114 protein-coding genes, 1 tRNA gene and 1 pseudogene (2 of these 116 cut by a window edge) are annotated in these 113,210 nt (G+C 54.3%); 77 read left to right on the forward strand and 39 right to left on the reverse strand.

Annotation, left to right across the window (positions count from 1 at the left end):
* Positions 1-839 carry the 5' end (the start) of a hypothetical protein gene (locus ACH518_RS07070; RefSeq protein WP_445372393.1) on the reverse strand. The gene continues 3,172 nt to the left of window position 1, outside the view, so the window shows 839 of its 4,011 coding nt (coding positions 1-839); its start codon is at positions 837-839; the stop codon falls past the left edge of the window.
* Positions 840-1,003: 164 nt separating this feature from the next.
* On the opposite strand from ACH518_RS07070, the gene gltA reads away from it, so the two are divergent.
* The 3 genes from gltA to yccX all read left to right on the forward strand — a co-directional run bounded on the left by gltA (position 1,004) and on the right by yccX (position 4,880).
* Positions 1,004-2,299: a citrate synthase gene (gltA, locus tag ACH518_RS07075; RefSeq protein WP_278209641.1), complete on the forward strand. Its 1,296-nt coding sequence runs from the start codon at positions 1,004-1,006 to the stop codon at positions 2,297-2,299.
* 116 nt (positions 2,300-2,415) lie between these two features.
* Positions 2,416-4,611: a bifunctional 23S rRNA (guanine(2069)-N(7))-methyltransferase RlmK/23S rRNA (guanine(2445)-N(2))-methyltransferase RlmL gene (gene rlmKL, locus ACH518_RS07080; RefSeq protein ID WP_445372394.1), complete on the forward strand. Its 2,196-nt coding sequence runs from the start codon at positions 2,416-2,418 to the stop codon at positions 4,609-4,611.
* Complete coding sequence (gene yccX / locus ACH518_RS07085) at positions 4,608-4,880, forward strand: acylphosphatase (protein ID WP_445372395.1); 273 nt, start codon at positions 4,608-4,610, stop codon at positions 4,878-4,880. Before rlmKL ends, yccX begins: the two co-directional genes overlap by 4 nt.
* 29 nt (positions 4,881-4,909) lie before the next feature.
* Here yccX and ACH518_RS07090 read toward each other — a convergent pair whose 3' ends face one another.
* The gene (locus ACH518_RS07090) at positions 4,910-5,179 is read right to left on the reverse strand and encodes a hypothetical protein (RefSeq protein WP_445372396.1); all 270 of its coding nucleotides are present in this window, start codon (positions 5,177-5,179) and stop codon (positions 4,910-4,912) included.
* Positions 5,180-5,397: 218 nt separating this feature from the next.
* Here ACH518_RS07090 and hemC point away from each other — a divergent pair, with 218 nt between their 5' ends.
* From hemC to ACH518_RS07110, 4 genes are read left to right on the forward strand one after another with little or no spacing between them, the layout of a single operon-like run.
* Entirely contained in the window at positions 5,398-6,324 is a 927-nt protein-coding gene (gene hemC / locus ACH518_RS07095) for a hydroxymethylbilane synthase (protein ID WP_445372397.1), read from the forward strand.
* Positions 6,324-7,103, forward strand: coding sequence for a uroporphyrinogen-III synthase (locus tag ACH518_RS07100; protein ID WP_445372398.1), 780 nt, complete (start codon positions 6,324-6,326; stop codon positions 7,101-7,103). Before hemC ends, ACH518_RS07100 begins: the two co-directional genes overlap by 1 nt.
* Positions 7,087-8,244: a uroporphyrinogen-III C-methyltransferase gene (locus tag ACH518_RS07105; protein ID WP_140910529.1), complete on the forward strand. Its 1,158-nt coding sequence runs from the start codon at positions 7,087-7,089 to the stop codon at positions 8,242-8,244. The genes ACH518_RS07100 and ACH518_RS07105 overlap by 17 nt, the downstream gene beginning before the upstream one ends.
* A 14-nt stretch (positions 8,245-8,258) precedes the next feature.
* Positions 8,259-9,491, forward strand: a complete 1,233-nt coding sequence (locus ACH518_RS07110; protein ID WP_140910528.1) for a heme biosynthesis HemY N-terminal domain-containing protein — start codon at positions 8,259-8,261, stop codon at positions 9,489-9,491.
* A gap of 64 nt (positions 9,492-9,555) precedes the next feature.
* Here the strand turns inward: ACH518_RS07110 and ACH518_RS07115 are convergent, their stop codons facing one another.
* The 10 genes from ACH518_RS07115 to hemB all read right to left on the reverse strand — a co-directional run bounded on the left by ACH518_RS07115 (position 9,556) and on the right by hemB (position 21,287).
* A complete protein-coding gene (locus ACH518_RS07115) occupies positions 9,556-10,536 on the reverse strand; it encodes a GGDEF domain-containing protein (protein ID WP_140910527.1) in 981 nt (326 codons plus the stop codon).
* A 158-nt stretch (positions 10,537-10,694) separates the two neighbouring features.
* Positions 10,695-11,831: a PP2C family protein-serine/threonine phosphatase gene (locus ACH518_RS07120; protein WP_445372399.1), complete on the reverse strand. Its 1,137-nt coding sequence runs from the start codon at positions 11,829-11,831 to the stop codon at positions 10,695-10,697.
* Between the two features lie 41 nt (positions 11,832-11,872).
* The gene (ubiD, locus tag ACH518_RS07125; RefSeq protein WP_445372400.1) at positions 11,873-13,336 is read right to left on the reverse strand and encodes a 4-hydroxy-3-polyprenylbenzoate decarboxylase; all 1,464 of its coding nucleotides are present in this window, start codon (positions 13,334-13,336) and stop codon (positions 11,873-11,875) included.
* A gap of 91 nt (positions 13,337-13,427) precedes the next feature.
* The gene (locus tag ACH518_RS07130) at positions 13,428-13,907 is read right to left on the reverse strand and encodes a hypothetical protein (RefSeq protein ID WP_445372401.1); all 480 of its coding nucleotides are present in this window, start codon (positions 13,905-13,907) and stop codon (positions 13,428-13,430) included.
* A 13-nt stretch (positions 13,908-13,920) separates the two neighbouring features.
* The gene (locus tag ACH518_RS07135; RefSeq protein WP_445372402.1) at positions 13,921-14,208 is read right to left on the reverse strand and encodes a hypothetical protein; all 288 of its coding nucleotides are present in this window, start codon (positions 14,206-14,208) and stop codon (positions 13,921-13,923) included.
* 63 nt (positions 14,209-14,271) lie between these two features.
* A complete protein-coding gene (prlC, locus tag ACH518_RS07140) occupies positions 14,272-16,314 on the reverse strand; it encodes an oligopeptidase A (protein ID WP_445372403.1) in 2,043 nt (680 codons plus the stop codon).
* 416 nt (positions 16,315-16,730) lie between these two features.
* Positions 16,731-17,909: an HDOD domain-containing protein gene (locus tag ACH518_RS07145; RefSeq protein ID WP_445372404.1), complete on the reverse strand. Its 1,179-nt coding sequence runs from the start codon at positions 17,907-17,909 to the stop codon at positions 16,731-16,733.
* Positions 17,910-18,024: 115 nt separating this feature from the next.
* Entirely contained in the window at positions 18,025-19,305 is a 1,281-nt protein-coding gene (locus tag ACH518_RS07150) for an HDOD domain-containing protein (protein ID WP_445372405.1), read from the reverse strand.
* A gap of 78 nt (positions 19,306-19,383) precedes the next feature.
* Positions 19,384-20,262 (reverse strand): shikimate dehydrogenase, encoded by an 879-nt coding sequence (gene aroE, locus ACH518_RS07155; RefSeq protein ID WP_445372406.1) that lies wholly within the window; start codon positions 20,260-20,262, stop codon positions 19,384-19,386.
* Positions 20,263-20,270: 8 nt separating this feature from the next.
* Positions 20,271-21,287: a porphobilinogen synthase gene (gene hemB / locus ACH518_RS07160; RefSeq protein WP_445372976.1), complete on the reverse strand. Its 1,017-nt coding sequence runs from the start codon at positions 21,285-21,287 to the stop codon at positions 20,271-20,273.
* A gap of 137 nt (positions 21,288-21,424) precedes the next feature.
* Here hemB and ACH518_RS07165 point away from each other — a divergent pair, with 137 nt between their 5' ends.
* The 4 genes from ACH518_RS07165 to ACH518_RS07180 all read left to right on the forward strand — a co-directional run bounded on the left by ACH518_RS07165 (position 21,425) and on the right by ACH518_RS07180 (position 24,263).
* Positions 21,425-22,072 (forward strand): MlaC/ttg2D family ABC transporter substrate-binding protein, encoded by a 648-nt coding sequence (locus tag ACH518_RS07165; RefSeq protein ID WP_278209617.1) that lies wholly within the window; start codon positions 21,425-21,427, stop codon positions 22,070-22,072.
* Between the two features lie 59 nt (positions 22,073-22,131).
* The gene (gene cmoA / locus ACH518_RS07170) at positions 22,132-22,863 is read left to right on the forward strand and encodes a carboxy-S-adenosyl-L-methionine synthase CmoA (protein ID WP_140910517.1); all 732 of its coding nucleotides are present in this window, start codon (positions 22,132-22,134) and stop codon (positions 22,861-22,863) included.
* Positions 22,857-23,825: a tRNA 5-methoxyuridine(34)/uridine 5-oxyacetic acid(34) synthase CmoB gene (cmoB, locus tag ACH518_RS07175; RefSeq protein WP_445372407.1), complete on the forward strand. Its 969-nt coding sequence runs from the start codon at positions 22,857-22,859 to the stop codon at positions 23,823-23,825. Before cmoA ends, cmoB begins: the two co-directional genes overlap by 7 nt.
* A 126-nt stretch (positions 23,826-23,951) precedes the next feature.
* Positions 23,952-24,263 carry a ComEA family DNA-binding protein gene (locus tag ACH518_RS07180; RefSeq protein ID WP_445372408.1) on the forward strand — a complete coding sequence of 104 codons (312 nt, stop codon included), beginning with the start codon at positions 23,952-23,954 and terminating at the stop codon, positions 24,261-24,263.
* A 102-nt stretch (positions 24,264-24,365) separates the two neighbouring features.
* Here the strand turns inward: ACH518_RS07180 and ACH518_RS07185 are convergent, their stop codons facing one another.
* A complete protein-coding gene (locus tag ACH518_RS07185) occupies positions 24,366-24,713 on the reverse strand; it encodes a phenylpyruvate tautomerase MIF-related protein (RefSeq protein WP_140910514.1) in 348 nt (115 codons plus the stop codon).
* Positions 24,714-24,731: 18 nt separating this feature from the next.
* Positions 24,732-25,244 (reverse strand): RNA 2',3'-cyclic phosphodiesterase, encoded by a 513-nt coding sequence (thpR, locus tag ACH518_RS07190; protein WP_445372409.1) that lies wholly within the window; start codon positions 25,242-25,244, stop codon positions 24,732-24,734.
* A gap of 339 nt (positions 25,245-25,583) precedes the next feature.
* Between thpR and hxlA (ACH518_RS07195) the strand changes: the two genes are divergently transcribed.
* The 29 genes and pseudogenes from hxlA (ACH518_RS07195) to ACH518_RS07335 all read left to right on the forward strand — a co-directional run bounded on the left by hxlA (ACH518_RS07195) (position 25,584) and on the right by ACH518_RS07335 (position 51,885).
* On the forward strand, positions 25,584-26,231 hold the full coding sequence (gene hxlA, locus ACH518_RS07195) for a 3-hexulose-6-phosphate synthase (RefSeq protein WP_260839145.1): 648 nt from the start codon (positions 25,584-25,586) through the stop codon (positions 26,229-26,231).
* A gap of 3 nt (positions 26,232-26,234) precedes the next feature.
* Complete coding sequence (gene hxlB, locus ACH518_RS07200) at positions 26,235-26,768, forward strand: 6-phospho-3-hexuloisomerase (protein ID WP_054763862.1); 534 nt, start codon at positions 26,235-26,237, stop codon at positions 26,766-26,768.
* A gap of 190 nt (positions 26,769-26,958) precedes the next feature.
* A pseudogene (gene tkt, locus ACH518_RS07205) lies at positions 26,959-28,977 on the forward strand (transketolase); the annotation flags it as partial.
* Positions 28,978-29,067: 90 nt separating this feature from the next.
* Complete coding sequence (locus ACH518_RS07210) at positions 29,068-29,763, forward strand: LPXTG cell wall anchor domain-containing protein (protein WP_445372977.1); 696 nt, start codon at positions 29,068-29,070, stop codon at positions 29,761-29,763.
* Between the two features lie 249 nt (positions 29,764-30,012).
* Positions 30,013-31,002: a transaldolase gene (locus ACH518_RS07215; protein WP_445372410.1), complete on the forward strand. Its 990-nt coding sequence runs from the start codon at positions 30,013-30,015 to the stop codon at positions 31,000-31,002.
* A gap of 104 nt (positions 31,003-31,106) precedes the next feature.
* Positions 31,107-32,183 (forward strand): class II fructose-bisphosphate aldolase, encoded by a 1,077-nt coding sequence (fbaA, locus tag ACH518_RS07220; RefSeq protein WP_140913614.1) that lies wholly within the window; start codon positions 31,107-31,109, stop codon positions 32,181-32,183.
* A 284-nt stretch (positions 32,184-32,467) separates the two neighbouring features.
* Positions 32,468-33,010 (forward strand): flagellar basal body-associated FliL family protein, encoded by a 543-nt coding sequence (locus ACH518_RS07225; RefSeq protein ID WP_445372411.1) that lies wholly within the window; start codon positions 32,468-32,470, stop codon positions 33,008-33,010.
* Positions 33,011-33,994 (forward strand): flagellar motor switch protein FliM, encoded by a 984-nt coding sequence (gene fliM / locus ACH518_RS07230; RefSeq protein ID WP_140913616.1) that lies wholly within the window; start codon positions 33,011-33,013, stop codon positions 33,992-33,994.
* Positions 33,995-34,013: 19 nt separating this feature from the next.
* Positions 34,014-34,466 carry a flagellar motor switch protein FliN gene (gene fliN / locus ACH518_RS07235; protein ID WP_140913617.1) on the forward strand — a complete coding sequence of 151 codons (453 nt, stop codon included), beginning with the start codon at positions 34,014-34,016 and terminating at the stop codon, positions 34,464-34,466.
* A 5-nt stretch (positions 34,467-34,471) separates the two neighbouring features.
* Complete coding sequence (fliO, locus tag ACH518_RS07240; protein ID WP_445372978.1) at positions 34,472-34,915, forward strand: flagellar biosynthetic protein FliO; 444 nt, start codon at positions 34,472-34,474, stop codon at positions 34,913-34,915.
* The gene (gene fliP, locus ACH518_RS07245) at positions 34,902-35,657 is read left to right on the forward strand and encodes a flagellar type III secretion system pore protein FliP (protein WP_445372412.1); all 756 of its coding nucleotides are present in this window, start codon (positions 34,902-34,904) and stop codon (positions 35,655-35,657) included. Before fliO ends, fliP begins: the two co-directional genes overlap by 14 nt.
* Before the next feature lie 8 nt (positions 35,658-35,665).
* Entirely contained in the window at positions 35,666-35,935 is a 270-nt protein-coding gene (gene fliQ / locus ACH518_RS07250; RefSeq protein WP_445372413.1) for a flagellar biosynthesis protein FliQ, read from the forward strand.
* Positions 35,932-36,708 (forward strand): flagellar biosynthetic protein FliR, encoded by a 777-nt coding sequence (gene fliR / locus ACH518_RS07255; protein ID WP_445372414.1) that lies wholly within the window; start codon positions 35,932-35,934, stop codon positions 36,706-36,708. The genes fliQ and fliR overlap by 4 nt, the downstream gene beginning before the upstream one ends.
* Complete coding sequence (gene flhB / locus ACH518_RS07260; protein WP_445372415.1) at positions 36,709-37,836, forward strand: flagellar biosynthesis protein FlhB; 1,128 nt, start codon at positions 36,709-36,711, stop codon at positions 37,834-37,836.
* An 18-nt stretch (positions 37,837-37,854) separates the two neighbouring features.
* Positions 37,855-39,951: a flagellar biosynthesis protein FlhA gene (gene flhA / locus ACH518_RS07265; RefSeq protein ID WP_445372416.1), complete on the forward strand. Its 2,097-nt coding sequence runs from the start codon at positions 37,855-37,857 to the stop codon at positions 39,949-39,951.
* Between the two features lie 18 nt (positions 39,952-39,969).
* Positions 39,970-41,391 (forward strand): flagellar biosynthesis protein FlhF, encoded by a 1,422-nt coding sequence (gene flhF, locus ACH518_RS07270; RefSeq protein WP_445372417.1) that lies wholly within the window; start codon positions 39,970-39,972, stop codon positions 41,389-41,391.
* Between the two features lie 31 nt (positions 41,392-41,422).
* A complete protein-coding gene (locus ACH518_RS07275; RefSeq protein WP_222101925.1) occupies positions 41,423-42,256 on the forward strand; it encodes a MinD/ParA family protein in 834 nt (277 codons plus the stop codon).
* Positions 42,253-42,999: an RNA polymerase sigma factor FliA gene (locus tag ACH518_RS07280; RefSeq protein WP_445372418.1), complete on the forward strand. Its 747-nt coding sequence runs from the start codon at positions 42,253-42,255 to the stop codon at positions 42,997-42,999. Before ACH518_RS07275 ends, ACH518_RS07280 begins: the two co-directional genes overlap by 4 nt.
* Positions 43,000-43,101: 102 nt before the next feature.
* On the forward strand, positions 43,102-43,476 hold the full coding sequence (locus tag ACH518_RS07285) for a chemotaxis response regulator CheY (RefSeq protein WP_445372419.1): 375 nt from the start codon (positions 43,102-43,104) through the stop codon (positions 43,474-43,476).
* 16 nt (positions 43,477-43,492) lie between these two features.
* Positions 43,493-44,218 (forward strand): protein phosphatase CheZ, encoded by a 726-nt coding sequence (locus ACH518_RS07290; protein ID WP_445372420.1) that lies wholly within the window; start codon positions 43,493-43,495, stop codon positions 44,216-44,218.
* Between the two features lie 11 nt (positions 44,219-44,229).
* Complete coding sequence (locus tag ACH518_RS07295) at positions 44,230-46,461, forward strand: chemotaxis protein CheW (RefSeq protein WP_445372421.1); 2,232 nt, start codon at positions 44,230-44,232, stop codon at positions 46,459-46,461.
* A 9-nt stretch (positions 46,462-46,470) separates the two neighbouring features.
* Positions 46,471-47,571: a protein-glutamate methylesterase/protein-glutamine glutaminase gene (locus ACH518_RS07300; protein ID WP_445372422.1), complete on the forward strand. Its 1,101-nt coding sequence runs from the start codon at positions 46,471-46,473 to the stop codon at positions 47,569-47,571.
* Entirely contained in the window at positions 47,571-48,317 is a 747-nt protein-coding gene (locus tag ACH518_RS07305) for a flagellar motor protein (protein ID WP_140913629.1), read from the forward strand. Before ACH518_RS07300 ends, ACH518_RS07305 begins: the two co-directional genes overlap by 1 nt.
* A 10-nt stretch (positions 48,318-48,327) precedes the next feature.
* Positions 48,328-49,221 (forward strand): flagellar motor protein MotD, encoded by an 894-nt coding sequence (gene motD, locus ACH518_RS07310; RefSeq protein WP_445372423.1) that lies wholly within the window; start codon positions 48,328-48,330, stop codon positions 49,219-49,221.
* Positions 49,218-50,021 carry a ParA family protein gene (locus ACH518_RS07315; protein ID WP_445372424.1) on the forward strand — a complete coding sequence of 268 codons (804 nt, stop codon included), beginning with the start codon at positions 49,218-49,220 and terminating at the stop codon, positions 50,019-50,021. The genes motD and ACH518_RS07315 overlap by 4 nt, the downstream gene beginning before the upstream one ends.
* Entirely contained in the window at positions 50,018-50,758 is a 741-nt protein-coding gene (locus ACH518_RS07320; RefSeq protein WP_445372425.1) for a chemotaxis protein CheW, read from the forward strand. Before ACH518_RS07315 ends, ACH518_RS07320 begins: the two co-directional genes overlap by 4 nt.
* A 24-nt stretch (positions 50,759-50,782) precedes the next feature.
* Complete coding sequence (locus ACH518_RS07325) at positions 50,783-51,256, forward strand: chemotaxis protein CheW (RefSeq protein WP_054760137.1); 474 nt, start codon at positions 50,783-50,785, stop codon at positions 51,254-51,256.
* Positions 51,257-51,292: 36 nt separating this feature from the next.
* Entirely contained in the window at positions 51,293-51,466 is a 174-nt protein-coding gene (locus tag ACH518_RS07330) for a hypothetical protein (RefSeq protein ID WP_445372426.1), read from the forward strand.
* Positions 51,466-51,885, forward strand: a complete 420-nt coding sequence (locus tag ACH518_RS07335; protein ID WP_140913634.1) for a DUF2802 domain-containing protein — start codon at positions 51,466-51,468, stop codon at positions 51,883-51,885. The genes ACH518_RS07330 and ACH518_RS07335 overlap by 1 nt, the downstream gene beginning before the upstream one ends.
* Here ACH518_RS07335 and ACH518_RS07340 read toward each other — a convergent pair.
* From ACH518_RS07340 to ACH518_RS07365, 6 genes are all read right to left on the reverse strand, one after another.
* Positions 51,882-52,730 (reverse strand): glycosyltransferase family 2 protein, encoded by an 849-nt coding sequence (locus ACH518_RS07340; RefSeq protein ID WP_445372427.1) that lies wholly within the window; start codon positions 52,728-52,730, stop codon positions 51,882-51,884. The genes ACH518_RS07335 and ACH518_RS07340 overlap by 4 nt on opposite strands.
* Positions 52,731-52,738: 8 nt before the next feature.
* Positions 52,739-53,545 carry a glycosyltransferase family 2 protein gene (locus tag ACH518_RS07345; protein WP_445372428.1) on the reverse strand — a complete coding sequence of 269 codons (807 nt, stop codon included), beginning with the start codon at positions 53,543-53,545 and terminating at the stop codon, positions 52,739-52,741.
* Between the two features lie 78 nt (positions 53,546-53,623).
* Positions 53,624-54,448 carry a glycosyltransferase family 2 protein gene (locus ACH518_RS07350; RefSeq protein ID WP_445372429.1) on the reverse strand — a complete coding sequence of 275 codons (825 nt, stop codon included), beginning with the start codon at positions 54,446-54,448 and terminating at the stop codon, positions 53,624-53,626.
* A 29-nt stretch (positions 54,449-54,477) separates the two neighbouring features.
* Positions 54,478-55,776 (reverse strand): O-antigen ligase family protein, encoded by a 1,299-nt coding sequence (locus ACH518_RS07355; RefSeq protein WP_445372430.1) that lies wholly within the window; start codon positions 55,774-55,776, stop codon positions 54,478-54,480.
* A gap of 146 nt (positions 55,777-55,922) precedes the next feature.
* Positions 55,923-56,861 carry a hypothetical protein gene (locus ACH518_RS07360; protein ID WP_445372431.1) on the reverse strand — a complete coding sequence of 313 codons (939 nt, stop codon included), beginning with the start codon at positions 56,859-56,861 and terminating at the stop codon, positions 55,923-55,925.
* Positions 56,862-57,013: 152 nt separating this feature from the next.
* Positions 57,014-58,114: a glycosyltransferase family 9 protein gene (locus tag ACH518_RS07365; RefSeq protein ID WP_445372432.1), complete on the reverse strand. Its 1,101-nt coding sequence runs from the start codon at positions 58,112-58,114 to the stop codon at positions 57,014-57,016.
* Positions 58,115-58,191: 77 nt separating this feature from the next.
* Between ACH518_RS07365 and msbA the strand changes: the two genes are divergently transcribed.
* Positions 58,192-59,943, forward strand: coding sequence for a lipid A export permease/ATP-binding protein MsbA (gene msbA, locus ACH518_RS07370; protein WP_445372979.1), 1,752 nt, complete (start codon positions 58,192-58,194; stop codon positions 59,941-59,943).
* A 30-nt stretch (positions 59,944-59,973) separates the two neighbouring features.
* On the opposite strand, the gene pqqE is transcribed toward msbA, so the two are convergent.
* The 6 genes from pqqE to pqqA all read right to left on the reverse strand — a co-directional run bounded on the left by pqqE (position 59,974) and on the right by pqqA (position 63,779).
* Positions 59,974-61,098 carry a pyrroloquinoline quinone biosynthesis protein PqqE gene (gene pqqE / locus ACH518_RS07375; protein ID WP_140913641.1) on the reverse strand — a complete coding sequence of 375 codons (1,125 nt, stop codon included), beginning with the start codon at positions 61,096-61,098 and terminating at the stop codon, positions 59,974-59,976.
* The gene (pqqD, locus tag ACH518_RS07380; RefSeq protein WP_140913642.1) at positions 61,076-61,348 is read right to left on the reverse strand and encodes a pyrroloquinoline quinone biosynthesis peptide chaperone PqqD; all 273 of its coding nucleotides are present in this window, start codon (positions 61,346-61,348) and stop codon (positions 61,076-61,078) included. Before pqqD ends, pqqE begins: the two co-directional genes overlap by 23 nt.
* A gap of 33 nt (positions 61,349-61,381) precedes the next feature.
* Positions 61,382-61,945, reverse strand: a complete 564-nt coding sequence (locus tag ACH518_RS07385; RefSeq protein WP_445372433.1) for a Uma2 family endonuclease — start codon at positions 61,943-61,945, stop codon at positions 61,382-61,384.
* A gap of 1 nt (position 61,946) precedes the next feature.
* Entirely contained in the window at positions 61,947-62,675 is a 729-nt protein-coding gene (gene pqqC, locus ACH518_RS07390) for a pyrroloquinoline-quinone synthase PqqC (protein WP_445372434.1), read from the reverse strand.
* A 12-nt stretch (positions 62,676-62,687) separates the two neighbouring features.
* The gene (gene pqqB, locus ACH518_RS07395; RefSeq protein ID WP_445372435.1) at positions 62,688-63,599 is read right to left on the reverse strand and encodes a pyrroloquinoline quinone biosynthesis protein PqqB; all 912 of its coding nucleotides are present in this window, start codon (positions 63,597-63,599) and stop codon (positions 62,688-62,690) included.
* A 105-nt stretch (positions 63,600-63,704) separates the two neighbouring features.
* Complete coding sequence (gene pqqA, locus ACH518_RS07400) at positions 63,705-63,779, reverse strand: pyrroloquinoline quinone precursor peptide PqqA (RefSeq protein ID WP_054760176.1); 75 nt, start codon at positions 63,777-63,779, stop codon at positions 63,705-63,707.
* Positions 63,780-64,205: 426 nt separating this feature from the next.
* Between pqqA and ACH518_RS07405 the strand changes: the two genes are divergently transcribed.
* Genes ACH518_RS07405 through pmbA form a run of 6 tightly spaced genes read left to right on the forward strand, consistent with a single transcriptional unit; the run spans position 64,206 to position 70,024 of the window.
* A complete protein-coding gene (locus tag ACH518_RS07405; protein ID WP_445372436.1) occupies positions 64,206-65,444 on the forward strand; it encodes a multifunctional CCA addition/repair protein in 1,239 nt (412 codons plus the stop codon).
* Entirely contained in the window at positions 65,441-65,791 is a 351-nt protein-coding gene (locus ACH518_RS07410) for a DMT family protein (protein ID WP_445372980.1), read from the forward strand. Before ACH518_RS07405 ends, ACH518_RS07410 begins: the two co-directional genes overlap by 4 nt.
* A gap of 38 nt (positions 65,792-65,829) precedes the next feature.
* Entirely contained in the window at positions 65,830-66,687 is an 858-nt protein-coding gene (locus ACH518_RS07415; protein ID WP_445372437.1) for a 23S rRNA (adenine(2030)-N(6))-methyltransferase RlmJ, read from the forward strand.
* Positions 66,688-66,698: 11 nt separating this feature from the next.
* The gene (locus ACH518_RS07420) at positions 66,699-67,163 is read left to right on the forward strand and encodes a hypothetical protein (RefSeq protein ID WP_278209587.1); all 465 of its coding nucleotides are present in this window, start codon (positions 66,699-66,701) and stop codon (positions 67,161-67,163) included.
* 36 nt (positions 67,164-67,199) lie between these two features.
* Positions 67,200-68,636: a metalloprotease TldD gene (gene tldD, locus ACH518_RS07425; protein WP_140913649.1), complete on the forward strand. Its 1,437-nt coding sequence runs from the start codon at positions 67,200-67,202 to the stop codon at positions 68,634-68,636.
* A gap of 56 nt (positions 68,637-68,692) precedes the next feature.
* Positions 68,693-70,024, forward strand: coding sequence for a metalloprotease PmbA (gene pmbA, locus ACH518_RS07430; protein WP_445372438.1), 1,332 nt, complete (start codon positions 68,693-68,695; stop codon positions 70,022-70,024).
* A gap of 138 nt (positions 70,025-70,162) precedes the next feature.
* Here the strand turns inward: pmbA and ACH518_RS07435 are convergent, their stop codons facing one another.
* The 3 genes from ACH518_RS07435 to ACH518_RS07445 form a co-directional block, all read right to left on the reverse strand.
* Positions 70,163-71,635 (reverse strand): MATE family efflux transporter, encoded by a 1,473-nt coding sequence (locus tag ACH518_RS07435; protein WP_445372439.1) that lies wholly within the window; start codon positions 71,633-71,635, stop codon positions 70,163-70,165.
* Between the two features lie 115 nt (positions 71,636-71,750).
* Positions 71,751-73,265 carry an NAD-dependent succinate-semialdehyde dehydrogenase gene (locus ACH518_RS07440; RefSeq protein ID WP_445372440.1) on the reverse strand — a complete coding sequence of 505 codons (1,515 nt, stop codon included), beginning with the start codon at positions 73,263-73,265 and terminating at the stop codon, positions 71,751-71,753.
* A 23-nt stretch (positions 73,266-73,288) separates the two neighbouring features.
* Positions 73,289-73,768, reverse strand: a complete 480-nt coding sequence (locus ACH518_RS07445; protein WP_445372441.1) for a tautomerase family protein — start codon at positions 73,766-73,768, stop codon at positions 73,289-73,291.
* 304 nt (positions 73,769-74,072) lie between these two features.
* Here ACH518_RS07445 and ACH518_RS07450 point away from each other — a divergent pair, with 304 nt between their 5' ends.
* On the forward strand, positions 74,073-75,029 hold the full coding sequence (locus ACH518_RS07450; RefSeq protein WP_445372442.1) for a LysR family transcriptional regulator: 957 nt from the start codon (positions 74,073-74,075) through the stop codon (positions 75,027-75,029).
* Here the strand turns inward: ACH518_RS07450 and ACH518_RS07455 are convergent.
* Together ACH518_RS07455 and ACH518_RS07460 are read right to left on the reverse strand one after the other, a co-directional pair.
* The gene (locus tag ACH518_RS07455; protein WP_445372443.1) at positions 74,990-75,715 is read right to left on the reverse strand and encodes a glutathione S-transferase family protein; all 726 of its coding nucleotides are present in this window, start codon (positions 75,713-75,715) and stop codon (positions 74,990-74,992) included. The two genes, ACH518_RS07450 and ACH518_RS07455, sit on opposite strands and share 40 nt — an antisense overlap.
* A gap of 96 nt (positions 75,716-75,811) precedes the next feature.
* Positions 75,812-76,255, reverse strand: a complete 444-nt coding sequence (locus ACH518_RS07460; RefSeq protein WP_445372444.1) for a winged helix-turn-helix transcriptional regulator — start codon at positions 76,253-76,255, stop codon at positions 75,812-75,814.
* Positions 76,256-76,358: 103 nt separating this feature from the next.
* Here ACH518_RS07460 and ACH518_RS07465 point away from each other — a divergent pair, with 103 nt between their 5' ends.
* The 4 genes from ACH518_RS07465 to ACH518_RS07480 all read left to right on the forward strand — a co-directional run bounded on the left by ACH518_RS07465 (position 76,359) and on the right by ACH518_RS07480 (position 83,001).
* Positions 76,359-77,174, forward strand: coding sequence for an oxidoreductase (locus ACH518_RS07465; RefSeq protein ID WP_445372445.1), 816 nt, complete (start codon positions 76,359-76,361; stop codon positions 77,172-77,174).
* A gap of 19 nt (positions 77,175-77,193) precedes the next feature.
* The gene (locus tag ACH518_RS07470) at positions 77,194-78,342 is read left to right on the forward strand and encodes an efflux RND transporter periplasmic adaptor subunit (RefSeq protein WP_445372446.1); all 1,149 of its coding nucleotides are present in this window, start codon (positions 77,194-77,196) and stop codon (positions 78,340-78,342) included.
* A complete protein-coding gene (locus tag ACH518_RS07475; protein ID WP_445372447.1) occupies positions 78,339-81,437 on the forward strand; it encodes an efflux RND transporter permease subunit in 3,099 nt (1,032 codons plus the stop codon). Before ACH518_RS07470 ends, ACH518_RS07475 begins: the two co-directional genes overlap by 4 nt.
* 91 nt (positions 81,438-81,528) lie before the next feature.
* Entirely contained in the window at positions 81,529-83,001 is a 1,473-nt protein-coding gene (locus ACH518_RS07480) for an efflux transporter outer membrane subunit (RefSeq protein WP_445372448.1), read from the forward strand.
* A 226-nt stretch (positions 83,002-83,227) separates the two neighbouring features.
* Here the strand turns inward: ACH518_RS07480 and ACH518_RS07485 are convergent, their stop codons facing one another.
* Together ACH518_RS07485 and thiO are read right to left on the reverse strand one after the other, a co-directional pair.
* Positions 83,228-84,241 carry a quinone-dependent dihydroorotate dehydrogenase gene (locus ACH518_RS07485; protein WP_445372449.1) on the reverse strand — a complete coding sequence of 338 codons (1,014 nt, stop codon included), beginning with the start codon at positions 84,239-84,241 and terminating at the stop codon, positions 83,228-83,230.
* A complete protein-coding gene (gene thiO, locus ACH518_RS07490; protein ID WP_445372450.1) occupies positions 84,238-85,341 on the reverse strand; it encodes a glycine oxidase ThiO in 1,104 nt (367 codons plus the stop codon). Before thiO ends, ACH518_RS07485 begins: the two co-directional genes overlap by 4 nt.
* 313 nt (positions 85,342-85,654) lie before the next feature.
* Between thiO and ACH518_RS07495 the strand changes: the two genes are divergently transcribed.
* The 8 genes from ACH518_RS07495 to ACH518_RS07530 all read left to right on the forward strand — a co-directional run bounded on the left by ACH518_RS07495 (position 85,655) and on the right by ACH518_RS07530 (position 93,584).
* Positions 85,655-86,566, forward strand: coding sequence for a hypothetical protein (locus ACH518_RS07495; protein ID WP_445372451.1), 912 nt, complete (start codon positions 85,655-85,657; stop codon positions 86,564-86,566).
* Positions 86,567-86,697: 131 nt separating this feature from the next.
* Positions 86,698-87,645, forward strand: coding sequence for a prolyl aminopeptidase (pip, locus tag ACH518_RS07500; protein ID WP_445372452.1), 948 nt, complete (start codon positions 86,698-86,700; stop codon positions 87,643-87,645).
* A gap of 17 nt (positions 87,646-87,662) precedes the next feature.
* Positions 87,663-88,244 carry a UbiX family flavin prenyltransferase gene (locus ACH518_RS07505; RefSeq protein ID WP_445372453.1) on the forward strand — a complete coding sequence of 194 codons (582 nt, stop codon included), beginning with the start codon at positions 87,663-87,665 and terminating at the stop codon, positions 88,242-88,244.
* Positions 88,245-88,462: 218 nt separating this feature from the next.
* The gene (gene hxlA / locus ACH518_RS07510) at positions 88,463-89,110 is read left to right on the forward strand and encodes a 3-hexulose-6-phosphate synthase (protein WP_140913665.1); all 648 of its coding nucleotides are present in this window, start codon (positions 88,463-88,465) and stop codon (positions 89,108-89,110) included.
* A 149-nt stretch (positions 89,111-89,259) separates the two neighbouring features.
* Entirely contained in the window at positions 89,260-91,272 is a 2,013-nt protein-coding gene (gene tkt, locus ACH518_RS07515) for a transketolase (RefSeq protein ID WP_445372454.1), read from the forward strand.
* A 74-nt stretch (positions 91,273-91,346) separates the two neighbouring features.
* Positions 91,347-91,622 (forward strand): hypothetical protein, encoded by a 276-nt coding sequence (locus tag ACH518_RS07520; protein WP_140910916.1) that lies wholly within the window; start codon positions 91,347-91,349, stop codon positions 91,620-91,622.
* 100 nt (positions 91,623-91,722) lie between these two features.
* Positions 91,723-93,090 (forward strand): hypothetical protein, encoded by a 1,368-nt coding sequence (locus ACH518_RS07525; RefSeq protein WP_445372455.1) that lies wholly within the window; start codon positions 91,723-91,725, stop codon positions 93,088-93,090.
* Positions 93,091-93,236: 146 nt separating this feature from the next.
* Positions 93,237-93,584 (forward strand): DUF2782 domain-containing protein, encoded by a 348-nt coding sequence (locus ACH518_RS07530; RefSeq protein WP_278209568.1) that lies wholly within the window; start codon positions 93,237-93,239, stop codon positions 93,582-93,584.
* A 47-nt stretch (positions 93,585-93,631) separates the two neighbouring features.
* Here the strand turns inward: ACH518_RS07530 and ACH518_RS07535 are convergent, their stop codons facing one another.
* Positions 93,632-94,033, reverse strand: coding sequence for a hypothetical protein (locus ACH518_RS07535; RefSeq protein ID WP_140910914.1), 402 nt, complete (start codon positions 94,031-94,033; stop codon positions 93,632-93,634).
* Between the two features lie 193 nt (positions 94,034-94,226).
* Here ACH518_RS07535 and ACH518_RS07540 point away from each other — a divergent pair, with 193 nt between their 5' ends.
* Entirely contained in the window at positions 94,227-94,508 is a 282-nt protein-coding gene (locus tag ACH518_RS07540) for a hypothetical protein (protein ID WP_140910913.1), read from the forward strand.
* A gap of 9 nt (positions 94,509-94,517) precedes the next feature.
* A complete protein-coding gene (locus ACH518_RS07545; RefSeq protein ID WP_445372456.1) occupies positions 94,518-95,249 on the forward strand; it encodes a pteridine reductase in 732 nt (243 codons plus the stop codon).
* 43 nt (positions 95,250-95,292) lie between these two features.
* Here ACH518_RS07545 and folK read toward each other — a convergent pair whose 3' ends face one another.
* Positions 95,293-95,787: a 2-amino-4-hydroxy-6-hydroxymethyldihydropteridine diphosphokinase gene (folK, locus tag ACH518_RS07550; protein WP_445372457.1), complete on the reverse strand. Its 495-nt coding sequence runs from the start codon at positions 95,785-95,787 to the stop codon at positions 95,293-95,295.
* Between the two features lie 3 nt (positions 95,788-95,790).
* Positions 95,791-96,144: a dihydroneopterin aldolase gene (gene folB / locus ACH518_RS07555; protein ID WP_140910910.1), complete on the reverse strand. Its 354-nt coding sequence runs from the start codon at positions 96,142-96,144 to the stop codon at positions 95,791-95,793.
* Between the two features lie 92 nt (positions 96,145-96,236).
* Between folB and plsY the strand changes: the two genes are divergently transcribed.
* Positions 96,237-96,809 (forward strand): glycerol-3-phosphate 1-O-acyltransferase PlsY, encoded by a 573-nt coding sequence (gene plsY / locus ACH518_RS07560; RefSeq protein WP_140910909.1) that lies wholly within the window; start codon positions 96,237-96,239, stop codon positions 96,807-96,809.
* Here plsY and tsaD read toward each other — a convergent pair whose 3' ends face one another.
* The gene (gene tsaD, locus ACH518_RS07565; protein ID WP_445372458.1) at positions 96,810-97,820 is read right to left on the reverse strand and encodes a tRNA (adenosine(37)-N6)-threonylcarbamoyltransferase complex transferase subunit TsaD; all 1,011 of its coding nucleotides are present in this window, start codon (positions 97,818-97,820) and stop codon (positions 96,810-96,812) included.
* Between the two features lie 104 nt (positions 97,821-97,924).
* On the opposite strand from tsaD, the gene rpsU reads away from it, so the two are divergent.
* The 11 genes from rpsU to ACH518_RS07620 all read left to right on the forward strand — a co-directional run bounded on the left by rpsU (position 97,925) and on the right by ACH518_RS07620 (position 108,434).
* Entirely contained in the window at positions 97,925-98,158 is a 234-nt protein-coding gene (gene rpsU / locus ACH518_RS07570; protein WP_054760073.1) for a 30S ribosomal protein S21, read from the forward strand.
* Between the two features lie 9 nt (positions 98,159-98,167).
* Entirely contained in the window at positions 98,168-98,617 is a 450-nt protein-coding gene (locus ACH518_RS07575; RefSeq protein ID WP_140910907.1) for a GatB/YqeY domain-containing protein, read from the forward strand.
* A gap of 15 nt (positions 98,618-98,632) precedes the next feature.
* Positions 98,633-100,375: a DNA primase gene (dnaG, locus tag ACH518_RS07580; protein ID WP_445372459.1), complete on the forward strand. Its 1,743-nt coding sequence runs from the start codon at positions 98,633-98,635 to the stop codon at positions 100,373-100,375.
* Positions 100,376-100,535: 160 nt separating this feature from the next.
* Entirely contained in the window at positions 100,536-102,347 is a 1,812-nt protein-coding gene (gene rpoD / locus ACH518_RS07585; protein WP_140910905.1) for an RNA polymerase sigma factor RpoD, read from the forward strand.
* Positions 102,348-102,381: 34 nt separating this feature from the next.
* Positions 102,382-102,458, forward strand: a tRNA-Ile gene (locus ACH518_RS07590).
* A 67-nt stretch (positions 102,459-102,525) separates the two neighbouring features.
* Positions 102,526-103,686, forward strand: coding sequence for a methionine adenosyltransferase (gene metK / locus ACH518_RS07595; RefSeq protein ID WP_140910904.1), 1,161 nt, complete (start codon positions 102,526-102,528; stop codon positions 103,684-103,686).
* A 21-nt stretch (positions 103,687-103,707) separates the two neighbouring features.
* Positions 103,708-105,000 (forward strand): adenosylhomocysteinase, encoded by a 1,293-nt coding sequence (gene ahcY, locus ACH518_RS07600; RefSeq protein ID WP_140910903.1) that lies wholly within the window; start codon positions 103,708-103,710, stop codon positions 104,998-105,000.
* Between the two features lie 51 nt (positions 105,001-105,051).
* Positions 105,052-106,404 carry an adenosylmethionine--8-amino-7-oxononanoate transaminase gene (locus ACH518_RS07605; RefSeq protein WP_445372460.1) on the forward strand — a complete coding sequence of 451 codons (1,353 nt, stop codon included), beginning with the start codon at positions 105,052-105,054 and terminating at the stop codon, positions 106,402-106,404.
* Positions 106,404-107,132 (forward strand): 16S rRNA (uracil(1498)-N(3))-methyltransferase, encoded by a 729-nt coding sequence (locus ACH518_RS07610; RefSeq protein ID WP_445372461.1) that lies wholly within the window; start codon positions 106,404-106,406, stop codon positions 107,130-107,132. The genes ACH518_RS07605 and ACH518_RS07610 overlap by 1 nt, the downstream gene beginning before the upstream one ends.
* On the forward strand, positions 107,114-108,013 hold the full coding sequence (locus ACH518_RS07615) for a lysostaphin resistance A-like protein (protein WP_445372462.1): 900 nt from the start codon (positions 107,114-107,116) through the stop codon (positions 108,011-108,013). Before ACH518_RS07610 ends, ACH518_RS07615 begins: the two co-directional genes overlap by 19 nt.
* A 109-nt stretch (positions 108,014-108,122) precedes the next feature.
* Positions 108,123-108,434, forward strand: a complete 312-nt coding sequence (locus ACH518_RS07620; RefSeq protein WP_140910900.1) for a hypothetical protein — start codon at positions 108,123-108,125, stop codon at positions 108,432-108,434.
* A 102-nt stretch (positions 108,435-108,536) separates the two neighbouring features.
* On the opposite strand, the gene ACH518_RS07625 is transcribed toward ACH518_RS07620, so the two are convergent.
* On the reverse strand, positions 108,537-108,752 hold the full coding sequence (locus ACH518_RS07625) for a hypothetical protein (RefSeq protein ID WP_445372463.1): 216 nt from the start codon (positions 108,750-108,752) through the stop codon (positions 108,537-108,539).
* A gap of 433 nt (positions 108,753-109,185) precedes the next feature.
* On the opposite strand from ACH518_RS07625, the gene ACH518_RS07630 reads away from it, so the two are divergent.
* From ACH518_RS07630 to phoR, 3 genes are all read left to right on the forward strand, one after another.
* A complete protein-coding gene (locus ACH518_RS07630; protein WP_445372464.1) occupies positions 109,186-110,250 on the forward strand; it encodes a lytic transglycosylase domain-containing protein in 1,065 nt (354 codons plus the stop codon).
* 456 nt (positions 110,251-110,706) lie between these two features.
* A complete protein-coding gene (gene phoB / locus ACH518_RS07635) occupies positions 110,707-111,399 on the forward strand; it encodes a phosphate regulon transcriptional regulator PhoB (protein ID WP_140910923.1) in 693 nt (230 codons plus the stop codon).
* A 6-nt stretch (positions 111,400-111,405) separates the two neighbouring features.
* Positions 111,406-112,680, forward strand: a complete 1,275-nt coding sequence (gene phoR, locus ACH518_RS07640) for a phosphate regulon sensor histidine kinase PhoR (RefSeq protein WP_140910897.1) — start codon at positions 111,406-111,408, stop codon at positions 112,678-112,680.
* A 31-nt stretch (positions 112,681-112,711) separates the two neighbouring features.
* Here the strand turns inward: phoR and ACH518_RS07645 are convergent, their stop codons facing one another.
* Positions 112,712-113,210 carry the end of a diguanylate cyclase domain-containing protein gene (locus ACH518_RS07645; RefSeq protein ID WP_445372465.1) on the reverse strand. It continues 1,646 nt past the right edge of the window, so the window shows 499 of its 2,145 coding nt (coding positions 1,647-2,145); the start codon falls outside the window, past its right edge; its stop codon occupies positions 112,712-112,714.

A 113,210-nucleotide genomic window follows, 5' to 3' on the forward strand; every position in this document is an offset into this window, starting at 1 on the left:
CAGCCGGCATCGTCGATTGCCAGCTCCAGTTGCGTCAAATACTGCGGATGGCGGCTGTGGATATCGATGATCCAGTGACCGGGGCGGACTTGGGCGAATAAGCGGCCGTTTCCGTCCAGCCGGGCCGGCAATGGGCTGTTGACATTGATCGGAATAAAGCCCGGTAACAAGGCATGGCCAAATTCAAGCTCGCGCGCGGCGCCGGAGACTTCCAGGTCCAGCCGGGTGATGATTTGCAGCGGGGATTCGTCGATAACTTGGCGAAAAACGTGCAGTTCCAGGCGGTTCTCCCGATTGCCGGCGTCGGCTGCGGCCCGCTCCGCCAGCCAGACCGCGCCCTGTTCGATCCGCGGATAATCCACCGGCCGGCTGTCGATACTAAGCCGAAGTAAGCCGGAGGCCTCCGGGATGGCCAGTTGTTCCGGAAGCTGGTCCCAAACAAATTGGCCGCTGATCCGGTAATGTCCTGCCGGTAATTCCAGGGCCGGCCTGCCATCCTTGATCCCAACCGGAACGGCTTGTTGGTCTACCGTCACGGCTTGCGGCCAGTGGCGTTCGTCGCCGGGTAGCGGGATCCAACTTTTGCGGTAAAGTGTCCACTCGGACTCGAAATTGCCGCGGTTGGGTTGCAGGTTTAGCACGAATCGACCGGGCCAGGCGCATTGCTTGTTTTGGAGGTCGTTGAACCAGAACGGGCAGCCGTGTTGCGGTTGGTCGTGCAGCACCCAGCCGATCCAGGGTTTTAAGGGTTCCGGGGTATCCTGAAGTTCCCAAGCGTTAGCCGGCTGCCGCATGCCTTGCCAGGCCAAAAGAATAACCAACCAAATCCAGCGCTCCATCTTGTCCTCCCCGGAATCAACCCGGTTTCAGTGAATTGGAAAACCCCTGCTATAGAGGTCTTTTTGTAAACAATCCCGATCTTAAGCTGTGTTTATTCGCTAATTGCAATAGAATAAGTCGCGTACCCCGTTTAAAACGCTCGTTATTACCGGAGAAATTTGACATGACTGATCAAAAAGTGACGTTAAAACACGATGGCCAGGAACAGGCCGTCGAATTGCCGGTTACTGCTGGCACCATGGGGCCGTCGGTCATCGACATTCGCTCGCTGTACGCGCAAACCGGTTGTTTCACTTACGACCCCGGTTTTACTTCCACTGCCAGTTGTACCTCGAAAATCACCTTTATCGACGGCGACGCCGGTGTGTTGCTGTACCGCGGCTATCCTATCGAACAATTGGCCGAGAAATGCGACTTTCTGGAAGTCTGTTACCTGTTATTGAACGGCGATCTGCCCAACGGCGCGGAAATGAAGGGCTTCGTCACGACCATCAGCCAGCATGTCATGGTCCACGAGCAGTTGATCAAATTTTATAGCGGATTCCGCCGCGATGCCCACCCGATGGCGGTATTGGTCGGCGTCGTCGGTGCGCTGTCGGCGTTCTACCACGACGTGATGGATATTACCTGCAAAGAAGATCGTTACATGTCCGCGATTCGGCTGATCGCAAAAATGCCGACCATGGTAGCGATGTGCTACAAATACAGCATCGGCATGCCGTTCATTTATCCGAAGCGCAAACTGGGCTACGCCGAAAACTTCATGCGCATGATGCACGGCGATCCGGGCGAGGATTATCTGGCCAATCCGGTATTGATGCGGGCGCTGGACCGGATTCTGATCTTGCACGCTGATCACGAGCAAAATGCTTCGACCTCGACGGTACGTCTGGCCGGTTCCAGCGGCGCCAATCCTTACGCCTGCGTCGCCGCCGGTATCGCCTGTCTGTGGGGTGCAGCGCATGGCGGTGCCAACGAAGCGGTATTGAATATGCTGGAAGAAATCGGCGACGTGTCGCGAATCGGCGAATATGTGGCCAAGGCCAAGGATAAAAACGATCCGTTCCGGTTGATGGGTTTCGGTCACCGGGTCTACAAAAACTACGATCCGCGCGCCAAGCTGATGCGGCAAACCTGCCATGAAGTGCTGGATGAGCTGAATCTGAACGACGACCGTTTGTTCAAGCTGGCGATGGAATTGGAGCGGATCGCGCTGGAAGATCCGTATTTCGTCGAGAAAAAACTGTACCCGAACGTGGATTTCTATTCCGGTATCGTGTTGCGGGCTCTGGGGATTCCGACCGAAATGTTCACCGCGATTTTCGCGTTGGCGCGCTCGGTGGGCTGGATCGCGCAATGGGACGAAATGATCTCCGATCCGGAACTGAAAATCGGCCGGCCGCGCCAGTTGTACAAAGGCGTGACCACCCGCGACGTCAAACCGATCTCGGCCCGTTAAAGCGTTCGGCTGCTCGGCGATCCGCGTGAAGCGGATCGTCCGCTCGGCCAAAAACTGCCGCCGCGGCGGCGGCAGTTTTAGTATCCTAGCCGACCCACTTGTTCCGGTCGCCCATCATGACGCAATACCCTCTTTACGCTACTGCGCCCAAGGCGCTGGAAGGCATCCTCGCCAATGAAATCCGCAGCCTCGGCGGCCAAAACGTCAAGGAAAAGCTGGCCGGGGTGGCCTTCGACGGCGATTTGGCGCTGGCCTACCGGGTGTGTTTGTGGTCCAGGGTCGCCAACCGGATCTTTCTGCCATTGAGCAGTTTCGAGGTCAAATCCCAGCAGGACTTGTACGACGGCGTCAAACGCATCAACTGGTTCGAGCATATGAAGCCGGACGACAGTCTGGCGGTGTCGTTCAGCAGCAAGAACAGTCCTGCCATCAACAACACCCATTTCGGCGCGCAAAAGGTCAAAGACGCCATCGTCGACCAGATGCGCGCCAAATTCAACAAACGGCCCAGTGTCGAGACCGAGCGGCCCTCGCTGCGGGTCAATGTTTATCTGCACAACGACTTGGCCCAGCTCAGCCTGGATTTGTCCGGCGAGAGTTTGCACAAGCGCGGTTTTCGCGACGTCAGCATTGCCGCGCCGATCAAGGAAAACCTGGCAGCGGCGATTTTGCTGCGCGCCGGCTGGCCGAAGATTGCCGAACAAGGCGGCACGTTGCTGGATCCGATGTGCGGTTCCGGGACGATGCTGCTGGAAGGCGCCTTGATTGCCGCCGACATCGCGCCGGGTTTGCAGCGCGATTATTTTGGTTTTCTGGGCTGGAAGAAACACGATGCCGAGTTGTGGCAAGGCTTGCTCGACGAAGCACGGCAACGCCGCGAGGCCGGGCTGGCAAAACTGCCTACCATCGTCGGTTTCGACCAGGACCGGCGTACCGTCGCCACTGCGGTTCAGCACGTCGAAAACGCCGGCTTGTCCGGCAAGATTCATATCGAAAAACGCGACATCGGCGATGCGGCCGCGGCGGAAAGCTGGCTCAAAGGTTTGATCGCCTGTAATCCGCCCTACGGCGAACGCTTGGGCGACGAAGCGGAAACCGCCGCGTTGTATCGCCGCTTCGGCGAGGTGTTGAAACAGCGCTTCACCGGCTGGCAGGCGGCGATGATCATCAGCGACCCGGAGCTGGGCTTTAGGCTGGGCATCCGCTCGCAGAAGCCGATCACGTTGTTCAACGGGGCGCTGGAATGCAAGTTGTTGCGTTTTAACATCGAGGAAAAAGCTTTCTTCGAGCCCAAGGCCAAATCGCAACAGGAGCGCGCCGAATCCATCTGGCGCCGCGCCCAAGCCGAACAGGTCGATCCGCAAGCGGACATGTTCGGCAACCGTTTGCGCAAGAATCTGAAAAAGCTGGCGAAATGGGCCAAGCAGAATAACGTGCATTGCTATCGCTTGTACGATGCCGATTTGCCGGAATACGCGGTCGCGGTGGATGTTTATCAGGGCGAGAATACCTGGGTCAACGTTCAGGAATACGAATCGCCGAAAACCATCGATCCAGCCAAGGCCAACCAGCGTCTGGCCGGCGCAATGGCGGAAATACCCAAGGTGCTGGAAATCCCGGCCAACCAGGTGTTTTTGAAAATCCGCCGCAAGCAAAAAGCCAGCGACCAATACGAAAAGCAAGGCGATTCCGGCCGCTTCCAGGTCGTTGAGGAAGGCGGTTGCAAGTTCTGGGTCAACTTCGAGGATTATCTGGATACCGGCCTGTTTCTGGATCACCGGCCGATGCGTTTGCGCATTCAACAGGAAGCCAAGGGCAAACGCTTTTTGAATCTGTTCGCCTACACCGGCAGCGCCACGGTGCATGCGGCGGTTGGTGGTGCGGTGGCGTCGGTCACGGTCGATATGTCCAACACCTATCTGGACTGGGCCAAGCGTAATTTCGAATTGAACGGCATTCGCGGCGACCATAAACTGGTGCGGGCGGATTGCCCAAAATGGCTGGCCGAGCAAGCGGCGTTAAAAAGTCGGCCGCAATTTGACCTGATTTTTCTCGATCCGCCGACCTTTTCCAACTCCAAGAAAATGGACGAGGTCTTCGATATCCAAAGCGATCATGTCGCGTTGCTGAAAAACGCCGCGGCCTTACTGGCGCCCAGCGGGGTTTTGTATTTCTCGACCAACTTCCGCCGTTTCAAATTGGACCGCGAGGCTTTGGCCGGTCTGCACTTCGAAGATATAACTGCGGCCACGATCCCGGACGATTTCGCTCGCGACCAAAAAATTCATTATTGCTGGAGGATCAGCCGATGACGGATTGTGTGCATATCATCGTTAAAGGCCGGGTGCAGGGCGTCTATTTTCGGGCCTATACCCAGAAGCAGGCGGTAAAGCTCAATCTATCCGGCTTCGTCCGCAACTTGGCTGACGGTTCCGTGGAAATTGTCGCCAGGGGTGATCCGGAAGGAATGCAAAAGCTAGTGGCCTGGTGCCATCGAGGGCCGCTGTTGGCCAAAGTCGGAGAGGTGACGGTGATGCAGCATCACAGCGATGAACATTTTGTGGGTTTCGAAATTCGTTGAGCTTGGTGACGGTATCGGTCGGCTGTTTTTCAAAAGCCATGGCTCAATATCAATGCGAGCGATGCCAACAGAAAAATCGCCGCCAGCGCGGCCTGACGAATGTTAGGCGGGTCGGCACTGAGGCCGGTCGCCAAGGCGGCGAACGACAACAAAGCCATCGGATACGCCAACAGGTCTGAAACGCCGAATGCCTCGCGGCCAGCGTCAGCCTCCGCCGCGGCGTAGTAGGTAAAGCAGCCGATGCTGGGTATTGCGGCAATCAGGCCGACGATTGCTAGCAGGCGTATCGCTCTCTCCATTGGAAACTCCTCTTTATTAGCCAAGGTTAACCGGAATTGCAGTGAATCGGGAATTGCTTGCTGCGATACGCTGCCAGCTGTGCCAAAAGCACGATGCTGGACGGTTTTGGTGCAGGATAACTTCTAACCCCGTTTCCCGGAGAATCGGATTACAATAGCCGCCATTTATTCTCAACTCAGGGTGCGGGTGGTTCCCGCCCGAATCGGCAGGAGCTATTTTGGCTGACAGAATCATTCGAATCGCCACCCGGCAAAGTCCGCTGGCTTTGTGGCAGGCCGAGCACGTCGCCGAGCGCTTGCGTCAGGCTTTTCCGGGCTTGCAGACCGAACTGGTGAAGATGGTGACCCGCGGCGACAAAATCCTGGATGCGCCGTTGGCGAAAGTGGGCGGCAAGGGTTTGTTCGTCAAGGAACTGGAACAGGGCATGCTGGAAGGGGCGGCCGATATTGCCGTGCACTCGATGAAAGACGTGCCGGTCGAATTTCCGGATGGCTTGCATCTGGCGGTGATCCTGGAACGCGAAGATCCGACCGACGCCTTCGTCTCCAACCGTTACCGGGCTTTGGCCGAGCTGCCGGCGGATGCCCGAATCGGCACCTCCAGTTTGCGTCGTCAATGCCAAATTAAGGAAAAATTCCCGAATGCCGAAATTTTGAGCCTGCGTGGTAACGTCAATACCCGTCTGGCCAAACTCGATGCCGGCGAATACGACGCGATTATTCTGGCCTCGGCCGGACTGAAACGGCTGAATTTGGCGGAACGCATCACCGCCCGCTTGCTGCCGGAGGAGTCCTTGCCGGCCATGGGCCAAGGCGCGATCGGCATCGAATGCCGGATCGACGATGCCGAGATTCATCAGTACCTAAAGGTATTGCACGACGAAGAGACCAGCATCCGTGTCGGCGCGGAACGGGCTATGAACGCCAGGCTAAATGGCGGTTGCCAGGTGCCGATCGCCGGTTTTGCCGAAGTCAAAGGCCAGCGCTTGTTCATGCGTGGTTTAGTCGGTAGTCCCGACGGTTCCGTTTTGTACCGTGCCGAGGCTGAGAGCAGTTTGGCGCAGGCTGAGGCATTGGGCCGGGCGGTAGCGGACGATTTATTGGCGCAAGGGGCCGATCAGATACTCCGCGAGCTTTACCAGTGATGCCCGGTTTGAACGGCGCGCGCGTTTTAGTAACCCGGCCTGCCGGTCAAGCCGAGCATTTGTGCGAATTAATCGAAAGCCGTGGCGGCATTCCGGTGCGGTTTCCGACCTTGCTGATCGTTGCGCATCAGCCTGAGGCACAAGCTCTGGCTGATGCCGCAGCCAGCGATTGGCTGATTTTTACCAGTAGTAACGCTGTGGATTTTGCTATACCGGCGTTCGGTGGCAAAATGCCGGGTTGGCGTGGAGCCAGACTGGCGGCTGTCGGCGCCGCAACCGCGGAAGCGTTGCGGCAGGCTGGCTGCGAGGTGGCGTGTGTGCCGGCCAGGGAATTCAGTAGCGACGGTTTGCTAGCCGAGCCGGCACTGCAGCAGGTTGCAGGCTTGCGCTGCACTATTGTGCGCGGCTGCGGCGGCCGGGAAAAATTGGCGGACGGACTACGTGGCCGCGGTGCCGAAGTGATGTATTTGGAAGTCTACAGCCGGAGCCGGCCGGAGGCCGATGCCGCTGGATTGCGGGCCGATCTGCAAGGAAACCGGCTGGCAGCGGTGACGGTGACCAGCGTTGAGGCGCTGCAAAATTTGTTGGCAATGCTGGACGGCGAGTCGGTTGAACGATTGCGGCAAATCGGATTAGTGGTGGTGAGCGAGCGTATCGGCAAAACTGCGCTACAGCTAGGATTTAAACGGGTGGCAGTCAGCTCGCAAGCGACGGATGCGGCGATATTAGAGACCTTGACGACGTTATTGAACGGGGAAAACAGTGGCGGAAGTAATTGAAGAAAAACAAGAAGCTCCAGCTCAGGTGGTAGTGGTTAAGAAGTCGCACGCCGGTCTTTGGATAGGCATACTTTCCATCGCCCTGGTTGTGGCGGTGGCGGCGGCGGGTTTTTATTATTTGCAGCAATTACGAGCCAGCCAAGACACCGAGAATAGTCAGGACAATCAGAAAATCATCGAACTGGACCGGGAGTTGAACGGCTTGCGCGATCAGTTGGCCGGGGTGCAATCCCAGATCGCCAACGTCAATGCCGAAATGACCGGCAAGGACAACCATTTCAACCAAACCTTGGCCGAGTTCTCCCAGTTGCACGAAGAGCGTTTGACGACAGCCCGCAAGGAATTGGAGAACTCTATATTGGTGGTGCAGCGCCAATTGGGTAAAACACGCGGCGATTGGCTGCTGGCGGATGCCGAATACTTGTTGACAGTCGCGAATCAGCGGTTGCAGCTGGTCGGCGACGTCAATACCACGCGTCAGGCGCTGGAAGCGGCCGACCAACGGCTGCGCGAAAGTGGAGATGCGGCGGTATTCAAGGTCAGAGAGCAAATTGCCAAAGAACTGTCGTTGTTGAACAGTGCCATCGTGCCGGATATCGTCGGCCTTTACGCGCAAATCCAACAATTGCAGGATTCGGTAGAAAGCTTGGCGGTGTTTCTGCCGCACGCCGGCAAAGCCTTGGAAAAACCGGAAGCGGCCAATCAGGATTTGTCCGAACACGGTCATGAAATCCTGCAACAGGTTGCCAAGCAATTGGAGGGCTATGTGGTATTGCGCCATACCGACCAGCCGGTCAATGCCGTGCTGACCCCGGAAGAAGCTCACTTTATCAAACAGCAATTGAAAGTTCGGTTGGAAATGATCCAGATTGCCTTGGTGCAACAGAATGATGCCTTGTTTTCCAGCAGCGTTGCCGACGCCAAACAATGGCTGAAGAAGAATTTTGCCGAAAACCAACAGACCGATAACTTTGCCGTTGAGCTGGATAAACTGGCCGGGGTTCAGATTCGTAGCCAGTACCCGGACGTCAGCGGCTCGCTGAAGCTACTGAAGGACATTAGCAAGCTGCGGATCGAGACCGATAAGGCCGTGTTCAACAATCCGCCGGCGCCGGCCGAAGCCGCAACGGCCGGCCAGTAATCAGCGGTGGCGCCATGAAGAATCTTGTTTATTTCCTCGGCTCGCTGCTTTGTGCGGTTGTTGCGGCGTATTGGCTGCACAGCTGGTTGGCCGAGTATAACGATCCCGGCTATGTCTTGATCGGTTTCGGCCATTGGTCGTTGGAAACCTCGCTGACGGTATTTGCCGTGGCGTCGGTGATCGGTTTTTTTGCGTTGTATAACTTCTTCCGGTTACTGGGCGTATTGCTCAGACTGCCGGGGCAGCTATCCAAACGCCGGCGCAACATCAAATTCAACCGTTCCCAGGAAGCGTTAATCGCCGGTCTGTTCGATGCCGCTGACGGCAACTGGGAGCGGGCCGAGAAAATTCTGGTCAAGCACGCCGCGAATAGCGGCGCGCCGCTGCTGCACTATTTGACCGCAGCGAGGGCGGCGCAATCGCGGGGGGCGCTGGACAAACGCGACGAGTATTTGCAAAAAGCCGCGGCGCAATCGTCCGATACCAGCATCACGGTTGGCTTGACTCAAGCGGAGTTGCACCTTTCCGAACAACAATTTGAGCAGGCGTTGGAGACTTTGGGCAAATTGCATTCAATCAACCCCGGCCATGCCAGGGTGTTGAAAATGATGCATCAGGCTTACCAGCACCTGGGCGATTGGGAAGGCCTGAGCAAGCTGTTGCCCTCCTTGCAGCAACATAAAGTGCTGATGGAAGCCGACGTCAAGTTGCTGGAAACCGAGACCTTCAGCCGGTTGTTGAAACAAGCGGCCGAGCAGAACGACGCCCAAGCCGTTCAAGCTTGTTGGGAGACCGTGCCGGACCATATCAAAATCTTGCCGGGTATTGCCAATATTTACTTTGCGGCAATGATCGGTGCCGGCGCTGGCGAAAGCGTCGAGCCGGCGATGCTGAAACAGTTGGGCCGGCGCTGGGATGATACCTTGCTGGTGTTGTTGGCTAACGTCGAAACCTCCGACTCCGCCAAGCAATTGCAGTCGATAGAACAATGGTTGGCAGTGCATCCGGCCAATGCCGTGTTGCTGCGCGTGCTCGGCAAACTGGCTTTGAAAGTGCAACAAATGGAAAAAGCCGAACAGTACTTGTTGAAAAGCCTGAATATTGAACCGTCGGTCGCTGCTTACCAATTACTCGGCGAAGTGCAGTTCAGCCGCGGCGAAAAAGACCTGGCGTGCGAGAGTTTCAAGCGCGGTTTGGTATTGGCTTCCGATGAGGTGGTCGGCAATATCGAAGCCGTTACCGGCTAGGCTTTGCCGAATGGCCGAGATCGGGATTCGTTTGCCGGCTTAACAAAGCTCCGGTTGGCCGGTGTTAACCGGCAGCGGAGTTCGGGTTTGGGTGGGTTACCAGCCTGTTTCGGCCCCCGGCTTTGGCCTGGTAAAGCGCTTTGTCCGCCCTGTCCAGCAAGTGGGCCGGCTCAGTTTGGTGGTCGATATGGGTTAGGCCGATGCTGACAGTGACTTGGCCGGCAACCGGAAATTGCTGACGCTCGATTGCGGTGCGGAACCGCTCGAAGGTCGACACGGCGTCGGCCTGATTGACCAGATTCAATATCACGACAAATTCCTCGCCGCCGAAACGGAACAAAAAATCGTTGTAGCGGAAATGTCTTTCCATTGCCTGGCTGAACATCAGCAATACTTCGTCGCCGTATAAATGGCCGTGAGTGTCGTTTATCCGTTTGAAATGATCGATATCCAGCATGGCAATCCAGGAGCTCTTCTCCAAGTAGCAATCCTTGATCGGATGCGAGCGGAAATAATCGCAGACCTGTAACATGCGGGCGTCGAACGACTGGCGGTTAGGCAATTTGGTCAATGGGTCGCGTTCCTTGCGGTCGTGTAGCGCCACCAGATTCCGGTAAATCGAGATTAGATCGGTAAGCAGTGCCAAGGCCGGTGGATCGAACGTTCCCTTCAGTAGTAAGGCCCGGTCGGGTCCGCCCAGCTCGCGTACCGGAGCGACGATTTGGGTGAACAGCCCAGCTGCATTGGGTTTGCTAGGCGTCAGATCGGCACTGCTGTTAAATTCCTTAAGCAGGTCGATGTCCTCTTCCTGCGGCTGCTCGGCAAAATCCAACGGAAAGCGCCGCACCAGTTGCTCGCTGGTACACCGGGCTTCGCCGGTTTTTAGGTTGCGTTCGCCGTAGACTTCGTAGGCAGCTGCCTGGTCGATCCAGGGCAAATCTTCCAATAAATGCAGGAAGCGGTAAGTCAGGCCTTGGTAGTCGGGTTGTTCGCTCAACGCGATCGCCCAATGCGAAATTTGCCGGTAGTCGGGATGTAGGTTCAATTGCGCGAGCCTTTGGTCGGCAGAGTTATAAGTACCCGCATATTCTGCTTGAATCGCAGGTGGTTTCGAAAGACATTTTTTAATAACGTTCGATGCGTGTGGCGTGTTGGGGCGCTGGCGAGGCCCCGGCGGAGATTCGGCCGCTCCAGGGTGGAACGTTATACGCAGCGTATTGCCATGCAGGAGATGTCGTCGTGGGCTTCGCGAATTGCCAAATGGCGTTCCAGCGCCGCTTTGACGGCATCGATGCGTTGGCCGGCCGGAGTGGCCGCCAAGGTCTCGAGCAAGCCGCCTTGACCGAAACATGCGTGGTCTGGATCTTGGGCGTCGGTCAGGCCGTCGGAATAGACAAATAACTCGCAAGCCGATTCCCATTGCCAAAGTTCGCAGCGGTCATCGAATTCCTCGTCGGCCAGGATGCCGGCAAAGGTATGGCGAGATTTAAAGGAATGCATCGCGGTGCCGGCAGAGTCGAGGACCAATGCGCTAGGCAAGCCGCCATTCCACAATTCTATCGATTTCCGCGTGCTGTCTATCATGCCGATAGCCAGCGCCACAAAGCGATCCGGCGGTATCTGCGTGAACAATAAGCGGTTTATTTCCCTGACGATAACGGGAATTGCCAAGCCTTTTCGGGTCATGGCCTGAAATGCCTGATTGACTATGACGGTCGGAATCGCCGCCGCCAAGCCGTGGCCGGTTGAATCGGCCAGCATGAAATATATTTGCTGTTGGCTGACGCGGCGGGCACAAATCAAATCGCCGCTGAAGCGGTTGGCCGGTTTCAACCAAAATTGCAGATAGTCGTCTTTCAGATCGTTTTGCCTGATCAAGCGGGCAAAAATGCTTTGCAGGAACAATTGCTCGGTTTCGTTCCGGTCGTGGTACATCTTCAATTGCGCCGTGTCGGCGGCAATGACGCGTTGCATATCCAAAAAACGCTGCACCGAGTTGAGCTTGGCTTGCAGGATGGCTTGATTGAACGGTTTCGGTAAATAGTCGTCGGCCCCCGCTTCCAGACCGGCGACGACGTCTTCGGTTTCGGTCAATGCGCTGATGACGAAAATCGGCGTCCATTTGCTGCTATTCAGTGCGCGGATGGCTTTGATTGCCTGGATGCCGTCGAGTGTCGGCATTATGATGTCCATCAGTATCAGATCGGGATCGGTGGCGGCGAACTGGTCGACGGCTTCCTGACCGTTTGCCGCCAAGATAACCCGATGCTGCATCCGGGTCAGCAATTTCTCCAGCAGTATTCTGTTTTCCGGCAGGTCGTCGGCGACCAATATTTTCATTACGGCGACTACAGTTAATTACGGAAAGTCTGCAGTCTACATTAACTGAACAGCGAATCCCACATTGCGTCGACTTTTTTTATGACCTCCGGCCGCATCACAATCGGCCGCCCCCATTCGCGTGCGGTTTCGCCGGGCCATTTGTTGGTAGCGTCGAAGCCGACTTTGGAGCCCAGGCCGGATACCGGCGAGGCGAAATCCAGGTAATCGATCGGCGTATTCTCCAAAATCGTCAAATCCCGGGCCGGGTCCATGCGAGTGGTGATGGCCCAGATCACGTCCTGCCAGTTGCGCACGTCCACGTCGTCGTCGACCACGATGACGAATTTGGTGTACATGAACTGGCGCAAGTAGGACCAAGTACCGAGCATGACCCGCTTGGCGTGGCCGGCATATTGTTTCTTCATGCTGATGACCGCCATCCGGTAGGAACAGCCTTCCGGCGGCAGGTAGAAATCGACGATTTCCGGAAACTGCTTCTGCAGAATCGGCACGAACACTTCGTTCAAGGCCACACCCAAAATCGCCGGCTCGTCGGGTGGCCGGCCGGTGTAAGTGCTGTGGTAAATCGGCACCTGGCGCTGGGTGATGCGTTCGATGGTGAACACCGGAAACTCGTCAACTTCATTGTAATAGCCGGTATGGTCGCCGTAGGGGCCTTCCGGCGCGGTTTCGTTTGGGTAGATAAAGCCTTCGAGGACGATTTCGGCGCTGGCCGGTACTTGCAGATCGTTGCTCAGGCATTTGGTCACTTCGGTCTTGCTGCCGCGCAGCAGGCCGGCGAAGGCGTATTCCGACAAAGGGTCGGGTACCGGGGTGACTGCCGCCAGTATCGTCGCCGGATCGGCGCCGAGTGCCACCGCGACCGGAAACGGCTCGCCGGGGCGTTGTTGTTGCCATTCCCGAAAATCCAGTGCGCCGCCGCGATGGGCCAGCCAGCGCATGATGACTTTGTTTTTGCCGATGACTTGCTGGCGGTAGATGCCGAGGTTTTGCCGTTCTTTGTTCGGCCCGCGCGTGATCACCAGCGGCCAGGTAATCAGGGGGGCGGCGTCTTCCGGCCAACAGGTCTGAATCGGGTAATCGGCCAGATCGATTTCGTCGCCGATTCTGATCACTTCCTGACAGGGCGGATTATTGACGACTTTCGGCGCCATGTTCAGCACTTGTTTGAACACCGGCAGCTTTTCCAGTGCGTCCTTCACGCCTTTGGGCGGTTCCGGTTCCTTCAGGTAAGCCAATACTTCGCCGATCGCCCGTAACTCGGAGATATCCTTGGCGCCCATTCCCATCGCCACCCGCTTGGTCGTGCCGAACAGATTGCCGAGTACGGCAATATTCGAGCCTTTCGGGTTTTCGAATAACAATGCCGGGCCGCCTTGTTTCAGCACCCGGTCGCAAATGACGGTCATTTCCAGAACCGGATTGATTTCGTGTTTGATGCGCTTCAGTTCGCCCTGTTTTTCCAGTTGCTGAATGAAATCGCGTAGGTCTTTATATTTCATACCAAAGTAGATGATTGGATGTCCGAGGGAAAGGTTGGACCGCTGGTATCGCATTCGCCCGCAAAGTGTAACGGAATCCGCAATGCCGGGTTTAGTTCGTAGGCTCGCCGGTCCAATTGTTCAAGCGGGTACCGAAAACGTAATCGAACCAGGGCCAAGTTACGCACCAATTGCCGTTACCTGCCTGCAGATGGTGCTGGTAGTGCCAGGGTAAGTGCCGCTTTGCCCAATCGGGATCGAGATGGGCGCGGCGGTGTTTGTAGTAATACAGCGCCAGCGAAGCATAGAGTGCTAGCAGGAAGAACGGCAGGTCGAGCGCCAAAGGCAGGTGCAGCGTTACGATAAGCGCCAATATTGCCAATTCTTTGGTCTGCGCGTTCCAGGTCCAGCGTAAGCTGCGATAGCCTGGATCGCGCATACCTTGTTCCGCGCAAATCCTGTGGTGCTGGTGCCAGTGGTAAGCCCAAATGCTGCCGGGATTCTTACCCAGGCCATGCAGCAGGTACTTATGCATTAGCCATTCGCCGAGATTCGCGTAGAGCAGGGCGGCCAGTATTTGCAATGCTGCCATCCGGATTCGACCGTCAAATCACCGGCACGATCAGGACGAACAGAAAAGCGATGACGGTCCACAACACGATTTTGGTCCGCAACGGCGTTTTGCGCCATAACGCGGCCAATTCTTGTTTCATCGCCTGTTTGCGGTCGGTTGCGGCGCGGATGCGTTTGATTGCTCCGGCCAGGGTGTCGCGTTCCAGGCGCTGCTGTTCCTCGAACAGCAACTCGTCCAGCTGCGAATAAAACACGTCGCAGTTCGGGCATTTGAATTCCTCGCCGATTCGGGCCTGACCGCACTGAGGGCAATTTTTCATGGTTGCTCCTGAGAGTAAAAAATCCGGCCGTTTGGCAACTCGGCCAAACAGCCGCTGGGGCCGTTATGCGGCAATGCCGTTGTGGCGCAATAACGCATCGATATTCGGTTCGCGGCCGCGGAAGTTTTTGAACAAGGTCATCGCGTCGGCGCTGCCGCCCTGCTCAAGGATATTGTGCAAGAATGCCTCGCCGGTCGCCTGGTCGAAGATGCCGTTTTCTTCGAACAGCGAGAAGGCATCGGCCGACAGCACTTCCGCCCATTTGTAACTGTAATAGCCCGCCGCGTAGCCGCCGGCGAAGATATGGGAAAAGCTGTGGGCGAAGCGGTTGAACTCGGGCGGCTTGACCACCGCGACCTGCTCGCGCACTTGCTGTAAAGTCGGATAGATCCGGCCGCCCTTGGCTGGATCGAAATGTTGGTGGATTTTGAAGTCGAACAAGCTGAATTCGAGTTGCCGCACCATCATCATCCCGGCCTGGAAATTTTTGGCGGCCAGCATTTTGGCATATAGCGTGTCCGGTAACGGTGCGTCGGTTTGGTAGTGGCCGGAAATCAAGCCCAGCGCTTCTCGATCCCAACACCAGTTTTCCAGGAATTGACTGGGCAACTCAACTGCATCCCATTCCACGCCGTTGATGCCGGAAACGCCCAGGTAATCGATCTGAGTCAGCATGTGGTGTAAGCCGTGGCCGAATTCGTGGAACAGGGTTTCCACTTCGTCGTGGGTCAGCAGGGCGGGATCGTTGCCGGTCGGCGGCGTGAAGTTGCAAGTCAGGTACGCTACCGGGGTTTGCAAATGGCCGTCCGTGGATTTCTTGCGGCAGACGCAGTCGTCCATCCAGGCGCCGCCGCGCTTTTTGGCACGGGCATATAAATCGAGGAAGAAGCGGCCGCGCAGTTGGCCGTTGCGGTCGAGAATTTGGTAAAAGCGGACGTCGGGATGCCAGGTGTCGAAGTCTTTGAGCTCGGAAATTTGGAGGCCGAACAGTCGCTCTACAATCGCAAACAGGCCCGGCACCACTTTGCTGTCGGGGAAATAAGCTTTTACTTCTTCTTGCGACAACTGATAGTAATGTTGGCGCATTTTTTCCGAGTAATAACCGATATCCCAGGCTTGCAAATCTTGCAGGCCGTGTTGTTGCGCGGCGTATTCTTTCAGTTCCGCCAGATCGCGGCGGGCTTGGCGCCAGGATTTGTCCGCCAGATCTTCCAGAAATTGAACGACATCCTCGGTGGACTTGGCCATTTTGGTGGCGAGCGAATACTCGGCGTAATTGTCGAAGCCCAGCAATTGGGCTTTTTCGTGGCGTAAGGCCAGGATCTGCTCCATGATTTCCGAGTTGTCCCAGCGTCCGGCGTGCGGACCTTGGTCCGAGGCACGGGTACAGAAGGCTTCGTAATGTTCGCGGCGTAAATCGCGGTTATCGGCGTAGGTCATGATCGCCAGATAGGACGGGAATTGCAGGTTGATCAGCCAGCCGTCCTTGCCCTCGGCTTCGGCCGCCTGCTTGGCTTGCGCCAACGCGGATTCCGGTAGCCCGGCCAGATCGTCGACATGGGTGATTTGTTTGTGCCAGGCGTTGGTAGCATCCAGCAGATTTTCCTCGAACTGGCTGGCGAGTTTGGACAATTGCTGGCTGATTTCCTTGAAGCGGGCTTGTTTGTCCGCCGGCAGATCGACGCCTGAAAGATGAAAGTCGCGTAATGCATTGTCGATAATCTTTTGTTGGGCGCGATCCAGCGCAGCGAATTCGGTGCTGTCGCGGACGGCTTTATAGGCCTGTTGCAGCGCCTTGTTCTGGCCGACTTCGGTCGAATATGCGCTCAATTTGCCCAGGCAGGCGTTGTAAGCGTCGCGCATGGCTTCGCTGTTGACTACCGAATTCATGTGGCTGACCGGCGACCAGGCTTTATTCAGCCGGTCTTCGGCAGTTTCGATAGGGTCGATCAGGTTGTGCCAAGAGTAGGCCTCGCCGCCTGCGAGTTGTTTTTCGATCGTGGCTCTAGCCTCGGCCAGTAATTGGTCGATGGCCGGTTCGACGTGTTCGGGCAGTATTTTGGAAAATTGGGGCAATTCGGTTTGTACGAGTAACGGGTTGGTCATGTCGGTGCCAATTTAGATGAAAAAATGAAAAACGATGTCAGCACGGCAGCAGCGTCGCTCGACCCTCGGTGTGGGTGTCGTGCGATATCGCCGACGCAAAATCCTGATGCAATTTGCTTAGGTTGAGCCTGCTAGCGTCGGGATTTGCGTCGAACTCCGGGGAGCCTTTGCACTGGGCTTGCGCCGTAAGCCGGGATCAGTGACGCCGGTTGTGTTGGTTCCGTTCGGCTGCGGCACAAGCAGTTTTCCGCACGATGCGGATATTGCCACTATATTCCGGAAATTCGAACGATTTGTACAGGAGCAAACGGCTGGGTAGCGCCGTAAGCTGGAAAGTGTCTGGCTTGCCAAGTAAGGATGCGAGGGCTTGAGGCAGCCCGCGTCCGGGGCGCTTAGCGTTGTTGCACGGGCTGGTATCAGGTCCGGAAGAAATTCAGCGCCTCCGCTATTTGCTGTTTGGCATCTTGCAGCGCTTTCAAGGACATGTCGGGCGTCAGTGTATTGTCGCCCAGTTTTTGGAAGGCCGGTAAAGTGTTCAGTGGCGGCAAGTTCTGGCTTAGCGGGCCGCCGAGCCGGCTGTGGAATTTTGCCAGCAAGACGATATCGTTGACTTGCAGCGACTTGGCGTCGTCGAAATACCAGTTATCGGTGCTTAATGGAATCTGTTGCAGGCTGTCCGGAAAGTGCCATTTCTTAAGGATAAAAGCACCAACCACACCCTGCAAATGATCGATAGCGGCTCGCAGTTCGGTTTCGTTGTATTCGGCCGGGTCCAGCGTTTCAGTCAGGGTTACGATCGGGAGGGCGCCGATGTTATGAGTCAAGCCGGCCAGCAAGGCTTCGTCGGCATTGATTTTGCCGCTGAGCCCGGCCAGGGTGTAACTGAGGCTGGCAACCTGGATGCTTTGTTTCCACAACGACTGAACCAGTTGGTTCAACTGTTTGTTCCGGCTTTTGAATAACTGATGCAAGCTGATGCTGGTGACCAGATTTTGCGTGGTCTTGAAGCCGAGCCGGTTGACGGCGTCGTGGCTGCTGGTGATCGGCCGGTTGCTGCGATAGATTGGGCTGTTGGCGACCTGGATCAGTTTCGAGGAAATCACCGGATCCAAATTCAGGATTTTGACCGCATCGCCGATGCTGATGTCTTTTTGCAACGCGCTACGCAGCCTCAGTGCCACGTCGGGCAGGCTGGGGACGTGCAGGTTGTCGGCCTTGAAAGCTTGGCAGAAGCGTTGGAACAACACCGTATTGCGCAAGGCTTGCGGGACTTGTTCCAGATTCAGGGCGGTCTGGTCGGCCAGTTTGCTGCTGCGTTGCAAGGCCGACAGCGGCAGGTAGACGGCTTGCAACGCAGATTTGGCGATGGCGTTGAAGTTCTGTTCGCCGGAGGTCGCCAGCGGATAGCAAGCTTTGAAGGTGCCGGCTTCCACCATGTATCCAGCACCGTTGGCGGCTTCCATAAATACTTGGCCGCTGTAAAGGTATGCCACTTCCTCCGTCTGCTCGCCGCGGTTGAACAGCAAGTCCCCTGGATTGAAATTACGCAATCTGATGGGCAAGGTTTTCAGCTCCGTGACCGGTAATTCGCCCACCGGGATCAGCTGCTGCAAAAACTGGAGCGGTAATTGCGCTGTCGTTGCTTCGCGAGTTTTTTCCGCTCGCTGGCTCGGTTCGGCGGTTTTTTTAAATAGCTTTAAGAACATGCGGTCAGGTCGAGAAAATACTCAGGGCTTCGTGAATTTTGGCTTTGGCGTCGTGTAGGATCGCCAGTGTGTTTTCCGGAGACAACGAGAAATTTTTCAGTTTGCTGGCGGCCGGAATGGCAGTGATCGCCGGCAACTCGGAAGACGCGGTTTTGCCTATCTGCGCATGCAGGCGCGACAACACCACGATATCGGTCAGCGTCAGTTTTTCATGGCTGTTTTGGTACCAATTGCTGCTGGACAGGGCAACGTCGAGGAATTCTTCCGCAAAATCCCATTCTTTTAAGACCACGGCGCCGACCGGCCCCTTGATGACCGGGATGGCTTGTTCGATCTCGCTTTCGTTGTGGTATTCGTTAGGCAGGTTGGCGACGAAGTTCAGGAACGGGATCACGCCGATGTCGCAAACCAAGCCCGCCAACAGCGCGTTCTCCGGATTTTGTTCGCGGGTATGGCTGGCCAGCACATGGCAAAGGCCCGACAAATACAGGCTTTGTTTCCATAAGTTTTCCAAATGGCTTTTGATCAGTGGCGATTTGCTTTTGAAAATTTGCCGCATGCTCAATGCGGTGACCAAATTGCGGGTGGCGTTCAAGCCGATGCGGACCACGGCCTCTTTGCAGTTTTTGGCGCGCACCGTCGTCAAGTACAGTGGGCAGTTGGCAACTTCGATCAATTTGGCGGAGATCGCGGGATCGAGTTGGATGATCTTGACCGCTTCGTCGATATTGACATCTTTTTGGATGGCCTTGCGCAGATTGATGGCGACTTCCGGCAGGGACGGTATTTCGATTTCGTGGTCGGAATTCTGGAAGTGTTCGGCGAACAACGCCAGCAGGCGGTTGTCATGCAACTCTTCGGGTATTTCCAGTTTGCCGTGGTCCTGCCGACTGGGCGTCAACATGATTTTCAACGATACCCGCAGGATGTCGACGTCGGTTTTGGCGGTCGCGGTGGCGGTGTGCTTGGTGCCGCTACAGATTGGAAACTTGGCTTGGGCGCTGCCGGCCACGATTTCGTAACTCTTGCCGTTGTGGTCGGCCAGCGTGACGGTGCCCTGCAACAGGTAAATCGCGCAGGTGGCCTGTTCGTTAACGTTATACAGGATACTACCCGCGCTGAGGCTTTCCACGTGGTTGTCGGTGGAAAAGGTTTGCAGGATTTCGTCGCTGAGATTCCGGATCGGAAATAGCTGTTTCAACGTCTCCGGTGTAATGGGTTGTCCGGCGTGTTGCTTGTGCAGCTTGGCCTGGGCTTTTTCGAAAAAAGATCTGATTCCACTCATGCTGTTCCAATAACCGTATAGAAGTCGTTTTGCGGGTGATTGTCGCCGTTTGTCGGCGTGTTTGTCATTTGTCCGGGTTCAGTTGGTCTCTCGGCGTTCTTGGTCGAGCAAGCCGATCACCGGTGCGGTGGCAGGGCGGACTCCTCGCCAAATATAGAACGCCTCGGCGGCTTGTTCCACCAACATGCCTAAACCGTCGACACTTTTTGCCGCGCCATTGGCCAAGCCCCAGCGCACGAAGGCGGTCGGCCGGTTGGCGTAAGCCAAGTCGTAGCAGGTGCCATTTTCGGCGAGCAGTCCGGCGGGAAGCGGCGGGAGTTCGTCGCTGAGGCTGGCCGCGGTGGCGTTGATGATCAGATCGAAACAGCGGCCGGCCAGGGCGTCGTAACCGCAGGCGTCCACCGCGCCGAGAGAATTGAAGTCGTCGGCGATGGTATGAGCTTTGGCAGGTGTCCGATTGGCGATCACCAGGCTGGCCGGCTTTTGCTTCAGCAACGGGGCGACAATGCCGCGGCAGGCGCCGCCTGCACCGAGGATCAGAATGGCGGTTCCCGGCAGATTGAGCTGGAGGTTCGCGGTCAGGTCGTTCAACAGGCCGGTGCCGTCGGTATTCTCGCCCAAAATGCTGCCGTCGGCGGTCAACGCCAGGGTGTTTACCGCCTTGGCCGCTTCGGCGGCCTCGCTGAGCCGGTCTGCATAACGCCACGCCAGTTCTTTCAATGGCACCGTGCAGTTCAGGCCTTTGCCGCCGGCGCTAAAAAAAGCATCTGCCGCGGCTGTAAAGTTGTCCGCGGGGACGTCCTGTGCCGAGTACGCCAGATTTTGCCCGGTTTGCTCGGCAAACAGTTTGTGTATTCTGGGCGATTTACTGTGGTTGATCGGATGGCCGAATACCGCGTATCGATCGGATAGGCTCGAGTCGGGGATGTTGGCGAAGCTGTTGCGGTTATCGTTCATGCCGGAGATCATCCTCGGATGAGCCACTGGGCGGCGGCTTTGGCGTAATAGGTCAGGATGGCGTCGCAGCCGGCGCGTTTGAAGGCCAGCAGCGATTCCAGCACGACTTGCCGTTCGTCCAGCCAGCCGTTGCCGCTGGCAGCCTTCAGCATGGCGTATTCGCCGCTGACCTGATAGGCGAAGGTCGGTACGCCAAAGTGGTCTTTGGCGCGGCGGATGATGTCCAGATAAGGCATGCCGGGTTTGACCATGATCATGTCGGCGCCTTCCTGCAGATCCAGCGCGATTTCGCGCAGGGCTTCGTCCGAATTGGCCGGGTCCATCTGGTAGCTGTATTTGTTGCCGCCGGCCAAGTTACCGGCCGAGCCGACCGCATCACGGAACGGACCGTAAAAACTGGAGGCGTATTTGGCCGAATAAGCCAGAATCCGGGTGTTGGTAAAACCGTGGTTCTCCAAAGTATTACGAATCGCACCGATCCGGCCGTCCATCATGTCCGATGGCGCGACAATGTCGGCGCCGGCTTCGGCGTGGGACAAGGCCTGCTTGCATAGCACGGCCACGGTTTCGTCGTTGACTACGTAGCCTTGTTCATTCAGCAGGCCGTCTTGGCCGTGCGATGTGAACGGGTCCAAGGCGATATCGGTGATTACGCCGAGTTCCGGCAGCTCAGCTTTCAGCGCTCTTACGCAGCGTTGCGCTAAGCCGTCCGGGTTGAATGCTTCCTCTGCCGCCAAGGACTTCTGGGCCGGATCAATCACCGGAAACAAGGCTATCGCGGGTATGCCCAGCTCCAACAAGGTTTCCGCTTCCTTGAGTAATAAGTCTATCGACAACCGGTTGACACCGGGCATTGAGGCGACGGATTGCTGCTGGTTTTGGCCTTCGATGACAAACAGCGGGCAAATCAAGTCGTCACAGCTTAGGCGGTTCTCCTGCATCAGCCGGCGGGAAAAAGTCTGAAAGCGCATGCGCCGCATCCGGGTGGCTGGGAAAAAGTCTTTAGGGTGTGGCATCTGATCCATAGTAATATAATAGGGCATTGGTCGATCCAAGGAGGGTGGACCGAAGTCTTTCGCTTGACCGGCTCAGGCCTTTATTCTAGCAGTGTATCGAATCGGGGCACTCTAATTTAGCCGGCAATTCCTTTTGAGATGATTTTATGAGTATCCGAACTTATATGCGTTTTATGTCTGTGTTGGTTTTTAGCGTATTTGCAGTCTTGTCTACGATCGCGCCGGTAGCGGCCGCCGACCTAAGCGAACCGCAAATGGCGATTGAAGACGCTTCCAATAAGCTCAAGCAACGTCTGCAGGACCCGAATTTTCCGCACGATTTCCAAAAAATCAATGCCTTCGTTCAAGAGGTGATTTATCCGCATGTGGATTTCGATCTGATTTCGTCGCTGGTGCTGGGTAAGCTGTGGAAGGACGCTTCCCCCTCTGAGAAGGAAAGTTTCAAAAAGGAATTTCAAACTTTGTTGATCAGAACTTATTCCAGAGCGTTTTTCGAGTTTAAAGATTGGTCGATCCGGTTTTTGCCGGTGACGCCGGAAGAGGACGAGCGCAAAGTCTTGATCAAAACCGAAGTATTGCAGCCGGGGCTGCAGCCCATTGCGGTCAATTACCGGATGTTGAACGTTAAAGGCCAGTGGAAAGCTTACGATATCATGATCGAAGGCGTCAGTTTAGTGACCAACTATCGGACCAGTTTCAAAAACGAAGTCGAGCGTACCGGTTCGTTGCAGGAAGTGATCAATCAGTTGGCGAAACGCAATACTGAAGCGCTAAACGCCAAAAACAACTCCTAAGTGTTCTCCTCGGATTCCGGCCGCGCCTGCAGGTGGGGCCGGAATCCAGCTTCCTGTTCATGTCATCCCTCAAAGATTCTCTTTACGCCAATCCGCTTGGCGAAGTCGGCGCATTTAAATTCGATGAAGCCGTGGTCAAGGTGTTTCCGGACATGATTCAGCGTTCGGTGCCCGGCTATCCGGCGATTATCTCGGCCATCGGCCTGTTGGCTGGCCGCTTTGCCAGGGATGACAGCGTTTGCTTCGACTTGGGCTGTTCTCTGGGGGCGGCGAGTCTGGCTATGCGGCGGCAAATCACCGCGAAGAATTGCCGTGTCGTGGCCGTCGATTGTTCTGAAGCAATGGTCGAGCAGTGCCGGAAAAATCTAGCGGACTCTGCGGTCGCGGGGGTGGATGTGGTGTGTGCCGACATTCGCGACATCCCGATCGAGAACGCGTCGGTCGTGGTGTTGAATTTTACGCTGCAATTTATTCCGTTGGCGGACCGGGAGGCTTTCTTGGCCAAGCTCTATGGTGGATTGCTGCCCGGCGGAATTTTGATTTTGTCGGAAAAATTGGCGTTCGACGATACGCGGCAACAGGAATTGCAGACCGAGATGCACCACTTGTTCAAAAAGGCACAGGGCTACAGCGAGCTGGAAATCAGCCAAAAGCGCAGTGCGCTGGAAAACGTGCTGATTCCGGAAACGTTTGCAGTGCATCGGCAGCGCTTGGTTTCGCTAGGCTTTTCCAGTGTCGAGGTCTGGTTCCAGTATTTCAACTTCGCATCGATGATTGCTTTGAAATGCTAGGTTACGACGATTTGTACACCTCACTACGGGAGGCGGGCGACCGGGTTTGGGGTGAGAGTTTGCCCGGACAATTGGCTGCGGCGTTTAACGATGCCGCGCACGGCGATTTGCCGCGTTGGCGCCAGGTGGTTGATGATTTGCCGCGTTACCCGGCCTCCAGTATCGATTTGGCGAATGCGGTGCGGATCGGTGTCGATTCGGATATTTCCGATGTTGCCAGACAGCAATTGCGCGAACAGCTGATGAAGTTGCATCCTTGGCGGAAAGGGCCTTACCGGATATTTGGTATCGATATCGATACCGAATGGCGTTCCGATTGGAAATGGGAGCGGCTGAAAAATGGGATCGCTCCGCTGTCAAACCGGGCTGTGCTCGACGTCGGCTGCGGTAATGGTTACCACTGTTGGCGAATGCTGGGAGCCGGGGCGCGGATGGTGGTTGGCATCGATCCTACCTTGCTCAGCGTGATGCAGTTTCAGGCGATACGTAAGCTTCACGGGCCGGCGCCGATTTACGTCTTGCCGCTGGGGATCGAAGACGTGCCGGCCAATTTGGGATGGTTCGATACCGTGTTTTCGATGGGGGTGTTGTACCACAGGCGCTCGCCGATCGATCATTTGTTGGAATTGAAAGGTTGTTTGCGGCCGGGCGGCGAATTGGTTCTGGAAACGCTGGTGGTCGAGGGTGACGAGCGCCAAGTTTTGCTGCCGGCCGGCCGTTACGCGCAAATGCGCAACGTCTGGTTTTTGCCCAGTTGTCAGGCGCTGGAGTTATGGATGCAGCGTTGCGGTTATAAGGATATTCAGTTGCTGCATGTCGGCAAAACCACGGTCGAGGAGCAGCGCAGTACGGAATGGATGCGGTTTCATTCCTTGGCCGATTTTCTCGATCCGGGCTCTCCCAAGTTGACCAGCGAAGGTTTGCCGGCGCCGATGCGGGCGATTCTGAAGGCTAGCGTTTAAATATAGGTTGGCAATTCTAAATTATTGTAATTCGACAATAACACTCTAGAATTGCCTAGCTTGAAAAATGCGCCGACATGGGTTCGGTTTTTTCAGGCAGTCAACCATTAAAACGGGAGTCCAAATATGAAAAAATTATTTACCATTTTGATGTTATGTTCCTTCTCTGTGTTTGCCGAGCCGATTGACATCAATCGAGCGGATGCCGAGACCATCGCTAAGGAGTTAACCGGAATCGGGCCGAAGAAAGCGGAAGCGATTTTGCAGTACCGAAAGGAACATGGAGATTTTAAGACGCCAAAGGATCTGGAAAATGTCCCTGGTATCGGTGCAAAAACGGTTCAGCAAAACGAGAAGAACATAATATTCGGCGATTCAGCGGCAGCGGAAAAGCCAGCGAAACCGGAAAAGCCGGCAGAACCGAAAAAAGCCAAATAGGCGCCTGATTTCAGGCTCTTGATTGAATTGCGTTGCGGCTGGTGCCGCAACCGATTGCTCCGCCCCCTGGAGGTCGATCGGCTGTTTTATAGGGGGCGGGCTTTAGCCGAAAGTGCCGCCGTTCCAGCCCCAAAATTCCGCCGGACAATTACTGAACTCGATATAAATCCGATCCGGCTTGATCTCCAGTTTATTTGACAGGAGCTGGCACAGCTCTGCGGCTAAGTTTTGTGCTTGGTTTTTGGTCAAGCCGATACTTTTGCATTCCAAATAGGCCAGGGGCTGGTCGTTGCCGGCGAAAAGCATCGAGCCCTCGCTGGCCAATTGAACCATCACGTAGCGTTCGGGTTTACCGGTCTCGGTTGCGACAAGTTTGGATAATTCGCCGAGTAATTCCTTGGCTTGCTCGACATTTACTGGGGAGTTGGTGTTGAGTTTCAGATAAGGCATGCGCTCTCCTTCACGAGTTTATGCATTGATGTCGTGCCATCGTTCGACGATCCGGTATTCTACGCCCGAAGGGGTATGGAGGGATTCTGCCAGGCAAAATCCGTTCGATTGCCACAACACAGGGGTTATGTTCAATTCGGGGTTGCAGCGGGCTTTTTTGGTTAACGTGGCATGTGGTTTGTAAGGCCGGCAGTCGGTAACAATGCCGCTTCGGTCGGCAATCTTAGCCAGTTCGGTGTGGAATCGCACGAAGTTTGGGTCGAAAGCGCTGGCTGTCAGGCACAGGACTTTCGGTTTTTCCCAGAAATCTAGTCGGTCCAATACAAGCTCGGTTGGAATATCTTTGAGTTTGGCCGCTTCCAGCGTCAACTCTGCCTGTTGCTTGGCGTTGACGTTGCCCAAAAACAGCAAGGTAACGTGCAGATTGTGTGTTGCAACCGGTTTGCCGCAACCAGCCCGTTGTTTGCAAACGGCTGCGCATGCCGAACGCGTGGCCGGAGTGGGCCAAAGTGCAAAAAACAGGCGTCTCAATCAGCCATCCTCCTGTGTCCGAAGTGTAGTGTCGAAGTGTGCGGTTTGTTGCCGAGTTTTGCAATTCCGGTTTGGCAATAACGCGATCGATTGCGGTGTAGTTCCGAGGTGCGGGGTGAGAAGGGTTTTTAGTGGCATGCGATCTCTCCGTTACGCAAATGTAGCATTTCAATTGCGTCGTCAGCCTATATGGCGCTTGCGGTTGCTAAGGATTGACATACCTGCTGTTTCTATCTTACAGTTACAGATGCATCACACGTACGTGACAAGCCTAGCGGGTTGTGGCAATTTGCAAGAATCGGCTATTACTAAAAATTAAAAACTTTCGGAGCACATCACATGGCAAGACCATTAATTCAAATGGCGTTGGACTCACTGGATTTCAACCAAACTGTGGCATTGGCTGACCAAGTCGCCCCTTATGTCGATATCTTTGAAATCGGTACCCCTTGCATCAAATATAACGGCGTCAACCTAGTGAAAGAGTTGAGAAACCGTTACCCAGACAAATTGTTGTTGGTCGACCTGAAAACCATGGACGCCGGCGAATACGAAGCAGGCGCTTTCTACGCAGCTGGCGCAGATATCTGCACCGTATTGGGCGTATCCGGTTTGGCTACCATCGGTGGCGTAATCAAAGCGGCAAAAAAATATGCTGCGGAAGTACAGGTTGACCTGATCAACGTGCCAAGCAAATCCGAGTGCGCACGCGAATCAGCCAAACTGGGCGCGCAAATCATGGGTGTTCACACCGGTCTGGACGCGCAAGCGGCTGGTCAAACCCCATTCACCGACTTGAATGAAGTCGCTTCTTTGGGTTTGAACGTTCGCGTTTCTGTTGCTGGCGGTATCAAACCGGCAACCATCGACCAAACCGTTAAAGCCGGTGCCAATATCATCGTCGTCGGTGCGGCTATTTACGGTGCGCCATCACCTGCCGAAGCGGCTCGTGAAATCCGTGAATTGGTTGACGCGGCGGCGGTGTAAGCCATGCATCAAGAGTTAATCATAAACAAAATTTCCAGCATTCTGGAAGCTACACCCGATTCGCACGACAAAGCTTTGGTCGATATGCTGGATCAAGCCAAGAGAATCTTCGTCTCTGGTGCCGGTCGCTCGAAGCTTGTTGGTAATTTCTTCGCCATGCGCTTGATGCACGGCGGTTATGACGTCAGTGTTGTTGGGGAAATTGTAACGCCGAGCATTAAAAACGGTGATTTGTTAATCATCATTTCCGGTTCGGGCGAGACAGAGCAATTGATCGCGTTTACCAAAAAAGCGAAAGAAGTCGGCGCTAAAATCGTATTGATTTCAGCCAAGGACGACTCGACTATTGGCGATATGGCGGATATTACGCTGCAAATCGGCCGTTCCGAGCAATACGGCAAAGTTAAAGGCATGCCTATGGGTACTGTGTTTGAATTGTCCACCTTGCTGTTTTTGGAAGCTACCATTTCTCACGTAATTCACGAGAAAGGTATTCCCGAAGAGGAAATGAGATCAAGACACGCCAATTTGGAATAATTGCGTATAGCCTACGGTCTGGCGCAGCCTGCCGTAGGCCCAACAGATAACAAGTGGGCGTCAAGGTGATACCGATTCCAGCAGTCTAAGAGCAAGAGTGTGGTATTGGTCTTCCTTGAAATTTACCAAGCCTCAGCCAGAGCAGCGTTTGACACCACAAACGTGCACTTAAAATAACAAGTTAAAGGAGACCAACATGCCTTCGCGTCGAGACTTAGCGAACGCCATCCGCGCACTTAGCATGGACGCGGTACAAAAAGCCAATTCAGGACACCCTGGAGCCCCGATGGGGATGGCCGATATCGCCGAAGTACTGTGGAACGATTTTCTGAACCACAACCCCAATAACCCGAAATGGGCCAACCGCGACCGCTTCGTGCTGTCCAACGGTCACGGCTCCATGCTGATTTACTCATTGTTGCACCTGTCGGGCTACAACCTGCCGATCGACGAACTGAAACAGTTCCGTCAACTGCATTCCAAAACCCCGGGCCACCCTGAATACGGCTATACCGACGGCGTCGAAACCACCACCGGCCCGCTGGGCCAAGGCATCACCAATGCCGTCGGTTTCGCCATCGCCGAACGCGCCCTGGCCGGCCAATTCAACCGCCCCGGTCATGACATCGTCGACCACCACACCTACGTATTCCTGGGTGACGGCTGCCTGATGGAAGGCATCTCCCACGAAGCCTGCTCGCTGGCCGGCTCCATGAAACTGGGCAAACTGATCGCCATCTACGACGACAACAACATCTCCATCGACGGCGAAGTCCGCGGTCACGGCGACGTCACCGGCTGGTTCCTGGACAACACCCCGGCCCGATTCGAAGCCTACGGCTGGCACGTCATCCCCAAAGTCGACGGCCACGACCCGGAAGCGGTGAAAAAAGCCATCGAAGAAGCCAAAAAAGTCAGCGACAAACCGTCCATCATCTGCTGCCAAACCATCATCGGCTTCGGCTCGCCGAACAAACAAGGCAAAGAAGAATGCCACGGCGCTGCGCTGGGTGAAGCCGAAGTGGCTGCGACCCGCGAACAACTGGGCTGGCCGCACGCCCCGTTCGAAATTCCGGCCGACATCTACGCCGGATGGGACGCCAAAGCCAAAGGCGACCGTTTGGAAAGCGCCTGGAACGCCAAATTCGCCGCCTACCAAGCCGCGCATCCGGAACTGGCCGCCGAATTCGAACGCCGCATGGCCGGTGAACTGCCGAAAGACTGGAGCGAAAAAGCGAACGCCTTCATCGCCGACGTCAACGCCAAAGCTGAAACCATCGCCAGCCGCAAAGCTTCGCAAAACACCCTGAACGGCTTCGGCCCGTTGCTGCCGGAACTGCTGGGCGGCTCCGCCGACCTGGCCGGCTCCAACCTGACCCTGTGGAAAGGCTGCAAAGACATCAACGCCCCCGGTCACGACGGCAACTACGCCTACTACGGCGTGCGCGAATTCGGCATGAGCGCCATCATGAACGGCATCACCCTGCACGGCGGCTTCAAAGCCTACGGCGCCACCTTCCTGATGTTCAGCGAATACGCCCGTAACGCCCTGCGCATGGCCGCCCTGATGAAAGCGCCGACCATCTTCGTCTACACCCACGACTCCATCGGCCTGGGCGAAGACGGTCCGACCCACCAACCGATCGAACAAACCGCCACCTTGCGCATGATTCCGAACATGCACGTCTGGCGTCCGTGCGACGCGGTCGAATCGGCGATTTGCTGGAAAGCGGCGATCGAACGCCAAGACGGCCCGAGCACCCTGATCTTCTCACGGCAAAACCTGCCACACATGACCCGTAGCCAAGCCCAGATCGACGCGATTGCCAAAGGCGGTTACATCCTGAAAGACAGCAACGGCACCCCGGATGCGATCATCATCGCCACCGGCTCCGAAGTCGAACTGGCCGTCAAAGCCGCCGAAGCGCTGGCCGCGAAAGGCAAAAACATCCGCGTGGTGTCCATGCCGTCGACCAACGTGTTCGAAGCCCAGGACCAGGCCTACAAAGACAGCGTACTGCCAGCGAGCGTGACCAAACGCGTCGTGGTCGAAGCGGGCGTGACCGACAGCTGGTGGAAATATGCCGGCAGCCAAGGCCGCGTGGTGGGCATGGACCGTTTCGGCGAATCGGCCCCGGCCGGCCAGCTCTTCAAAGAGTTCGGCTTCACCGTGGACAATGTCGTCGCTAACGTCGAAGCCGTTCTTTAATTTTGATAATCAGTAGGCGAAGCTCCGGCTTTTGAAATATCAAATGGCCGGGCTTCTCTTTTCCAACAGCTATAGGTGAAAGACGTGAAAATGAATGAATTGACAAAAGGCGTAATGGCGGCGTTATTGCTGACCAGTTCCGTAGCAATGGCAGAGTCGGATTATCCGGCGGCTGATTATCAGCCAAAAGTTCTGTATACCAATCCGGATTACAAACCGGAAGCAGCTCCCGCCGCTAAAGCAGCCGCGCCTGCGCCGGCTGCTAAAGCTGTAGAAGTCGTAGAAAACGATCCAAATTATCCTGCGACCAATTTCCAGCCCAAAGTAGTTTTCAGCGACTCGGCTTATAAACACGATAAGACCGCTCCGCAAGCACTTGGTGCCCGTTCGTCTTCCGCATCGTCTGCGTCGGCAGCGAGCAGCGACGCTAGCGAGGAGGTAAGTTCAAGTGCCGGAGAAAAAGGTTCGTCCAACAACAGTTTGTTGGGCTTGGTCGCCTTGGCCGCTGTTGGCTTCTTCCTGTTTAACAAGAAAGGTGGAGCCGGTTCCGCATCCGGCGGTGGTTCAGACGCGACTTACGGCGATGCTAGCGGCTCTACAGGCGTCGAAAAATATATCGACAGACTGGGTATTAATAAAACCGGCGTTGCTAAGTATTTGGAGAAACAAGACTCCACTCCTGCAACCGGTGTTGCTAAATATATGGCGAAGCAAATCATCAAGGACAGAGAAGGCGCTGCGGCGAAAGCCACAGGCGTGGAAAAGTATTTGCGCGATAAAGTGTAATTTATCGCGAATTATTCTTAGGTAGAAGTCCGGTGGGATGATTGTCCCGCCGTTATCTGCGGAATCGCCACTTAGCGTGTTTTGGAGAGCCGAATGGCCTCAAAATATGTCAAGTGGCGATTCAGTCTCATATACCCAATTTTGGAAAAACTCCCCATCAAGCATCAAGTGCGAATCGGTAGCTGAAGCGTTCCAGTTCAGCAACGGTTTTGCCGACGCAAAGGGAATACATTAACCGAGGATATTTTTATGGCAAAAAACTTATTAGAACAACTTCGTGAAATGACTGTCGTGGTGGCCGACACCGGCGACATTCAAGCAATCGAAACTTTCAAGCCGCGCGATGCGACTACCAACCCATCTTTGATTACCGCTGCAGCACAAATGCCACAATATCAAGGCATCGTCGACGATACCTTGAAATCGGCTCGCGCAACTTTGGGCGCTAGCGCTTCTCCTGCGGAAGTCGCTTCCTTGGCTTTCGATCGTCTGGCGGTTTCATTCGGTTTAAAAATACTGGAAATCATTGAAGGCCGCGTTTCAACCGAAGTTGACGCTCGTTTGTCTTACGACACCGAAGGTACTCTGGCCAAGGCTCGCGACATTATCGCTCAGTATAAAGCTGCCGGTATCGACACCGAGAAACGGATTCTGATCAAGATCGCTGCGACTTGGGAAGGCATTCAAGCTGCCGCGGTGCTGGAAAAGGAAAACATTCACACCAACCTCACCCTGCTGTTTGGCATGCATCAAGCGATCGCGTGCGCTGAAAACGGTATTCAGCTGATCTCGCCTTTCGTCGGCCGTATCCTGGACTGGTACAAAAAAGACACCGGTCGCGATTCTTACGCACCGGCTGAAGATCCAGGTGTCTTGTCGGTAACTGAAGTTTACAACTATTACAAAAAATTCGGCTATAAGACTGAAGTAATGGGTGCAAGCTTCCGTAACCTCGGCGAAATTACCGAACTGGCTGGTTGCGATTTGTTGACCATTGCGCCTTCCTTGCTGGCTGAGCTGCAATCTGTTGAAGGCGAACTGCCGCGCAAACTGGATCCGGCCAAAGCTGCGTCCGCTTCTATCGAGAAAATCAGTGTTGATAAAGCGACTTTCGAGCGTATGCACGAAGAAAACCGCATGGCAAATGAGAAATTGAAAGAAGGTATCGACGGTTTCGCCAAGGCATTGGAAACTCTAGAGAAATTGTTGGCCGACCGTTTGGCGGCGCTGGAAGCGTAAGCGCTGTAATCGCGCACAATCAATGTTGTGCGCGACTTAAGTTGATATGCAAGGCCGCCGAATCGAGTACGCGGCCTTTGTTCATTGTTATATAGGTAAAATTCATGGCAAAAATTTTAGATGTAGTAAAACCTGGCGTCGTCACCGGTGAAGATGTGCAAAAAGTCTTTGCGATCTGCAAAGAAAACAAATTTGCACTGCCAGCGGTTAACGTAATCAGCACCGATACCATTAACTCCGTTTTAGAAGCGGCGGCCAAAGCCAAATCACCTGTTATCGTCCAGTTTTCCAACGGCGGTGCGGCGTTTGTTGCCGGCAAAGGCTTGAAATTGGAAGGCCAAGGCTGTTCGATTCACGGTGCAATCTCCGGCGCGCACCATGTTCACCGGATGGCGGAACTCTATGGCGTGCCTGTGATTTTACATACCGACCATGCCGCTAAAAAATTGCTGCCTTGGGTAGACGGTATGCTGGATGAAGGTGAAAGACATTTCGCAGCGACCGGCAAACCGCTATTCAGCTCGCACATGTTGGATCTTTCCGAAGAAAGCCTGGAAGAAAATATCGAAATTTGCGGTAAATATCTGGAGCGCATGTCGAAAATGGGCATGACGCTGGAAATCGAATTGGGTTGCACCGGCGGCGAAGAAGACGGCGTCGATAACAGCGGCATGGACCACTCTGCGTTGTACACCCAACCGGAGGATGTTGCCTACGCTTACGAGCGCTTGAGCAAAATCAGCCACCGCTTCACCATTGCCGCATCATTCGGTAATGTTCACGGCGTGTACTCGCCCGGTAACGTTAAACTGACCCCAAAAATTTTGGACAACTCGCAAAAATACGTGTCCGAAAAATTCGGCCTGCCGAATAACTCATTGACCTTTGTCTTCCACGGCGGCTCGGGTTCTTCTCCGGAGGAAATCAAAGAATCCATCAGCTATGGTGTCGTCAAAATGAATATCGACACCGATACCCAATGGGCTTCATGGGAAGGTGTAATGAACTATTACAAGAAGAACGAAGGCTATTTGCAAGGCCAAATCGGCAATCCGGAAGGCGCCGATAAGCCGAACAAAAAATACTATGATCCTCGAGTATGGCAACGCGCCGGCCAAGAAGGCATGGTTGTCCGTCTGCAGCAAGCGTTCCAAGAACTGAACGCCGTCAACTCTTTGTAACAAGTGCTATCCAGCTGCAAAAGCATTCTGCTTTTGCAGCTTCCCGCTTACTCGTCGTTGGCAATTAGTCAAATTGTTGACGATCCGTTCCGTCAGTCCATGCTGTCTCAGCACGCTAAATTCGGTTTTGTAGCCTCGCCGTATTCGTTCGGCCGACTATACTATCATTCTAAAACCATGATTTTTCTTGTATGATCGAAAAACACTGAGTCGGCATACTCTTGGTTTTCGGTTTGACCAATAACGTGGCATGCGTTGTGCTTTAAGAGTAAAAAAGGTGAAAAATGGCTGAAACTCAAGGAAAAGACGAAGGAAAAAAATCATCCAAAAAACTGATAATCATTATTGCGGTGGTTGTCTTGGCGTTGGGTGGCGGTGGAGCCGCTTATTTTTTCTTGGCCAAACCGGCCGAGAATGGCAAAGAAGCGGCCGAGGCAAAACATGGCGAGGATAAACATGCCGAGTCGTCCGCGCATGAAGCCGAAACGGATCACGACAAGCCGGCCGAGCCCGATGTGTATTATGCGTTTCCTACCCCCCTACTGGTCGACTATCCGAGCGGGGCGAGTGCCCGGGTCATCAAAATTTCGCTGACCGTTTTAACCAAAGGCGAAGCCAGCATAGAAGCCATGAAAAAACACGAGCCGATGATCCGGAACAATTTACTGATGGTCATTAGCTCGGTGGGTGCCGACAAAGCGAAGACATTGGAAGGTAAGCAGGAATTGCGGGCAATGATGCAACAAGAGATTGGCAAGGTTTTGGAAAAGATGGCAGGCAAGAATACGCTTAAAGAAGTCTATTTCACTGATTTCATAATGCAATAAATGTCTACCGCCGATTTACTCTCCCAGGATGAAATTGATGCGCTGCTGCACGGCGTAGACGACGGCGATGTCGAAACGGCGGCCGACGACGACGAACGCGGTCGCGGGGCGACCAGACTTTACGATTTCAATAGCCAAGAACGAATCGTTCGCGGCAGGATGCCGACCTTGGAAATGGTCAACGAGCGTTTCGCTCGCCATTTCCGTATCGCATTGTTTAACTTTTTGCGCCGTGCGGCCGAGATATCGGTATCCGGGATACAGGTACAGAAGTTTTCCGAATTCATTCAGGGTTTGTTCGTTCCGACCAATTTGAACGTGATCAGGATGTCGCCATTGCGCGGCCGGGCGTTGATTGTGATGGAACCGCGCTTGGTATTCACTGCCGTGGATAACTTTTTTGGCGGTGGCGGCCAGTTTTACAACAAGGTCGAAGGTCGCGAGTTCACGCCTACCGAGATGCGGATCATCCGCTTGATTATCGACATGATTTTCAAGGACTTGGCTGAAGCCTGGAAGCCGGTGATGGATGTCGAGTTCGAATACATTAATTCCGAAGTAAACCCGCAATTTGCCAATATCGTCAGCCCTTCCGAGATCGTAGTCATATCGACGATACACGTGGAATTGGAGGGCGGCGGCGGCGACATCAACATCGCGATGCCGTATTCGATGATTGAGCCGATCAGAGAGTTATTAGACGCTGTCACCAGCGACCGAGGAGAAGTCGATGGTCGTTGGCAGGAATCGTTACGGGTCGAAATCATGCGTAGCGAAGTCACATTGAACAGCAAATTAGTTGAAAAAGAAATGTTTATCAGCGAAGTCATCGCGCTTAAAAAAGGCGATGTAATACCGATCGAATTGCCGGAGACCGTGTTGTTGGAGGTTGAGAACGTGCCGGTATTTCGCGGTAAGCTAGGCTTGTCGGATGGCAATTATGCTATTGAAATTATTGACAAAATGACGCTCGATAATATTTGAGACATGGGAAGGGATTGAGATGAGCGAGAACGACGAAATTGGTGACGATTGGGCCGCGGCCATGAACGAGCAGGCGGAAGCCGAAGCGGAAGCGGATTGGGGCGATGCCTTGAAGGAACAAGCGGCTGTGTCGAAGGGGTCAAGCGGCTATTCCACCGCCGAATTTCCGGACTTGGGCGACAGTAAGCCCAAGCCGACCGCTGGCGGCGAAGAGGTGAAGCTGGACGTAATTTTGGATGTGCCGGTTACCGTGTCGCTGGAAATCGGCAGAACCAAGATCAATATCCGTAACCTGTTGCAGCTTAACCAGGGTTCGGTAGTGGAATTGGACCGTTTCGCGGGAGAACCGATGGACGTGCTGGTTAACGGGACGCTTGTGGCCCACGGCGAGGTGGTTGTGGTAAACGACAAATTCGGTATCCGTTTGACCGATATTATCAGCCCTTCGGAACGGGTGCGAAAACTGGGTTGAGTATTGTGCAAAGTCTGGCAAGGTTGATATTTGCGATGGGGCTGGTGTCCTGTGCTTGGGCCGAAGACTTGCCCACCGCGCCCAAGGCGGGGGCCAAACTCGTGACCTCAGCGGACGTGGCGCAATGGGTGTTGGCCTTGCTGTTGGTGTTGGCGCTGTTTTTGTCGTTGGCCTGGGCGCTGAAAAAAACCGGGGGATTGGGTTTTACCGGCAAAAACAAATTAGCGGTACTGGCTGGGCTGTCACTGGGCTTGAGGGAAAAGCTGATTTTGGTCCGCGTCGGCGAAAAAGAATTATTGTTAGGTGTCAGCAGCGGCCGTATCGACAAATTACTCGAGTTGGAAGGCGAGCAACGCTTATTCGCCGACCAGTCCGACCCGCAAAGTGTCAGCCCGTTTGCGAAGAAATTATTGCAAGCCATGCAAAGTAAAGCTGATGAACGGGCCTAGTAAGCTGATTTTGGTTTTGCTGGGAGGCTGCGGATTACTGTGGGCTGCGGGGGTGCAGGCGGTGCCCGGTGTGGATGCGATTACGGTGACCAGTAATTCCAAAGGCGGCGAAACCTATACGGTCACAATCCAGATTTTGGCGCTGATGACGCTATTGACGCTGCTGCCGGCGTTATTGTTGTCAATGACCGCGTTTACCCGGGTCATGATCGTGTTGGGGCTATTGCGGCAGGCGATTGGCGCAGCGCAAGCTCCCAGCAACCAAGTCTTGCTGGGGTTGTCGTTATTCCTGACGATTTTCATTATGACCCCGGTGCTGGACAAGGTGAACGAAACCGCGGTACAGCCTTACCTGGAAGAAAAGATCGATGCAGTCACCGCGTTGCAAAAGGCGTCGGAACCTTTCAAACAATTCATGTTAAAGCAAACGCGCGAGGCGGATTTGGATACCTTCGTCCGGATATCCGGCCGCGAGCAAATCAACAAACCCGAAGACGTGCCGTTTTCGTTGTTGGTGCCGGCATATGTCACCAGTGAATTGAAAACCGCATTTCAGATCGGCTTTCTGATTTTCCTGCCGTTTCTGGTGATCGATCTGGTTGTGGCCAGCGTACTGATGTCGATGGGGATGATGATGCTGTCGCCTATGATCGTGTCCTTGCCGTTTAAAATCATGTTGTTCGTGCTGGCCGACGGTTGGACCATGGTCATGGAAATGCTGGCGGCCAGTTTTTACGTGTAGGCCTGAATGTGACTCCGGAAACGATCTCAAACGTAGCGCAGGACACGGTATTGATCGGCCTGAAACTGATGGGGCCGATATTGATCGCTTCCCTGGTCGTGGGCTTGCTGGTTTCGATGTTTCAGGCGGCAACCTCGATCCAGGAGCAGACTCTGACCTTCATCCCCAAGTTGGTCGCGATTATCGTGGTACTAATGATTGCGGGTCCGGGGATGCTGCAAATGCTGATCGATTATTTCCAGGACTTGATGCGCGATATTCCCTCCTTGATCGGATGAACGTCACCGAAAACGAGATATTGGGCTATCTCGCCGGTTTCATCTGGCCATTCTTTCGCATTAGTTCGATGTTCATCACCATCCCGGTTTTCAGCGTTAACGCCTTGCCGGCCCGGGTCCGCGTGATCGCCAGCCTGCTGATCACTTTGGCGATATTTCCGACTTTGCCGACCATGCCGACAATCGACGTATTCGGTTACCAAGGTTTACTGGTCGCCGTCCAACAGGTTGCCCTGGGCGCTACTGCCGGCTTCATTCTGCAAATGGTGTTTTCAATCATGCTGTTCGCCGGTCAGGCCATCGCCTACAGCATGGGGCTTGGCTTCGCCTCGATGGTCGATCCGGTCTCGGGCGTGCAAGTCCCGGTCGTGGCGCAATTGTTCGTGATCAGCGGCAGTCTGTTGTTTTTGGCCGTGGACGGTCATTTGCTGTTGATCGAAATGCTGGCGCAAAGCTTCCATACTCTGCCGATTGCGGCAACCGGAATCGGAAAAGCCGATTTGTGGCGGGTGGCGTTATGGGGCGGCACCATATTCGCCGATGGCTTATTGTTGGCAATGCCGGTGATGGCAGCGTTGCTGTTCGTCAATATCAGTTTTGGCGTGGCTTCCAAAGCTGCGCCGCAATTGCAGATTTTCGGCGTCGGCTTTCCGGTAACCATCATGTTGGGGATGGTCTTGATTTGGGTAGGATTACCGACCTTGCTGGAAGTCTTCGCCGATATGTTGCACCAGGGCTTCGCGTTGGTGAACGAGTTGTTGAGGTTGCAGTAAGTGGCGGAAGAATCCGGTCAGGACAAAACCGAAGACCCCACCGGCAAGCGGCTAACCGACTCGCGTAAAAAAGGCCAGGTTCCCCGCTCCAAAGAACTGAATACCTTTGTCACGCTGATGGTCAGTTCGGCGCTGTTCTTTTATGCCGGCCAGGGCATGTGGCATGGTTTGTTGGAGGTGATGAAGCGGCCGCTGCGAGTATCGCGCGAGCAAATTTTCGACCCGGTGACCTTGACCACCTACCTAAAAACGGCTTTTGCCGACGGCGTTTGGATCATTCTGCCGTTCTTGGCGGTGTTGGCGGTTTTCGATTTGCTGGCGGCGACGCTGTTGGGCGGCTGGAACTTTACCAGCGAAGGCTTTGCCTTTAATTTCGCCAAATTGAATCCTTTGGCCGGTGTCAAAAAAATTCTCGGCGTCCAGGGTGTGGTCGAATTGGTCAAGGCGGTGTTGAAGACCGTATTGGTGGCGCTGGTGGCGTGGAATCTGTTCAAATGGAATTTCGACGAATTCATGGCATTGAGCAGGCTGCCGATTGCGCAGTCGGTGCAGCAGGCCGGCGAAATGATATCGGTCTCGCTGCTGATTTTAAGCGCCACGTTCGTGTTGCTGGTGATGTTGGATGCGCCTTACCAACTGTGGAATTACCAGCGGCAACTGAAAATGACCAAGCAGGAAGTCCGCGACGAATCCAAGGAGCAGGAGGGCAGTCCGGAGGTCAAAGGCCGGCAACGGCGGCTGCAAATGGAAGCGGCGCAACGGCGGATGATGGACGCAGTTCCCAGTGCGGATGTCATCGTTACCAATCCGACCCATTTTGCTGTTGCATTGAAATACGAACAGAGCGGCAACGGAGCGCCGGTGCTGGTCGCCAAAGGCGTCGATTTGATTGCCGCGCAGATCCGGCAGTTGGCGATAGGCGCCAAAGTGCCGCTGGTAGCGGCGCCGTCGTTGGCCCGCGCTTTGTACTATTCCACCGATTTGAACCGGGAAATCCCGCGCGGCCTGTTTTTGGCGGTCGCGCAGGTATTGGCCTATGTTTACCAATTACGCGCTTCCTCTCAATACGGCTGGATCAAGCCGGTGCCGCCGGGCGACGTCCCGGTGCCCGATGATTTCAAACAATAGCGCCTTACCGAGCCCGTTATGGATTTCAGCAAATTAACCAATGCCTTGAAAATGGTCACCGGCCTCGGCCTGGGTGCGCCGCTGCTGATCATCATGCTGTTGTCGCTGTTGATCCTGCCGCTACCGCCGTTCGTGCTGGACCTGTTTTTTACCTTCAACATCGCGTTTTCGCTGATTATCCTGCTGGTGGTGGTTTACACCCTGAAGCCGTTGGAATTCGCCTCGTTTCCGACCGTGATTCTGATCGCGACGTTGCTGCGGTTGGCGTTGAACGTGGCGTCGACCAGGGTTGTGCTGATTCGCGGCCACGAGGGCGGCGATGCGGCCGGCAAAGTGATCGAGGCGTTCGGCTCGTTCGTGATCGGTGGCAATTTTGCAGTCGGTATCGTCGTGTTTGTGATCCTGATCGTGATCAATTTCATGGTGGTGACCAAGGGTGCCGGGCGGGTGGCCGAAGTCAGCGCGCGGTTTACCCTGGACGCGATGCCCGGCAAGCAAATGGCGATCGACGCGGACTTGAATTCCGGCCTGATCAATCAGGACGAAGCCCGGGCCCGGCGCGAAGAGGTGGCCGCCGAGGCCGACTTCTACGGTTCTATGGACGGTGCCAGCAAATTCGTGCGCGGCGATGCGGTGGCCGGCATCATCATCATGTTCGTTAACATGATCGGCGGGTTGGCGATCGGTGTTGGCCAACACGGCATGAGTTTCTCCGATGCGGCCAACGTCTATGTGTTGTTGACGATTGGCGACGGCTTGGTCGCCCAGATTCCGTCCTTGTTACTGTCGGTGGCCGCGGCGATGGTCGTAACCAGGGTACGCGGCGCCAAACAGGACATCGGCAAGCAATTGACCTCGCAGATGTTCGAGGACCCGAAAACCCTGTTGGTCACCGCGGCAGTGATGGGCTTGCTCGGCATCATTCCCGGCATGCCCAATTTGGTATTCATCCTGCTGGCGTCGACTTTGGCCGGCGGCGCTTATTTGATTGATCGCCGCCGCAAATTGGAGGAGGAAACCGCCTTGGCGGCGGTGAATATCGCCTCGCCGCAAGCGGCTAAGACCGAAATCAAAGAGCTCGGATGGGACGATGTGATGCCGGTCGACGCGATCGGTTTAGAGGTTGGCTACCGGCTGATTCCGCTGGTGGACCGCAACCAGGGCGGCCAGTTGATGATGCGGATCAAAGGCGTGCGCAAGAAATTGTCGCAAGAACTCGGGTTCCTGATTCCGTCGGTACATATTCGCGACAACCTGGATCTGGCGCCCACGGAATACCGGATTTCGTTGATGGGGGTCAGCGTCGGCGAGGCCAATATCATGCCGGAAAAAGAAATGGCGATTAACCCCGGTCGGGTGTTCGGCAGTTTGCCTGGTGCGCCTTGCAAGGACCCGGCTTTCGGTTTGGATGCGGTCTGGATAGACGGCAATCAAAAAGACCAGGCGCAGACTCTGGGTTACACAGTGGTCGATCCGAGCACCGTCGTCGCCACTCATCTCAGCCATGTCTTGCAAAGCAATGCCCACGAACTGTTCGGTTACGAAGAGGCGCAGCAGTTACTGGATAACCTGGCCAAGCTGGCGCCGAAGTTGGTCGAGGATTTGGTGCCGAAAACCCTGCCGTTGGGCGTGTTGGTAAAAGTGTTGCAAAACCTGCTGCAAGAGCGGGTCTCGATTCGGGATATGCGCACGATCGCCGAAACTTTGGCGGAGTACGGGGTCAAGAGTCAAGATCCGGACATCTTAACTTCGGCGGTGCGTGCCTCGTTAGGCCGGTCAATTGTGCATGAAATCAATGGGGTACAGGTTGAAATTCCTGTTATTACCCTCGATCCAGGATTGGAACAGATATTGCATAAGTCATTGCAAACGGCGGGCGAGAGCGGGGCCGGCTTGGAGCCGGGTCTGGCCGAGCAGATGCACAAATCCCTGGAGGACAGTGCGCAGCGGATGGAAATGGAAGGGCAAGCACCGGTTTTGCTGGTGTCTTCCTTCATCCGTCCTTGGTTGGCTCGCTTCGTTCGCCATTCGATACCGGGGCTACATGTGCTGGCTTATAACGAAATTCCCCAAGATCGGCAGATCAGGGTGGTTTCGACAGTGGGGCAGCGTTAATAAAACAGAGGTTGCGCAATGAAAATAAAACGCTTTTTTGCAGCAGACATACGGCAGGCCATGCGCATGGTCAAAGAAGAATTGGGCGCCGATGCGGTGATTATGTCCAACAAGTCGGTGGACGGCGGTGTCGAAATCGTGGCGGCCCGCGATTTCGACGAGCAGGTGATCCACCGGAATCTGAAACAGCGCGAGGAAGAAAAGGCGCCGGCGCCGGCGCCGGTGCGCGAACCGAAGAAAGTCGATTTGCCCGATTTCGATGGTGACAAAAAACCGTTACATGTGTTGCCCAGCGCCAGAAAACGTAATGCGGACGGTTCGCTGCCGGAAAATCCGATTCGACGCCACATGGACCAGTACATCGGCTACGCTGAAAAACTCCAGGTCGGCAATAGTCAGGCGCAGAAAATAGCTGAAAAAGTCCGTCCTGCGGAAAAACCGGCTTGGGCCGGCGCCGACCCGAAATTGAAACCGGCGCCGCTCGATCCGCGGCCGGTTCAAGCCACTGCGCCGGACAAATTCATCCACGAAATGCGCCAGGAAATGAAGGAACTGCGCAGTATGTTGGACGCCAAGCTGTCCGGTATCGTCATGCAAATGCCGCAGCATGGTCAGACCATGCACGAGGAATTGCGCGAACGTCTGGGTGACTACGGTTTCTCCAGACATTTGTCCGGCAAAATTGCCAACCGCCTGGGTAGCCATAAAAACCTCGAGTTGGCGATGGATAAGGCCAGAGAAATGTTGGCCGGGCTGGTGCCGATTGCCGACGATCGCTTGCTGGAGCAAGGCGGTATCGCGGCGTTGGTCGGCTCTACCGGCGTCGGCAAAACCACGACTGTCGCCAAATTGGCGGCACAATTCATTCTAAAGCACGGCTCCCGCCAAATCGCATTGATCACCACCGATAATTACCGGATCGGGGCTCATGAGCAAATTAACACCTACGGCAGAATTCTGGATGTCCCGGTGCGAGTGGCCGGCGATGCGGAAGAGTTGCGTCGGCACATCGATAGCTTTGCCGACAAACGCCTGATTTTGATCGATACGGCCGGCATGAGTCAGCGCGATATGCGGTTGGCCGAACAGCTGAAAACTCTACAACACGGCGATTTGCCGATCCGTTCTTACCTGGTGATGTCGGCAACGACGCAATACAAAGCAATGCTGGAAATTATGGATGCGTTCCGAATACTCGAGCCACAAGCGACTATACTTACCAAGATGGACGAGGCTGTCAGTAAGGGAACTGCGTTGTCGGCTGTTATCGAACGGCGGATGCCGGTGTCGTTTATTACCGATGGCCAACAAGTACCGGAGGATATTTATCAGCCGGAAGCCGACACCTTGATTCGGCAGTGCATGAGCGGTAGCGAAGGCGACAGTCCGTATGGCGGCGAATTGAATTACGGCGAGTGGTTGGCGGAAAGCCATGCATAAGCCATTCGATCAAGCAGCTGGAATAAGACAGATGAGACATATGAAACCGGTACGAGTGATCGCCGTGACTAGCGGCAAGGGCGGGGTAGGCAAAACCAACCTTTCCGTGAATATTGGCGTGGCGCTGGCCAAGATCGGCCGGCGGGTCGCCATACTCGATGCCGATATGGGATTGGCCAACGTAGACATTCTATTGGGCCTGTTTCCGGAATTTAACTTGTCGCACGTACTGAACGGCGAGAAAAGCTTGCAAGACATCATGATGACCGGTCCTGCCGGGCTGAAAATTATTCCGGCGTCTTCCGGGATACAACGTATGTCGGATCTGTCCAGTGTCGAGCAGGCCGGTGTAATTCGCGCGTTCAGCGAGATCGATAGAGAACTGGACGTGCTGATTGTCGATACCGCGGCCGGCATTTCGGCCAGCGTGGTCAATTTCGCCCGCGCCTGCCAGGAAATTATCGTCGTGGTTTGCGACGAACCGACTTCGCTGGCCGACGCCTATGCTTATATCAAATTGCTGAACCGAGACTACGGTTTAAACAGCTTTCACATTATTACCAACATGGTGCAGTCGGCAGAGCACGGCCAGGCGTTGTTCAATAAATTGAGCAAGGTGACCGACCGCTACCTGGACGTGGCTTTGCAATTTGTCGGCGCGGTGCCGCAAGACGAATACTTGAAAAAATCGGTGCAAAAACAGGTGCCGGTGGTGGAAGCATTTCCGCAAAGCAAAGCGGCACTGGCAATCAAAAATTTGGCGAGAAAGATCGACCATTGGCCGATCAAACCGAAAGCTGGCGGCTACTTGGAGTTTTTTGTCGAACGCATGATCCAGTACAGCGCAAAAGAGGACGTTGCATGAGTGGAGCGGCAATGTATGCGGCCGTACAGTCCGCAAATATTGACGCTTTAGTGGCGCAGCATACGCCATTGGTAAAACGGATTGCCTACCACTTGATGGGCCGCTTGCCGGATACGGTACAGCTCGACGATTTGATCCAATCCGGCATGCTGGGGTTGCTGGAGGCGCTGAAACATTACGACGCCGGCCAGGGTGCCAGCTTCGAGACCTATGCCGGCATTCGGATTCGCGGTGCGATGCTGGACGAATTGCGCCGCTCGGACTGGACCCCGCGTTCCGTACATAAAAAGGCGCGCATGGTTGCGGAAGCTATACGCGAGCTTGAGAATTCCTTGGGACGCGACGCCAAGGATGCCGAAGTCGCCAAGCATATGGGGATCGATCTGGGCGAATACCACCAGATTTTGCAGGACGCAGTGTCTTGTAAGACCTTTAGCGTCGAAGAATTGATCCAGGGCGAAGACAGTATCATCGACGATGTTCAAGGCCATCACCAGCCGGATGAACTATTGTTACAGCAGAGTTTTCGCAAGGCCTTGGCCAAAGCGATAGCGGAATTGCCGGAGCGGGAACGTCTGGTGATCTCGCTTTATTACGATGAAGAGCTAAATTTACGTGAGATCGGCAAGGTTCTCGATGTCAGCGAGTCGAGAGTCAGCCAAATCTGCAGCCAAGCCATGTTGCGCTTGCGTGCTAGGCTTGCGGATTGGATAGAACGGAAAGATAATGAAAAGTCCTGCTAAATTGCGGTTATTTCAAGGTTTTTTTCGTGAGTTTCGGCAATTTGCCTGGTTGTTTCTTAATAAATAATGTGATCTGGGTGGAGATTTTCCTTGGATAAAAATATGCGCATTCTGATTGTCGACGATTTTTCGACAATGCGGAGAATAGTAAAAAACTTGTTAAAAGATCTCGGTTTTACCAACACGGTAGAAGCGGACGACGGTAAATCCGCGCTGCCAATTTTGGAAAAAGGCGGGATCGATTTCCTGATTACCGACTGGAATATGCCCGGTATGACCGGCATAGACCTGCTTAAGGCGGTCAGATCGACGCCGAGTCTGGCCAATCTCCCTGTTCTGATGGTGACCGCCGAAGCCAAACGCGAGCAGATCATCATGGCTGCGCAAGCTGGCGTAAACGGGTATGTGATCAAACCGTTTACGGCTGCGACGTTGAAAGAAAAAATCGAAAAGATTTTCGAACGTATCGACGGCTAACACCAGGAAGCGCGCTATGAATAATGAGCTATTGCAATTGGCCCGGGAACTGGTTTCAGCCTTGGAAAAAGGTGACGAAGCGACTGCCGACCAGATTCTGGATCAGGTTGCCGGCGTCAGAGAGACGCAGTTGTTCCAGGAAGTCGGGCGCTTGACTCGGCAATTGCACGACACCATGGTGAGTTTCTCGGTCGATTCGAAGATTACCGAAATGACCGAGCACGACATACCGGATGCCAAGGAGCGCTTGCAGTATGTCATTGCGATGACCGAACAGGCCGCTAACCAAACCTTGACGGCGGTGGAAGAACTGCTGCCGGTTTCGGACGAATTGAGTAATCGGGTCAATCAACTGGCGGGACAATGGAACCGTTTTCTCGATCGGGAAATGCCGTTCGACGAATTCAAGGCCATGAGCGCCGATTTGAGCCAGTATTTCAATCAGTCGCGGCTGGAACTGGACAAAATTCAGGCGGGCTTGAACGACATCTTGATGGCTCAAGGGTTCCAGGACATCACCGGCCAAATCATTCGCCGTGTTATCGATTTGGTGCAGGATCTGGAAAACAGCATGGTCAATCTGATCAAAATTTCCAGCCGTAAAGTCGGGCCAAGTCCGCAGAAGTCGGCCCACGAGAACGAATTGCCGGGGCCGGTGGTGCCAGGTGTGGATGATAGAGAGGGCGATGTTGCGACGAGCCAGGTCGATGTCGATGACTTATTGTCTAGTCTAGGTTTTTGAGGAAAAACGTTATGGCGATCGATCTGGACGATGAAATTTTGCAGGATTTTCTGGTTGAGGCCGGAGAAATTCTGGATTTGCTGGGCGAGCAGCTGGTTGAGCTGGAACAGTCGCCCGACGATCTGGATTTACTGAATGCGATTTTTCGAGGCTTTCATACGATTAAAGGCGGTGCGGGATTTCTGGCGATTAGCGAATTGGTGGATGTTTGCCACAATGCTGAAGATGTATTTAACGTATTGCGGCAGGGCGATCGCCAAGTTACGCCGGATTTGATGGACGTGATCCTGCAAGTGGTTGATATCGTCAACGAAATGTTCGGCCAGGTCCGATCCGGCAATGCACCCAGACCTGCGGACAAAGGCCTGTTGACCCGTTTGAAGGCTTACGCCGAGCCTGCCGGACCGGGGGAGATGGCGGTAGCCGTTGAAACGCCCGTGGAGCCGGTGCCGCCGATTGTCGCGCAAAGCTCTGCGATGCAGGATTTCGACGCCATGCTGGATCCGGAGGAGTTGTTGGCCGGCGACGAATCGGCAGCCGATTCCGACGAGATTACCGAACAAGAGTTTGAAAATTTATTGGATGCGTTGCACGGTAAAGGCGGCTCGCCGACGGCAAAAACGCAACCCGCCGTATCCGCTCCAGCAGCTGCCGACGACGAAATAACCGAAGAAGAATTTGAAAATTTGCTCGATGAATTGCATGGAAAAGGCAAGTTTTCGGGTGGCGTCGAAACTGCGACAGAGCCGCAGCCAAGTACTCCGGCGGCCGACTCCGGCGACATCACTGAACACGAGTTCGATCAGATCCTTGATCAATTGCACGGCAAAGGTAAATTCGATGCCGCCAATCTGCAAACTATCGATGTATCCACAGCTCCCGCCGCTGAGCTGCGCAGCGAGGATACGCCGAGCGCAGAGCCGCCTGCTGAGCCGGTTGTTGCCAAGCCAGCCGCTCGAGCCAAACCTGAGCCGGTTGCGGTTACTCCGGTAGCTGCCGACGATGCCGAACGTCCGACCAACAAGGCTACAGCGATGGACCCAGGCCTGGATAAAGCCAAGGCCGCACCGCAAGCCGACACTACCGTGAGGGTCGACACCCAGATCCTGGACGACATCATGAATATGGTAGGGGAATTGGTGTTGGTGCGTAATCGGTTCCAGACCTTAAAGGCCAACGCCGAGGCCGGCGAACAGTTGTCCAAGGCGATATCCAATTTGGACGTGGTGACCGCCGATTTGCAATTGGCGGTGATGAAAACCCGCATGCAGCCGATCAAAAAAGTGTTCGGCCGTTTTCCGCGCGTCGTGCGCGACTTGGCGCGCAGCCTAAGAAAGGAAATTCGCTTGGAGCTGGTCGGGGAAGAAACCGATCTTGATAAAAATCTGGTCGAAGCTTTGGCCGATCCGTTGGTGCATCTGGTCAGAAACGCCGTCGATCACGGTATCGAGTCGCCGGATGAGCGGGAGGCAAAAGGCAAGCCGCGCGAGGGCGTTGTGATCCTGAAAGCCTCGCAAGAAGGCGATCACATCCAACTATCGATTAAGGACGACGGTAAAGGCATGAATCCGGATTTGTTGCGGGCTAAAGTCGTAGAAAAAGGCCTGATGGATGAAGAGTCTGCCGCGCGACTGGACGATAAGGAATGTTACAACCTGATTTTTCTGCCCGGATTTTCCACCAAGAACGAAATTTCCGACGTTTCCGGCCGCGGTGTCGGTATGGATGTCGTAAAAACCCGGATCGCGCAAATGAACGGTGTGGTCGAAATCGATTCGGTCGAAGGCAAGGGCAGCACGATCATTATCAAAGTACCGTTGACGTTGGCGATCATGCCGACGCTGATGGTGAAGTTGCGCGGTCAGGCGTTTGCTTTGCCGCTGGCCAGCGTGTTGGAAATTCTGGATTTGGATCTGAGTAAAACTAACAAGGTGGACGGCCAGTTGGTGGTTATGGTCAGGAACAAGGCCTTGCCTTTGTTCTATCTCAGCGAATGGTTGGTTAAGGATTATTACGCCAGCAGCGAAGTCCAAGCCACTAGCCACGTCGTCGTGGTCAATGCCGGCGGCCGTCATATCGGATTTGTGGTGGATCAGTTAATCGGCCAGGAAGAGGTGGTAATCAAAGCGTTAGGCGCCAAATTACACGGTCTGGAAGGGCTGGCGGGAGCGACTATTACCGGCGACGGTAAAATCGCGCTGATTTTGGATGTGCCGGGCTTGATGAAAAAGTACGCGGTTTGATCTGGCGATATGGCCATTCGGGTATTGGTAGTCGATGATTCCCATTTCATCTGCCACAGAATCACCGAAATTCTGGAAGAAGACCAAGAATTCAAAGTAGTGGGCGTGGCCCACGACGGGCGGCAAGCGGTCGATATGGCGGCAGCGCTACAGCCGGATGTTATTACCATGGATGTGGATATGCCGGTGATGGACGGTATTTCCGCCGTCAAGCGCATCATGAGTACCCGGCCGGTGCCGATTCTGATGTTTTCGGCTATGACTCAGGTTGGTGCCAAGGCGACGCTGGATGCGCTTAGCGCCGGCGCCATTGATTTTCTACCCAAGCAATTGGAGGACATCGATGCCAACCGGGAAACCGCCCGCTACCTGTTGCGGTACCGGGTCAGAATGGTCGCGGGACAGGGAGTGAAACTGAATTCTGCTAAAACGAACGGTGAGACCGGCATCAGCAGAGACAGCGGTTTCCTGACCGGGACCCGCACGCCGGTTGCCGGCAAAGATTTTGGGTTGGCGGCCAAACCGACGCCAGCCGGACACGGCAAAGTCGATCTGTTGGCCGTCGCCGCTTCGACCGGAGGGCCGGTGGCTATGCAATATGTGTTGAGTCGGATTCCGGCTGACTGCTCGTTGCCGATCCTGCTGGTGCAGCACATGCCGCCCAACTTCACTAAGAGCTTTGCCGAGCGACTGAACTCGCTATGCAACATCGAAGTCAGAGAGGCTCAGGACGGCGATATGCTACAACCCGGACTGGCGCTGTTAAGTCCCGGCGCCGCACAAATGCAACTCAAACAAACGCCGGGCTCCCGCCAAATAACCTTGCGGCCCAAACAATCCGGCGAAATCTACAGCCCCAGTGTCGATATCACATTTAGCTCGTTGGCCGATAACTTCAATGGCCGGGTGTTAGCTGTGGTGCTGACCGGCATGGGGGCTGACGGCAAACTCGGCGCGATGAAATTGCGCCAGCACGGTGCGCAGATTTGGGCGCAGGACGAAGCCAGCAGCACGATTTACGGCATGCCGAAAGCGATTGCCGAAGCCGGGCTGGCCGATCATGTTTATTCACTGGACGAGATTGCGAACCAATTTAACAAATTGCACTGATGGATATTCTTAGCGTTCTGGGGGTTTTGATCGGGTTTGCCGCGATAATCGGCGGCAATCTGATGGGCGGCGGCGAGATCGGTGCCCTGGTCAATTTTCACGCCTTCGTCATCGTGGTGGGCGGGACTTTGGGGGCGACCTTGCTGCAATTTCCGCCCAAGGTGTTTCTGCGCAGCATGCGCATTTTGGCTTGGATTTTTATGCCGCAAAATCTGCAGTTGAAAAAACAGATCGATAAGATCGTGCGTTGGAGCACTCTGGCCAGAAAAGAGGGCTTGCTCGGTTTGGAAGCCGTCATCGATAGCGAAAAAGACACCTTCGCCAAAAAAGGCCTGCAACTTTTGGTAGACGGCAACGAGCCGGAAGTGATTCGCGATTGTTTGGAAGTGGAGTTAACGACCAAGGAGCACTTGGATAATCAGGCCGCCCGCGTATTCGAGGCCATGGGCGGCTACGCGCCGACCATCGGCATTATCGGCGCGGTAATCGGCTTGATACACGTGATGCAGAATTTAGCCAAACCCGAGTTATTGGGCAGCGGCATCGCCACCGCATTTGTGGCGACGATATACGGCGTCGGCCTAGCCAATTTGCTGTTCATTCCGATCTCCAATAAGCTGAAAAGTCTGATTTTCGAGGTCTCCCAAGCGCGAGAGATGGTGATCGAGGGGATTTCTTCGATTGCCGAAGGCGAAAACCCGCGCAACATCGAGCTGAAGTTATCCGGGTTCTTGATAGAAAAGTAGGGAATTGGGAATGAGCCGGCGCAAACGCGTTAAATCTTCGCTACCGACCGACAACCATGACCGCTGGATGGTGTCGTACGCCGATTTTGTCACCTTGTTGTTTGCGTTTTTCGTCGTGATGTATTCGATTTCGTCAGTCAACAAAGGCAAATACGAGACATTTTCCGAATCGTTGGATCAGGCATTATTTCACAACGAGAAAGTTGAGAAGGAAGCGGAGCCGATCCAAATCGGCACCATTCCCACCGCGATCCAGCCGATCGAGCTGCCAAATCTGGCCACCGCAGAAGAGCGCGAACTCAGCGAAGAAATATTGCAGGAAAAGCAGCGGTTGAGCGAGGTTTCCGAACAATTTCAGGGGGCTTTGCAGCCTTACGTCGAGAGCAAACTGGTTGGTATTAAAAAGCACGATTTTTGGGTCGAGCTGGAGATGAATAGCGAATTGCTCTTCGCCAGCGGTAAGGCTGAATTATCGAGTAAAGCACTTCCGGTGCTGGCCAAGGTGGCGGAAGTCGTGCGCGACGTGCCAAATGTCATAAACGTTGAGGGCTACACCGACAATGTGCCGATTTCCAGTGGAATATATCCGTCGAATTGGGACCTGTCCTCGGCGCGCGCCACCAGTGTGGTTAAGGAGTTGGTGAAAAATAATATCCCGGCCACGCGTTTATCGGCGGTCGGCTATGGAGAATTCCATCCTATTGCCGATAACAAAGATGAAGACGGGCGGTTCAAGAATCGTCGGGTGGTGTTGGTTTTGATGTCGCAAGCCTTTGCCCGTTATGGCATGTCGGACGACGAGCGAGCCAGAGCATTGAATTTGGCGCCGCAGTCGGACTCGTCATCGCCAACTCCCGAGCCCATTACCGAAAGCGCACCGGCGGCACCGGTACCACAATTATGAAGATCTGGTCTGTTTCCAATCAAAAAGGCGGCGTCGGCAAAACGACTACCGTGGTGACGCTGGGAGGCTTGCTATCCTCCTGGGGGTTCCGGACTTTACTGGTGGATTTAGACCCGCACGGCTCCTTGAGTAGTTATTTCGGGATCAACCCCGAAGAAGTCGAGTTGGGCGTTTACAATCTGTTTCTCGATGCCAGCGAAAAGAAGAAGAATATCGATCCCCAGGTGTATGTCGCCAAGACCCGCTTCGACGGTATCGACGTGTTGCCGGCCGCTACGGCGATCGCGACATTGGATCGGCAGGTAGCGGCGATCGGCGGAATGGGCTTGGTCGTTTCGACCGCACTACACAAAATGGACGACCGCTACGATTACGTAATTATCGACAGCCCGCCGATGTTGGGTGTGCTGATGATCAACGCCTTGGCGGCTTGCGACCATCTGGTGATTCCGGTGTTGGCCGAATTTTTGGCGCTTAAAGGTTTGGATCGGATGGTGCATACCATCAAAATGGTGTTTCACTCGCGTAAAACTCCGCCCAAGTTCACCATTGTGCCGACCATGTTCGATAAGCGGACCAAGGCCGCCCGCGATAGCTTGGCAGCGTTGTACCAGCAATATCCGGAAAATGCTTGGCGGTCGGTGATCCCAGTGGACACCAAGGTCAGGGATGCCAGCCAAGCGGGGGCGCCGCTGCCGCTGTTGGATAAAAATGCGCGGGCAGCCGAAGCCTATACCGAATTGTTGGAATTGTTATTGCTTGAGAAAAGTGGAGACAAAACCTTGGCGCCGCGTTCATGAAGCAAAAATCTCCTCCCAGTATCGTCAAACAGCAACTTGCGCTTGACGTATATCTGCAGACTCTACTCGACGACGTACCCGATGCGGACGAAAATTTTGAGCTTGAGGCGCTAGCTAAGCCCACAGAAAAACCGGTAATCGTCGCAACGCCGTCTTCCAAACCACTTGCCGGGGCGACGCTGCCGCAGCCGGTGGTGCGGCCATTGGAAAAAGTGGTTCCGACGCGAAAGGTTCGACCTAGCACCACGCTTGTCGCCACTGAAAATCCGGCTAAACTTCAAGCGTTGTCGGTAATGCCGGATTGGTCGCAGTACGAGTTTCAAGCGTTGTTTTTCAAAGTCGACCAGCTGATATTGGCTACTCCACTGGTTGAATTGGCTCGAACGATCAAAATCGATCGCAGGCCCAGCCAAATTCCCGGCCAGCCTTCCTGGTTCCTGGGGTTGGTCGACGAACACGACAGCCGGATCGGCGTGTTGGATACCAGCCAGTTAATCTTCGGTAAAAGCCGCGCCAGGATGCGAAATTTCGAAGATTCTCCCGCTAGCCGCATCTTGATTACGCAGGACAAGAGATGGGGTTTGATCTGCGACGAAATATTGTCTATCGGTAGAGTCAAGCCGGACGGTGTTCGTTGGCGCACGGCCAGGCAAAAAAAGCCGTGGTTAATCGGTACGGTAATAGACGAACTGACAGCAATTGTCGATGTTAAACAATTGGTGCCACATCGAAAATAATTTAACTGCCTTTGGATGAACAAGATGAGTGAAGATAGAAAACAAGGCGATCCAGTGATGCAATGGGTGACTTTTTGTCTGGGCGATGAAAAGTACGGTATCAATGTGATGCAGGTTCAGGAGGTATTGCGGATTACCGAGATTGCGCCGGTACCGGGTGCTCCTTCCTACGTTCTGGGAATTATCAATTTGCGCGGCAACGTGGTTACCGTGATCGATACCCGCAACCGGTTCGGTTTGCCGTCGAAAGAGACTGACGATGCCTCCCGGGTGGTGATTATCGAAACTGATCGGCATATTATCGGTATCTTGGTGGACAGCGTGGCCGAAGTGGTAGAGATGCGCGCATCGGAAATCGAAACCGCCCCTAACGTCGGTAACGAAGAAAGCTCAAAGTATATTCAAGGCGTGACTAGTCGCGATAACCAGCTGTTGATCTTGGTGGATTTGAACAAATTCCTCAGTGACGACGAGAAGGCTGAGTTGGATATGTTTTAGTAGGAAGCTACCGGCTGAATAGGGTGGGAGGGCTTTATGACAGAGATCGCGCCGATAACAGCTTATCCGCCGGTAACTGCGCCCTTGAAAGTGGAACGAGAGCCGCGCGACAAGCGTAACCCGGATAAACGGCCGCCGCGCGCAAAGGCAGAGCGCGGCCAAAACGATGCGAACCAAGGTCCCGCCGAGCACATAGACGAAATAGTGTAATGACCGATTACTTAGTTTGGGGTTTGGCGGCAAGCGTGTTGGTTACCTTGGCCGTGTTACTGCGCCTGATCGGTAACCAAAAACGGCTGGAGCAGGAGCTCAAGCTTTTGCAAGAGCGTTTGCAGCGCAGCAACGAGGATCTGGCGGGGTTGTGTTCGGCTGCCGTCGCGGTAGACCGTAGGTTGGCGGCCAACGACAATCGGCTTGACACGATTGCGGATCGAGTGAACAGACCGGCTCCTGCTGCGCCGTATCAGCACCATTCCGTCCAGGATGAGCCTGCTTCAGCTCAAGGGTACGAAGATGTCATCCAAAAAATTCGCCGTGGGGCCGAGATAGACGAATTAGTCAGAGATTGCGGCCTGACCCGAGATGAGGCTTTGTTGTTGATGCGCCTGCACGGTGGTAGTAAGCGTTAACGGCTATCGTTTATTTCTTCCAAATGTTGCCTGACGCCGCGTTCGGCAAGAATGATTCGCGGATCGGCAACTCGTTCCAACAGCCGCCGATAATTTTGGTCGTGCTGGCTTCTGTCGTTGTAGGGATGCCAAAGGTGTAGCACCGGCACGGCAAAGCGGCCCTCCTTGCGTTTGCAGCCGAAGTGAATCAAGCGAATCACCAAATCGGAATCTTCATATCCCCACCCTTCGAACTTTTCATCGAAACCGTTAACGGCCAGAAAATCGGATTTCCACAGCGCAAGGTTGCAGGTCATGGCTTTTTCCCAACCGTAGGGATTGAGGTAACGCCAAGTGTGAAACGTTAGGTTGATCAAGGGTAGCAAGCGGTTTAGTTGCCGTTTGAGCCACAAGCCGATGAAAAAGACCAATGGCTTGAGGTGTAACGCCGCGTTGCCGTTCAAGGCATCTTCGGTACCCTGGGCGTTGATGAGCAATCGGTTGCCGGGCACGAAATACCCGGTTTCGGCCAGCAGCCGGTGTCGTGCGATAAAACTCGGAAAGGCGATGCAATCGCCGTCCATAAATATTAGATAGTCGCCGTTGGCATTAGCCGCCGCCTTATTGCGAATGGTGCCGGCGCGGAAGCCCTTGTCTTCATGCCAGATGTGGCGGATCGGTATCGGGCTGGCCTTACCTTCCCGCTCGATTAGCTGGCTGGTGGCTTCGCCAGACCCATCATCCGCGACTAGGACTTCGAAATTTCTATCCAATTGGTCTTGCAGGCTGCGCAAACAAGCAAGCAAAGCAGGAGGCCGGTTGTAGGTGGTGACGATGACGGAAATCAATTGCGGGGCTTGCGACATGGCTTGGTTTATCGCTCGTCAGGCGTCCAATTCATTGTCGCGGTAGCTGCTTTTGCGTAGCGGTAAAAGGTGCCCTCGAAATTGCCCAGTGCCAAGACGAATCCGGCCCAGCCGTCGAGAAAGCCGAGTTTTAAGACGTAAATTCGAAAGAACGCCCATAAGCCGTGCAACAGAGCCGTCGTCATAGTCGGGTGTTTACCCGCACGTTCCAATTTGCGTGCCCCTAGTGTCGAATAGCGCTGCATCTTGTGTATTAGTTGTTCCAGATTCAGAAACGGCACCTGGATGATCGCCGAATTGAAATAGCCAATATTGCCGTTTACCGTGAAGCCTTCGTGAACTTCGGCATGATCGTCGAAAACCATGGCTTGCTTGCGGAACAACTGCGGTTGCCGATAATCCGGATACCAGCCGCAATGCTCGATCCAGCGGCCCATGAACCAGTTGCGGCGCGGTACATAGTAAGCATCTGCCTCGGGAGCGGATAACAGGCGCTCGATTTCGGCCCTTGCCTCCGGCGTGCAGCGTTCGTCGGCGTCCAGGCTGAACACCCAGTCGTGGCTGCAGGCGGCAATTGCGTCGTTACGCAACTTACCGAAGGTTGTGAACGGGATTTGTTGCACGGTTGCACCCAAGTCGGCGGCTATTGTCGCAGTGCTGTCGGTGCTGTTCGAGTCAAGCACCAGCACTTCGTCCGCCCACAGCACACTCTGCACCGCGGCGGCGATTTTGTCGGCCTCGTTATAGGCGATGATGTAGACGCTCAGCTTCGAACGAGGCCCGGTTTGAACGTGATTGGCGGATGTTTCTGTCATAACGTGGCCGTAAAAATCTATTGATGGTGCTTTGAGCTAAGGTCTAAGGCTTGGTAGCGAATTTTGGTCAATGCCACGCTATTGCCAGTTAAAGTCGCCGTTGAGCCGAATGCCATGCATGGTCATGCCGAATTGCGCCAGCTCGCTGTCACGCCATTGATTGGCTTGGCGGATACGGGCCATTTTCCCTAATTTCCGTTCCAGCCAGCTTTGCTGCAGCAGACGGTAATTGTAGCGGTTGCCCAAGCCTTGTTTGTCGGATAAGCCCCGTTCCTGCTTCATTGCGGTTTGGGTTACCGACCCGTAATGGTGTAGCCAGGATGCGCCGGTGATCGCACAAGCAATGCCGGCTTTCTCGGCCTCGTGGAAAAACAGAGTATCTTCGTAGCCGAGTAATTTGGGTACCGGTTGAAAATAGCCGATTTCGCGCCAGACCGAATCGTGGATTGCCAAACAGACGGCATGTTTTCCGCTCAGACGTAGCGCATTGACCATTTTTAGCGAGGCATGGCCGGCAAACTCGTCGAAGTCGTAATCCAGCTTGCCTTCCACCAATGCCGGTGAAATGATTTTCAGCCGATTTTGCTCGGCGGTTTCGATCAGGTTTTCCAGCCAATTGGCGCTGACCAGCACATCGTTATTCATCACTACGGTCCATTCCGCCTGGAGCGCCAGGGCGCCCTGGTTCCAGGCCACACCGCAGCCGAGGTTGGATTTGTTCAGGATCAATCCGCCGAGATCCAGTGTGCTCAGATAATCGCACGTGCCGTCGCTGGACCCGTTATCCACGATCACCAAGCGTTTTAGATCCAAGCCGTGTCTGACCATGCTGTCGATGCATTGGCGTGTATAGTCGATTTGGTTGTAGCAGGCGAAAGTGATGGCGTATTTATCGGGTTTCATGCGTTCGAATGATAGGGAGCGGGCAGATGTTAATCGCGCGGGGTTTGGGTTTGGGCCGATATGATTTGCGCCGAAATTCCGGCGATGATCAGGCCGTAAAAGGAACTGGTGTATTTAAAGGTCAGCACTTCGCTGCTGATACTGCATAAAATCAGGCTGCCGACGTACGCCAAGCCTAAGTGGCTGGCAAATTTTGACTTTTCCATGTGTCTGTTTCGCCAGAAAATTGTAAGAGGAACCAAGAATAAAGCCACTACGGAAATCCCGCCCATCACTCCCGAGCGCACTAAATTTGCCAGTAGTTCGTTATGTGGACCGTTATAAAGCATGGTCTCGGTCGCTTCGTTGCTGGCAAACGCTCCTATCCAAGGCGCATGAAGATACGCTTGAAAATTGTGGTCGCCATATCCTTTTAAGGGATTATGTTTGAAGAGCTCCCAGGTTATTTGCCACATCGTCAGTCGCAAGCCGGTTGAGGTTTCGGTGTTGCTGCCGTTGAGCCAGGAGCTTAATTCGTAAATGCCACTGAATATTCTGTCGAGAGTGTAAGGCTTTAATAAACAAACAACGGCGAACCCGGTAATGGTCAACAACCCCAGATAACACAGAGTTTTACGCGGTAAATTCTTCCGGTTTAAAACCACCCATAAAACCAGTAAAGGCGGTATTGCAATCCAGCTGCCGCGTGTGCCGGAACCCAGAAGCAGATAAATGCCGGCCAGGGCTCCGGCAATTTGGTACACCAAGAGTTTGAGGCTAAGTTTATCGGCTTGGGTTTCTATGCTGAACAAACAAAAGGCTGTCAAAACCAAGGTATAGGTACCGAATTCGGTGGGGTCTACAGCCGGCGTGGCGAATCTGCCGATCCAGCGTTCCAATACCTCCGGGTGAGAATAAACGACCGGAATCAAAATGAACAATGCGATTGGCGCTGAAAGAGTAACGATTTTGGAAAAGTTAAGTTTTATATGTAAAAAATAGAACAATACCGGAATGCAAAGCAATATCCGGAACGGGCCGTCGTAGGGTTTAAGTGCCCATTCTTGTCTTAATGTTTGGCTGATGAATATTGCCAGCATCGGTAATGTCATAACGACAACGAACGGCAATATCGAGTTTATATGTTTTTCGCTGCTGGCGCCGTTCCATGCCTTCTTAAAAAAAACAAGCGCAGGGATTAACAATAGGAAAACTGTAATATTGGTCCAGCTTCGGACCGATAAATAAGCAATGATGCTGCTGGCGGTTAATACGATAACCGGCCAATCAAACCAAGATAGCATGGGATTTTCGATAAACTGGTTGCGAGTTATATCGATTTTTCGCATTGGTTTTTGCATTACGCTGTATATATTATCCAAGACCTGGCCTTTTGTTATTGTTCTGCTGAGTCAGAATTTGGTGAATTTGGTTCGGTGTGGCCCATACTTATAGTACTAAACTCGGTATCCGCAATATCGGGCCGGCTGGAAGGTTATTTTTGTTTCTCTAAAAAATAGTCGGCTATTTGCTTTCGAAAAATATTGGGTTCGCTTTTTAAGTATGCGCGATAGCTGTCGAAGTTGCGGTTATGAGTTGTAAAATCGGCCAATATGTCTGCGGCCAATTTTGAAAATTCCGCGACGAATCCGGCTTCAGAGCTATCCAATTTATAGTGCCTGGGGATTGGCAGGTCGACATCGTTACCGGCCGATCCTAGGAGGCCGGTGATCAGGCAGCAGCCGTGCATAGCCGCTTCCCTCGGCATCCGGTCTCGGCCCGGATGGTGACCGAAGTCGATGTAGAGTTTCGCCGCATACAACTGTTGTGACAATTGCTCGCGGTCAAGTCCTTTGAGTGGGACGAATTGCCATTGCGGATTCGCCGCAATCAATTTATCCGTTACCTTCTTACCTTTATTCGGGTTGTACAGGATGATGTCCCGTTTGGTGCTGGCGTACGCCAGATGGTTATCGTTCAAAAAATCTTCGTTGATGGAGTCGATCAACGGTATCGGTTCGATGCCGCACTGATTGAGATATTCGGTTGCGTGTTGGGTTTGCGAGAAATGGATCATATGCTTCAAGGATTTTGCCCCCCTTAGTGGCCGTCGTCCTTGAAATACGCGTTTGATATAACGCACCTTATCGTGTAGTGGCCAGATATGGCGCCGTTCCAGAAAGTTTTCCAGGGACAACCACCAGATTGCCGCTTTGGCATAGCGTACTTTATCGGCTAATTGCGGATAAACCTCCGGAAAAATAATCAGGTTGCCGGCCGCATCTTCGTAATTGGCTACCGGGGCCGTATATCGCAGGTAGGGCTCCGGTGTGCTTGCCGCCTGGTCGAACGGCAAATAAGTAATGTACGCCGGCAAGCCAAGCTGGTTCATGTGATCGACCAACTGGTGCAAAGCTTCAGGTCCGCCGGTCACGGCACCTGCCGGGCATACGACTAATATTTTATTGAATCTGGTCACTGTGATTATCTGTAGGGTCGATTGTTACAATCAAACTTTACATGGTTGTGAATAAAGTTTATCCGATTGGTACGGTAAATGGAGGCCAAACGGCAGCGTCTGGCGTCTTATATGCTCGGGCGGTTTTGCTTCAAAGCCTCGGCAACGGTGTCGATGACTTTATCTGCCGGCAGCCGGTCCAGGCATTCGCTGTGGCTATTGCGGTGGCGGTCGCACCCCTCCAGTTGGCATGGGACGCAGTTGCGCTCGGAAAATCCCTGCAACAAGTAAACGTTAGCGATGCGTTTGCTGCCAACCTTGAAAAACGGGCTGGTTGGTCCGGCATAGCCATATGGCCACGGTGCCCATTTTTTCGGGTCGGTCGGACCGTATAAAGCGATGGTTTGGGTGCCGGTGGCGGTAGCGAGATGGGTGATACCGGTATCCGGCCCGATAAACAGCGCCGCTTGCGCGATCAATTCCGCCAACTGAGCCAGGGACAGTTGGCCGGCCATATTGGTTACAGGGAAGGCCAAGTGTTGTTGCAGTTCACGCAAGCTTTCCAATTCGGCCGGTTGTCCGCTACCGGTCAGTACCACCTGATAGCCTGACCGATTCAAAAATTCCATTAGGCTAAGCCAACCGTCGCGGTGCCATTGCTTATAACGCCACTGCGGCATAGTGTGCAGTACGACGTAAGGTTTTGTTGGCGGATGCGGCATTGGCTTTGAACTGCGCGGCGGGGTTAACCGGTAGCTGGGTTCGATGTTCAACACCCTGCAGAAGCGCAGGTTTTCCAATACGGCATGATCGTAATCGGCGCCGAATACCAGCGTTCGGTCCAGCAACAGATTTTTCCACCAAGCTTTACCTGCTTCGTCCGGCACAAAACCTAGCGCCGTCTTGCCCGCGGCACGCGCGATCAAGGTCGGGCGGTCGCCGGCTTGGGTGGAGATCGCCAAATCATAGTTGCGGCGGATGCTGAACAGCAGTTTTACGAATTGGCTCAGGCTAGGTTTGCTCGGCAGTCGGATCAATTGGCGGATATCCGGGTTGCCTTCCAGCATGCCGGCGTTGGCGGCGGGCAGCAATACGTCGATTTCGGCATCCGTATAGGCTTGTTTCAAAGCGCCGATCAGCGGGGTAACCAGTAAAGTGTCGCCCAAGTAACGCAAGGTTATTACTAAAATGCGTTTCGGATGTATATTGAGCGGCTTTTGGTTTGGCATTGAGCGCTGGTTGATCGACATAAGCGCACATTTTAAAGGTAAATATATTGGACACGTTACAAAATTCGCAACGCACGATGACCGATAGTCAGGTTTACCGGCGCTTGCTGAAGTTCGTGCTGCCCTACTGGCGCTTGTTTTTGCTGGTGGCAGTTGGCTTTGCGATTTATGCCGGTACCGAGCCGGCTGTGGTGATGATCATTCAACGCATCATAGACAGCTTCGGTGCTCCGGACCGTTCGAGCATCCAATATTTGCCGCTGGCGTTTGTGGTGCTGTTTCTGGTACGCGGCATCGGCTCTTTTTTGGGGAACTACTATCTAGCAAGGATCTCCGGCAATCTGATTCATAAATTGCGCTGCGAAATCTTCAACCAATATACGCGCCTGTCGGTCCAGTATTTCGATAGCCACAACAGCGGCTATATGATTTCGCGGATCACCAATAACATCGGCGAAGTGACCAGAGCGACGTCCGATTCGATCCGTTCCTTCGTGCGGGAGGGCTTTACCGCGCTGGGACTGCTGGCTTATCTGGCTTATACCAATTGGCAATTGTCGCTGGTGTTCCTGGCGCTGGCGCCGGTGGTGGCGACGATGGTGCGCTATGTAGGTAAACGCTTAAAACGTTTGAGCCGCAATATGCAAGATACCGTCGGCGACTTGACCCAAATAACCTCGGAAACCGTGGCCGGCAACCGCATCGTCAAAAGCTTTGTCGGCGAGCCTTACGAGCGGCAGCGCTTTAAAGCCGCGAGTCTGGAAAACCGGGCCCAGCACCGCAAGTTGATGATGACGATTTCGCTGAACAATCCGTTGATGCAATTGGTGATTTCCTTTGCCTTGGCTGGCATGATGTATCTGGCCTTGATCATGATGAAGTCATCCAGCCCTGGTGAGTTCGTTGGTTTCTTTACTGCGGCCTTTTTGTTGCCTAAACCGATCCGCCAATTGAGTGACGCCAATTCCGAAATCCTGCGCGGCATCGCCGCCGCCGAGTCGTTGTTCGAGGTGCTGGACGAGCCGGCGGAGATTGATGAGGGCGATGTAGAGATCGATCGCTGCCAAGGTCGAATCGAATTTCGGAATTTAAGTTTTCGTTATCCCGGCAGCGACACGCCCGCTCTGAATGGCATCGATCTGACCATTGAGCCCGGACAGACCGTGGCCTTGGTGGGTGCTTCCGGCGGCGGTAAAAGCACGTTGATCAATCTGTTGCCGCGTTTTTACGATTATGCGGAAGGCGAAATTCTGATCGACGGCGTCGAACTGAAGCGGTATCGGTTGGAAAGTTTGCGTCGGCAGATTGCGTTGGTCACGCAAAACGTCACCTTGTTCAACACCTCGGTCGCCAACAATATCGCCTACGGCGCATTGCAGGGCGCGGAGCGGAGCAAGATCGAGCAAGCGGCGATCGACGCCTACGCGATGGATTTCATTGCCCGCATGCCGCTGGGCCTGGATACCGAGATCGGCGAAAACGGCGTGAAATTGTCCGGCGGCCAGCGCCAGCGTCTGGCACTCGCCCGCGCCTTGCTGAAGGATGCGCCGATTCTGATTCTGGACGAAGCCACCTCGGCGCTGGATACCGAATCGGAACGCTATATTCAAGCGGCATTAAATCGGGTGATGCAAGGCCGGACGACCTTAGTGGTAGCGCACCGTCTGTCGACTATCGAAAATGCCGATGTGATATTGGTGATGGATAAGGGGCGAATTGTCGAACAAGGCTCCCATCGGGATTTGCTGGCGAGGGAGGACGGCGCCTATGCGAAATTGCACAAGATGCAATTTCAGGATGTGGCCTCCTCCGGCTCGGCCGAAACCTGAGCTGGGCATCGGCTGAGCAATCTTGGGCTATTAAAACTGCCGCGAGTTTTTGGAATTACGGAACACCAGCGGCTTTTCGTTGCCGGGCAACGACGCGGCGCGGGCTGAGGCGATTGCTTCGTCTATGCGATGCCGCTCTGGCGATTTGGAGCAAACCGGATCGGTGCTGTACATGTCGCCATTAAACAAATAGGCCTGACAGCGGCAACCGCCGAAATCCTTGTGTTTTTCGTCGCAGCTGCGGCAAGGCTCCTGCATCCATTCGGTGCCGCGGAAGAAATTAAAGGTTTTCGATTCGTTCCAGATTTGTTCGATGCTGTAATCCTTGACGTTGGGGCAGTCCAGTCCCGGCAATTCGCGAGCGGAATGGCAGGGCAGCGCGGTGCCGTCCGGAGCGATGGTCAGAAACGTCGTGCCCCAGCCGTTCATGCAGGCTTTCGGACGGTCTTCGTAGTAATCCGGCACCACGTAATAAATCTTCATTTTGCCGGCGACTTTTTCTTTATAGGCCTGGGCAATTTTCTCGGCTTCCTCGAACTGTTCTCTGGTCGGCAGCAGCGCATCGCGGTTGATGTGGGCCCAGCCGTAGTATTGGGTATTGGCCAGTTCCAGATAATCGGCGCCGAGGTTTTCGGCCATTTCCAGAATTTGCGGCATTTGGTGGATGTTTTCGCGGTGAATCACCACGCACAACACCATCGGGTAGCCGTGTTTCTTGATTAAACGTGCGACTTCCTGTTTTTGCTCGTAGGTCGCGGTGCCGGCGATGTGGTCGTTCAGTTCCTGGGTGCTGGCCTGGATGCTGATCTGGATGTGATCGAGGCCGGCCTGTTTCAAATCGACGATTTTCTGTTCGGTCAGGCCGTAGCCGGAGGTGATCAGATTGGAGTAATAACCCAGCTCGCGGGCATGGCCCACCAGCTCTACCAAGTCTTGGCGGGTGAGCGGCTCGCCGCCGGAAAAGCCCAGTTGCACCGCGCCCATTTTTCGGGCTTGACTGAGTACCCGCTTCCAGTCGTCGGTGCTTAGTTCTTCAGGATATTTGGCGTAGTCCAGCGGATTAGAGCAATACGGGCATTGCAGCGGGCATTTGTAGCTCAGTTCCGCCAGCAGCCAGCGCGGCGGGGTAATGTCAGCCTTGTTTGATCCAGCCATTTTGCAGGGCGATGTTCAGAAAGTTGTGGATGTCGTTGCTCAAGCCGCTGGTTTCGAATTTGGCTTCCAGTTCGGCGACGATTTGTGCCGAGTTATGGACGCCGTCGCACAGCTTGAGGATTTCCGCCGAGCTTTGGTTCAGTTCGACCATGCCTTCCGGGTAAAGAATCACGTATTTTTGCTGGGCTTCTTCCCATTGCAGGCGGTGCAGCGGCGAGAATTGCAGGATTTGGTCGGGGTTGATCGTCATTGGGCTTCGGATTTGGAAAAGGTGATTGCCGGTTTACGCGGCTTCGATGTCTTCAAAAATTTCCGCCATTGGCAGGCTCACGCCAAGGCTGATCAATTCGCAATCGGCTTCGCCGACGTAATCGTGCAACAGCCAGTCATTGTCGGCAGTGCGGCGGAAGCATTCCACGCGGCGGGCTTCGATATCGACGATCAGGTATTCCTTTAGCGAATCCAGCTTGCGGTAGGCGACGAACTTGCCGCCGCGGTCGTAGTCGGCGGTGGAGTCGGACAACACTTCGACGACGAGCGATGGGTTTGAAATATAGTGTTGGTTACCCAAGTCGCCGGGGTGACAGGACACCATCACGTCGGGGTAGAAAAATGCGTCTGCCGCTTCGACCTTCAATTTCAGATCAGTGACGTAAGGCCGGCATGGCGTGCCGCGCAAACGTTGTTTTAACGCGGCGAAAATGTTGCCGGCAACGACAGCATGATCCTGCCGCGCGCCGACCATGGCAAACACCTCGCCGGCGACGAATTCATGCTTCTCGGCCTGGGTTGCTTCCCAAGCCAGGTAATCTTCGGCACTGAAACGTAGTCGCTCGGCGGTTTGCATGTTATTGCTCGATATTGAAATAGGGCGGCATGTCGGCGACGTAGGCCAGATACATCGCGTCGGCCATGGTCCATAACACGTCAAGCTTGAATTTCAGGATGTCCAGCATACGCTCTTGTTGCTCGCGGGTCTTGTACCAGTCCAAAGTCAATTCAAGACCATGTTCAACGTCGCGGCGCGCCTCGGTCAAGCGTTTACGGAAGTAAGCATAACCTTCCGGTTCGACCCACGGATACACGTCCGGCCAGTTGTCCAGGCGCTGTTGATGGATTTTCGGCGCGAATAGTTCCGTCAGCGACGAGCTGGCGGCTTCGTGCCATTCGGCGCGGCGGGCGAAATTGACGTAGGCGTCCACGGCAAAACGCACGCCGGGCAACACATGTTTCAGTGATGTAATGTCCTCGCGACTCAAACCCACTGCGATACCAAGTTGTATCCAGGCCTCAATGCCGCCGGTGTCGCCGGGATGGCCGTCGTGGTCGAGTATGCGCTGCACCCATTTGGCGCGCGTCTCGCGGTCCGGGCAATTGGCCATGATGTTGGCGTCCTTGATCGGAATCATGACTTGGTAATAAAAGCGGTTGGCGACCCAGCCTTGCAATTGTTGCTTGGTCAGCTTGCCTTCGTTCATTAGCACATGCATCGGATGATGAATGTGGTAGTACTTTTCCATGCCGCGCAATTTGGCTTCGAATTCTTCGCGGCTCCAGGGTTGATTATCAGCAGTCATGTAACACCTTTGTTATAAGTCGATTTCCAAACCGTCGTAAGCCACTTCGATGCCGTTGGCAGCCAGGGTTTTACGCTCCGGCGAATCTTCGTCGAGAATCGGGTTGGTGTTATTGATATGAATCAAAATCTTACGAGCGTTTGGCACGCCGTTCAACACTTCGATCATGCCGCCGGGGCCGGATTGCGGCAAATGGCCGATTTCGCGGGCGCGTTTCTGGCTGATGCCGCGCGTGACCATTTCGTTGTCGGTCCAGAAGGTGCCGTCCACCATCAGGCAGTTAACGTTTTGCATGGCCTTGAACACATGCGGCTCGATTTCGCCGAGGCCAGGCGAGTAATACAGCTTTTTACCGGTCGAGATTTGCTCGACGATGACGCCAATATTGTCGCCGTCGTGCGGATCGTGGCGGTGGGGCGAATAGGGCGGCGCCTTGCTTTTTAACGCGTGGGCGTAGATGCGGATGTCGTCGATGCCGGGAATTTCGAACGGCGTTTCGTCGCAGGCAATCGGATGATGGTTGACGGTGCAGTAATCCTTCAGCATCGTGAACAGCGGAAAACCGGTTGTCAAATCTTGTCTGACCATCTCGGTGCAATACACGTTTAAGGGCTTGCCTTCGCGCAGCATCAGCATGCCGGTAGTGTGGTCGATCTGGCTGTCGATCAGCAGGACGGCCTTAATGCCGGTATCGCGAATGCCTTCTTTAGGCTGAATCGCAGGAAAGGCTTCCAGTTGGGCGCGGATATCGGGCGAAGTATTGAACAGCAGCCAGTTGCGGTTGTCGGTGCTGATCGCAATCGACGACTGGGTGCGGGCTTTGCCGTTGAATTCGCCTCTGCGGTAACGGCCGCAATTGTCGCAATTGCAATTCCATTGCGGGAAGCCGCCGCCGGCGCCGGCGCCGAGAACTCTGATTTTCATGTCGGATTCGGATTGGTGAACGAGCGCCGCATGATACGGGATTGAAAAACGCCAGGCAAAAAAAAGGGGCAGGAATTTGCCCCTTTTTGTGGTCAACCGTAATAATTAACGGTTGTAGATGTACATGGTAACTTCAAAACCGAAACGCATGTCGTTGTAAGCTGGTGTTTCCCATTTCATTTGTATACCCTCCAGAGGTTTTGTTGTTGTGTGCGATAGCTTGGTCGAGAAAGCTGCACCGAAGTATACGATGAAGTTTTTCTTTGCGCAACCAAGCGGATTCGAGACTATCGGCACGATTCCGAGCTGTTTTCGTTCCGAAAAGTTCCCGGTTGGTTACGCCGCTTGCAATGCCTTGGAAGCCTTATCAGGCAGGGTGGGGTGTTGCCCGTTGGGCTGAGTCGGGGCTCGCGTATTTGATTCGCTGGTGTAGAAAAAAGGTCCGGGCTGGTTGGGGAGATTAACAGCTCAGCGAAAGTCGGCGTATGAGGCTAGGGCTGAATCACTCTCGGTGGCGTTTTCAGAGATTTCCGCAGGTGGAATAAGCCGGACGCTATGCTGGCGACTCATTTATACTGTGCGTTTTTTAGTGCGGATTTGTTGGGTATGAAAACATATCTGGTCGGCGGCGCGGTGCGTGATCGTTTACTGGATTATCCGGTCGAGGAGCGCGATTGGCTGGTGGTCGGCGAAACGGCCGAGGCGATGGTGGCGCGCGGTTTTCGGCCGGTAGGAAAAGACTTTCCGGTATTTTTGCATCCGGAAACCCACGAAGAATATGCTTTGGCCAGGACCGAGCGCAAAACCGGCATGGGTTATAAAGGCTTTGCCGTGCATGCCGATCCTGACGTGACCTTGGAAGAAGATCTGCAGCGGCGCGATTTGACGATCAACGCGATGGCAATCGGCGACGATGGCGTACTGATCGATCCGTTTTGCGGCCGGCTTGATTTAGAGCAAAAGCTGTTGCGGCATGTATCTCCCGCGTTTAGTGAAGATCCCGTTCGGATTTTACGTGCGGCACGCTTTGCTGCACGCTACGCGCATCTGGGATTTCGCGTGGCTGACGAAACCATGATGTTAATGAAGCATATGGTTGCTGCGGGCGAGGCTGATTACTTAGTGTCGGAGCGGGTCTGGGCGGAGCTGCATAAAGCACTGTTGGAGCGTACGCCTCAGGCGTTTTTTCAAGTTTTGCGGGACTGCGGTGCACTGGGCGTTGTGTTCCCCGAGATCGATGCCCTGTTCGGTGTACCGCAACCGGAAAAATACCATCCGGAAATCGATACCGGTGTACATGCCTTAATGGTATTGGAGCAAGCCGTTCGTCTGTCTGCGAAAGCCGAGGTGCGTTTGGCTGCGCTGTTGCACGATTTGGGCAAGGCTTTGACGCCCAGAGAGCATTGGCCCAGTCACCACGGTCACGAAAAAAAAGGTTTGCGGGTGTTGGAGCGCTTTTGCGAACGTTTGCGGGTTCCCAAACCCTTCAAAAGTTTGAGCATGCAAGTCATGGAATACCACACGCATTGCCATAGGGCCCTGGAACTACGTTCGGATACCTTGACCGATATGTTGCAAGCGATAGCGGCCTTCAAACCTGAAAATCGGCTCGACGAGTTTTTGTCGGCCTGCGAGGCGGATGCCAGAGGACGCAGCGGCTTCGAAGACCGCAGTTATCCTCAAGCCGAATACATTCGTGGCGCGGCGGCAGCGGCTGCCGGCGTGGACACTGGAGCGGCCTTGCGGCAAGGGCTGCAAGGCGAACAGATCGGGGCGGCGATCCGCCGGTCGCGAATACAAGCCGTCGACGATTTTAAGAAATGCTACCAATCGGCCGTTTCATGAATGCCGTGCTGATTTCCGCCGGCCTTCTCGTTTGCAGTAACGTGTTTATGACTTTTGCCTGGTACGCGCACTTGAAGGAGTTGAATGGCCAGCCTTGGATGGTGGCGGCGCTCCTGAGCTGGGGCGTGGCTTTGTTCGAGTACCTGTTGCAAGTTCCGGCGAATCGCATCGGCTATAGCTCGCTTAGCCTGGGGCAGTTGAAGATTATGCAGGAGGTGATCGCGTTGGGCGTGTTCGTGCCGTTCTCGGTGTACTACATGAAGGAGCCGTTGAAACTGGACTATCTCTGGGCCGGATTGTGTTTGCTCGGGGCAGTGTTTTTTATCTTCAGGGCCAAATTCAATTAAACGTATACGGCAGCCGCCGGCACCACGGATATCCAAATATGCTCAGTTACCGACACGGTTTTCACGCCGGCAATTTTGCCGATGTTTTAAAACATAGCCTGCTGGCCTTGACCGTTGCGGTGTTAAAACAAAAGTCCAAGCCTTTTGTTTACATCGATACTCACGCCGGCGCCGGCAAGTACTCATTTAAATCGGAATTCGCCGAAAAGACCGGCGAGTATCGGCAAGGTATCTCCAGGGTGTGGCGCGAGCCTGAGCCTCCCGCCGAGTTGCACGATTATCTGGCGGCGGTGCGCGCCGAAAATACCGGCAGGCAATTGGCGCGTTATCCCGGTTCCCCGCAATTGGTTAAGCGCTTGGCCCGCCCCCAAGATCGGTTATTATTGTCGGAATTGCACGGCTCGGACGTTGCCGCGTTGCAGCAATTGTTCGCCGGGGACAAACAGGTAAGCGTCACTAAGGAAGACGGTCTGCAAATGTTGCCGAAAAAGCTGCCGCCGATTCAGCGCCGCGGATTGATTTTGATCGACCCCAGTTACGAGATGAGAGACGAATATAAAAAAGTGGTCGCTACTCTGGTCAGTGGCCATCGGCATTTCGCCACCGGAATCTTTGCGGTCTGGTATCCCGTTATCGAGCGGGCCGCAACCGAAGCTTTCATCGGTAAACTGGCCGGAAGCGGTATTCCCAAACAGTTACGCATCGAACATTGTGTTGCTGAAGACGGTGCTGGAAGAGGAATGACGGGGTCTGGCATGCTGTTTATCAATCCGCCGTGGTTGCTGGCAAGCCAAGCAGAAACGCTGCTGCCTTGGTTGGACCGGGTTCTGGCCGACGGCGCAGGACGTTGGAAAGTCGAGTGGACGGTGCCCGAGACCGGCGCGGACGGCGTGTAGCGGAATTAGCCATGTTGAAAAAGAATCTCGACCTGATCATCGTCGGTTGCATCGCTTTGGCGCTGGTCATGTACGACGTGACGCTGGAATTGCTGGGGGAGTTGATGCATCTGCTGTTCGAAGGTCTGCACGTGGCTTTCGAATACGTCGAGTTGGGAATAGAAGAAGCGGTCGAGTTGGTTTTTCACATTTTGGATATCGGCGAAATTGTCGAATATTTGTTCGAATCCGATCGCCACGGCAGTCAGGTCGTGACGTTTTACATCCTGCTCTCGATTTTCGGTTTCGGATTTTACAAATTGTGGAAGACTCTGCCGCGGTTACACGCTTTTTTAAAGCAACGGCTACTGAATATCTGGGTCCGGCGCAAAACCGAGTTGCAACTGTATTGGTTGTCGCTCACGACGCGTAACAAAGTGACCCTCGCACTAACCGCATTGCTCGTCGCTTACATCGCGTCGTTTTTCGTGATGTAGCCGGACGCGCTTTACCATCCCGTTTCGAGCTATCTGATGCCATTAGAACAAGTCAAGCAATCCATTTTGGCCGGCAACGGCCTGCAAACTCAGGATATCGATCGAGTCATGTCCGCGTTGCTGAGCGCGCCGGTCGATGCCGCCGATATCTATTTTCAGTCTAGCCACTTCGAATCCTGGTCTTTGGAGGGCGGGATTATCAAGGAAGGCAGTCATTCGATCGAGCACGGCGCCGGGGTGCGCGCCGTCAGCGGCGATAAAACCGGATTTGCCTACAGCGATCGGATCGAGTTGCCGATTTTGCTGGAAGCGGCCAATAACGTGAAAGCCATTGTCCGCCATGGTCAACAGGCGCAGCGCAAGGTGGATACCTTTCGCGCAGCGCCGTGTCTGTACCGCCCCGTGAATCCTTTAAAGTCTTTGGACGATCGGCAAAAAATCGAACTGTTGATGCGCGTCGATCGGGAAACCCGAAAGTTGGATTCGCGCATCGAAGAAGTCATGGTCAGTCTGATTGCTGCCTATGACCACGTGCTGATCGCGAATCAAGACGGCTCGTTGGCGGCCGACATTCGGCCGCTGGTGCGAATGAATGTCACGGTGATCATGGCCGAAAACGGCCGGCGCGAGCAAGGCAGTATGGGCGGCGGCGGCCGCTGCGACTATTCCTATTTTCTGGAGAGCGACCGCGGCCTGGAATACGGCAAAGAAGCGGTCCGTCAGGCGCAAGTCAACTTGCAGGCTGAGGAAGCCCCCGCGGGTAATATGACCGTGGTTTTGGGTTCCGGCTGGCCGGGGATTTTGTTGCACGAGGCCATCGGTCATGGCTTGGAGGGGGACTTCAATCGCAAGGGGACTTCGGCTTTCAGTGGCCGAGTCGGCGAGCGGGTGGCTTCCGATCTGTGTACCGTGGTGGACGACGGCACGTTGCAAGGTCGGCGCGGTTCGTTGAACATCGACGACGAAGGGACGCCGACTGAAAATACCGTGTTGATCGAGAAGGGCATTCTGAAAGGCTACATGCAGGATAAGTTGAATGCCCGGTTGATGGGGGTGGCGCCGACCGGTAACGGCCGCCGCGAATCCTATGCCCATCTGCCGATGCCGCGCATGACCAACACTTACATGCTGCCAGGACAGAGCGATCCGGAAGAGATTATCGCCTCGGTGAAAAAAGGCCTGTACGCGCGCAACTTCGGCGGCGGCCAAGTGGATATCACTTCCGGCAAGTTCGTGTTCTCGGCCAGCGAAGCGTACCTGATCGAAAACGGCAAAATCACCCGGCCGGTGAAAGGGGCGACGCTGATCGGCAACGGTCCCGACGTATTGACCAAAGTGTCCATGGTCGGCAACGACATGGCGCTGGATAGCGGCGTCGGCACTTGCGGCAAGGACGGCCAAAGCGTTCCGGTCGGCGTCGGCCAGCCGACGTTGAAAATCGACGGCTTAACGGTTGGCGGTACCAGCGTCTGAAATACAGGGTGCAGCCATTCGGCTTGTGCGCGTAACGACTAAACAAGAGATTTGCCGTGCAAAATCAGGAAGAAATCAATCGTTTGAAAAATGTGGTTCAACAATTGTTGGACGAAGCCAAACTACAGGGAGCCACTGCCGCAGAAGCGGCATTCAGCGTGGACAATGGGCTGTCGGTGTCGGCTCGACTCGGGGAAGTGGAAACCGTGGAGTACCACTGCGATCAAGGCATTGGCGTCACCGTGTATTTCGGCAAAAGGAAGGGCTCTGCCAGTACCAATGACATTTCCGGCGAATCGTTGAAGGAAACCGTCAAGGCGGCGTGCAGTATCGCCCACTACGCCAGCGAAGACGAGTTTGCCGGCCTGCCCGATCCCGAGCGGTTGGCTACGGAATTTCCCGATCTCGATTTAAACCATCCGTGGCAGCTCAATGCCGAGCAAGCTATCGAGCTGGCGATCGAGTGCGAAAACGCGGCGCGCAGTTATAGCTCTGTGATCAGCAACTCCGAGGGGGCTTCAGTCAATACCCATCAGGGCACACGGGTGTTCGGCAATTCATTGGGTTTTTTGCAGGGTTACCAGTCCAGCCGGCACTCCTTGAGTTGCTCGGTACTCGCCGGCAGCGGCGACGCCATGCAACGAGACTATTGGTATAGTGTGGCGCGTAACCCGAGTGATCTGGAAGCTGCCGCACAAGTCGGCGGAAAAGCCGCGCAACGTACGCTAGCGCGGTTAGACGCCCGGCCTCTCGGCACCCGGCAATGTCCGGTGTTGTTTGCGCCGGAAATGGCCTCCAGTTTGATCGGAGCGTTGCTGGGCGCGATCAGCGGCGGTAGTCTGTACCGGAAGTCATCTTTTTTATTGGATAGCCTCGGAACGCAAATTCTGCCGGAGTTTGTGCGGATACACGAGCAGCCGTTGTTAAAGCGGGCGTTGGGAAGCGCGAGCTACGACGCGGAAGGTGTCGCGACCCGGGCTCGAGACATCGTCAGTAGCGGTATTTTGCAATCTTACATACTCAGTAGCTATTCGGCGCGCAAGTTGGGCATGCAAACTACCGGTAACGCCGGCGGGGTACATAATCTGATTGTCGAGCCGGGCGACCGCGATTTCGCCGAAATGTTGCGGCTGTTGGGCACCGGCTTGCTGGTCACCGAACTGATGGGGCAGGGCGTGAATCGGGTGACCGGCGATTATTCCCGCGGCGCGTCCGGGTTTTGGGTCGAAAACGGCGTTATCCAATACCCCGTCCAAGAAATCACCATTGCCGGCAATTTAAAGTCCATGCTGCGCAATATCGTGGCGATCGGCAACGACGTTGATCTGCGCGGCAATGTCCGGGTCGGCTCGATTTTGCTTGAGCAAATGGCGATTGCCGGCGAATAAGCTTAGCCTTTGAAAAGCAGCAGGACCTTAAAACTTTCGTTGGGCCGCTGCAGATTTGCAGCGGCCTTGTAAATCAAGAGATTCAGGTACGGTGGCGTTAGCGCCCAGGGATGTAAATCCTTAGGGTTACACGAACAGCTAACGCACGTTTTCGTACCTTTGGACTTCAATCTGCTTAGCCCTCTCAGAAAGCATTAAAAAGCTTACTGCGCTTAGCATGCCTGAGATCAATCCTCCAATCGCTATAATGGAAAAAAGGACGTCCATGTTCTGGTGATAAAGAAATACAATGATGGAGCCGCATGCAGCGAATGCAAAGCGCGTAAAAATTGCGGTTATCGGCCAGAACACTTTGCCCGCGCCTTGCCCGGCAAAATAAAACGCAAATAGAAAGGCAACCATACCGTACACCGGCCCGACTGCTTTTAGGTACTTTTCACCAACGAACAGAACATCCGTCGAGCTAGTGAACAAGTTCATCCAAATGCCTGGATGGTATGCCAAGGACAAACCGACCAGTTCAACCATAGCGCCAACAAACAGGGCATTGAGTAACGCCGCTTGCCTTGCTCTTTTGATATTGCCGGCACCGATGTTGGTACCCACTATCGTCAATACCGCTGTACCAAACCCAAACATGACCGGTATTAGCAAATACTCCATACGCGAGGCAATGCCATAGCCAGCCAAGGCCGGTACGCCAAAAACACCGACCACCGAGGTAATCGCGGTCACCGACAAGTTGGAAAAAATAGCACTGAGTGATGACGGCAAGCCGACGGCCAAAATTTGCTTGAAATAGTGATAACGAATTCGGTGCCGCCGTAACCGTAAAATACTGCTTGACGAGCGCATGTAACCAATAATTAAAAGCAGTGAGGCAGCATTGCAAATCAGTTGGGCATAGCCCGCACCTGCAATTCCTAACTTCGGCGTACCCAATAGTCCCAATATCAATACGGGCGATAGTAATAGACAGGCTAGGACATTTCCCAGCGTTATCAACGCAGGCACTTTGACATTGCCTGCCCCGCGTAAAGCAGACTGCAGCAATATATAAACCCAGTTAATGGTGGCCGAACCAAACAGTATGTCCGAATAAAGCAGTGCTTGTTGTAAGGCATCTCCGGTTCCACCCAGCGATGCGTAAATCGGGCGGCCAAATACCAGTAGCACAAGGGTAAATAGCCCGCCAAATGCGATACCTATCAAGGTAGCGTGATAGGCCAATCGTTCCGCACTTTCTATATCACTGGCACCGATGGCTCGAGCGACTGCGGAAGATACTCCCCCGCCTATGCCTCCATTCGACATCATTATCATCAACATAACCATCGGTATCACCAATGATGCGCCCGCAATCGAATCTACCCCTAACGAACTGACAAAATAAGTTTCTGCAACGCTAACCAGTGCCGACAGAAACATGACGCCAACTGTCGGCAATGCCAATTTAACCAATACCGGAAACAAGGGGCCCGATAAGATCATCGTCACATGTTTTTCCCTGTTTGATATCAGTTTGGACTGGATTTTCAGCTGTGAGCAATCATCACTATTTCCGTGCTGGACTTGCTGATCGTTTAATTTTGAAAGCCTTGGCTTTTTCATGTAATGGTTTAGAAGTTATCTTGAATGAAGTCAGGCCTGGAGATACCAAATTCCGCATTCTTGGTGCCTGGCGGATTAAGGCATCTCCTTTAGCTCTCCAACATATGGGGTTTATTTAAGATGGGATGACCGGCCCCCACGGCGAAGCGCCGGGCGGTGCGACATTGATCAATTTTTCGTTTACAAACTCGTAAAAACCGCGCTCCGATAACTCGCGGCCAAACCCCGAGTTTTTGATCCCGCCAAACGGCAGTTCCGGGGCAGTCCAGGCGGGCTGGTTGATGAAAACCATGCCGCTTTCAATTTGAGCCGCGACTTCACGGCCGTGTTCGGCATTGGCGGTAAAAATGGAGGCTCCGAGGCCGTATGAAGTGGCATTGGCCAATGCAATGGCTTGCGCCTCGCTATCGACCACGTAAATGGCGGCGACCGGGCCAAACAGTTCTTGTTGATAGATCGGATTATTGCCGTCTATTTCGGTGATGACGGTAGGCTCAAGAAAGTAGCCTGGTCTGTCGATTCTTTTACCGCCAAGTACGACGTTGGCACCGCCGGCTTGGGCCTGAGCAATCTGATCGAGCAGCAGCTTCAGCGCTTTTTCCGAGGATAGCGGCGCCAACGTCGTGGCCGGATTCAGTGGATCGCCGGCGTGCAAGGACGACATGCGTTCGACAAAACCTTCCAGAAACGCCTTGCCGCGCGCTTGCCCCACCACAATAAGGCGTTTCGAGCCGACGCAACATTGGCCGCAGTTGAACATACGGCCAAACAAGGCGCTGTCGAGCGTGGACTCAAGCGGAGCATCTTCCAGTACCAATAGCGGATCACTCCCGCCCATTTCCGCCACAACTTTTTTCAATGCTCCCCCGGCGCGTCCCGCTACCGCGGCACCGGCAGTTTCGCTACCGGTGATCGTGACGCCGTGCACCCGAGGATCATCGATGACGCGGCCGATTTGTTCGATAGTCGCGAATAGATTGGTGTACACACCGGCCGGGGCGCCGGCTTCTTCGAATAGCCTGGCTAAGGCCAGTGCCGACTGCGGGACGTTTTCCGCATGTTTCAGCAATAATACGTTGCCGGCCATCAATTGCGGGCCAGCAACGCGCGCAACTTGGTAATAAGGGAAATTCCAGGGTTCTATACCCAGAATCACCCCTATCGATTCGATCGATACTTGGGCGGTCGGTGCTTCAGGCAAGGCTTTCGGTGCAAGATATTCTTTCGCATTTTTGGCGTAGTACTGGAGTATCCCGGCGGTAATGTCTACTTCTGCGTACGCTTCGCCGATGAGCTTACCCATTTCTAACGTCAAATATTGCGCGTGCTCTTCTTTCCTTTCCAGCAGAATCGATGCTGCTTTCGTCATAACCTTAGCGCGTTCATCGACCGAATAATGGTGCCACTCCTCCCGATAGGCTTGATCGGCTTTCGAAATCGCAAGCTCAAGATCAGAATCGGATACTTCAGGATAAACTGCTAGTAATTCGCCGGATGACGGATTGATGGATTGATAAGCCATATTTCTATCTCGTTTTAGTCGATACCGCCTTACTAAGAGGCATAAAGCCAGACCAATAGTGCGATCAGAAACGTGTATCGACGATTGTGGAAAAAGTGACCGGGTCACAATGAACCGGTCACTCGGATGAATTAACCCGTTACGCCTGGAGACAGTAAAAAGTGACCCGCGGGTAGTTTTTCTTGGTATGTGTAAGGGCTAGCCTTGTTTTCCGCAACCCAACGTTTTTCGGCTATCGATTCGAAGGGCGGGGGTAATTCGCCTTGTAGCGACCAAAGATCGAATGGGGTTTCGTCAATTGAAATTTCCCAATCGAATCCGCGCTCTTTAACAAATGGCGCAATGACTTCGTCAAGCGTTCGCATCCACCATTCTCGTATGATGGGGCCCGGCAATGTCCGGGCGATTTGGTCGATCTTGAAGCGAATAAACTTGTCATTACGTACTCCACCGACAAAACAATTACCTTTGGATACTTCTTCGAAAATGACGACGGCGTAAAATCTTGGGATGGGTACGCCCGCATAGACGTTAGTGATTTGTTCGGCCAGTTCCTGTTTGTCTTCTGCGCTGAAGGCTCCGCTGGGATGATAGACTTTCCACAAAGGCATAATGATTCTCCTGATATTTGAGTATGTTTTGGTGATCCTATTAACCACCTTGTTTTTCTCAATCAGCATTCCGCCAAAACCCGGCGCTTGATGCACGATTGAGAGTTAGGCGACGCGCCACCGCGCTAACCTGCAAATTCCTTGGGGGGAAGCTAAGCGTCGGCGGCTGCGTCGGCGATAAATTTATGCCTGAGACGGCAGACGGTAAAATGCTTTGTATTCATGCGCCTATGAAAATAATTGATGCCAAACGCCCCCGGCATTTAGGTAACATAGCCCGCGCTTATATTCCGGAAACCCAACTATGGCCGACTTAAGAACGTTTGATTTGAATCTATTGATCGCTTTCGATCTGCTGATGAAGGAACGCAACGTGTCGCGGGCGGCGGAAAAAATGTTCATTAGCCAATCGGCAATGAGTCACGTGCTGCAACGCTTGCGGCATCAATTGGAAGATCCGTTGCTGGTGAAAACCCCAGCGGGTATGACACCGACACTACGCGCCCAGTCCCTAGTGGCTCCGGTATCGGCGGTACTCAAAGATGTGGAAGGCTTGATCCGCGCGCCGGCGCCGTTCGATCCCGCCACTTGTCGGCGCTCTTTTACCATTGCGGCGACAGATTACGTGGAAGCTCTGCTCCTGCCGATATTGGCACCGCGCATGGCCCAACAGGCACCGGGCGTGGATATTCATTTCAAACGTACCAGCAGCCATTTTCCTTCGCATGCGCTGGAGCAAGGTGAGATAGACCTGATACTGGGTTTTGAAGTGATGTTGAATCCCTCCAAGCATCTACATTGCGAACGGCTGTTCGATGATTTCATGGTCTGCGTGGCGCGCATCGGCCACCCGCGAGTGAATGCGGCATTAACGCTGGAAGACTATATAGACCTACCGCATATTCTGGTGTCCAGAACCGGCGCCAGTACCGGGCAGGTAGACAGCTGGTTGGCGGAACATGGCCGCGAGCGGCGTGTGGCGCTGACCGTGTCGCATTTTTTATCCGCGTCGATGATTGTGGCGCAAACGGACATGGTCATGGCTTTTCCCAAACGCACGGCCGAACAATTTGCTCAGACTTTGCCTTTACAATTGGTGCCCTTGCCGCTGGATTTACCGCATTACGACACGGTAATGGTCTGGCATCCGCTGCAAGACCAGGAGTTTGCCAATCGCTGGCTACGAGAAGAAATCCGTGCGGCTTGCGCCACGCTGGACCATCAATCGCCAAACTTAGGTTCGCCCAATTCGGGAAAATAGCGTTCTTGAATGCGCCGACAATAATCGACTAAGGCGGATTGGGTTAAGGCATAATCCTTGACCGGCGAACTGACCGGGCAGGCCAATAGATTGATCAATACGCCGAAGGCCGAGGCATCGACGCTAGAGGGCCGATCGCCCAGTAAAAACATCTTGTTTTGAAGCGCGGCGGACACAGCCGCTAGATCGTGCCGGCCCAATTCGAAAATATGTGCGGCAGGTAGCCGGCCAATGCCTTGGCCGCGTAGTTGCCCCCGAATCCGCAGCCGATAGAGTGCGGCCACCACATCCGCCCAGGGTTGCTGTAAACCTTGGAAGATCGCCTGTTTATTGATGTGCCAATTTTCCGCTCCGTATTGCCAACGGCTGTACATGCACACCCAGTACAAATGTTCTTCCAATAAACGTTGCCAGGCCAGCGCTTGCGCACTTTGCTCGGCCGACAAATGCCCATCCAGGCTATCGCCGTAATGCTCTCGCAGATAGCCGATAATCAGCCGGCTATCAGCAAGCTTTTGACCGTTGTCTTCTATGAAGGGTAGCTTGCCGAAGGGCGCAAAGAGGGGCAAAGTTTCGGCAATCCGGTATTCGATGCCGGCCATGCGCAGATAGGTTTCCAGCTTGACGCAAAACTGGCCGGGGTTGGGAATGTTCCAGGCTCTGGGAAATTGATACAACGTAATCATGTGGAACTTCGTTTCCGCCTCACTACGACTGACGACATGCGCCTTAGAAATGGCCAGCTATTGTATCTGTTAAAAAGGGGTTGCCGGGTGAATTGATCAGCCTTCGTCCGGCAACACAAAGCGTAACGGCCGCGAGCCTATCTTTGCCCCCGTCACCTCGTCGATGGCCACCGGTTTAATATACTCTCCCGTTTCAACATCCTGGATACGCACCAACGGACCGTCGCCGCGATACTGGCTCCCCCAGGCGCCAATCATCATGAGCACCGGCAGAAAGTCGCGGCCGGCGGCCGTCAATACATACTCCTCGCGCGGCGGCCGCTCCGAATAAAGCCGTTTTTCCAATAATCCTTCCTCAGTTAACGTCGCCAAACGCCGGGTCAGTATCGTCGGCGCTATACCGAGACTTTTCCGAAATTGGTCGAAGCGGGTCAGGCCGAAATGGGCGTCCCGCAGTATCAATAAACTCCAGGTGTCGCCAAGAAAAGCTAGGCAGCGAGCGATCGGACAAGGGTCGGCGCAATTATTTTTATCGTTCATACATTTTTAGTAGTGACTTGGTTTCATTTTGATAGTAAGATTGCTTTCAAAATGATAGTAACACTTAGTCGACGGACTATCCACCCTCAAAAGGAGATTCGATATGAGCAATAAAGACAATGCTGTAGCCCTGGTCACCGGCGCATCTTCGGGCATCGGGCTGGTAACGGCCAAGGCCCTGCAACAAGCCGGTTACCGCGTATTCGGCACCAGCCGCAAGGCGCTTGCAAGCGCCGATGGCATCACGATGTTGACCTGCGACGTGACCGACGAAGCGTCGGTCAAGAACACGGTAGCCGAGGTTTTGAAACAGACCGGCCGCATCGATCTGCTGGTCAACAATGCCGGCGTCGGCTTGCTCGGCGGCGCGGAAGAGTCTTCAACCGCGCAAACCCAGGCGCTGTTCGACGTCAACGTCTTCGGTATTACCCGTGTGACCAACGCCGTGCTGCCCACCATGCGTAGTCAAGGGAAAGGCAGAATCGTCAATATCAGCTCGGTCCTGGGCTTGATCCCTGCGCCTTACAACGCGCTCTATGCCGCGACCAAGCATGCGGTTGAAGGCTATTCCGAATCGCTTGACCACGAACTGCGCACCTTCGGCATCCGAGTGGTGCTGGTGGAACCGGCGTTTACCCGTACATCGTTCGAAGCAAGCATCACCAAGCCCGATCAACCGCTGGCCGTTTATGACGCCGTACGTACCCGAATGGCGACTCTGATGCGGATTGGCGTGAGTGCGGGCGATGCCCCTAGCGTGGTCGCTGAAACGGTATTGAAAGCCGCAACCGCCGTAGTTCCCAGAAGGCGCTATACCGCCGGAAAACAAGCAAGCCAAGTGCGTTTTCTGCGTCGTTTCCTTCCGGAGGCCATGGTAGACAAGAGTTTGCGCAAGTTTAACCAACTGCCGATGGTCTGAAAAATGGAAGGATAGCGAGATGATTCAATTATTTACAACGTCCGTGAAGACTAAGAGCCGGCTTCAAGGCGGATTTTTGCTGCTGCTGATGGTAAGCGCAGGATGCAGCGACCAGCACGGACCAACATCAGCGGTTGCTCGCCCGGTAAAAGTATTTCGAACCGAGGGAAACACCGCTTCAGGCGCTAGAAGTTTTGCCGGCGAAGTTCGGGCAAGAATTGAGACGCCCTTATCATTCCGGGTAGCAGGTAAATTGCTGGCGCGCAAAGTGGATGTTGGCGATCCGGTGCGTAAAGGCCAGTTGCTGGCGACACTGGACGGCAACGATTATGGCCTCGCCGTACAGGCCATTAAGGCTCAGTTGGCTGCCGCGCAAGCCGACAGCAACTTCTTGCACGACGATTTGGCCAGATACCGCGAATTGCTAGCCCAGCGAGTCATCAGTCCGCCGGAGTTCGAGCGGCATGAAACCGCTTATACCACGGCACGGGAACGGGCGGCGGCGCTGGCAGCGCAATTGGCCGAGGCGAACAACCAGCTGAGTTACACCGAATTGCATGCTGACCGCGACGGTGTGGTCACGGCCTTGGCTGTCGAGGCCGGGCAGGTGTTGGCTGCCGGCCAGGCCGTAGTGACACTGGCCCAGCTCGACGATAAGGAAGTCCATTTCGACGTACCTGAGCATCGCTTGCTGGAAATCCAACGCAAACAAGCCGTTAGCGTGTCTTTGTGGTCAGACGACGGACGGCGGCTCAAGGCTAAAATTCGCGAAATCGCCTCGGCCGCCGACCCGACCAGCCGCACCTATCGCGTCAAGGCAAGTTTGCTGGAAGGGCTGGACGTCGCGCAATTGGGCATGACGGCGACCGTCCATCTCGCGGCGAACACCGTTTCCGGTATCGCCATACCGCTTTCCGCCGTCTATACCCCGCAAAACCAGCCCGATCGTCCTTTAGTCTGGCTGGTCGACGAGCAGGCGGCTACCGTCAAATCCATGCCGGTTAAGCTGGGCGAAACGCTGGCCGGCGAACGCATCGCCGTCGAGGGACTCGCCGCCGGCCAATTGCTGGTCAGCGCCGGCGTCCAGCGTCTGGCCGAGGGCCAGTCTGTCCGCTTACCGGCAGAAAATGCACCGGCTAAGCAGGGTACAACAGAGGCACAACTATGAAAGAGTTCAACCTCAGCGAATGGGTGCTTAAACACCGCTCCTTCACCGGCTTTATACTCGCACTGGTGGTGCTCGGCGGGATGTTCGCTTATTCCATGCTGGGCCAGCAGGAAGATCCGCCGTTCACCTTCCGCATCATGGTGGTCAAGACCCTTTATCCCGGCGCCACCGCGCTGGAAGTCGAGCAGCAGTTGACCGACAGGCTGGAAAAGAAAATCCAGGAACTGCCTGACCTGGATTACTTGCGCAGTTATTCCAAACCCGGCGAATCGGTGATTTTCGTCACGCCGCGCGAAGATACGCCGCCCAAGGACATTCCCGAGCTTTGGTATCAAGTGCGCAAGAAGGTCGACGACATCCGCATGACGCTGCCACCCGGTAGCATCGGGCCTTTTTTCAACGACGAATTCGGCGATACCTATAGCCTGATCTACGCCTTTTCCGGCGAGGGTTTTAATTATGCCGATCTGAAATTGGCGGCCGATTCGGTTCGCCAACAGCTGTTGCGGGTCAAGGATGTCGAGAAGGTCGATTTGATCGGCGTACAGGATGAAAAGATTTTCGTCGAGTTTTCCGACAAAAAGCTGGCTGAACTGGGCCTGGATGCGGCGGCGGTCGCCCAAGCCTTGCAGGCGCAGAACGGCATGGCGGCGGCCGGCACGGTGTTTTCCGAGCAACGTAATCTGCCGATACGTCTGACCGGCTCGTTCGATTCGGAACATAGCGTCGCCAATATGGCGGTGCGCATCGCTAATCGAACCTTCAAGGTCGGCGACTTTGCCAAGGTGACGCGCGGCTATGTCGATCCCGCGGAATTCAAGATGCGTTTCAACGGCAAACCGGCGCTTGGTCTCGGCGTGACGATGAACAAGAAAGGCAACGTCATCGATCTGGAACAAGCCTTGGATGAGACGCTGGCCCGCATAACAACCGAGTTGCCGTTGGGTATGGATGTAGAGCCGGTCGCCAATCAAGGCCATGTGGTTAAAAATCAGATGGCGGAATTCGGTCGTACTTTCTTCGAAGCCTTGGCTACCGTATTGGTGGTCAGTTTCTTGAGCCTGGGTTGGCGTACCGGTTCCGTAGTGGCGCTGACCGTGCCGCTGGTGCTGGCCGCCACCTTGCTGGTCATGCTGCTGTGCGGCATCGATCTGCAACGGATTTCGTTGGGCGCCTTGATTCTGGCGCTGGGCCTGCTGGTGGACGATGCGATGATTGCCGTCGAGATGATGGCCCGCAAGCTGGAAGAAGGTTGGGACCGGATGCGCGCCGCGACTTATGCTTACGCCGCCACCGCCTTTCCGATGCTGACCGGTACCTTGATCACCATCGCCGGTTTCCTGCCAGTGGGTTTGGCACAGTCCTCGGCCGGTGAATACACGGTAGCGATTTTTCAGGTGGTCGGCATATCTTTGTTACTGTCTTGGATAGGCGCAGTGGTATTCACACCATATTTGGGCTATTTGATCCTCAAGGTGCATGTCAACGCCGATGGCCCGATCCATGACTTATTTGATACGCCGTTCTACAACCGCTTGCGGCGGTGGGTGAATGCCTGCGTAGTACACCGCAAGAAAGTCATTGTCGCCACGCTGGCATTGTTCGGTCTCGGTGTTGTGGCTTTAACCCACGTCCCCGAACAATTCTTCCCGCTGTCCAACCGCCCGGAAGTCATCGTCGACCTGTGGCTGCCGGAGGGCAGTGCCTTTGAACAAACCGAAGCCGCCGCCAAACGCATGGAGGCAATGCTGGCCAAGGACGAGGATGTTGAACATGTTGCCAGCTATATCGGTAGCGGCACGCCGAGGTTTTTCATGTTGATCGTGCAGCAACTGGCGAATACCAATCTGGCCGAATTGGTGGTGATGACTAAGGATAACCAGGCCCGCGAACGGGTGATGCAGCGAGTCCGGCAAATTCTTGAGACGGATTTTCCGAATGTCCGCGGCCGAGTGAAGCGCCTCAATGTCGGGCCGCCGATGGATTATCCGTTGGCGTTCAGAGTGCTAGGTGAAAACCCCAATATCGTGCGCGGCATTGCCGACCGGGTGGCCGAGGTTGTACGCGACCATCCCGGCACAGTGGATGTCAACGACGATTGGCATGATCGAATGCCCTCGTTCCACTTAGCTTTGGATCAGGACAAGGCTCGCGCCCTCGGCGTTTCAACCGCCAGCTTGTCGCAAGCCTTGCAGGCGCATTACGCCGGCATTCCGGTCGGGCAACTGCGCGAGCAGGATAAATTGATCGACATCGTCTGGCGGGCCAGTCCCGAATTGCGCAGCGCCGCCGACGAATTGCCGGACGTCGCGATCCGCACCAACAACGGCAAGTCGGTTTCGCTGGCGCAGTTCGTCAAATTCGAGACCGTGTTCGAGGACGGCGTACGTTGGCGTCGTAACCGCTTCCCAACCATCTCGGTGCGCGCCGACGTGGCCGACGGCAAGATGGCCCCGGACGTGGCGGCGGAAATCATCCCGAAACTTAAACCGATACAGGATAGCTTGCCGGCCGGTTATTTCATCGAAACCGGCGGCTCCAAGGAAGACGCGGTGACCGCGCAAAAATCGATTCTGATCTGGATTCCGCTAGTACTGATCGTCACGCTGATTTTGTTGATGATGCAGTTGCAGAATCTATCCAGGACTTTCATGGTGTTCAGTACCGCACCTCTGGGCGTGATCGGCGCGGCCTTCGCCTTGCTGTTGTTCCGGGCGCCGTTCGGTTTTGTGGCCTTGCTCGGCATCCTGGCGCTGGCCGGCATGATCATGCGCAACTCGGTGATTCTGGTGGATCAGATCGATCAGGACGAAAAATCGGGGCTCGACACTTGGTCGGCCATCGTGGAATCGACGGTGCGGCGGTTCCGGCCGATCATGCTGACCGCAGCCGCAGCCATCCTGGCGATGATACCGTTGTCACGCAACGACTTCTTCGGCCCGCAAGCCATCGCCATCATGGGCGGGCTGACGGTGGCGACCGCGTTGACGGTTTTCTTCCTGCCGGCATTGTATGCGGCGTGGTTTAGGGTGGAGCGTGGACAGGCTGATGCCGACGCAAAAGCCCCTCTCCTCGCGGGAGAGGGGTTGGGGTGAGGGGAAATGAAGCCCAACGTTTTGATTTTGTTGGGTTACGCTTCGCTAACCCAACCTACATTTTTGGCGTATGCGACCACGGAGTTTTGCAATGAATAATAGAGTTTTAACACCGCTAACCCTTCTGTCCTTGGCTAGTCTAATTGCCTGCACGCCAACCCGCGTGGGCGACCAAGTGGCGCTCAATAGCCCGGCAACATGGCAACACGCGGCTAATGCCAAAACCGCCCAAACCGCCGAAGCGGTTGACCTGAAGACTTGGTGGCAAGGTTTCAACGATCCCTTGCTGAATGAATTGATAGACCAAGCCTTGGCCACCAACCACGATCTGAAGATCGCCACCGCCCGCGTCCGCGAAGCCAACGCGATGGTCACCGTCGCCGAAGCGGCGCTGTATCCGAGTCTGGATTTCTCTCTATCGGGCGGCCGGGAAAAACGCATCGACCGTATCGTCGGCGTGCCGAGCGGGCAAGGCATCAAATTGATCACGCCGATCGCCGATGCCGTCAGCGGCGGCTTGGCGGCGCACTGGGAAATCGACGTGTTCGGCGGCCGGCATTTGGAAGCGGAAGCCGCCGCCGCGCAAGCAGAAGGCAGCAAGGAAGGCTTGCATGCGGCGCAAGTCGGTCTGCTGGCCCAGGTGGCAACCAACTATCTGGAACTGCGCGGCGTGCAGCAACGTACCGGCATTCTGCAAAGCAATATAGCTTTGCAGCGCGAACGGCTGAGGGCTTTGCAGGTATTTGTTAAAGCCGGACTGGCTAACGAGGCGGATTTGGCCCGCCAGCAAACGCTGTTGCAAACCACCGAAGCGACGCTGCCGCAATTGGTCAACGCCGGGCAAAAGCTGATCCATCGCTTGGGCGTGTTGCTGGGCGAGCCACCGGAAAATCTGGAACAGCGGCTGGCCGTCACCGGCTCTTTGTCGAAGCAAATGCCGACTATGCCCAAGCTGCTGCCGGCCGATCTATTGGCGCAACGGCCGGATTTGCGGCTGGCGCAAACCGAAGTCAGCGCGGCAGCGGCCAGCCTGGGTTCGGCACGCGCCGATCTTTATCCGAAGCTGGTGCTGTCTGCAAGTGGCGGTGTCGGTGCGCTGGCGGTCGGCGGTTTTCCGAGTCTGGCCGAGAGTGTCTACGCGCTGGGCTCTGGCCTTTCGGCGCCGATCTTCAACGCCGGCCGCATCCGCGCCCATATCGCCGCCGCCGATGCCCGGCTGGACCAAGTCGCCACCAATTACGAGAAGACTTTTTTGCTGGCATTAGAGGACGTGGAAAACGCTTTCGTCGCCCATCGCTCCGCCACGGAGAGCTTGGGCCAATTGACCGCAGCGGAAGCCTCGGCGGAAAAGGCTTACCGACTGGTCGATGCCTTGTATCAGCATGGCGCGGGCGATTATCTGGCAGTACTGGACGCCCAACGCAGCAAACTGGCCGTCAGCGACGAGCGGGCCAAAGCCGAAACCGCGGTCGGCGTGGCGATGGTGTCGCTGTACCGGGCTTTTGGCGGCGGCTGGTCGATGGATGCGTCGGTGAGGGCCTTCGAAAACGCCTCTGCAAGGTGATTCGCGGCGAGTTGGCATCGGCTAGCGAGCCCTGAAAGTGCCGAAGACGATGAATGATCGAGTGATCTTGCCAAATAGAGGGGGGTCGTAAAACGTAGGTTATGCTTCATGCTATGAAGCCCAACATTTTGATTTTGTTGGGTTACGCTACGCTAACCCAACCTACATTTTGACTTTTACGACAGCCTCAAATAGATGGGTTTGATAAGGTCAGGGGGCTAGCGGATTAGATGGTGTTCAATATATCTTCGATCAGTTGCGGTCCTTTGTAAATCAAGCCGCTGTAAATCTGCACCAAGCTGGCGCCAGCGGCTAATTTCGCCTGGGCATCTTCACCGCTCAAAATTCCGCCGGCGGCGATAATCGGCAGTTTTCCGCCCAATTCCGCCGCCAGGCCTTTAACGACGCGCGTCGAACTTTCCCTGGCCGGTGCGCCGCTCAAGCCGCCGGTTTCGTTGGCGTGCTTATGGCCTTTAATGTGGTCGCGGGCGATGGTGGTGTTGGTGGCAATCACACCGTCAATCGCAAATTCCATTAGTAAGCCCGCAATATGGCTTATTTCCTCGTCAGTTAAATCTGGGGCTATCTTCACGGCGATAGGCGTGTATTTACCCTGCGCGGTTTGCAGCTTTAATTGTTCTTCTTTCAGAGCGCTCAATAATTGTTTGATCTCGTCGCCTTGCTGCAATTGCCGCAAGTTCTTGGTGTTGGGCGAGGAAATGTTGATAGTGATATAGCTAGCCGCTGCATAGCTTTTTCTTAAGCCGATCAAATAGTCTTCGGTGGCATTTTCCAAGGGGGTGTCGGCGTTCTTGCCGATATTGATACCCAATATTCCGCGATACTGGCATTTGCCGACTTGTGCCAGCAAATGGTCGATGCCGAAATTGTTAAACCCCATCCGGTTAATGATGGCTTCATGTTCCGGGAGCCGAAACAGCCGTGGCTTGGGGTTCCCCGGTTGCGGGCGCGGTGTGACCGTGCCAATTTCGATAAAGCCAAAGCCCAAATCGGCCAACGCGTCGATATAGTCGCCGTTTTTATCCAGACCGGCCGCCAGTCCGAGCGGATTTTTAAAATTCAAGCCCATTACCTCGACCGGCTTGCTGCTCGATTTCGCCCGGCTTAGCGTGGACAGGCCGGTTTGTTTCGCCAGTTTCAGCAAGTCTAGAGTGACATGATGGGCGGTTTCCGGGTCAAGCGAAAACAGTAACGGGCGCAGGTAGGGATATAGGTTCATGATGCGGTAGCAGGTTTTAACGAATAAGGAGAAGGATCCAGGTCGGTTGGCCGTTGCAGAACCAGATCGGCCAGTAATTTGGCGGATGCCGGCCCCATGACCAAGCCATTGCGGAAATGACCGGCATTGATGTAAAGATTTTCGATGTCCGGATGTCGGCCAATAAAAGGGATGCCCTGCGGGCTGCCGGGACGCAGACCGGCCCAATGGTGACTGACCGGGAACTGCTTCAGGGTTGGCAGCAGTTGCGTGGCGAACCGATAGAGTTGTTCGCGAGCCTGTTCCGTGGTGGTTTTGTCGAAACCGGCCTGTTCGACTGTGCTGCCTACCAGAATCTTGCCGTCGCGGCGGGGAATCAAATACTGGTCGCCGTCCAGAACCATATACTGCAGTGTGTCAGGCTTGGCGTCGAATAGCAGCATTTGGCCTCGAACCGGGCGGATGTTGATATCGACCGGCCAATCCGGCAGCAAATTGTTTAAAAATTCGCGAGTCCAGGCGCCAGTGCTGACGACCAGTTCGTTCACCGTAAAGCGACCGTGTCTGGTTTTTACGCCGGCGATGCGGCGATTGACGACGTCGATTTCCTCGATTTCGGTATCGCTGATGAATTGGGTGCCGAGTTGGGACAAATATGCGGATAGAGATTTCAGCAGGCGCGGATTGCGGGCCTGAGCGATACCCGGAAGCCATATCGGTTGCTCGAGTCGGGTTGTGAGCGCTGCGGTCAGTTCGGCGGAAGCTGTCTGGAATGCCACGTCGTAGTGACGGCACCAGTGTTCCGCCGCTTCAAAATCGGGATTCTTGCAAATCAGCATGCCGCACTCCCGCCATTCCGGGTCGATCCCGGTACTGGCTAGCAGTTCTGCACTTAACTGCGGATACAGTTTCAAACTTTGTATTGCCAGCTCGGAAATGGCTGCAGCTTGCCGCCATGGATAAATCGGCAGCAAAATGCCGCCGCCTGCCCACGAGGATTCGGTGCCGGGGCCGGCTTTGTCTAGCAGGGTAGCTTCGCGTCCGGCTTTGCGAAATTCGCGGGCGGCAAGTTGGCCGCTAATGCCGGCGCCGATGATCAAAATGTCCAGATGATGGGTCATGCAGATAAAGGGAATGTCGGACTAAAGATGCTTTTTTAAGGTATCACGAAGCTATTGCGCTAGATAGGTTTTAGGCATTGGTGGTGGCTGTGTGAAAAAACAAAAAAATGTTGTTTATTTTTGACATTATTTGATTCAGGATTACAAATGCTTCATATATTATTGATTTAAATCAATTTTTTTTGGTCAAAAAAATAAGCTTAAAACTTGTATGGCTGGTGTTTTGCTGCTATTATTGCCCACGTGAAGAAATCCTGTGTTGCTTTAAAGCTAATTCAGTCTTAACAATAACAACCCTTGGGGGGGAACAACAATGAGTTTTACTAAAACCAAATTAGCGCTGGGTGTTGCTGCAGCGACTTTGACAATGGCTGGAGCGATGGTTGCCCCGCAAGCCCAAGCAGCTGACAACAAAGCCGAGCGCGTTGCCGACGCCGCCGCCAGAAAAGCTGAAGCTCTGGAAGCGCAAATGCAACAAATGGCCGAGCAAATGCAAGCCATGCAAGCGGAATTGAGCCGTGTTAAGTCGTCTTCCACAAAAGACTCTACCGAAACTGCCAAAATTCAAGAACTGGATCAGTGGATGGCGTCTGTTAAAGCTGCCCCGGCCGCTTCCGGTGCCAAAGACAACTTGGTTGCGGTTCGTGGTGGTTGGACCACTCTGGATCAAGACCGTGGTGGCTCTTTGGTTCAAAAAGGTTCATTGCTTTCGAACAATAGCAATAATGATGGTTTCTACTTTGGTGGTGCGTTCGATTTCAATGTCAACAATGACTTGTTCGGTTTGATGGATGATACTTCGTTCGCTATTGAGCTGGGTGTCGAGTACGCACAATATGGCACAGGCCAAAACACATTGACTAACGGTACTGTTACAGCCCTTTTGACTTCTAACGGCGCTCAGATTCCAGTTAATGCTGGCAATGGAACCTCTACTGATGCACGATTGAGAATTAACGCGTCTCCAAAAATCAAATTCATGCACGGCAGCAAGCTGCGTCCATGGATTATTCCGGTCGGCCTTGATATCAATATCCTGGGTGTTCCTTCCAACGCGGTTTCCGTGTTGAATGCTGGCATGAACTTCGGTGCCGGTGCTGAGTATGACCTCTTCAGGGGCATCGTTCTGGGTACTGATGTGCGTTACCACTATTCAACCAGCAGTTTGGATGGTACGCCAACCGACGGTTTGAATGCTGGCGGTTATGTAGGTTTCAAATTCTAAATCCACAAGCCGCTGGATTATCCAAAAAGGGAAGGTTTCGCCTTCCCTTTTTTTATGCCGTAAAGGTTTTGTTATACTGCTCGGTCCCAGTGCGGCGTCGGTCGGTTGCGTAAGTTCTATCCTCAAAGGCAATGAAATCTCTTTATCCTGAAATTTCTCCATTTCATACCTTTTTTCTGGAAACCGGGAGCGACCATCGCGTCTATGTCGAGCAATCCGGCAACCCGGCCGGAATTCCGGCGATATTTTTGCACGGCGGTCCCTGTTCCGGAACCAAGCCGGACCATCGCCGTTTCTTTGATCCTGAGCGCTACCACATCATTTTGATGGACCAGCGCGGATGCGGTCTGTCCGAGCCTTTCGGCGAGCTGGCGGGGAATACGACGCAAGATTTGCTGGTAGACATGGAATGTATCCGCGCACGTTTGGAAATTCGACAGTGGTTGTTGTTCGGTGGTTCTTGGGGAGGCGCCTTAGCTTTGCTCTACGCACAGCACTACCCTGAGAATGTGTTGGCCATGATTTTGCGTGGTGTGTTTTTGGCGCGGCGGGGCGATTTGGAATGGTTTCTCGGCGAATATGGCGTGAACCGGGTCTATCCGGAATTGTGGCAGGAGCTGCAGGAGAATTTGCCGGAGCTACCGGGCGGCACAATGCTGGAGCGCTTCTGCGAGGCGGTGTTTAGTTCCGATCAGGAGCTTGCCAAGAGTGCGGCTAGGCTATGGCAGGCTTGGAGTGGTCAGGTGGCGCTTGGCGCTGATTATCAGGAGAGTTTGGAGGCCGTCAGCGAAAAGACGTTGCGGCAAGTCAAGATGGAATTACACTACGCCGTCCACGATTACTTTATCGCTGAAAATCAGATTTTGGCCAACTGCCCCAAATTGCGGGGAGTTCCGGCGATTGTAATCCATGGGCGTAACGATTTGACTTGCCCGATAGAGGCCGGGTGGCGGTTGTGCAAAGCATTGCCCCAAGCACGCTTCCAGGTGTTGCCCCATGCCGGCCATATTGCTCGCGGCGAGGAAATGATCGACGCGTTGGTTTCCGCCGCGGACGAGATGGCGATGGTTTTGGCTTGAGAATTGACGGCGGGAGCATGGAACATAGAAAACGGATTGTCATCGGCATGACCGGCGCTACCGGTGCGATTTACGGTGTGCGGATGCTGGAAATTTTACGCGAACGCGGTGGCTGGGAAACTCATTTGGTGATTTCTTCCGCCGGCTTGGTCAACTTGAAATACGAGTTGGGCATGGATCGAGCCGAGCTTTACGGAATGGCCGACGTTACCCACGGCATCAATGATATTGCCTCTTGCATTGCCAGTGGCTCGTTCAAGACCGAAGGGGTGGTGATCGCGCCCTGTTCAATGAAGACCTTGGCCGCGGTGGCGCACGGTTTTGGCGATAACCTGATTTCCCGTGCCGCAGACGTGGCGCTGAAAGAGCGGCGCAAAACCGTGCTGGTGCCGCGGGAGACGCCCTTGAATTTGGCGCATATTCGCAATATGGCGGCCGTGACTGAAATGGGCGGGACTATTTTTCCGCCGATGCCGGCGTTCTATAACAAGAGCGATTCGTTACGTGCCATGGTTGACGAAGGTGTTGGGCGTATCCTGGAGATGTTCGGTGTCGATGCCTGCGGATTGTATAAACCTTGGGGCGGTCTTTCCGGCTGAAGCTTGCTTATCCCGCTATCGATTGGGGTTTTTCGCTTTGAAATAGCAGCTCTTCAATTGACAGGGTGCTACGTTCTGATTTAGAGTTGCCCCACTCGCTTAAACCGCCCACTGACAAAGGCTTGCGGCGCTCTCCATTCGGTAACGAATGAGAGATTCACGGAAGGGGTGGGTCTCAAAAACAATAACTGTAACTACAACAATCGGAGCACATTAATATGGCAAGACCATTAATTCAAATGGCGTTGGACTCACTGGATTTCGACCAAACCGTAGCATTGGCAGATAAAGTAGCGCCTTACGTCGACATTTTTGAAATCGGTACCCCTTGCATCAAATATAACGGTATTAACTTGGTTAAAGAACTGAGAAACCGTTACCCAGACAAATTGTTGTTGGTCGACCTGAAAACCATGGACGCCGGCGAATACGAAGCAGGCGCTTTCTACGCAGCCGGCGCAGATATCTGCACCGTATTGGGCGTATCCGGTTTGGCTACCATCGGTGGCGTAATCAAAGCGGCAAAAAAATATGCTGCGGAAGTACAAGTTGACCTGATCAACGTGCCAAGCAAATCCGAGTGCGCACGCGAATCAGCCAAACTGGGCGCGCAAATCATGGGCGTTCACACCGGTCTGGACGCGCAAGCGGCTGGTCAAACTCCGTTCGGCGACCTGAACGAAGTCGCTTCTTTGGGCTTGAACGTTCGCGTTTCTGTTGCCGGCGGTATCAAACCGGCAACCATCGATCAAACCGTTAAAGCCGGCGCCAACATCATCGTTGTCGGTGCAGCTATCTACGGTGCGCCATGCCCAGCCACAGCGGCTAAAGAAATCCGCGAATTGGTAGACGCTGCAGCTGCATAAGCCAAATTTGGCAACGCCTAGTTTCTAGGAAATATCGAGGACGGGTGGTTCGCGCCACTCGTCCTTTTGTTTGTTATATCCCCAGTTTTTTAGTGCGGTCCCGATAAGGGGCCGCTAGCACCGTATAAGATTCAATTTAGGAGACCAACATGCCTTCGCGTCGAGACTTAGCGAACGCCATCCGCGCACTTAGCATGGACGCGGTACAAAAAGCCAATTCAGGACACCCTGGAGCCCCGATGGGGATGGCCGATATCGCCGAAGTACTGTGGAACGATTTTCTGAACCACAACCCCAATAACCCGAAATGGGCCAACCGCGACCGCTTCGTGCTGTCCAACGGTCACGGCTCCATGCTGATTTACTCATTGTTGCACCTGTCGGGCTACAACCTGCCGATCGACGAACTGAAACAGTTCCGTCAACTGCATTCCAAAACCCCGGGCCACCCTGAATACGGCTACACCGACGGCGTCGAAACCACCACCGGCCCGCTGGGCCAAGGCATCACCAATGCCGTCGGTTTCGCCATCGCCGAACGCGCCCTGGCCGGCCAATTCAACCGCCCCGGCCACGACATCGTCGACCACCACACCTACGTATTCCTGGGTGACGGCTGCCTGATGGAAGGCATCTCCCACGAAGCCTGCTCGCTGGCCGGCTCCATGAAACTGGGCAAACTGATCGCCATCTACGACGACAACAACATCTCCATCGACGGCGAAGTCCGCGGTCACGGCGACGTCACCGGCTGGTTCCTGGACAACACCCCGGCCCGCTTCGAAGCCTACGGCTGGCACGTCATCCCCAAAGTCGACGGCCACGACCCGGAAGCGGTGAAAAAAGCCATCGAAGAAGCCAAAAAAGTCAGCGACAAACCGTCCATCATCTGCTGCCAAACCATCATCGGCTTCGGCTCGCCGAACAAACAAGGCAAAGAAGAGTGCCATGGTGCTGCGCTGGGTGAAGCCGAAGTGGCTGCGACCCGCGAACAACTGGGCTGGCCGCACGCCCCGTTCGAAATTCCGGCCGACATCTACGCCGGATGGGACGCCAAAGCCAAAGGCGACCGCCTGGAAAGCGCCTGGAACGACAAATTCGCGGCCTACCAAGCCGCGCACCCGGAACTGGCTGCCGAATTCGAACGCCGCATGGCCGGTAAATTACCAGCCGACTGGAGCGAAAAAGCCAACGCCTTCATCGCCGACGTCAACGCCAAAGCCGAAACCATCGCCAGCCGCAAAGCCTCGCAAAACACCCTGAACGGCTTCGGCCCGTTGCTGCCGGAACTGCTGGGCGGCTCCGCCGACCTGGCCGGCTCCAACCTGACCCTGTGGAAAGGCTGCAAAGACATCAACGCCCCTGGTCACGACGGCAACTACGCCTACTACGGCGTGCGCGAATTCGGCATGAGCGCCATCATGAACGGCATCACCCTGCACGGCGGCTTCAAAGCCTACGGCGCCACCTTCCTGATGTTCAGCGAATACGCCCGTAACGCCCTGCGCATGGCCGCCCTGATGAAAGCGCCGACCATCTTCGTCTACACCCACGACTCCATCGGCCTGGGCGAAGACGGTCCGACCCACCAACCGATCGAACAAACCGCCACCTTGCGCATGATTCCGAACATGCACGTCTGGCGTCCGTGCGACGCGGTCGAATCGGCGATTTGCTGGAAAGCGGCGATCGAACGCCAAGACGGCCCGAGCACCCTGATCTTCTCACGGCAAAACCTGCCGCACATGGCCCGTAGCCAAGCCCAGATCGACGCGATTGCCAAAGGCGGTTACATCCTGAAAGACAGCAACGGCACCCCGGATGCGATCATCATCGCCACCGGCTCCGAAGTCGAACTGGCCGTCAAAGCTGCCGAAGCGCTGGCCGCGAAAGGCAAAAACATCCGCGTGGTGTCCATGCCGTCGACCAACGTGTTCGAAGCTCAGGACCAGGCCTACAAAGACAGCGTATTGCCAGCGAGCGTGACCAAACGCGTCGTGGTCGAAGCGGGCGTGACCGACAGCTGGTGGAAATATGCCGGCAGCCAAGGCCGCGTGGTGGGCATGGACCGTTTCGGCGAATCGGCCCCGGCCGGCCAGCTCTTCAAAGAGTTCGGCTTCACCGTGGACAATGTCGTCGCTAACGTCGAAGCAGTGCTTTAAACTACTAGGTCGTATGCCCCCCTTGCCGGCTTGCCGGCAAGGGGATATTTGAATAGTAAGGTAAGGTGGAGAATATGAAAGACACTAAACTAGCCGCTGTCGCTTTTGTTGTATCGCTGCTCGCCGCGCCGTCCGTAGGGGCTGTTGATTACCCGGCGGCGGATTTTCAGCCGAAAGTTGTTTATCGCGATTCTTCTGTTGCCGAAGTGGCGCCTGCTGCGGCCAACTCTGCCGCCGCCGCGAGTAGCGCGGCTCCATGCGTTAACCAGACACAGCAATCCGAGGTCGATCCGAAATTTCCGGCTGCCAATTTTCAGCCCAAGATCGTCTACAGCGGCACGGGATCGTAGCGTTAATAACGGTTTTATGGCACTCTGTTAGTAGTGGTCCGCCGCAGTTGGTGTGTAGGTCGCAACATATAAAAATTATTACATTCAGGAGTATTCTCAAATGACAACAAGCAGTTTGATGAATAGCTTATTCGGCTTTTTATTCGACAAACCTACTGACGACGGTAGCTGGCTGGATGCTGATTCAAGCGTCGGCGATGCGCAACTGACCGGTGTTGCCCGTTATTTGCAAAAACTCGAACCGCCAAAGCCGGAAGTGGACGAAAATGGTGAGCCATTGACAGGAGTGGCCAAGTATTTGGCAATGCAACGGCAAGCTGAACAGGCAGCGCAGTCGGTCGTCGAGGCAACTGAGATTGAGGCGGTCGTTGAAGAAGTTGAAGAAATCGAAGAAGTGGCCGCGGAAATCGAGATTGAACCCGTGGCTGTCACTGTACCAACTGGCGTCGAGAAGTATCTTAGCCAGCAGGCCGACAATCCGGTGACTCGGGTTACCAAGTACTTGATCAAAGAATCGATTCAAGCCAAGTCCGCGCCTGTTACCGGCGTATCCAAATATGTCACCAAGCATGATCGCGAAGAGCCAGGGGTGACGGGGGTTGCCAAGTATGTGATCCGCCAGAATATGGCGCAGCAACCGGCAGTGACCGGAGTTGCCAAGTATGTGCTCAAAAAAGACCTTGCGGCTAAAGATGCGCCATCGGCAACTTCAGTGAGCAAGTATCTGGCTAAGCAAACCTTGGTAAACAAGGATGCGCCGATTGTCACTGGGGTTGAAAAATACTTGATGCGCCAGGAACGTCTGTTGAAAGAACAGGAGCCGGTAACCGGCGTGGCCAAGTTTCTGGCCGAGCAGGCGCTGGCAGCGAAAAAGGCTGCGGCAGCCGCGCTGGTGGCCCGTTACGTTGAGGCCGAAGCGAAATTACAAGCCGAGAAGGCGGAGGCTCTGATGAACCAATCGCAACAAGAAGAGTTGATTGCCGACCGTGAAGTGATTATCGAGGGCTCGGCCGTCGATCGCTATCTGGCGCGGCAGGCCGCGGCCCAGGAGAGTGCGCCTAAGCCGACCGGAGTGGCGAAATATTTGGCGAAACAAGTGCAGTTGCAAAGCCAGGCAGAGCCTCTTACCGGAGTAGCGCGTTACTTGGTAAAACAAGCAATTGCGGCCAAACAAATGCCCACACCTACCGGGGTGGCTAAATATGTCGCTAAACAACGCCTGACGGTCAATCCGGTGCAACCGCTCAGTTCGGTAGCCAAATACGTGGCAAAACATCACGCGGAGGAAAAAGCGGCCGGTGAGGTCACGGGGGTTGCCAAATACATGGCCAAGCAAGACGTCAGGCAGGTGGAATCTGTCGGTCTTTCCGGCGTAGCCAAATACGTGGCGAAACAAGCGTTGAGCGATAGTGACACCGGCTTTGCCCGGACTACCGGCGTCGAAAAATATTTGCGCAAGCAAGCCTAAGTCTTGCGAGACGGCGAACCGGCATCTCTAGTGAGTTGCCGGTTTTTTTGTGCCCGCGGTCTTTTCGGTCGGTAGTCGGCGGTTGCCGATACAGCAGGCGAAAACTGTATTATTATGACCTACCGTAATTAGCCTCAGAGATTCCGATGCGCCTTTTAATTCGCTGCGTACCGTTTGTTTTCGCTCCCTTCGTCGCAGCGTGGGGGGCGCCGGATGAGCCGGCGCCGGTGCCCGAGCCGCCCGATTTGCCGGCGCCGGTGCAATCGGGCGAGGAAATGGAACCGGACATCACCATTATTCGCAAAGGTAAAGATACGATTCAGGAGTTCCGGCGTAACGGTAAACTGTACATGGTTAAGATTCAGCCCCAGGTCGGGCCGCCTTACTATATGCTCGATACCAACGGCGACGGTGAAATGGATGTGAAGAAGAACGACTTGGACGACAACACCAACATCAATAAATGGACCTTGTTCGAGTGGGATTGGCCTTGATGATCCCGGTGCCCTTCACCAGATAGTCAGTTGGGCGCCGAGTGTTGTTAATCCGAAACTTTGAGTAGCCAGCCTTCTTCGGCGCTGCATTTTTCGAATTTCGCTTTCAAACTGACCGATACCCGGACGGTGGTATTTTTGATGTCAGCGGGCAATTTGCCTTTCACTAGATAAAACGTATCTTTATCCTCCACCGTTATCGGAACGGCTTGTTGCTTAATGCTAACGTGGATGTGGCCGGGGCCGTTGCTACCCGACGCGGCAAACGAAAATTCTGAGCCCGGCGCGACGCTGGACAGGTGTTCCGGTTTGATGCGGCTGACTTTGGCTCGGATACAGCCTGATTCGCTGGCATTGCCGCCATGGCCTATGTGGCCGGTCGATTGGCTCAAGCTCGGTTGGCTGAAACCGAGAGCCAAGATTGCCATCAGAATTTTTGAAATTTGCATGGTTCCCCCTTGATTCGATAGTAATTGTTGCCAAGCGCCCTCGATTATAGGCTTCGGGATGGTAACTTAGAAGTGGAGGGAGTCATTGGCTGTCCCGGCGACGAGATTGATGTTTCTATGCAAATTGATTACATTGAAATTTGCTGTTTACGATCGGTTTTCATAACAATAAAACGATGAGGATGGAGGGGGCATGTATTTTTTAGCGAAGCTGTTCGGAATCTTAACCTTGGTTTGGTTTTACCTGACGGCAAAAAACCAGAATGCGCCGTTGCTTAACTGGTCGATCATTGGCTTGGTGGGGTATTGGTTGACTTGGTGGCTGGCCAAATTTTTCGTGCTGGAGCCCCTGTCTAAATTGGTTGCCAAACATTCGGTGATGGAAATGGTCTTGACCCAAGTGCCGGTAGCTTGTGCCGTAGTGGCGTGCATATTGATTCGCAAGAGGTTGATAGCCAGTATTTCGGCAAATTAGAACGCTTGGATGCCTAACGTAGTGCTTGTCACCGGCGCGGCCCGACGCATCGGCGCAGCTTGCGCCCGTATGTTGCATGCTGCGGGGTATAACGTAGTTTTACACTTTAAAAGTTCGGAGTCCGACGCGATAGCGCTGTGCGAGGCATTAAATAATCTGCGTTACGCTTCGGCGGTATCGGTCAAAGCCGATTTGCAGAGTGCAAGTGACGTCGAACGGTTGGCAACGGTGGCTGCGTCAACCTGGGGCGGGCTGGATGCGTTGGTGAACAGCGCTTCGGTGTTTTACCCGCAACCGGTAGGTAAGGTGGTCGAACAGGATTGGGAGCAAGTCTTTGCCACTAACCTGAAAGCGCCATTCTTTTTGTCGCAGGCGTTGTTGCCTACCCTCAGAGCAAGGCGAGGCTGTATCGTGAATATCGCCGATATTCACGCCGAAACCGGCTTGCCTGGCTTTCCTGTCTATAGTATTGCCAAAGCCGGGTTGTTGGCGATGACGCGTTGTCTGGCCAAAGACATGGCGCCTGAAGTCAGGGTCAATGCTGTTTCGCCTGGAGCTATTTTGTGGCCGGAACACGGTGGCAGTGAAGCAGAGCGTGCGGCGATCTTGAGTAAAATTGCGTTGGGCCGCCAGGGAGAGGCTGACGACATAGCCAAGGCGGTTAAGTTTTTGATTCAAGACGCCGGGTATATTACCGGTCAAACCATCAACGTTGACGGTGGGCGGAGTTTATACCGTTAGCGGAAATCAGTCCGGCTGAAGGCTTTTGATCCATGGGCCGGTTTCAAGCCTGAGAATTCACTGTTAATTTTTTTTGTTTGACGTCTTTTTTATCGAATTGGTGCCATAGCTCGGCATAGCTTTTTTGGGTATTGGGATGGGTCAAGTTAGGTGCGATTTCGGCCAGCGGTTCCAATACGAACGCATATTTTTCGATTTCATCCCTTGGTATTTGCAGGCGACCGTCGTTGATGATTTCATCGCCGTACAGGATCAAGTCCAAGTCCAGCGTTCTGGCGGAAAACTTTTGGCTGTCCCTGCTGCGGCCGTGGTCAAGTTCCACCTGCCTAAGTAATTTGGCGACGCTTTTGGCCGGCAGATCGGACTGAAACCCAATCACAAGGTTGTAAAAGCTGTCGCCGACGAAGCCGACCGGTTCGCTTTCGTAGATACTGGATACCGTTAGTTCGCCGAATAAGTCGCGCAGTGCGTTTAGGCTCGACGGAATATGGGTTTCCTTGTCGATGTTACTGCCGATGCTGATGTATCCGGTGGGCATGAGCTATCTTTGGCCGCGTTCGATGATAATGCCGACATCTCGAGCCCGACTGATGGCGCCTTTTTTGTTCAAGGTGATTTTTACCCAAGGAATTTGGAATTCGCCCAGCAGAATGTTGGCTATTTCTTCGATCAAGGTTTCCACCAGGTAAAATTCACTGCGTTCCACGAATTCCACTACCCGATCAGAGACGGTTTTATAGTCGAGGGCGTGGGCGATATCGTCGCTGGCTGCCGCTTTGCGGATGTCGAAGCCCATTTCGATGTCCAAGATAACTTTTTGCTTGATTTTCCGTTCCCACTCGTAAATTCCTATCACGGTGTCTATTTCGAGGCCGCCTAAAAAGATGATGTCCATCGTTGCTTTCCGGTTATTATATTTCGTAACAAAATCGCCGCAGTATCGAGTAAATGGCTGCGCTGTACAAGTATTGATATGAGGTTGTTTGAATGATGGAGTGGTTGTTGGTGCCGTTGGCCTATTTGGCCGGTTCGGTGTCGAGTGCGATTATTGTCTGTAAAATGATGGGCTTGGCCGATCCGCGAGAAAACGGTTCCGGCAATCCCGGGGCGACCAATGTGATGCGCATCGGCGGAAAAAAAGCTGCGGCGATTACGCTGGTCGGCGATGCGCTAAAAGGTTTGTTGCCGGTGTTGGTTGCCAAAGCATTAGCGGTCGATAGCTTGGTATTGTCCGCAGTGGTGTTTGCCGCTTTCATCGGTCATTTGTATCCGGTATTTTTTCAATTTAAAGGCGGTAAGGGCGTCGCGACTTCGTTGGGCGTGACGTTGGGAGTGGCTTGGCTGCTGGGTGTGGCTGTCGCCGGAACTTGGTTTATCGTCTATAAATTGGGCAAAATCTCGTCGTTATCTGCACTGGTGGCCGCGACGTTGGCTCCGATCTACACCTGGCTGATCGTCGGTGATGCGTATTTGACGGCCACGTTTACTTTAATATCCCTGATTTTGCTTTGGCGCCACAAAAGCAACATCCAGCGGCTTTTGGCTGGTCAGGAGTCCTGATCACAACTGCGGCAGCTGTTCCATCGGCCAGCGCGGCCGGGCAAAGATTTCCAGGTTTTGCGTTTGTCCGGCCATCAAGCGTTGGGCGCCGGCATAAGCGATCATGGCGCCGTTGTCGGTGCAGAAGTCCGGGCGCGGGAAATAGATCCGGGTATTCGCGCTGTCGGCCATAGCTGAAAGTTGGTGGCGAATTTCGCGGTTGGCGCTGACGCCGCCGGCAACAACCAGGGTTTTCAGGCCGGTGATTTGAAGTGCGCGCCGGCATTTGATGGTCAAAGTCTCGGCAACGGCCTGCTGAAAGGCAAAAGCGATGTCGGCTTTGTCTTGCGGCGATTGGTCGGTTTCGTGCAATGCGTTTAGGGTAAAGGTCTTTAGGCCGCTGAAGCTGAAATCCAGGCCTGGGCGATCGGTCATTGGGCGTGGAAATTTGAAGCGGGACAGGCCTTGTTCGGCTAGTTTTGCTAATCTGGGGCCGCCGGGGTAGTCGAGCCCCAGCATCTTGGCGGTTTTGTCGAAGGCTTCGCCGGCGGCGTCGTCCAGCGACTCGCCCAACAAGCGGTAATGACCGATGCCGGTAACTTCGATCAGCATTGTGTGGCCGCCGGATATAAGCAGGGCGACAAACGGGAATGCTGGCGGATTGTCCTCCAGCATGGGCGCCAACAAATGGCCTTCCATGTGGTGGACGGCGATGGCCGGTACCTGCCAGGTCCAAGCCAAACTTCTGGCTGTGGCGGCGCCGACTAGTAGCGAACCCATTAAGCCGGGGCCGGCCGTATAAGCGATGCCGCCGATATCCGTGGCTTGCAGTGAGGCGTCGGCCAGTACGGCTCTGATCAACGGTACTAGTTTGCGAATATGGTCGCGCGAAGCCAGTTCCGGTACTACGCCGCCGTACTCGGCATGGGTGGCAACTTGGCTGAACAGGGTATGGGCAATCAAGCCTCGATTGGCGTGGTAAACCGCGACCGCCGTTTCGTCGCAAGAGGTTTCTAGGCCGAGAACAAACATTAGTTTTTGGAATAAAGGATATTTATGAGTATAATCGGTCGTTTTCGGTGGGCAAGGTTCGCCGATTGCTTGAAAAGATACTAACACAATTCGGATTATTGCTAATGCCATCAGTTAAAGTTAAAGAAAACGAACATTTCGACATCGCGATTCGCCGCTTTAAACGTGCCTGCGAGAAGGCTGGCGTCTTGGCGGAAGTGCGCCGCCGTGAGTTTTACGAAAAACCGACTACCGAGCGTAAGCGCAAGGGTGCGGCGGCGGTAAAGCGCCACCTGAAAAAATTGGCTCGCGAACGCTATGCGCTGAAAAATTTGCGCCGCGGTCGTCCGCAGGTTTAAGGCTGTTAGATGGATGTGTTGAAGGAACGTATCAAGGAAGATATGAAGGCCGCGATGAAAAGCGGCGACAAGGCTCGGCTCGGTGTGATTCGTATGATCTTGGCTGCGATTAAGCAAGTTGAGGTTGATGAAAGGATCGAGTTGAGCGACGATCGAATCATTTCAGTACTAGACAAAATGCTCAAGCAGCGCCGGGAATCGATCAAACAGTTCCGTGATGCGGAACGCCATGATCTAGCCGATATTGAGGAGGCTGAAGTGCTGGTAATACAGGACTTTCTGCCGCAGCAGTTTACCGATGCCGAAATAGATGCCATGGTTGTCGAGGCGGTCACTCAGGTTGGTGCAACTTCGGTGAAAGAGATGGGCAGCGTCATGGCTTTGTTGAAGCCGAAAATGCAAGGCAAGGCCGATATGGCGGTCGTTAGTGCTCGAATCAAGGCGCGTTTTATAGCCTAATGTCCTGTCGGTAATATGTCCGGCAGAATACCTCGCCAGTTTATCGATGATCTGTTGGTGCGGGTCGATATTGTTGATTTAATCGACTCGCGCGTCCCCTTAAAAAAGTCAGGTGCCAATTACGTTGCGCGCTGCCCTTTTCATACCGAGAAAACTCCCAGTTTTTCCGTAAATCGCACGAGACAGATTTATCACTGCTTCGGTTGTGGTGCTAGCGGTAATGCCATCGGATTTTTGATGGAGTTCAATCATTTGGGCTTCGTTGAGGCGGTCGAGGATTTGGCGAATTTTGCCGGAGTGGATGTGCCGCGGGAGGTGGGCGGCGGTTTTAGTGTGCCGGTGTCTGATAAGCAGGGGTTGGTAAGGCTCTACGATGTATTGGCGGACGTTGCCAGGTTTTACGCCGAGCAATTGCGGTCCAGTCCGGAGGGGCGGCGGGCGCAAGAATATTTGAATAAGCGCGGTGTCGGCGGCGAAATAGCAGAGGAATTTATGCTTGGTTATGCGCCGGACCGTTGGGATGGGGTGCTGACACGATTCAGTCGCGCTGAGTTGAGCGAAGCTGGGCTGCTTGTAGCCAGAGATGATGGAAAGATCTACGACCGGTTTCGCGGGCGGTTGATGTTTCCGATTCGTGACAAACGTAAGCGTGTTATTGGATTTGGGGCTCGAGTCCTCGATGATTCTCTGCCCAAATATCTGAATTCACCGGAAACTCCGGTTTTTTCCAAAGGTAAAGAGCTTTACGGGTTATGCGAGCTATTGCAGCGCAATTCCAAGCCGGCTCGGATTTTGGTGGTCGAGGGATATATGGATGTTATCGCTTTGGCTCAATTCGGCATCGCTTATGCCGTGGCTGCGCTCGGAACGGCGACGTCAAAGAGTCAGATCGATTTGCTGTTTCGCTTCACCTCCGAATTGGTGTTTTGCTTCGATGGCGACAATGCCGGGAGGCAAGCGGCGTGGAAGGCGGTAGATGCATCTTTGCCCTGTTTGCGCGACGGCCGGCAGATCAAAATCATGTTGTTGCCGCAAGGGCAAGACCCCGATTCTTTGTTGCGGTCGGACGGAGTAGAAAGTTTTTTGGAACGAATCGGCTCGGCGCAGGTCTTGTCGGATTACTTTTTTGCAAATATCGGGTCGGGTGCCGATAGGGCGACTGTTGAAGGTAGGGCGCAGGTGTTGGCTGCCGCCAAGCCGGCGCTGGATAAAGTCCCTTCTGGTTTTTTTCGGGAAATGATGTTTGCAAGGTTGCAGGCTTTGGTGGCGGTGCCCGGAGTCATCGACCTTGGCGAAAAGCGGTCTACACTTAAGGGTGGGCGTGGCGATGCGTCAGCAGTCAAGGATTCGGTCAGGCTATCGCTTCCGCGTAAAGTGATCGCACTGTTGGTGCAGCATCCTGGGCTCGCTATTTTGCTCGAACGGCAGGGTGTCGAGCTTGAAGCGTTGGATTTTTCTGGTATCGCGGTGCTCAAGGATGTGTTGCGGGTTATTGCACTTGAAAAGCCGGAAAACAGCGCCATCTTGTTGGAAGCTTTCCGCGGGTCGGCTCAGGAAAAGACGGTAAAGGCGTTGGCGGCGCTGGAGTTGGGGGTGCCGGCTGGGGGCGAAGAGGCTGAATTCAGTGGGGCGTTACAGCAGCTTTGCCGGCAAACCAGGGAGCAAATGCTGAATCGCCTGATAGACAAGGAGGGTCGTGAAGGTCTGGCGCCTGATGAGAGAGAGTTGCTGAGAGAATTGTTGAAAGAAAAGCTTTAGGGAACTGAGCTGATGTGATGTTTTAAAGGGCAACAGCGCGGGTCTCTTGTTTTGACGGTGGCCGGTGCGAACAATGGCTTTTAGGTGACCGGGTCGGGGTTTATCGTTATAATTTCCTGTTCTGCGGCGCTTGGTGCTGAAAACGTATTGTGAGTAAAGAATGAATCAAGAACAACAGCAATCCCAATTAAAACAACTGATAGCGAAAGGCAAGGCGCAGGGTTATTTGACTTATGCCGAGGTTAACGACCACCTGCCTAGCGATATTATCGATCCCGAGCAAATCGACGATATTATCGGGATGATCAACGACATGGGGATTCAGGTTTATGAGGTTGCGCCCGACGACGACGATTCCCTGATTACCTCCGATGCGGTTGTGACCGCTGACGACGACGAAGAGGTTGCGGAAGTCGCGGCTTTGGCTTCGGTCGACAGCGAGTTCGGTCGAACCACTGATCCGGTGCGGCTCTACATGCGCGAAATGGGGTCTGTAGAGTTATTAACCCGTGAAGAAGAATTAAAAATTGCCAAGCGTATCGAAGAAGGGCAGCGGCAGGTTGTCGGGGCGATTGCTCGTTCCGGTTTTATCGTCGAATCGTTTATCGAGGCTTTCGATTCGGTGAAAGACGACGACTCCGGTGTTCGCCTCAACGATTTGGTGATGGGCTTTGTCGACTTGACCGAAGTTGAGGATATCGACGTCAGCGGCATTGAAATGGAAGCGCCGGCCGAAGAGACAGAAGAAGAGTCCAAAACTATCGACTACGAAGAAGTGAAACTGAAGGTCGATGCGCTACGTAAGGCGTTGAAAGCGGCGTTCGCGTCAGTGAAAAAGCATGGTTACGGACACGATAAGTCCGAAAAAGCGTTTGATGCCATGGATGAGATATTCTGCGAGTTCAAGTGGACTCCGCAATATCTGAAAAAAATGGTATCCGTTTCCGAAGAGTTGATGGCCGCTATTCGTGAAGAAGAGCGAGTCATTTTGGATATTTGCGTCAAGAAAGCGAAGTTGCCGCGCAAAGACTTTATCAATGCGTTTACCGCAAATGAGACTAATCTCGAATGGTTGAATCAGTTTGTCAACAGCCACGCTGCATACGCCGGAACGCTTGCCGAGAATGCAGAGGCGATTAAGGCAGCTCAGCAAAGATTGGCGGAACTTGAGGCGCGTTACGGGTTGAGCATTGCGGTTCTGAAAAGTATTTGCCGGAACATTTCGTTGGGCGAAGCCAAGGCTCGGCGAGCCAAAAAAGAAATGATAGAGGCCAATTTGCGATTGGTTATATCGATTGCAAAAAAATATACCAACCGTGGCTTGCAGTTCCTCGATTTGATCCAGGAGGGTAACATCGGCTTGATGAAGGCCGTCGATAAGTTTGAATATCGCCGCGGTTACAAATTTTCGACCTATGCTACGTGGTGGATACGTCAGGCTATAACCCGATCTATAGCCGACCAAGCTCGTACCATTCGGATTCCGGTGCACATGATTGAGACTATCAATAAGCTGAATCGGGTGTCGCGGCAAATTTTGCAGGAACTTGGCCGGGAGGCAACGCCGGAAGAGTTGGCCGAACGAATGGAAATGCCTGAAGACAAGATTCGCAAAGTGCTGAAAATTGCTAAGGAGCCAATATCGATGGAGACACCGATTGGCGACGACGAAGATTCGCATCTTGGCGATTTTATTGAAGATTCGAAGATGCTATCCCCTGTCGAATCTGCTACAATCGCCGGCCTTCGCGAATCGACGCAGAACGTTTTGGCGGGCTTGACCGCCCGGGAAGCCAAGGTTCTGCGGATGCGTTTTGGCATCAACATGAACACCGACCACACGCTGGAAGAGGTTGGCAAGCAGTTTGACGTTACCCGGGAACGGATTCGCCAGATTGAGGCCAAGGCTTTACGTAAGTTGCGGCATCCGTCGCGCTCCGAACAATTGAGATGTTTTCTCGACGGTGAGTAAGGCGTTGTAGCGTCGTCGATACACCGACAATTTCGGGCCCTTAGCTCAGTTGGTCAGAGCTTCCGACTCATAATCGGCAGGTCGTAGGTTCAAGTCCTACAGGGCCCACCATGATACCAGGCCGTTTAAGCGGCCTTTTTTTATACGCGCAAGTTTTCTTTTGACGAGGGTGTTAACCGTGAATAAAAACTACCTTTTTACCTCAGAATCCGTATCGGAAGGCCATCCGGATAAAGTAGCGGACCAGATTTCCGACGCCGTGGTCGATGCTTTGTTGGCTCAGGACCCTCGTTCGCGGGTGGCTTGCGAAACTTTGGTTAAAACCGGCATGGTCGTATTGGCCGGTGAAATTACCACCAACGCCTGGGTCGATACCGAAGAGTTGGTTAGAAAGGTAGTTTGCGAAATCGGTTACGATTCCGGTGATATCGGTTTCGATGGCAATAGCTGCGCGGTGTTAAACGCAATTGGCAAACAATCTGCTGACATCGCCATGGGCGTGGATGAATCCGAAAACCACGAACAAGGCGCCGGCGACCAAGGCCTAATGTTTGGTTATGCCAGTAACGAAACCGACGTGCTGATGCCAGCACCGATTACCTATGCTCACCGCTTAGTTGAGCGGCAAGCGCAGATTCGTAAAAATAAAACCCTGCCGTGGTTGCGCCCGGATGCTAAAAGCCAGGTGACTTTCCGTTACGAAAACAACAAGCCGGTAGCGATTGATGCAGTGGTATTGTCTACTCAGCACTCGCCGGAAATCGGCGGCAAACAGCTCGAAGAAGCGGTGATGGATGAAATCATCCTGCCGACGCTGCCGAAAGAATGGCTGCATAAAGACACCAAGTATTTCATCAATCCAACCGGCCAGTTCATCATCGGCGGTCCGGTCGGTGACTGCGGATTGACCGGTCGTAAAATTATCGTCGACACCTACGGCGGTATGGCTCGTCACGGCGGTGGTGCCTTCTCCGGTAAAGATCCATCCAAAGTCGACCGTTCGGCGGCCTATATGGGACGCTATGTGGCCAAGAACATCGTGGCCGCCGGCCTGGCCGAACGTTGCGAGATCCAAGTGTCTTACGCCATCGGCGTTGCCGAGCCGACCTCGATCAGCATCGAAACTTTCGGTACCGGCAAAATCGACGAAGAACGTTTGGTCAAAATCGTCCGCGAACACTTCGATTTACGTCCGAAAGGCTTGATCGCTCAACTCGGCTTGTTGAAACCGATTTACCGCCCGACCGCGGCCTACGGCCACTTTGGCCGCAACGAAGCGACCTTCAGCTGGGAAAAAACCGACAAAGCCGAGGCTTTGAAAGACGCGGCTGGCATCTAAATTCAGGATCAGGAAACTCAAATGACTCAAACCGATTACAAAGTAGCGGACATGGCTCTGGCCGATTGGGGCCGTAAGGAAATCAAAATCGCTGAAACCGAAATGCCGGGTTTGATGGCCTTGCGCGCCGAATACGGTGCTCAGCAGCCGTTAAAAGGCGCCCGCATTGCCGGCTGTTTGCATATGACGATTCAAACCGCGGTGTTGATCGAGACCTTGACTGCCCTGGGTGCCGAAGTGCGGTGGTCGTCTTGCAACATCTTCTCTACTCAAGACCATGCCGCAGCGGCGATTGCCGCAGCCGGTATCCCGGTATTTGCTTGGAAAGGCGAGACCGAAGCCGAAGCCGAATGGTGCATCGAACAAACCATTCTGGGCCCTAACGGTTGGCGTCCGAACATGATTCTGGACGACGGCGGCGACCTGACCAATATGATGCACGACAAGTTTCCGGAGCTAATGGCAGACGTCAAAGGCCTGTCGGAAGAAACCACCACCGGCGTATTGCGTTTGACCGAAAGGGTTGCCAAAGGCAGTTTGAAAGTCCCAGCGTTCAACGTCAACGACTCTGTGACCAAATCCAAATTCGACAACCTGTATGGTTGCCGCGAATCCTTGGTCGATGGCATCAAGCGTGCCACTGACGTGATGGTCGCTGGCAAAATTGCCATCGTCTGTGGTTATGGGGACGTGGGTAAAGGCTGTGCGCAATCACTGCGCGGCTTGGGTGCTACCGTTTGGATTACCGAAATCGACCCGATTTGCGCGTTACAGGCGGCGATGGAAGGCTATCGCGTGGTAACGATGGACGAAGCCGCTTCACAAGGTAACATTTTCGTCACCGCGACCGGTAACGTCCATGTCATCACCCATGACCATATGAAAGCGATGCGCGATCAGGCCATCGTCTGCAATATCGGTCATTTCGATTCCGAAATCGATATCGCTTCGTTGCGCCATTACACCTGGGAAAACATCAAACCGCAGGTCGACCACGTGATTTTCCCGGACGGTAAGCGCATCATCGTGTTGGCAGAAGGCCGCTTGGTAAATCTGGGTTGCGCAACCGGCCACCCGAGCTTTGTAATGTCCAACTCGTTCTGCAATCAGGTATTGGCGCAGATCGAACTGTGGACCAACGCTTCGGCTTACGAAAACAAAGTCTACATTCTGCCGAAAAAGCTCGACGAAAAAGTGGCGCGCTCGCATTTGGCGCAAATCGGCGTGAAATTGACCCAGTTGTCGCCGGAGCAGGCCGCTTATATCAACGTGCCGGTCGAAGGTCCGTACAAACCGGAACATTACCGTTACTAAACGGGCATTAATCCGCTATAAAGGGGCGCAAGCCCCTTTTTTGTGTCAGCCATGAACAATAAAACCATTGTCGAACGCGATCTCGCCGTGCTCTGGCACCCGTGTAGCCAGATGAAGGATCACGAGCGTAATATGCCGATGATTCCGATCAAGTCCGGTCAGGGGGTCTGGCTGGAAGATTTCGAAGGTAAGCGCTATCTGGACGCCATCAGTTCTTGGTGGGTCAATCTGTTCGGTCACAGCAATCCCACCATCAACCAGGCACTCAAGACTCAACTCGACACGCTGGAGCATGTCATCTTGGGTGGTTTTACCCATCAAGCAGCGCTGGAGCTGGCGGAAAAGTTGGTCGAGATTACACCGCCGGGCCTGGATAAATGCTTTTATGCCGACAACGGCTCGTCGGCGATCGAAATTGCGCTGAAGATGAGCTTTCATTATTGGCGTAATCTCGGTCAAAGTCGAAAAACCAAATTCATCACGCTGGAAAACAGTTACCACGGCGAAACCCTGGGGGCTTTGGCGGTTGGGAATGTCGCGTTGTACAAGGAGACTTACGGACCGCTGTTGATGGAGGTTATCACGGTTCCCGGGCCGGACTGTTACTACCGTGAGCCCGGCGAAAGTTGGGAGGCCTACTCGATTCGGCGGTTCGCCGACATGGATCGGGCGCTAGCCGAACACGCGGATCAGGCTTGCGCCGTCATCGTCGAACCGCTGGTACAGTGTGCCGGCAATATGCGCATGTATCACCCCGTTTATTTAAAAATGTTGCGCGAGGCTTGCGATAAATACGGCGTGCATCTGATTGCCGATGAAGTCGCGGTCGGCTTCGGGCGGACCGGCACTCTGTTCGCTTGCGAGCAGGCCGGCATCAGCCCCGATTTCATCTGTCTTTCCAAAGGTTTGACCGGCGGCTACTTGCCGTTGTCGGCGGTCTTGACCGGCAACCCGATTTATCAGGCGTTTTACGACGATTATCAAAATTTGACCGCATTTCTGCATTCCCATAGTTACACCGGTAATGCTTTGGGCTGCCGAGCGGCGCTGGCGACCATCGACATATTCCAAACTAAGGACGTTTTGGGCAGAAACCGCACCTTGGCGGCGGTGATGGCAAATGCCCTGGATCGTTTTCGCGATCACCCAAATGTCGGCGAAGTCCGGCAAACCGGCATGATTGCCGCGATCGAGTTGGTAAAAGACAAACAGAGCCGAGAAGCGTATCCCTGGCAGCAGCGGCGGGGATTGCGGGTTTACCGCCATGCGCTGGCGCAAGGGGTATTGTTAAGGCCGCTCGGCAACGTGATTTATTTCATGCCGCCTTACGTGATAACCGAACAGGAGATAGAGCTGATGGTGGACACGGCCTGGCAAGGCATTCAATTGGCGGTGCAAGACTGATGCGGGTATCGCGCTTATACGTTGACCTGGCGCTGAACGTTGGTCGACATATTGAGTTGAACGATGCGGCCGGACATTACCTGCGCACGGTGCTGCGATTGAAACAGGATCAGGAGATCGTGCTGTTCAACGGCCGTGGTGGCGAATATCGCTGCCGGCTCGAGGAAGTGAGCCGGAAGCGGGTAAGCGTGGCCGTCGAACAATTTATCGACCGTTCGGTCGAGTCGCCGCTGGCGATCAATCTGGGGTTGGGTATTTCGCGCGGCGACAGGATGGATTGGGCCTTACAAAAAGCGGTCGAATTGGGGGTGGCCAGTTTGACGCCGTTGATTAGCGAGCGCTGCGTGATCAAGTTCGACGACGACAAGAAGCAGCAACGGCAACAGCATTGGCAAAGCATCATTCAGCATGCTGCCGAGCAATCGGGGCGGACGCATTTGCCGGAATTAAATCCTCCGCTCGCATTAGCTGATTGGGTCGACGGTCAATGCGGGCTCAAGTTGTTTTTGGATCCTTATGCCAAGCAAGTGTTCTCCGAACTTAATCCGGGGGGCGAGGGCGTGACTTTAATGTCCGGGCCGGAAGGCGGATTTAGCGACCAGGAACGCGAATACGCCAAAGCGGCCGGCTTTATCCCGGTTAGAATGGGTGGCAGAATTTTGCGCACCGAAACCGCGGTGCTGGCCGCGTTGGCCGCCGTGCAAACCTTATGGGGCGATTTTCGTTGATGCGCGGGTTGGCTTCCGCTCTGGCGCCTTTGCTGTTGTTGGTAATGCTGGCGATGCTGGCCAGCGTGCTGGGTTACGCTGTGCTGAAGCTGGCCGGAGACGTTTTGTCCCTGGCCAAGATTGTCAGCAAAATTACGCTGGTATTGCTGCTGCTCAGCGTATTTCCGTTAAAAAAGTATCTGCAACTCAGTTGGACGGATTTGGGATTCGCGCCGTTGCCCCATTTTCTCAAGCAAGTCGGCAAGGGTTTTGCACTGAGTTTGGTCACTTTGCTACCGGTCTTGCTGATTTTGTACCTGCTGCAAGTGCATGTCTGGGACGATAGCCGGATTTGGGCTTGGGAAGCGTTTGCTGGTAAAGCTTTGCTGGCATTGCTATTGGCGATGTTGATCGCCGTCGGCGAAGAATTGTTGTTTCGCGGTTTGCTGTTGAGCGGCCTGCGCCGGCAAATGCCGTTGTATGCGGCTATGTTTGCCAGTTCGCTGTACTATGCCGCGTTGCATTTCTTGAAAAGTTCGACGCCAATCGCTTATGCCGATATCACACCATTTAGCGGCTTGCCGTTGCTTGCTGAGGCATTTGCCAATTGGTTCAATCCGGCAATCGTTAGTGCCTTTATTGCTTTATTCGCGGTCGGACTATTCCTCGCCGTACTAAGAAGTCGTGAGGGGCAAGGATTGGGGTGGTCGATTGGCTGTCATGCCGGGTGGGTCTGGCAGATCAAACTCAGTCGGGATTTGTGCAACGTCAATTTGCAGGCTGATTCGGTTTATCTGGTCAACACCTATTACGACGGTGTGATTGGCCCACTGGTGGCTGTCTGGCTGACGTCGGTATTGATTGGTTACGGGTTGTATGTCAGCTACATGAGGTCACGCTAAGCCAAGCGGCGGCGGGAGGGTGGATTGAAAAAACCGTTGCAACAGTTCGCACTGTTTTGCAATATTCCGTTTAATTTTTGTTTTTACTGCGTAACAAGAGGACATGATCATGCGCAATAACAACTATCTGCTGGTTTCCCTTATCATGCCCGTTTCGGCGTTGCTGCTCGGCGGTTGCGCCAGCGAGCCGGCGCCGAAAGCGTCCGCCGAAAAGATCTTGTCTGGCGAACAAATGCTACGCGACAGCCAGGGCATCGCTCAATTGGGCAGTCGTTGGCAGGAAGGCAAGCAAATGGTCGAGCGCGGGCAGGCCATGCAGCGCGAGGGTCAGATCAAAATCGACGAAGGGCGGAATTTGATTGAAGAAGGCCAGAAAATCATGCGCGAGAGCGAAGAAGGCTACAAAAATCTGAAGCAGTGATCTTGGCTAAAAAACCGGCCCGAAGCCTTGACGGTTGGGCCGGTTTTTTAATGCCGATTGTAGCCGGATGAATGCAGTGGAGAGTATGCCGGTAGAGTCGGATTAAACCGGAGAACAGGTTCTTGGTTTCGGTTTGCGGGCGAGGCGTATGACGGTTTTGGCTTTCGGTTGCTTGGTCGCATGGATTTCAATCGCTTCCGAAACAATATTACTGCACAGCGCGCACAGAGACGTATCCGGCAAAAACCGCAATTCGTCGGCCGTGATGTCGTCACCGCAACGCGAGCAAAAGGTTAGCGGCTTTGAAATCGGTTTCATAATATCCCTCCTGGTGGTCTGACGGGTGAGGATAAACTCAATCCAAGCTACCTTTTGTCGATATGTCGTCACTTCTGAAGATGCACTGTTTGGGTACTGTGAAAAGGTCGAAAGTTCCGGCCTCGAGTCTGCTTAAGCGCGTAACAAGTGTGTGTTTTGACTGCTCCCCGAACGTCGGTCCGGCCGCTGTATGATAGCGCTACGAACGCCAAGTGCATATGATCTTCTGGCGTGAGTGATTGCTGCCAAACCCGTTTTGTCGCATTTGCGAAAAAATGCGGCCTATTTTCGAATTTAATCTTCACCTCGATTCGAAATGAGCGCTATTATTTATTGAAAGCATTCGAAGAATGCTGGTCAATAACCTTGACGACAGTGCTCTGAGCTCTCAGCGTTAAATCGGAATCCAAAAGCAAAAATGAATCGACTTTTCTTGCGCATATCATTACTGACGGTTGCGGCAATTCTACTGAATGCTTGCGGCGGCGGCGCACCGGTCAAGCGCGATAAAATTGCCAGTGCCCGTCCCAATTACGTACCGCAGCGCCAGGCTTACCAAGCGCCGCCTCAGAGCTACCGGCCTGCCAGCTATTCTGGGGTTTTTCTGAAGCCGGCGTCGTTGGAGCCGGCCGTGGAATTCTGGCGTAAAACCTATGCAGTCTGGCAGCGTTCCGAAGTCGCTTTCCACGACGACCGCTATTTGGACGTGATTTATGAAGTCATGACCTTGCCCGGTTACGTTGCGGAAGGTCTGACCGTCGAACAAAAAGATCTGATCAGTCAGCGGCGTGATTACTGGAAGGCGCAATTGGCGGGATTGGAAAGCAAATTACGCTACGGCGCGGCTTTGACCCCCGGGGATAGGCTGTTGATTGCGAAACTGGAAGCCAACGGGCGCTCTTTGTCCAGTGTGCTGGCTGGTGCAGATGCTCGGGTGCGTTCGCAGCGCGGGACGCGTGAGCGGTTTAAGCGCGGGTTGGAAATTAGCGGGCGTTACGATTTGCAGTTCAGAAAAGTGTTCCGCGATGCCGGTTTGCCTGAAGACTTGGCCTATCTGCCGCACGTCGAATCCTCATTTCAACCGGGCGCCAAGTCCTCGGCCGGTGCGGTCGGCATGTGGCAGTTCACCAAAGCAGCCGCTAAAACCTTTATGCCCGGCGGTGGTGTAGTCGATCAACGTTTCGATCCTTTCGCATCGGCAAACGGTGCCGCGCGATATTTGAGTTATGCGTATGGAAAGCTGGGCGACTGGCCGGCTGCGGTTACCTCTTACAATCACGGTATCGGTGGTATGAAGCGGGCTCAAAACCAGGTTGGCAGAGATTTCGCTCAAATCGTGGAAACTTACGATGGACCGGCATTCGGTTTTGCGTCCCGGAACTATTACGCGCAGTTTCTGGCTGCACGCGAAATTGCCTCGAATCCTGAACCGTATTTTCCGGAGGGTGTGCGCTACGAAACACCGCTGGCTCCGGGGCAATATTTGGCCGAAGAGTAGTCTTGCACCCTGCTTAATGCCGAAAGCCTCAAGTGGCGACGGCGTCTATGCAGAGCCTGGTCTAGGGTAATGGGCTTTGCTTGCTAGTTGGTTCCAGACAGAGCTTCAGCGACACTATTAACCAAACGGTTTTTTAAGTTGTCGCCGCTTAACCTCCAATAGCTCGCCGGGAGTAACTTCATGAGTAATCTTGCCCGGCGTTTCCGGCGGTGTTTGGTGGAAAGGCTCAATTTTTCTCCCAGCGTCAGATGCGCGGTTAGAACGCAGCTCTGCGGCTAAGTCGATGGTGTGCTCAATAGCAGCATGCGCCCGCAGAAAATTGACTGACCTCCATTCAAGCTATTGGCTGTGGCTTTGTCGGTTTAGGCACGCTTGGTGCCGAGTTTTTGTCATAAAAAGGTAATATAGCGCTGCTAAATTCCGCATATTCTCGGAATCATTACACTTAAGATGACTATGTCGAATTTGAACGTCCTGGTTGTGGAAGACGAAGACGCCATTAGGGAAATGCTGGTGATGGTGTTGGAGCAAGCGTCGTTTAAAGTGTTGGCGGTAGCCAGTGCGGAGCAGGCGCGGGAAAGTCTGGCGGATAATATGGTGGATTTGATTGTGCTGGATTGGATGTTGCCCGGAATCAGCGGCGTTGAAATGGCCAGACGCTTGAAAAGCGAACCTGGCTATAAGGATCTGCCAATCATTTTGCTGACGGCGCGCGGCGAGGAAGAGGATAAGATCCGCGGCCTGGAGATCGGTGCCGACGACTACATCACCAAACCCTTTTCGCCCCGGGAATTGATTGCCCGGATTAAGGCCGTAATGCGGCGTAGCGGCAAACTCTCCGAATCGGGTCAATTGAGCATTGGCGACTTGACGCTGGATGCCGAGCAGCACAAGCTGACGATAGACGGTCGAAGCCTGGAAGTCAGCCCGACGGAGTTCAGACTGATGCAGTTTTTTATGACCAATCCAGACAAAGTCTACAGCCGTACCCATCTACTGGATCAAGTTTGGGGGCGTAGCGTTTACATCGAAGAACGCACGGTGGATGTGCATATCCGCCGCCTGCGCAAAATTCTGGCGGAATACGGCCGCGAAGAACTGATACAAACGGTACGCGGCTTCGGCTACCGGTTTTCCTTAGCGAATTAATCTTACATGCAGCGTTGGCGGCGGGAAAGAAACATTGCGATCGCGCTGGTCGTGCCGGCTTTTGTGGCCAGCGTCTTTGTTGGTCATTTGAGCGAATTGCTATTGCTCGTGATTTCTTACCTGCATATCAGCCAGACGGCAAGCATCAATAAATTGGAACGCTGGCTGAGCCAGGGCGGCCAAGGCGAAAAGCCCGATTTCAAAGGAATCTGGAGCGATATTTACTATCACGTCTATAAAATCAGGAAGAGTCAGAAGCGGCGTAAGAAAAAGCTGGGCAAGATGCTGGACAGCTTTCGCAAATCCACTGGCGCCTTACCTGATGCGGTCGTCGTATTGGGCAGCTACGGCGAAATCGAATGGAGCAACAAAGTCGCTCATGATTTTTTGGGTTTGAAAAAGTCCGACAACGGTCAACGTATTCCCAATTTGGTTCGTCATCCCTTGTTCATCCAGTATTTAAAAGAGCAGGATTACCGCCACAAGATTTGCATCCCGTCGCCGGTCAATGAAAACATGTTTTTGCAGATCGGTATCGTGCCGTACGGCTCGGGTTTGCGATTGTTGATGGCTCAGGACATCACCTTGCAAAAAAACATCGAACGGATGCGTACCGATTTTGTGGCAAACGTTTCGCACGAACTACGTACGCCGTTGACCGTGTTGCGCGGTTATCTGGAAACGCTGCAGGAAATGGACAGCGGCAGTGGGGTTTACAGCCGCTCGTTTCAAAACATGGCAGCCCAGACCGAACGCATGCAGGCTTTGATCGACGACTTATTGCTCTTGGCACGGTTGGAAAGTAAGCAGAAGAAGTCGGAGTCGGTAGCCGTAGCCGCGTTATTGCATGAGGTTTGTCAGGAGAGCGATTTACTGGAAAAGGACGAACGCCGCGTCGAATTGCATGTCGCCAGTGGCGCCAACCTGCTGGGTGACGCCTCCGAGCTGCGCAGTGCCTTCAGCAATCTGTTGGTCAACGCGTTGAAATATTCGCCGGCGACTTCGCCCGTCAAGGTCGTTTGGCAAGACAGCGCCGATGGCGGGGCGTTTTTGGAAGTCGAAGATTTCGGGCCGGGTATCCCTGCAGTCGATATTCCTAGGATTACCGAGCGCTTTTATCGAGTCGATGTGAAACGCAACCAGAAGATCGTTGGTACCGGTTTGGGATTGGCCATTGTCAAGCACGTGTTGGTAAGGCACGATGCCAAATTGGATATCGACAGCCAGTTGGGGCGGGGTAGCCGCTTCCGTTGCCAGTTTCCGAAGCAGCGTATTTGCTGATTCGAATTAGATGTCAACAAGGCTTTCCGGCTTAAATTTCGTCCGTCATGTTGGCGAAGGCATGGCCGGCCGGAGCGCTGCTTTTCAGCGCTTGTGCGGCGACTTGCTGTAAGCGGTCGGCGGCGTCGGCGTCGTCGGGACACACCGCAATCCCGATGCGGCAGTACAATTGTAAATCCTGCGCTTGCTCGTCAACCACAAACGGCTCGCCGAGTTTTTGGCTGATCGTGTCGGCGATGCGTTCGATATGATCGATTTTTTCCAGATCGGTCAGGATCAGCCCGAATTCAACACCGTCCATTCGCGCGACTAAATCGGTTTCCCTGACGCTACGCAAGATGCGTTGTGCCGCTTCTCGTAAAATTTGGTCTCCGGCTGTGTAGCCCAAGCGGTCGTTCACCTCCTTGAACTTGTCGATGTCGATCAGCAGCAGTGCCAGAAACAGGCCGCTGCGATGAGCTTTTTTGATTTCCTGGTCCAATCGGTCGTAAAACATGCGGCGGTTGCCGATACCGGTCAAAGGATCGAAG

The sequence above is a fragment of the Methylomonas sp. HW2-6 genome, from assembly GCF_052474525.1.

Excerpts from the sequence above, each read along its gene's own strand:
- ACH518_RS07295 (WP_445372421.1), top strand. The coding sequence starts at position 44,230 with ATGGCGATCGATCTGGACGATGAAATTTTGCAGGATTTTCTGGTTGAG.
- tkt (WP_445372454.1), top strand. The coding sequence starts at position 89,260 with ATGCCTTCGCGTCGAGACTTAGCGAACGCCATCCGCGCACTTAGCATG.
- phoR (WP_140910897.1), top strand. The coding sequence starts at position 111,406 with ATGCAGCGTTGGCGGCGGGAAAGAAACATTGCGATCGCGCTGGTCGTG.
- cmoA (WP_140910517.1), top strand. The coding sequence starts at position 22,132 with ATGTCATCCCTCAAAGATTCTCTTTACGCCAATCCGCTTGGCGAAGTC.
- ACH518_RS07540 (WP_140910913.1), top strand. The coding sequence starts at position 94,227 with ATGTATTTTTTAGCGAAGCTGTTCGGAATCTTAACCTTGGTTTGGTTT.
- gltA (WP_278209641.1), top strand. The coding sequence starts at position 1,004 with ATGACTGATCAAAAAGTGACGTTAAAACACGATGGCCAGGAACAGGCC.
- ACH518_RS07530 (WP_278209568.1), top strand. The coding sequence starts at position 93,237 with ATGCGCCTTTTAATTCGCTGCGTACCGTTTGTTTTCGCTCCCTTCGTC.
- ACH518_RS07285 (WP_445372419.1), top strand. The coding sequence starts at position 43,102 with ATGCGCATTCTGATTGTCGACGATTTTTCGACAATGCGGAGAATAGTA.
- flhA (WP_445372416.1), top strand. The coding sequence starts at position 37,855 with ATGGATTTCAGCAAATTAACCAATGCCTTGAAAATGGTCACCGGCCTC.
- phoB (WP_140910923.1), top strand. The coding sequence starts at position 110,707 with ATGTCGAATTTGAACGTCCTGGTTGTGGAAGACGAAGACGCCATTAGG.
- ACH518_RS07340 (WP_445372427.1), bottom strand. The coding sequence starts at position 52,730 with ATGTCGCAAGCCCCGCAATTGATTTCCGTCATCGTCACCACCTACAAC.
- fliP (WP_445372412.1), top strand. The coding sequence starts at position 34,902 with ATGAACGGGCCTAGTAAGCTGATTTTGGTTTTGCTGGGAGGCTGCGGA.
- ACH518_RS07135 (WP_445372402.1), bottom strand. The coding sequence starts at position 14,208 with ATGAAAAATTGCCCTCAGTGCGGTCAGGCCCGAATCGGCGAGGAATTC.
- msbA (WP_445372979.1), top strand. The coding sequence starts at position 58,192 with ATGACCGATAGTCAGGTTTACCGGCGCTTGCTGAAGTTCGTGCTGCCC.
- ACH518_RS07470 (WP_445372446.1), top strand. The coding sequence starts at position 77,194 with ATGATTCAATTATTTACAACGTCCGTGAAGACTAAGAGCCGGCTTCAA.
- ACH518_RS07330 (WP_445372426.1), top strand. The coding sequence starts at position 51,293 with ATGACAGAGATCGCGCCGATAACAGCTTATCCGCCGGTAACTGCGCCC.
- tldD (WP_140913649.1), top strand. The coding sequence starts at position 67,200 with ATGCCATTAGAACAAGTCAAGCAATCCATTTTGGCCGGCAACGGCCTG.
- ACH518_RS07480 (WP_445372448.1), top strand. The coding sequence starts at position 81,529 with ATGAATAATAGAGTTTTAACACCGCTAACCCTTCTGTCCTTGGCTAGT.
- ACH518_RS07615 (WP_445372462.1), top strand. The coding sequence starts at position 107,114 with ATGGGGCGATTTTCGTTGATGCGCGGGTTGGCTTCCGCTCTGGCGCCT.
- ACH518_RS07620 (WP_140910900.1), top strand. The coding sequence starts at position 108,123 with ATGCGCAATAACAACTATCTGCTGGTTTCCCTTATCATGCCCGTTTCG.
- fliM (WP_140913616.1), top strand. The coding sequence starts at position 33,011 with ATGTCTACCGCCGATTTACTCTCCCAGGATGAAATTGATGCGCTGCTG.
- rpoD (WP_140910905.1), top strand. The coding sequence starts at position 100,536 with ATGAATCAAGAACAACAGCAATCCCAATTAAAACAACTGATAGCGAAA.
- ACH518_RS07410 (WP_445372980.1), top strand. The coding sequence starts at position 65,441 with ATGAATGCCGTGCTGATTTCCGCCGGCCTTCTCGTTTGCAGTAACGTG.
- ACH518_RS07100 (WP_445372398.1), top strand. The coding sequence starts at position 6,324 with ATGCCCGGTTTGAACGGCGCGCGCGTTTTAGTAACCCGGCCTGCCGGT.
- ACH518_RS07520 (WP_140910916.1), top strand. The coding sequence starts at position 91,347 with ATGAAAGACACTAAACTAGCCGCTGTCGCTTTTGTTGTATCGCTGCTC.
- ACH518_RS07415 (WP_445372437.1), top strand. The coding sequence starts at position 65,830 with ATGCTCAGTTACCGACACGGTTTTCACGCCGGCAATTTTGCCGATGTT.
- ACH518_RS07345 (WP_445372428.1), bottom strand. The coding sequence starts at position 53,545 with ATGACAGAAACATCCGCCAATCACGTTCAAACCGGGCCTCGTTCGAAG.
- ubiD (WP_445372400.1), bottom strand. The coding sequence starts at position 13,336 with ATGAAATATAAAGACCTACGCGATTTCATTCAGCAACTGGAAAAACAG.
- ACH518_RS07150 (WP_445372405.1), bottom strand. The coding sequence starts at position 19,305 with ATGAGTGGAATCAGATCTTTTTTCGAAAAAGCCCAGGCCAAGCTGCAC.
- ACH518_RS07110 (WP_140910528.1), top strand. The coding sequence starts at position 8,259 with ATGAAGAATCTTGTTTATTTCCTCGGCTCGCTGCTTTGTGCGGTTGTT.
- ACH518_RS07505 (WP_445372453.1), top strand. The coding sequence starts at position 87,663 with ATGGAACATAGAAAACGGATTGTCATCGGCATGACCGGCGCTACCGGT.
- fbaA (WP_140913614.1), top strand. The coding sequence starts at position 31,107 with ATGGCAAAAATTTTAGATGTAGTAAAACCTGGCGTCGTCACCGGTGAA.
- hxlA (WP_260839145.1), top strand. The coding sequence starts at position 25,584 with ATGGCAAGACCATTAATTCAAATGGCGTTGGACTCACTGGATTTCAAC.
- ACH518_RS07610 (WP_445372461.1), top strand. The coding sequence starts at position 106,404 with ATGCGGGTATCGCGCTTATACGTTGACCTGGCGCTGAACGTTGGTCGA.
- pqqB (WP_445372435.1), bottom strand. The coding sequence starts at position 63,599 with ATGAAAATCAGAGTTCTCGGCGCCGGCGCCGGCGGCGGCTTCCCGCAA.
- hxlB (WP_054763862.1), top strand. The coding sequence starts at position 26,235 with ATGCATCAAGAGTTAATCATAAACAAAATTTCCAGCATTCTGGAAGCT.
- ACH518_RS07460 (WP_445372444.1), bottom strand. The coding sequence starts at position 76,255 with ATGAACGATAAAAATAATTGCGCCGACCCTTGTCCGATCGCTCGCTGC.
- ACH518_RS07625 (WP_445372463.1), bottom strand. The coding sequence starts at position 108,752 with ATGAAACCGATTTCAAAGCCGCTAACCTTTTGCTCGCGTTGCGGTGAC.
- ACH518_RS07130 (WP_445372401.1), bottom strand. The coding sequence starts at position 13,907 with ATGGCAGCATTGCAAATACTGGCCGCCCTGCTCTACGCGAATCTCGGC.
- ACH518_RS07445 (WP_445372441.1), bottom strand. The coding sequence starts at position 73,768 with ATGCCTTTGTGGAAAGTCTATCATCCCAGCGGAGCCTTCAGCGCAGAA.
- ACH518_RS07465 (WP_445372445.1), top strand. The coding sequence starts at position 76,359 with ATGAGCAATAAAGACAATGCTGTAGCCCTGGTCACCGGCGCATCTTCG.
- ACH518_RS07475 (WP_445372447.1), top strand. The coding sequence starts at position 78,339 with ATGAAAGAGTTCAACCTCAGCGAATGGGTGCTTAAACACCGCTCCTTC.
- pqqE (WP_140913641.1), bottom strand. The coding sequence starts at position 61,098 with ATGGCTGGATCAAACAAGGCTGACATTACCCCGCCGCGCTGGCTGCTG.
- ACH518_RS07605 (WP_445372460.1), top strand. The coding sequence starts at position 105,052 with ATGAACAATAAAACCATTGTCGAACGCGATCTCGCCGTGCTCTGGCAC.
- ACH518_RS07575 (WP_140910907.1), top strand. The coding sequence starts at position 98,168 with ATGGATGTGTTGAAGGAACGTATCAAGGAAGATATGAAGGCCGCGATG.
- ACH518_RS07450 (WP_445372442.1), top strand. The coding sequence starts at position 74,073 with ATGGCCGACTTAAGAACGTTTGATTTGAATCTATTGATCGCTTTCGAT.
- folK (WP_445372457.1), bottom strand. The coding sequence starts at position 95,787 with ATGCCCACCGGATACATCAGCATCGGCAGTAACATCGACAAGGAAACC.
- yccX (WP_445372395.1), top strand. The coding sequence starts at position 4,608 with ATGACGGATTGTGTGCATATCATCGTTAAAGGCCGGGTGCAGGGCGTC.
- ACH518_RS07545 (WP_445372456.1), top strand. The coding sequence starts at position 94,518 with ATGCCTAACGTAGTGCTTGTCACCGGCGCGGCCCGACGCATCGGCGCA.
- thiO (WP_445372450.1), bottom strand. The coding sequence starts at position 85,341 with ATGACCCATCATCTGGACATTTTGATCATCGGCGCCGGCATTAGCGGC.
- pip (WP_445372452.1), top strand. The coding sequence starts at position 86,698 with ATGAAATCTCTTTATCCTGAAATTTCTCCATTTCATACCTTTTTTCTG.
- ACH518_RS07455 (WP_445372443.1), bottom strand. The coding sequence starts at position 75,715 with ATGATTACGTTGTATCAATTTCCCAGAGCCTGGAACATTCCCAACCCC.
- ACH518_RS07355 (WP_445372430.1), bottom strand. The coding sequence starts at position 55,776 with ATGCGAAAAATCGATATAACTCGCAACCAGTTTATCGAAAATCCCATG.
- aroE (WP_445372406.1), bottom strand. The coding sequence starts at position 20,262 with ATGAACGATAACCGCAACAGCTTCGCCAACATCCCCGACTCGAGCCTA.
- dnaG (WP_445372459.1), top strand. The coding sequence starts at position 98,633 with ATGTCCGGCAGAATACCTCGCCAGTTTATCGATGATCTGTTGGTGCGG.
- fliR (WP_445372414.1), top strand. The coding sequence starts at position 35,932 with ATGAACGTCACCGAAAACGAGATATTGGGCTATCTCGCCGGTTTCATC.
- ACH518_RS07185 (WP_140910514.1), bottom strand. The coding sequence starts at position 24,713 with ATGCCTTATCTGAAACTCAACACCAACTCCCCAGTAAATGTCGAGCAA.
- ACH518_RS07320 (WP_445372425.1), top strand. The coding sequence starts at position 50,018 with ATGAAGCAAAAATCTCCTCCCAGTATCGTCAAACAGCAACTTGCGCTT.
- ACH518_RS07420 (WP_278209587.1), top strand. The coding sequence starts at position 66,699 with ATGTTGAAAAAGAATCTCGACCTGATCATCGTCGGTTGCATCGCTTTG.
- ACH518_RS07300 (WP_445372422.1), top strand. The coding sequence starts at position 46,471 with ATGGCCATTCGGGTATTGGTAGTCGATGATTCCCATTTCATCTGCCAC.
- ACH518_RS07180 (WP_445372408.1), top strand. The coding sequence starts at position 23,952 with ATGAAAAAATTATTTACCATTTTGATGTTATGTTCCTTCTCTGTGTTT.
- rlmKL (WP_445372394.1), top strand. The coding sequence starts at position 2,416 with ATGACGCAATACCCTCTTTACGCTACTGCGCCCAAGGCGCTGGAAGGC.
- fliN (WP_140913617.1), top strand. The coding sequence starts at position 34,014 with ATGAGCGAGAACGACGAAATTGGTGACGATTGGGCCGCGGCCATGAAC.
- rpsU (WP_054760073.1), top strand. The coding sequence starts at position 97,925 with ATGCCATCAGTTAAAGTTAAAGAAAACGAACATTTCGACATCGCGATT.
- pqqC (WP_445372434.1), bottom strand. The coding sequence starts at position 62,675 with ATGACTGCTGATAATCAACCCTGGAGCCGCGAAGAATTCGAAGCCAAA.
- ACH518_RS07405 (WP_445372436.1), top strand. The coding sequence starts at position 64,206 with ATGAAAACATATCTGGTCGGCGGCGCGGTGCGTGATCGTTTACTGGAT.
- cmoB (WP_445372407.1), top strand. The coding sequence starts at position 22,857 with ATGCTAGGTTACGACGATTTGTACACCTCACTACGGGAGGCGGGCGAC.
- ACH518_RS07090 (WP_445372396.1), bottom strand. The coding sequence starts at position 5,179 with ATGGAGAGAGCGATACGCCTGCTAGCAATCGTCGGCCTGATTGCCGCA.
- ACH518_RS07325 (WP_054760137.1), top strand. The coding sequence starts at position 50,783 with ATGAGTGAAGATAGAAAACAAGGCGATCCAGTGATGCAATGGGTGACT.
- hemB (WP_445372976.1), bottom strand. The coding sequence starts at position 21,287 with ATGGATCAGATGCCACACCCTAAAGACTTTTTCCCAGCCACCCGGATG.
- ACH518_RS07485 (WP_445372449.1), bottom strand. The coding sequence starts at position 84,241 with ATGAACCTATATCCCTACCTGCGCCCGTTACTGTTTTCGCTTGACCCG.
- ACH518_RS07350 (WP_445372429.1), bottom strand. The coding sequence starts at position 54,448 with ATGAAACCCGATAAATACGCCATCACTTTCGCCTGCTACAACCAAATC.
- hxlA (WP_140913665.1), top strand. The coding sequence starts at position 88,463 with ATGGCAAGACCATTAATTCAAATGGCGTTGGACTCACTGGATTTCGAC.
- ACH518_RS07305 (WP_140913629.1), top strand. The coding sequence starts at position 47,571 with ATGGATATTCTTAGCGTTCTGGGGGTTTTGATCGGGTTTGCCGCGATA.
- ACH518_RS07290 (WP_445372420.1), top strand. The coding sequence starts at position 43,493 with ATGAATAATGAGCTATTGCAATTGGCCCGGGAACTGGTTTCAGCCTTG.
- ACH518_RS07315 (WP_445372424.1), top strand. The coding sequence starts at position 49,218 with ATGAAGATCTGGTCTGTTTCCAATCAAAAAGGCGGCGTCGGCAAAACG.
- motD (WP_445372423.1), top strand. The coding sequence starts at position 48,328 with ATGAGCCGGCGCAAACGCGTTAAATCTTCGCTACCGACCGACAACCAT.
- ACH518_RS07385 (WP_445372433.1), bottom strand. The coding sequence starts at position 61,945 with ATGCAAACCGCCGAGCGACTACGTTTCAGTGCCGAAGATTACCTGGCT.
- ACH518_RS07335 (WP_140913634.1), top strand. The coding sequence starts at position 51,466 with ATGACCGATTACTTAGTTTGGGGTTTGGCGGCAAGCGTGTTGGTTACC.
- ACH518_RS07120 (WP_445372399.1), bottom strand. The coding sequence starts at position 11,831 with ATGAAAATATTGGTCGCCGACGACCTGCCGGAAAACAGAATACTGCTG.
- ACH518_RS07275 (WP_222101925.1), top strand. The coding sequence starts at position 41,423 with ATGAGACATATGAAACCGGTACGAGTGATCGCCGTGACTAGCGGCAAG.
- prlC (WP_445372403.1), bottom strand. The coding sequence starts at position 16,314 with ATGACCAACCCGTTACTCGTACAAACCGAATTGCCCCAATTTTCCAAA.
- flhF (WP_445372417.1), top strand. The coding sequence starts at position 39,970 with ATGAAAATAAAACGCTTTTTTGCAGCAGACATACGGCAGGCCATGCGC.
- plsY (WP_140910909.1), top strand. The coding sequence starts at position 96,237 with ATGATGGAGTGGTTGTTGGTGCCGTTGGCCTATTTGGCCGGTTCGGTG.
- ACH518_RS07365 (WP_445372432.1), bottom strand. The coding sequence starts at position 58,114 with ATGCCAAACCAAAAGCCGCTCAATATACATCCGAAACGCATTTTAGTA.
- ahcY (WP_140910903.1), top strand. The coding sequence starts at position 103,708 with ATGACTCAAACCGATTACAAAGTAGCGGACATGGCTCTGGCCGATTGG.
- ACH518_RS07495 (WP_445372451.1), top strand. The coding sequence starts at position 85,655 with ATGAGTTTTACTAAAACCAAATTAGCGCTGGGTGTTGCTGCAGCGACT.
- folB (WP_140910910.1), bottom strand. The coding sequence starts at position 96,144 with ATGGACATCATCTTTTTAGGCGGCCTCGAAATAGACACCGTGATAGGA.
- ACH518_RS07215 (WP_445372410.1), top strand. The coding sequence starts at position 30,013 with ATGGCAAAAAACTTATTAGAACAACTTCGTGAAATGACTGTCGTGGTG.
- ACH518_RS07535 (WP_140910914.1), bottom strand. The coding sequence starts at position 94,033 with ATGCAAATTTCAAAAATTCTGATGGCAATCTTGGCTCTCGGTTTCAGC.
- pqqD (WP_140913642.1), bottom strand. The coding sequence starts at position 61,348 with ATGACGATCAACCCCGACCAAATCCTGCAATTCTCGCCGCTGCACCGC.
- ACH518_RS07210 (WP_445372977.1), top strand. The coding sequence starts at position 29,068 with ATGAATGAATTGACAAAAGGCGTAATGGCGGCGTTATTGCTGACCAGT.
- ACH518_RS07435 (WP_445372439.1), bottom strand. The coding sequence starts at position 71,635 with ATGAAAAAGCCAAGGCTTTCAAAATTAAACGATCAGCAAGTCCAGCAC.
- tsaD (WP_445372458.1), bottom strand. The coding sequence starts at position 97,820 with ATGTTTGTTCTCGGCCTAGAAACCTCTTGCGACGAAACGGCGGTCGCG.
- ACH518_RS07280 (WP_445372418.1), top strand. The coding sequence starts at position 42,253 with ATGAGTGGAGCGGCAATGTATGCGGCCGTACAGTCCGCAAATATTGAC.
- ACH518_RS07225 (WP_445372411.1), top strand. The coding sequence starts at position 32,468 with ATGGCTGAAACTCAAGGAAAAGACGAAGGAAAAAAATCATCCAAAAAA.
- ACH518_RS07525 (WP_445372455.1), top strand. The coding sequence starts at position 91,723 with ATGACAACAAGCAGTTTGATGAATAGCTTATTCGGCTTTTTATTCGAC.
- ACH518_RS07165 (WP_278209617.1), top strand. The coding sequence starts at position 21,425 with ATGAGTATCCGAACTTATATGCGTTTTATGTCTGTGTTGGTTTTTAGC.